Here is a 115,343-nt window from a genome sequence, read left to right on the forward strand (position 1 = left end):
TGTTTCCGGCATCTAAGCCAAACTCAGGCAGAAATTCCACTTATCCCTGCTGTGCAGTTTTCCCGAGCCACCTCTGTATTGCTATGATTGAGTTTTTCAATCGCGACACGTTGAGATGTGGTGTGACAGCCAACGAAGAATCCGAACCTCAAAACATCAGTGATACAATATCCTTACATGATGTATTTTGCAGCACATAATGAGCGCCCGGCCTGGCATCCTTACGAAAACGCCTTGACAAATGGCAGGCACAAGCAGCGCGCACGGGCCATCAACCCCGCTCCATGAGCGTTCAAACACGCATCACCGCGCTCTGGCGAGCTACGACAGACAGAACAAGAGCTGTACAGGTTGGGCTAAGCCCATGCCCCGCCCCACCGGGATTGCGAGGTCCGATTTCCATCAAAGCGGCCGCTTACGCTGCTGACTTGCCTGCCGGCACGAGACCCTCCGAGACCCAGAGGTCGAGTTGTCCCAGCGCGGCTGCACAGAAAGCGTCATCGTTGATGTGGCAATCCAGCGTCTCATAGGAAACCCGCCCTTCGAGAGACCCCTGTGCCTCATTTATGAAAGCGGCAAGCCCCTCGGCATCATGAGCAGGCCCACCCGGACGATCCCACTCCTCAATCCCGCCCTTCGGCAGCAGGAAATGCGTGGGGCCCGTTGCTGCCGCCAGCCGGTCAGCCATTTCGCGGGCCAGCATCCGCCGTTCCTCCGCATTGAAGGCGACGCTCTTGATCAGGCGATTGTGCTGGTGAAACGGACGGTCGGTGAAACGCGCCGGTATCTCCTGCCAGCCGGCAAGGTCAAGGATGTCCATCGCGCCGGGAGCGACGACCTGCGGCGTGCCACTGCGCCCGGCCCCGGTCAGCCGGTCCGCACCTGCGCTCACCAGCGAGCCATGCAGCATGTTGACGAACTCTTGCAGGGAGAAATCCATGACACAGGCGAATGCACCCTCGGCGGCCAACCGCTCGAATGCCATACCGCCCATGCCGGTCGTATGAAACACCGCCACGTCATAGCCGCGCGCCGTCAGCTCCGGATGCAGCCGTTTCATGTAATTCAGACATGACGAGCCGAGCGAGGTCATGCCGATCACCGGGCGGTCAAAGGCAGGCGGTTCAACCGCTTTTGCGGCCCCCAGCACCGCGCCTGCCGCCTGGCTGAGCGAGGATTTGCACAAGGGGTTCAAGCCGTAGAGTCCACCCGCCCAGAGGATGAATTGCACATCCGTGGCCATTCGCTCTGCCGCGATCAGCGGCGAGCCGGCGACCGTCGAGACAATGTATTTGGGCACCCCCGAAGGCAGGGCCTGCGCGCAATCCAGTGCCAGATCGGTTCCCATCGTGCCGCCAAGCGCGATCAGCCCGTCGAACCGGCCCTCGTCGTACATCCGTCGCGTCAGCAAGGCCGCGCCGGCGCTCATCTTTTCGAACGCTGCGCCTTCTTCGCCAAGCGCAATCAGCCCTTCAATTGTCTCGCCGACTGCCCCGGCAACCTCGTGCTTGGTCACGTCAACAGGAATGACCGGGTTGCCCAGCACACTGACATCCATGGCGAGCACCTGGCCTCCCTCGCCCCTGATCCGTCCGATCAGATAGTCGAGTTCATCAGCCTTCGTGTCGAAGGTGCCAATTACAAGAATGGTTTTTGTCATGTCCCGCCTCTTCAACCGATAGTGGGTTGTCCCAGATAACCAGCGCACAGAAGCCGCGCGTCGTCGATGAAGCGCTTGTTGCGGGCCACCGATCCGGGCTCGCCCAGACGCTGTGCGATCCAGCCGACATAGGTGACCGCGCGCAGCGCCATGAACAGATCGAGTGTCCGGTCATCGAGCACGCGCAGGCTGTGATATCCCTCCAGCAGCGCGGCCTTCAGGTCCTCGTAATCCGGCTCTGCCCTGTTCTTTACAAGCGCCGTCACAATGTCAAAATGGCGGAACCCGAAGCCACCGTCATCGAAGTCGATCATACGAATGGCAGGTCCGTCCAGCAACACGTTCTCTCGCACGAGATCGGCATGGATGAGCCCGTAATCGAGGCTGTCTGCTTCGCTATCGAGGTGTTGCCGCGCTTCCCGGCGGAAGGTTTCGAACAATTGCTGCGTCCCGGCATCAAGCGTCGGGTTCTCCCAAAAGCGGCCCCAGAGCGGGTCGTCGCCCAGCAGCCCATCGGCGTCCCAGGCACAACGGGTGAAACCCTCGGGCTTTTGCCAGCTATCACAGGCCGTGTGCAGCCGCGCGATTTCGGCTCCCAAGCGTCGAAACACGGCGAGAGGATCGGGTATGTCCAACGGGGTCCGGCTCTGCCCAAGCGATCGCCCCGGCAGCCAGCCTACCATGTCGACCCGGCATTCATCGACGCATTCCAGCATCTTGCCTGACAGCGCAGCCCGCGGCTGCGGCACCGACAAACCGGCGTGATCCATAGCGTCGAGCCATTGCAATTCGGACAGCAGTTCCACATCGTCGCGATAGCCCGGACGCTTGAACCGCAACGCGAAATCACCCTGCGGTGCAAAGACCCGGTACACGCGGTTCTCGCGCCCCGCCACGAAATCGCAGGCGGCGTTCTCAAATCCCCAGAGAGCCAGCGCATCTGCAACCGGGTCGGTCATGCAGCTATCGGGGTTTCTGCCATCACGGCATCGAGTGTGTCGATCAGCAGATCGAGATGATCTTCACCGAATGGCATTGGCGGGCGGATCTTGAGCGTGTTCTTGTACCGCCCCAGTTTGGACAGCAGTATGCCACGATCACGCATCGCGTTGACCACCCGGTCGGCATAGTCTGACGCAGGCTCTTTTGTGGCTCGATCCAGCACAAATTCCGCGCCGAAGACCATGCCGCTTTGGCGAACGTCGCCGATCACATCATATTTTTCAGCCATTGCAGAAAGCCGCTCGTGCGCCATGCGTCCGATTTTTGCGGCGTTGTCCTGCAGGTTTTCCTGCTCCAGCTCATCCAGCACCGCCATGGCGGCGGCGCAGGATACCGGATTGCCGCCAAAGGTATTGAAGTAGCGGAACGAGGTGCGAAACCTTTCCATGATCTCGGGCGTCGTCACCACCCCGGCGACCGGATGGCCGTTGCCCATCGGCTTGCCCATGGTGACGATGTCGGGACGGACGCCCTGTTTCTGGTGGCCCCAGAAATGGCTGCCACAGCGACCGAAACCCGATTGCACCTCGTCACTGATCAGCAGACCGCCGGCCTTGCGCACGACATCCGCAGCGGGGCGCAGCCAGCCTTCGGATTGTGCAGGAAACCCCTCGTTGAGGAAAATCGGGCAGACGATCATCGCGGCAAAACCGATGCCGGAGGATTGCAGATCCTCGACGGCGCGGGCCACATGGCTCGCAAACCGGGTGCCGTCAGGATCTTCGATCCGGTAGCTGTCCGGCGCCTCGACATGGCGCAGATAGCCGCCAAGGCCGAAGCCGACCTCGGGCACATTGCTTTTGGACAGATGGCTGACCAGCGTCGTGTTGCCGTGATAGGTCGCGTCGGTGGCAACGATCCCCCTGTTGCCGGTCATCGCCTCGGCCATGCGCAGCGCGATGTCATTGGCTTCGGACCCGGTGCAGGTCATGATCGCGGTCGACAGCGGGTCCTCGAAGGTCGCGGTCAGACGTTCGACATAGTCGAGGATTCCCTCATGCAGATAGCGGGTGTGGGTGTTCAGCGTTCGCGCCTGCGCGCACAGGGCGTCGACGACGCGCGGATTGCAGTGCCCGACATGGGGGACGTTGTTGTAACAGTCGAGATACCGGCGCCCCTCATTGTCCCAGAGCCAGACGCCCTCGCCACGGACAATATGGATGGGCTCTTCATAGAAGGTCGAGACATTGGGTCCCAGCAGTTCTCGACGACGGTCGACAAGATTACGCATCGGAAATCTCTTTCTTGCCGGCATTGCGGGCCCGAACGACGGTCCAGGTCTGGAACACGACGGCAATGACGATCATCACGAACAGGATGAAGGCGATTGGCCGGTCGATGAATTCCCAGGGTGTGGTGACCCGCGCCATGGCCGTGCGCAGCTTGTCCTCCATCAGCTTGCCAAGAACGATGCCCAGGATGATGGGCGATGTCGGGTAGTCGAGCCGTTTGAGCATGAACCCAAACACACCGAAGCCCGATGCGATGGCCACGTCGGTGAGTGAATTGCGCAAGGAGTAAACGCCGATCAGGCTGAAGGTCAGGATCATCATCCCGAGGAACCGGTTGGGGATCGTCATGGCCTTCATCAAGGTGCTCGTGGAGAAGAACAGGAAGACGACGACGATGATGTTCAGGAGCAGCAGGCAGAGATAAAGCGCCAGAACGAAGTCCATCTGGTTGGCGAAGAGCTGCGGTCCGGGCACAACATTGTGCACGTAGAACACCGCCAGCATCATTGCCGTCAGCTCCTCGCCCGGGATGCCGAGCGCCAGAAGCGGGATCATCGCTGCCGCCGGCACCGAGTTGTTGGCGGCTTCCGAGGCCACGATTCCCTCAGGGTTACCCTTGCCGAACAGTTCCGGCGTCTTGGACGTCCGTTGCGCATAGGCATAGGACATGAACTGCGACATGAACTCGCCCACACCGGGGATCATCCCGCAAATGACCCCGAAGGCCGAGCCAACGCTGGCAACGCGTCGGTAGACCCAGAAATCGCGGATCTGATCAAGAAACTTCGGCCTTCCGACATTCGGCAATTTGATTGCTTTGTCCTTGTCCATGAACAGCACAAGCGCCTGGCTGACCGCAAAGAGGCCAAGAACCACGACGATCAGGTTGATGCCGGACTGCAACCAGCCAAGACCGAATGTAAAGCGCTGGGTATAGGCGCTGGGTTCAATGCCGATGGTTTGCAGAAAGATGCCGATGAAAGCCAGCATCGCTGCAGCCAGCACCTGGCCGCGATGGGTAATGATCACCAGGGTGATGCCCAGCAAAGCTGCAAGGAAGATTTCGCGCGAGCCGAACATCGGCGCAATGCTGGCCAGCACCGGCGCCAGAAACATCAACGCCACGATCGAGAAGATCGCACCGTAGAACGAGGCGGAATAGGCAAGGCTCAGCGCCCGCCGCCCCTCGCCCCTGAGCGTCATCGGATATCCGTCATAGGTGGTCAGCGCGTTGACCGGTGTTCCCGGCGTATTGACCAGGATCGCCGGAATTGCTCCACCGAACATTGACGAGCCATAGATGCCGAGCAGCGCCGTCAACCCGACAATCGGTTCCAGCGAAAAGGTGACCGGCAGGACGATGGCAATGGCCACCGCTGCACCGACACCCGGCAGACCACCGACGATGACACCGCCGATGGAACCGATCAGAAGCGCGGCCATGACATCCCAGCGCGCGATCAGTTCGATACTTGAAAAAAGGAGTTCCATGACGCCTCAGAAGTAACGGAGAAGGATGTAGCGAAGCCCTTCGGGTGCCAGCTGATAGATGGCGCCGCCCGGCATTTTCACATTCATCGCGCTCTTGAAGAACAGGACAACGAAGAGGGCAAAACCGATGGCGGCCCAGATGGGCTTGCCGCGGTAGCCAAGCCGCAGGGTCAGCCCCGCACAAAAGGTTACAGTCGCGGGAAGATAACCGATGACCGGGATCGCCCAGACATAGAGGAGGTACCAACCGACAAACTCGAGCGAGCGCAGCCAGATGCCGGCTTCTCTCCAGCGGCCCGGTGTGCGCTCGACCTTACGTCGCGACAGCCAGTTCAGCCCGGCGAAGAGCACAACACCGCACAGGGACAGTGTCGGCCAGAAACGCGGCTGGGCTGCAAGACGCTTGCCGTCCAGCCAGGTCGTCTGCCACCCGATCGCGGCGATCAGAAGCCCTCCGAGGATCAGCATCATCGTACAGAAAAGCATCTCGCCCGGCTTGCGTCCGACCGGAAAGACATGCGGCTCTTCTGGGGTATCGTCGGTCATTGGGGAGCAGCCTCGCGATTCAGAATGGTCAGCGCATACGACGCTGAACCACGCAAGATGTCAGAAAGTCAGGAGGTGGCCGGCCGCAAGTCAGGCAGCCGGCCTGGCTTCCATTACTCGGCGATCATCGCGTTGATACGTCCGGACACTTCGATATCAGAGGCGATCCGCGCAGCTGAATCGGCAGCGTTCATCCAGTAGACAATCGCGCCGGTCTGCACCGCAAGCTCCTTGGCGCGGTCGGATGCCATCGTCTTTTCAGCCGAGGCGACAATCTTGTCGCGCACATCCTGTGGCGTGTCCTTGTGAACGAACAGGCCGTTCCAGAGCGAGATGTTGAGGTCAGGCGTGATCGAAGCCAGCGTCGGCGCATCCGGCACCACAGAGATCGGGCTTTCCGTGATCGTGGCGAGGATGTTCACCTTGTCGAGACACGGCAGGATCTGCTGGATCGTGGTGTTGACGACGTCGAAATCGCCCGAGGCCAGCGAGTTGCAATCAAGCGCATCCGAAGAGGCTTCGGCCTTCCACTCGAATCCCATTTCCTTGGCTGCGGCAAACGTCGCCTGGGTCGGCAGCAGGAAGGCTCCAAAATGCCCCAGAACCTGCCCTTCGGTCTGCGAATGCGCTGCCAGTTCTTCCATCGTCGAGAACGGCTTGTCTTTGCTGGCGGCGATCACGAAGGGGTAAGTCAGGAAAATGCCCAATGGTTCGAACGGATCCGGGTTGAGACCGGGGACACCGACCTCGGGTCCGACAACCGGGATGTCCACAACGAAGGAGCCGATGGTGTAGCCATCAGCCGCAGCAGACGCGACCGACGCGGCCCCCGGAAACGGACCGCCGTCGGAAGGACGGTTCACCACAGCGGCGGCAACGCCGTATTCGGCTTCAAAATCCTCGGCAATCATGCGTGTGAGCACATCTTCAAGGTCGCCAGGCGGAAACGGCACCACGAAGCTGACCGGGCGATCAGGATACTCGGCCATGGCGGGCAATACGGGCATGGCGAACGCAGCCAAAAGCGCAGTACCTGCGAATAATGTTGCATATTTCATTGACGTTTCCCTCTGGTTCATTATTGTCAACAGTAGTTCATATGGTGCCGAAGCGTCATGGTGTTGTCAACAGAACTGTTGTGGCGCCTTCCGACTACCCCCTGAATCACAAGGTAATTTCATGTCATCCACAGTTGCCAAAGCGCTGACCCTGCTTGATCATTTCACGGAAAACGATCCCGAGATCGGTCTTTCCGATCTCGCCCGGAGATCCCGGCTGGACAAGGCGACAGTCCACAGGATGCTGAGCGCCATGGCCGATGCCGGACTGGTCGAACAGCGACATGACACAAAGCTTTACCGGTTGGGCGCCGGCATTCTGCGCCTTGCACGAATCCGGGAGGAGGCCTTTCCCTTCACTTCGGTATTGCAGCCCGAACTGAACCAAGTGGCGCGCGAAACCGGGGAAACAGCGCATGCATCGCTGATTTCAGGCCGTGCGCTGGCCACCGTCGGCATCTGCGATAGCAGCAAGGCGAACCGGGTTTCACTCGTCGCCGGTGAAATCCTGCCCTTCCACACCACGGCATCGGGGCTCGCGACCCTGGCCTTCGGTCCCGAAGCCCTGTCCGGACGGGTCCTGACGGGGTCTCTGGACGGCAAGACGTCGTTCACGCTCACCGATCCGAAGAAGCTCAATGCCCGGATCGAGACTGCACGGCAGACAGGATTTGGGGAAACCGACCAGACCAACGAGATAGACGTTTACGGCATTGCCGCTCCGTTTTTCGACAAGACCGGCCTCGCCTGCGGAGCCATCGCCGTCGCAACTCCCTCGCATCGCATGAGCGAAGAATTGCGAAGCCAGATCATCGGCGCCGTTTTCCGCGCGGCTGAAGCGGTGACAACAGGCACCGGCGGAAAACTGCCCGGCCGCTACCAAGAGATCGTCCGGACCACGCTGTCTTCCCTGACAGGGGCGCAGGACTGAGCAAACCGGATCCAGCGACAGCCATCCGGGATCAACCGAATCCGGCGCGTCCCGGTCAAATGCGCCCCCGGACACCGACAGTCCGATGTTCCCCGGATTGACAGCAATGGGGAAAGGCTACACAATATTTGAACCGCTGGTGTAAATATTAAACCGACAGGAATCTTCCACAGATGGATCTCTCAGAACTCGCATCGCTCCGCTCGGCTCCCGTGGCGCCTGCCGCCCACGTGATCGATGGGGAGCGGCGTTTTGCGTCGGATACCGCCACGCTCGAGGTCATTTCGCCGATTGACGGACAGGTTCTGACCACCATGCCGCGCGGCACTGCGGACGACGCGAAAGCGGCAATCTCTGCCGCCCGGCGGGCCTTCGATGACGGCCGATGGTCAGATCTCGCACCCGCGGCGCGCAAGGCGGTGCTGCTGCGATGGGCCGACCTGATCGAGGCTAACGCGCTGGAGATCGCGGTTCTGGGTGTGCGCAACAATGGAACCGAGATCGGCATGGCGCTGAAGGCCGAACCGCTCTCGGCCGCGGCCACCATCCGTTACTATGCCGAAGCTGCCGACAAGGTGCTGGGCGAGATCGCGCCGACCAGCCCGGCGACGCTGGCCCTGGTTCACCGCGAACCCGCAGGCGTGGTGGGAGCCATCGTGCCGTGGAACTTCCCCCTGATGATCGGCGCCTGGAAGCTTGGCCCTGCGCTTGCCGCCGGCTGCACTGTGGTGCTCAAACCGGCCGAAACAGCATCCCTGACGCTGCTGCGCATTGCGGAGCTGGCGCTGGAGGCGGGGTTACCGGCCGGTGTTCTGAACGTGGTGACGGGCGAAGGCTCGGTCGTGGGCGCGACCATCGCCGAGTCTCACGATGTCGATGTTCTGGTCTTTACCGGATCGGGGGCGACAGGACGGCAATTGCTGGAAGCCTCGGCACGTTCCAACCTCAAGCGGGTCTATCTGGAGCTCGGCGGCAAGTCGCCCAATATCGTCTTTGCCGATGCGCCGGATCTGGATGAGGCGGCGAAGGTGTCCGCCCATGGCATTTTCCGCAATTCCGGTCAGGTCTGCATCGCAGGGTCGCGCATTCTGGTAGAGCGCAGCATCCATGATGCCTTCGTCGACAAGCTTGCGGCAGTGGCGAGCGCAATGACGGTGGGGGATCCGCTGGATCCGTCGACCGGAGCGGGCGCGATCAATTCGTTGCGTCAGCTGGAACAAAACCTGCGCTTTGTCGAAGAGGCGCGCCAAGCCGGGCGGCGCATCGTGACCGGTGGCAAACGCATTCTCGAAGACACCGGCGGCTACTACATGGCGCCAACGATCGTGGCCGATGTCCACCCGGATGACCGGCTGGCACGCGAAGAGGTGTTCGGCCCGGTACTTGCCATCCTGCCGTTTGATAGCGAGGACGAGGCGGTCGCCATTGCCAATGACACCGACTACGGGCTGGCATCAGCGGTCTGGACCTCGAACCTCTCGCGCGCGCACCGGATGATCCGGCGGATCAAGGCCGGCATCGTTCACGTCAACACCTATGGAGGCGCCGACCTGACCGTGCCGCTGGGCGGGGTCAAGCAATCCGGCAACGGGCATGACAAGTCCCTGCACGCCTTCGACAAGTATTTCGACCTCAAGACCGCGTGGATCAAGCTATGAGCCGGGCGCTGGTTCTCGATTTCGGCGGCGTGATCTCGAAAACACTGTTCGAGACCCATGATCTGTCCGAAGCCGCTCTTGGCCTTGCGCCCGGTTCGCTCACCTGGCGCGGTCCGTTCGACCCGGAGGGCGATGTTGTCTGGCGGGCAATGCAGGCGGGCGAAATCACCGAGCGCGACTACTGGAAGCTGCGGATGCGCGAGACCGGTGCGCTGGTCGGCGAGGAGTGGACTGAATTCGCAGACTTCCTCGGCCGGGTGCGCGGCGACGATCCCGCTGCCGTGATCCGTCCCGAGGCGCTGGCGGCAATCAGCCAGGCACGTGAAAGCGGCTACCGGCTGGCCATCCTGTCGAACGAGCTCGACCTCTTTTACGGTGCCGAGTTCCGGACAAAGCTGCCCTTCCTGGCCGATTTCGAGCTGATCGTCGATGCGACCTATACAGGCATCCTCAAACCCGATCCGCGTGCCTATGGCTTCATTACCGATGGCCTCGGACTAGCACCGGCAGACTGCGTGTTTGTCGATGACCAGGCGAAGAACATTCGCGGCGCAGCGGCCGTGGGCATGCAGACCGTGGCGTTCGATGTGACGCGCCCCTCAGAGAGCTATCAACAGGCCCTCAATTTTCTCAAGGCAAAGGCATAAGCGATGAAGGACAGCAACTTCCTCAAGGAAAACAACGCCCGTCACCTGTGGCATCCGATGGCCCACCCTGCCGACAGCCTGGCCAACCCGCCCGTCATCGTGACGGGTGGTGAAGGCGTAGAGATCACCGATGTCGACGGCAACCGCCTGCTGGACGCCGTGGGCGGGCTCTGGAATGTCAACCTGGGCTATTCCTGTGCACCGGTGAAAGAGGCGATTGCAGGCCAGCTCGATGCGCTGCCCTATTATTCGATCTTCCGCGGCACCACCAATGATGCGGTGATCGAGCTGAGCTTCATGTTGAAGGATTTCTTCGCGCCCGACGGCCTCTCCCGCGCGTTCTTTACCTCCGGCGGATCAGACAGTGTCGAGGTGGCGCTGCGGCTGGCGCGGCAATACCACAAGCTGCGCGGCGAGGCAGGCCGGGTCAAGTTCCTCAGCCTCAAGAAGGGCTATCACGGCACCCACACGCTCGGTGCATCGGTCAACGGCAACGCCAATTTCCGGACCCCGTACGAGCCGCTGATGCCGGGCTGCTATCACATTCCAGCCCCCTATACCTATCGCAACCCCTTCAACGAGACCGACCCTGCCCGGCTGGCCCAGCTCTGCCTGGCCGCGCTGGAGGACGAGATCAAGTTCCAGGATCCGTCGACCATTGCCGCCTTCATCATGGAGCCGATACTGGGCGCCGGCGGCGTGATCCCGCCGCATGAAAGCTTCATGCCGGGCGTGCGCGAGCTGTGCAGCAAACACGGCATCCTGCTGATTGCCGATGAGGTCATCACTGCATTCGGGCGCGTTGGAAGCTGGAGCGGTTCGCGGCACTGGGGGGTCAAGCCGGACCTCTTGTGCTCCGCCAAGGCAATCACCAACGGCTACTTTCCCTTTGGCGCTGTCATGGTCTCCGAAGCTGTGGCCGAGGCATTTGAAAACGACAAGACCGGCAAGGGCTCGATCGGATCCGGCTACACCTATTCCGGCCATCCGGTCGGTGCGGCTGCAGCCGTCGCCTGCCTGAACGAGATGCTGCGGCTCAATGTCAAGGACAATGCCGCAGCCCGCGGCGCGCAATTGTTCAAGGGACTTCAGGACCTCAAGGACAAGCATGAGGTGATCGGCGACGTACGCGGCGGGCACGGGCTGATGTGTGCGCTGGAACTGGTTTCCGACCGGCAGACCAAGACGCCGATCGACAAGGCGACGATCGGCCGGATCTATCAAAAAACCATGGAAGCCGGTGTCATGATCAGGGTGTCTGGCCCGAACATCATCCTATCACCACCTCTGGTGCTGACCTCGGATCACGTTGACGCGATCATCGCGGCACTCGATCACGGCTTTACCACCAGGTAAATTCCGGCTGCCACACCGTCATACGCCGGCTCGCCTTTTCTGGCGAACCGTGGCGACGAGGGTGGGAAACCGGAAGGGTATTTCCGAAACGACAGCGACCTAGAGAGACAGCTTCGCACGTGTGTCCTCGCGCGCCGTCTTCACCAGCGCCGCGAAGGCTGCTGTTGGTGATTCTGTCTGTCCGGCACGGCAGTGGATTTCGAACGGAATTGGGCCCGGCGTCTTCACGAAACGGGCGGTGGCGGAGAAGGAGGAACGAGGGGCTCCAAACCATGGACCGCTCAGACTTCGCCCAGGCCGAAATTGCAAACAGGCCGCGAATGGATCACAAGATGGGCCGGACTTGTTCATCACCTTCGACCATCGGGTGGCAGGTCATCATGCACACCATTGCGGACGCCGGACCAACGAAATCTGCAAGCTGAGACCGAAGATAGCCATGGCCATGAGACTCAATCCACTCAGGATATTCCTCGCGATTGTTGACACCGGCAGCCAGCACGCTGCGGCGCGCATGCTCGGCCTGACCCAGCCCGCGGTTACGAAAGCGCTGCAGAGGCTGGAGGCAGAGCTTGATGTCCGCCTGTTCGAACGATCCGTGCACGGCGCCACGCTGACGGAGTACGGGCAGGCACTGCTTTCCCATGCCCGGTTGATCGATTCGGAGCTGAAAACCTCCATAGAAGCGCTTGACCAGATTAGGGGGGCGCGGAAGGGATCGATCTCGGTTGCGCTGTCACACCTGCCCGGAACCCTGCTTCTGCCCACGGTGCTCGCCAATTTCCGGAAAAAATGGCCCGATATCAGCTTGCGGATCGCCGCAAGTGCCTATCCTTTCCTGCTACCCCAGGTTCGCGAAGGGTCGCTGGACTTCGCGGTTGCCCCTGCCCCGAAGGAGGACTGGCCGGAGGATCTTGTGCGCGAGCCATTGATGGCCACCGCCTTGTCACCCGTCGTGCGGCGCGGCCATCCATTGGCTGAAGCCTCGAAGCTCAAGGACCTTTCGGGAGCGGAATGGGTGCTTCCGACCCAGGAGAGCGCCACTGCGCAGGCCCTGTACGCGGCGGCAAGTCAACTCGGCATGCCAAGACCGGTGTGTCTGCTGACATGTGAAACCTTCACCGCGATGATCATGACAGTGGCATCGAGCGATCTGATCGGCCTCATTCCCAGTGAAATGGTCAAGAGCATTGCGACACTTGCAGGTGTCGCGGAGGTCCCGATCGAGGACCGGCTGGAAAGCGCCGAGCTTTGCCTTATCCGCAGGCGGACCGGCGTCTTCACACCAGCAGCCGCAGCGCTTGCAGCAAGCTTCGGCTCGGCCGCTCGCAACCTGTCCCGCGCAACTCCGCCCGAATGAGTGATGACAAAAAGTTATCGCGATGATTATTCCTCGTCTTTCTCTCCCCGGGGAAGACCGTATCGTTGCCTGGCCACAGTTCGAGATGTCGGTACTGGCCGATTTTCCGGAAACTCGATTTCCGTCATGGCTCCCCGGGGAGCGAGGCGGAGTTGGGTGAGGACCCGAAGCCTGCAAACTGGATGAAATTGTGCCTCGCACAGTCCAGGTGTGACACCGTAAAACGGTCATCGGTTCAACCGAGGCCAAACCATAATGGGGAATCTGATGAAAACTCTTATCCGTTCAATCGTGCTTGCCAGCGCCGTCATGGCCGCTGCTGCCGCACCCTCCATCGCCCAGGAGATCAAGGTGGGACTGGCCCTGCCGCAGAACGCCAAGGGCTTTGACTTCGTCAACGGCATGTATGAGACGTTCAAGGCCGAGGTTGAAGCCAATTCCGACATGACGGTTGACCTCGTCTATGCCGGCGCGCTGGGCGCCCCGAACGAACGCCTGAACCAGATGCGGCGCGGCGTCATCCAGATGAGCGATGCGGCCGACGGCAATTTTGCCACCATCCACCGCGACATCCAGATTCTCAACATGCCGTACCTGTTTTCGTCGGAGCAAACAGCCTGGGACGTGTTTGACGGTCCATTCGGGCAGGCGCTCGCGGAAGATGTGCGCGAGAAAACCGGCATCCGGGTTCTCGGCTGGTGGGAATCGGGCGGCTTCAAGCACTTCAGCGCAAACAAGGCGATCAAGACCCCGGCCGACATGGAAAACCTGAAGATGCGCGTGCTTGGTCCGCTTGCGACGATTCCGGTCGAAGCTCTCGGCGCGTCGGCCGCACCCGTCGCCTTCAGCGAACTCTACACCTCGCTCAAGACCGGCGTGGTCGATGGACAGGACAACTCGGTTTCCATTTTCAACCTGGTCAAGCTTTACGAGGTTCAGTCCCATCTAACGCTGACCGGCCACACCTATGCCTTCGGTCCGCTCGGCATCAACGACCGCTTCTTCTCGAGCCTGGACGAATCCAAGCAGAAAGCGATCACCGACGCGGCTGCAAAGGCGATTGCCTTCAACCGCGCCAAGTCGCGGGAAATGGAAGCCGGCGCCATTGCCTTCGCAAAGGACAATGGTGTCACCGTCATCGAACTTGACCAGGACACCAAGACGGCCTTCCGCGATATCATGCAGCCCGCGGCAATCGGCTGGCTCAAGGAAAATGTCGATACGCCTGAGCTGATTGACCAAGCGATTGCCGCAGCAAAGGCGGCTGAATAAAAATGACCCGGATGGCGCGCATTATCATCGACTTTGTCGACAAGGGCTTGCGCGCCATCTCCGCGCTGTGCCTGCTGGTCCTCTCCACCCTCGTGGTCTTCCAGGTCATCAGCCGCTACGGCTGGGGCAGCGTGCCACTCTTCACCGAAGAAACCGCACGCTATGCAATGATCTGGATGGCCCTGCTGGCAGCCGCAATCGGGGTGCGTGACGCCGCCCATATCCGGATCGATTTCGTACCCTCCATCCTGGGCGCCGTGTCGCCAGTGGCGCTGCGGGCCCTGAACGTGGCGCTTGATGTCATTTCCCTTGCGGTGTTCCTGACACTGCTGTGGTTCGGCATCGATTCCATGATCTTCGCGGCCGGCCAGACCAGCGACGGAATGCAGATCCCGCTTTCCTATCCCTACAGCGTCCTGCCGATCTCCTTCTTCTTTGCATCCGTGTTCGCAGTCTTGCGGATCGTCGTCCTGGACGCCCGCACATGACCCCTTCCCTCACTGCCCTTGTCTTGAGCTTTCTCGGTCTGATCCTGGTCGGCCTTCCGATTGCATGGGCCATGATTGCATCGGTGCTGGTCTGGGTAACGGTGACCGGCAACTGGTACTTCCTGCCGATCGCCTCGGAGCGGATCTACCAGGGCATGGACAGTTTCGTGCTGATGGCGGTGCCGTTGTTCATCCTCGCAGGCGAGATGGTCAATGCCGGAAAGATAACCGACCGGCTGCTCAATTTTGCCAACGCAATCTTCGGCTGGATGCGCGGCGGACTTGCCCAGGTCAATGTCGGCGCGTCGATCCTGTTTTCCGGCATCACCGGCGTGGCGCTGGGCGACATCGCCTCACTTGGACGGGTCTTCATTCCCTCGATGATCAGTCAGGGCTACACGCCAGCCTATGCCGCGGCCGTGACCGCCTCTTCCTCGATCATCGGCCCGATGGTGCCGCCTTCGCTGATCGCGGTGATCTACGGCTCGATGTCGGACGTCTCGATCGGTGCCTTGATGGCCGCCACGCTGGTTCCGGGGCTCCTGATCGGCGTTGTGCAGATGGGGTTGGTCGCGGTACAGGCGCGAATCTACGATTTTCCACGCGTGGAGATGGACCGTTCGCCGCGCGCCATCGGTCACGCGACCGGCCACGCCCTCGTTCCGCTGATGATCCCGGTGATCATTCTCACGGGCATGCTCGGCGGCATCATGACACCGACGGAGGCCGGAGGCATTGCCGCGGCATATGCACTGATCGTTTCGGTCGTTCTTTACCGGTCCATCCGCATTTCCGCACTTGCAGACGTGTTCAGCCGGTCAGCCCTTTTTTCCGGCCAGTTGCTTATCATCGTCGGGTGCGGGGCGGCCTTCTCCTGGGCGATGGGCATGGAGAACGTGCCGCGGCTGGTTGGCGCCACGGTCGAAAACTGGGGCCTGGGCTATTTCGGCACCATGCTGGTCTTCAACCTGATCCTGCTGGTGCTCGGCATGGTCATCGATCCGACCACCGTCATCATCCTGTTCGGGCCCCTGCTTTCATCCGCCGCGGCCCACGCAGGCATTGACCCGCTGCATTTCGGTGCGGTGGCGATCCTCAACCTGAATGTCGGCCTCCTTACGCCACCGCTGGGCGTCTGCCTGTTCGCGGCGGAAAAAATCGCCGGCTGCGGGCTTTGGCCCTTGCTGCGTTCAACGGCGCCGTTCCTCCTGGTGACGCTGTGCATGCTGGTGCTGGTGGCGGCATTCCCCGAGATAAGCCTCTGGCTTCCACGCGTCCTCGGTTTCTAAGACAATCACAAGGCAGCATGAACGACCATGACCTACGAGACACAAGACGGTTCCGGCTACTTTCTCTACCATTCGATCGGCATGTATCCGGACAAGGAAACGGATATGGAGACCGCGTTTTCGCAATTCTCCAGGAGCTGGAGCAGGCTGGATGACGGTCAGTGGATGCGGGCGCTTGCTGCACGGCAGGAATTCCTGGACCTCTGGAGCAACCTGATCGGGGCCCCCAAGGGCACTGTGACCTCGGCCGAAAACGTGACGACTGCTCTTTACAGCCTGATCGGCGCGCTGCCCGAACACCATCTCAGGAACCGGACGCTGCTGATTGCGGGCGATTGCTTTCCAAGCCTGCATTTCCTGCTTGCGGGCATTGCCAAACGGTTCGGCTTCGAGCTCAGAACCGTGTCGCTGCGGCCCGGCGAAAGCTGGGTCCGCGACGAGGACATCATCGCCGCCTGGGATGAGAGCGTCGGGCTGGCGCTGCTGACCTTCGTCACATCGACCGCCTCACATCGCTGCGACCTCGAAGCCCTGGTCGGCCATGGTCGGAAGATGGGCAGCCTGATCGGCGTCGACATCACCCAGGGCGTGGGACTAATCCCGTTCAATGTAGACACGCCGCGTGTGGACTTCACGCTGTCAACCAGCCTCAAATGGCTGTGCGGGACACCCGGTGCCGGGATCATCCATGTCGCCGAACCGCTGCTGAAGACCTGCGAGCCGGAACTTCGAGGCTGGTTCAGCCAGGACAATATCTTTTCGTGGGATCTCGACGCCTTTGCCTACGCGGGAGATGCGCGCCGGTTTGATCACGGCACGCCCTCGGTGCTGGCCTGTGCCGGGTCCGTACCCGCGCTGAAATGGCATGCCGGGCAGGACCAGGCAGCATTGCTTGCGCACAACCGCCACCTTGGACAAGCCATCATCGATGCCGCGCCCTCGCTGGGCATGACTCTGACAAGCCCGCAAGACGCCGGGCGCCGAGGTGGCAGCATCATGCTGAGATTGCCGGACGGGATCGACCCCGCAGCGTCTGTCGACCGGTTGCGTGAACTGGGGATCTACACCGATTGCCGCGGCCGGATCATGCGACTTTCTCCCGGAACAGTGACGACCGTCGAAGGCGTCGACAGGCTGCTTGCCGGATTGGCAGGGATTGTGAAGGCGGCATGATCAATCCATCCTCACAATACGCTCACAGCGTGACCGGCCTGTTTGACGTGCCTGCCGAAACCGCATTCGCCTTCATGGCGGATCCTATCGCGCTCGGCCAATGGTCGCTTGGCTGCATGAATACCCAGCCTACCAAAACCGCATCGATCCATTCCGGTCATTCGCTGTTTGACGGCGCACAGGGTTTCTTCGAGATCGACACGGATCCCGAACGGCTGATTGTCGATTACCGTTTGGGATCACCCGAACGCCTGGTGCCCAGAGTGTCGGCAAGGGTCGTGCCCGCAGACATCTGCGGATTGGGCAAAGAGCAGTGTTACGTTACGCTGACGGCCTGGCGCGCGACCGATATGGACGATGTCCGCTGGCATCGCCTGTGTGTAACCCACGAGGCGGAAATCTATCTGATCAAATCACAGTGCGAAGCATCTTATCGCTGGACGTGATGTTGCCGAATGAAGAACGTGGTTGTTCCGGTTGCAACCCGTCTTCCATGTGATGAAAACGGCACGGGCATGAGCAAGAAGGCAGGTTCTGTTCCGCGTTCACGCCCCTAGGGGCGTGAACAGGACGCAGGCGATAAAGGTACCGCCGATAACCACCTGGACCCAGGATCCGATTCCGCTGAGCACGTGCTGAAGCGCAACCACGATGAAGGCGCCGACGACCGGGCCAAAAATGGTGCCCATGCCGCCAAGCAGCGTCATCAGGATCACCTCGCCCGACATCTGCCAGTGCGCATCGGTGAGCGAGGCGAACTGGAACACCAGCGCCTTGGTCGAACCGGCAAGCCCTGCCAGTCCGGTGGAGAGAACAAAGGCCAGCAACTTGAAGCGATCGACATTGTAGCCCAGCGACAGGGCCCGCGGTTCGTTCTCGCGGATCGCCTGCAACACCTTCCCTAAAGGAGAATGGATGATCCGGTAGATCAGCAGGAAGCCGGCGATCAGCAACGGTGAGAACCCGATCTGCAACCATTCCAGCCCGAGCCAGGTGCCCAGTTAGGAATAGAGGATCAGGGCCAGGAATGCCCCGGTCATGTAAAGTGCGGCAAGGGCGAAATTGACGACGTTGAGCAGGCCAAAGATCACGGCCAGCCCAAGGCTGAGCATTGCGTAGAAAACGCCGTTGTTGAGCCCGAGCATCCCCTGCGCAAGTATCAGTCGGATCAGCGGTGCCGGTTATCGTGCAGCGATCCAGGCTGTCAAAGACCCGAGAGCTTCTCCCGCAGTTCGGTCTTGAGCACCTTGCCGTAATTGTTCTTCGGCAGCGAGGTTTCGAAGAAATAGGCCTTGGGGCGCTTGAAACCCGCGATCAGGGACCGGCAATGGGCATCGAGTTCCGATGTGCCGGGAAGGTCCGTACCGGAGGCAACGACGAACGCGACGACTTCCTCGCCCCATTCGGCGTTCGGCCGGCCAATCACCGACACCTCGGCCACGCCCGGATGGGTCAGCAGGGCTTCCTCGACTTCACGCGGGTAGATGTTGGTGCCGCCCGATATGATGACATCCTTCGAGCGGTCACGCAGGGTCAGGTAGCCGTCTTCATCGAGAGAGCCCATGTCCCCAGTCCACAGCCAGCCATCCCTGATGCTCTGGGCGGTGGCATCGGGATTGTTCCAGTATCCCTTCATCACCGGAGAACCGGCGGCGATGATCTCGCCGATCTCGCCGGGCGCCATGTCCTCGCCATTTGCGCCGACCACACGGATGGAGACGCAGGATTGCGCCCGGCCGACGGATGCCAGCCGTTCGCGCCAGCGCGGGTTCTGGCGGTCGACGATATCGGTGCGTGAGAGCGACGTCAGCGTCATCGGGCATTCGCCCTGCCCGTAGATCTGGACGAAACGGGCGCCGAATTGCGCCGTCGCCGCCTCGATGTCGGCAAGGTACATCGGGCCGCCGCCATAGACGATGGTGCGCAGCCCCTCGCCGGCATATCCGGACTGCCGGGCTGCCGTGAGCCACCGGCTGATCATGGTTGGGGCGGCAAACATGGTGACGTTGCCAAGCCTTGGCGCAAGTTCCGAGAGCTCCACCGCATCAAATCCACCCGAGGCCGGAATGACGTGGCGGCTGCCGCGCAGGACATGCATGAAATTGTAAAGCCCCGCGCCATGCGACAGCGGCGCGGCATAGACTGCCGCATCCTCAGCCAGAACATCGTCGACATCGACGAAATAGGCATAGGTCATGGCGTGCAGGTTGGCGTTGGTCAGCATCACGCCTTTCGGCTTGCCGGTGGTGCCCGAGGTGTAGAACAGCCAGGCCAGATCACCACCTGCCCGCGGCACCGGCGCTAAGAGCGCTGCGGCGTCCGCATCGAAGGCCGGCTCGGCGGCAAGGTCGCAAATTGCACAGGTGGAAGGCAGCAGCGGGCGCACCTCGTCCGCGCCCGAGACGAACACCACCCGGCTGCCCGAATCGTCAATGATAAAGGCCGCCTCGCGTGGATGAAGCTTGGCATTGATGGGAACCGCGGCCGCTCCGCAAAACCAGATGCCATAAAGCAATTCGAGATAGGCCGGAGTGTTCTTCATGAAGATGGCGACGCGGTCGCCGGGCCGGACATTGTGCCGTGTCTGCAACCAGGCGCCAATGCGGGCCGCGCGCGTCGCAAATTCGCAATAGGTCGCAACCAGCTCCTCGCCCGACAACAATGCCGGTGCCTCGGGCTGTCTCCTGGCCGTGCGGACGAGCCATTCTGCCAAATTCATGCCGCTTCTCCACAATCGGGTCGGGTGTTGATGTTCAAAGGCTGCTTCAGGTGATGGCCTGACGCGCCGACGCAAGCCCGGCCTTCGCCGATTGCAGCAAAAAAGACTGGTCCGTGCCAAGTACAAAAAGCGTTCCGCCGCAGCCACTCCACCGGGAAATTGCCGAAGCGTCGGAAACGAACATGCCGCCCGACACGCCGGCGGTGCGCGCGGCATTCATGACCTCGACGCCCATCGCCACGATTTCCGGGGCAGCAGGGTTGGTCGACCCTTGCGAAACGGCAAGATCAACAGGACCGACCAGCAGACCGTCCACACCGTCCATGGCGGCGATGTCCGCCGCCGCGGCAACCGCGGAGCTGTCTTCTATCTGGCAGATAAGAACGGTTTCCTTATCCTGAGCCTCAAGGTGCTCTGCAATGCCGCGTGCGCCATAGCCCGCTGCCGCTGTCGAGGGAGAAAAACCTCTCATCCCGCCACGGTACCTGACCCGCTGGACCAGCAGTTCCGCCATGGTCGCATGCCTGACCTGGGGCACCATGATACCGGCCGCGCCGCAATCGAGCGCGGTCGATATCCAGTGCCCGTCAGCCTCGGGTATCCGCACCAGGGCCGCCACATTGGCAGCCCGGGCCGCCAGAATGGCACAGGCAATGTTCTCGCGATCAAACGGTGCGTGCTCGGCATCGATGACCACGAAATCGAAACCGGCACCGCCGAGCATTTCGATCACCGCCGGGTCGCGGAGCTTGACGAAAGTGCCGATCATCGGCGCACGGGCACGCAGCCTTTGTGCAAATGCCTGGCGCGCCGGCATCGTTCAGGCCTTCCCGTAGCCGCCGCCGCCGGGCGTGATCATGAACACCTCGTCATCGGGGTTCATCTCGCGCTTGCGGGTGTCAACCACGTCTTCGCCGTTGATCTGGAAGGTGCCCTTGGTGCCGTCGCCGCCACCGAACACGCCTTCCGGCCCGTGCGACAGACGGCTGGGGATGGTGTTGAGCAGCCAGCGCGAATTGGTCCGCATGCGGTAACCGATCCGCTGGCCGTCGCCTCCGGGCTGACGCCCTGCACCACCGGTGCCGCGCTCCAGTTCCTTGCAGGTAAAGGCAATCGGATAGGACGCCTCGAGCACCTCGACGGGAACCGCCGACACACCGGTGGGATAGCAAATGGCCGAGAGACCCGGCTTGTGCGCACGCGCGCCCATGCCACCGGAATAGTTGAACATGGAGCTGGTGAACGGCTTGCCGTTGGCATCCTTGCCCTGCACCTGGATGGTCCAGACCGCCCCGGAGCCTTCTGCGATAACATCATCGGGCAGGATCTGGGCCAGCGCCTTGAGGATCGGGAACGGCACATACATGCCGACCACATGGCGTGCATTGACCGGTGACGGGTAACGCGCGTTGACCACGCATTCGTCAGGCAGCTTGAGCTTGATCGGCGCCAGCGACCCGGCATTGTTGGGCAGGTCCGGGTTGAGCGTCGAGCGGATGGCAAAGGTCGCATAGGCATGGGTGTAGGCCGGCACCACGTTGATGCCCATGGCGCTGGGACCGGAGGAGCCCTCGAAATCGATGGTGATTTCGCCTGCTTCCGGGTCGACGGTAACGGCCGTCTTGAGATCGATCACCTCACCGCCCGGCACATCGAATTTCGAGGCGCCGTGCCATGTTCCCGCAGGCAGCTTGGCGATGGCGTCGCGGGTAGCCTTTTCCGAGCGGACAATGATTTCTTCCGACAGCTCCGAGATATCCTCGAGACCATACCGGTCACAAAGCGCGTTGAGGCGTTCGGCAGCGATCATGCCACTGGACACCTGCGCACCAAGGTCGCCCATCAGGGCGTCGGGGGTGCGCACGTTGCGCTTGATGATCGAGAACAGCGTTTCGTTTGGCCTGCCCTCTTCATAAAGCTTCATCACCGGGATCCAGAGGCCTTCCTCGTGGATATCGCGGGCGCCGGAGCCGATGCCATAGCCGCCGATATCCGAATGGTGGATGGTCGAGCCGGCATAGGCGATGATCCGGCCGTTGCGGAAGATCGGCGAGATGATGGTGATGTCGAAGAAATGGCCAGCCGACATCCACGGATCGTTGGTGATCAGCACATCGCCGGGACGGAGCTTGTCCATGTCGGTGTGTTCAAGCAGGTTGCGGGCAGCAGCTGCCAGCGAGTTGATGTGGCCCGGCGTTCCGGTGACGGCCTGCGCCACCATTCGCGCGTTCTCGTCAAACAGGCCGTTGGCGAGGTCGCCCGCCTCGCGGACGATCGGGCTGAAGGCGATCCGCTGCAGGGCCCTGGCCTGCTCGCTGACGATGCCGATGAGATTGCTCCACAGGATCTGAAGTTCGACGCCATCCATCACGAGGCTCCCTTTGTCTTTTCGGCAACAATGCTGCCACTGGCGTGCAGGGTTGCGACCCAGTTTTCGAGAATGAAGATTGTTGTTTCGCGTTCTTCGATAATGGCCGGACCAACAATGCTGTCGTCCGCCGTGATCAGCGAGCGCTGAAGCACCTGCACCGATCGCGGTTCGCCGCCGATGAACACATTGCGGCTTTCGGCAGCACGCTCCGCCCCCGCATTGGCCTGCCGGGCTGCCGGGCGGTCGGCCGGCGCACCGCTGGCGGTGATCAGCCAGTTGACGATCTCGATGCCCATGCCGGCGAGCTTGAGGCCATACTGGCGATGATATTCGGTTTCGAACAGATCGTGGATGCGCTGGGTGTCGCGCGCAGAAACCACTTCAGCGGGCAGGTTGATGCGGACTTCCGACTGCTGGCCGGAATAGCGCATCTCCACCGCATAGGCGAAGCGGGCCTCACCATCGGGAATGCCTGCCTCGCGCAGTGCGTCACCGCCTTCGGTGGTCATGCTCTGCAACACCGTGTCGACGGCATCCCAGTCGAGATCGGTGAGCGGCGAGACCAGGCTGCGAACCAGATCGATCTGCGCCGGGGTCACCAGCGTTCCGAAGGCCGACAGCACGCTTGCCAATGGCGGATAGATCACCTTGGTGCTTTCGGTCAGTTCCGCGACCATGCAGGCATGAACCGGTCCGGCGCCGCCGAAGGCGAGGAGCGGCAAGCCGCGATAATCGATGCCGCGCTCGGTGGCATGGGTGCGGGTTGCCGCCGCCATCTGTTCGCAGACGACTTCGAACACGCCCCAGGCGGCCTGCGAGCGTGGCAGGCCCAGCTTGTTGCCGAGATCGTCAAGCGCCTTTTCCGCGGCTGCGGTGTCGAGCTGCATGTCGCCGCCAAGGAAGCGCTTGGGATCAAGGATACCCAGGACAACGTCGGCATCGGTAACACAAGGATTTGCACCGCCGCGGCCATAGCAGGCCGGACCGGGCATGGAGCCGGCACTTTCCGGTCCGATCTTGAGCAGGCCCAGATCATCGACCGAGGCAATCGAGCCGCCACCTGCACCAATCTCGATCATGTCGATCGAGGGCACGGTGATCGGCATGCCGCTGCCCGGCTTGAAGCGGTAGCGACGGTCGACTTCGAAGGTGCCGGTGACCAGCGGTTCATGATCCTGAACGATGCAGGCCTTGGCCGTGGTGCCGCCCATATCGAAGGAAATCAGGTCCGGAATATCGAAGATGCGGGAGAAATAGCAGGCGACAAGCGCGCCGGCGGCAGGACCGGATTCAATCATGCGGACGGGAATTGTGCTGGCCCGTTCGGCGCCGATGACGCCACCGTTCGAGAGCATGATCAGCGGCTGCTGGGAAAAGCCCCGGGTCTTGAGTTCGGTGATCAGCGCCGAAAGGTACGGCCGGGTGATCGGCACGGTGTAGGCATTGATCGCCACTGTCGAGGCGCGCAGATACTCGCGCATCTGCGGTGCAATCACGCTTGAAAGCGAGACATAGATGTCGGGCGCCTCTTCGGCGAAGATGCGGCGAACCTCTTCCTCGTTGGCGCCATTGCGGTAAGAATTGAGGAAACAGACAGCGACGGAAACAATCCCCGCCTCACGGCACTTGGCGATGATTTCGAGGATCTCGTCCCGGTCAACCTGTATTTCGACCGTTGCATCGGCATAGGTCCGCTCGTTGACCGTGAAGGTGCGTTCCATCGGGATCAGCGGTTCGGCGAACTCGATCTGCGGATCGTACATGTCGTAGCGATGTTCCTCGCGGATATAGAGGACATCGCGGAACCCCTTGGTCAGCAACAGCGCCACGGGCGGGCCCTTGCGCTCGATCAGGGCGTTGGTGACCACGGTGGTGGCATGGACGATGACATCATCGACATCGCCGGGTGCAATCCCGGCCTTGCCGAGCACCAGGTCGACGCCACGGAAAAACCCTTCAAGCAGATTGTTATGGGTGGTCAGGGTCTTGTCGACGTAGCTCTGGCCATCGGAGGCCAGCAGCACGGCGTCGGTGAAAGTTCCGCCAATGTCGATGGCGAGTGAGTATCGTGTCATGTCGGGTACTCCGTGCATCCCAAGTCGATGGAAATTGCGCGCGCGGCCTGGGCAACCGCTACGCAGAGGGGGGCGGACGGTTCAGGCGGGATATCCTGCAACGAACCGGCAATGGTGATGGTGGCAACGAACCGGTTTTCGAGATCGAAGATCGGTGCGGAAATGGCGTTGAGCCCGCTCAGGGTTTCTTCCGGGGCGACCGCCCAGCCGGTCTGGCGGGCGCGGTCGATTTCGGCGTTCAGCCGGGCCGGATCGAAAGCCTTGCCATTGGGCAGGGCCGGATGGTCGGCGGCAAGCACTGCAGACAGCAGATCCGGATCGCCAAAGGCCAGGGCGATCTTGCCCTGGGCCGAAGCATGAAAGGACAGAAGCGCGCCGGGCTTGGTGATGATCTGCACCGGCGAATCGACGCGGACAATGTCGACCACACGCATGCCGCCGTCCTCGGGAATTGACAGGGTGCAGGTCAACTCGGCCTTGTCACGCAGCTGCACCATGACCGGGCGTGCGGTGCTGGTCAGCTGGGTGCCGTCGGCGATGGCCTGGCCGACATGGAACAGTTTCAGCGTCAACCGGTAGCGTTCGGTGACAGGGTCCTGCCGGACATAGCCGATATTGCTCAGGGTCTGCAGGTAGCGGTAGACCTTGGCACGCGGCATGCCGAGCCGCTTGGCCAGGTCGGTGACCCGCACCGCCTCGTTCATCGGCGCCATCTCTTCAATGATCTGGAAGGCGGCGATGGCCGAATGGTTGTTGATCTTGCTGGTGTCTTTCATCTCATTATCCCGGGAAAAAGCCTGGCAGCGTCAGTGTCAGGAACGGCACGAAGGCGACCAGGGCGAGGATGACAAGGGCGATGCCAATCATCGGCAAAATGGCGACGGCGACTTTTTCGAGCGGTGTCTTGCCGATCGCCGAAACGATGAACAGGCAAAGGCCGACGGGCGGGGTGATCATTCCGATCATCAGGTTGAGCACCACCATGACGCCAAACTGGACGCGATCGATGCCAAGCAGCGGAAACAGCTCGTTGAGGATCGGCATGACCAGGACCAGGGCCGCCAGCGGCTCGAGAAACAGGCCGAGCAGCAGCAGCACCAGGTTGAGGAGCAAGATCAATACCCAGGGTGTGGAGCTGATATCGAGCATCTGGGCTGCGATTTCGCGGGGTATGTTCTCGATGCCGAGGATGAAGGAGGTCATGCTGGCCATGGCGACGATCAGCATCACGCCTGCGGTCATCGTCGCAGCCTCGTAGAACGAAGCGAAGATCTTGCGGGCGTTGAGCGTCCGGTAAAGTAGAAGCCCGACCGCCAGCGCATAGACCACGGCAACCGCTGCAGCCTCGGTGGGGGTAAAGACGCCGCTGCGGATGCCGCCGACAATGATGACCGGCAGCAGCAGCGCCGGCAGCGCCTTGAGCGCAAGTGCGCCACGCTCTTCGGCCGGCACGAGGGGCGGCAACGGATGATCCTCGCGGCGGGCCTTGAACAGAACATAGACCAGCAGGCCGGCGCAGAGCGCGAAGGCCGGGATGATGCCCGCGAGGAACAGGTCGGCGATCGAGGTACCGGTGAGCACGCCATAAAGAATGAGCGCCAGCGACGGCGGCACAAGCGGCCCGAGGATCGAGCCGGCCGCGGTGACAGCCGCGGCATATTCGGGCTTGTAGCCGTCACGGCGCATGGCCGGGATCATGACGCTGCCGATGGCCGAGGCTTCGGCGGTGGCTGCACCGCTGACGCCAGAGAACATCATCGAGGCGATGACATTGACCGCTGCAAGGCCGCCACGCACCCGGCCGACCAGCATCTGGGCAAAGCGGACAATCTGGCGTGTCAGATCGGCCGAATTCATCAGGTTGCCGGCAAGGATGAAGAACGGAATGGTCAGCAGCACGAAATTGTCGATGCCGGCAATCATCTTCTGCGGAAACCCGATCATCAGGTGCATCTGGTCGTTGAGGATCAGATAGGCGATCGAGGACAGGCCGAGGCTGAAGGCCACCGGAATACCGATGATCATGAAGCCGAGAAATGTAAGCAGATAAAGGGTCACAGCGGGGAGCCTCCTTCGTGCGAGGCGGCAAGATCCTGCAACGACCGTCCGTCGGCCCATGCGCGGAGGTAATGGACGATATCGACAATGATGCGCAGACCGAGCAGCACCATGCCGAGCGGCAGTGCGAAATAGACCCAGAACACGCTTGGCGCCTGCGGTGCAGCGGCTCCGAACAGATCCTCGAGAATGAAGCTGAGCGCAGGGATCGGCTGCGATCCCGCCAGTTGTGCGTAGATGTAACCGTAGTAGGCAAGTGCCGCGCACATGGCCGCAGAGAGCATTCCGCCGACAACCGCCAGGAACAGCGCCGGCACGCGTGGCAGCGCATCGGCGAGGATCGACAGGGCCGCTATCTCGCCGCGCTCATAGGCAAATATCATGGCAAGGAAGGATGCCCAGATGAGCAGGTAACGGCACAGTTCCTCCGACCACAGGAGCGAGGAATTGAAGCCGTAGCGCATGATCACCTGCGCGGTCATGACCGTCAGCAGGGTGGCCATTAGGACAACCAGAAGGGTTTTGAGACCGGTTCGAAATATGTGATGAACTGAAGTCATTGTCGCGACGCCTCCTCCGGTTTGCGGACCAACTGATTGTGCATATCTGCGCGCTCTGGTCACAGGTTTACTGGGGGCCCGGCGTCAAAACGCCGGGCCGTTTCCTGCTTGGGCACAGGAGGTTGTCTTCAGAAGATCAACCGAAATCGGGTTCCTGATATTCCGTCAGGTGCAGATAGTCCTCACGGACCGGGGCAAAGACATCGAGATTGAGGGCAACCTCGTCGCCAATCGCCTCGCCGCAATGGACAACATCGGGGGGAATGCGGACGACCTCTCCTGCCCCGACTTCGACCACATCGTCACCGATCTCGAACCGGATACGTCCGGACACGACATAGGCGAGCTGCTCGAAGGGATGGGAATGGGGCTTCTTTTCCATTCCCGGCTCCAGCCAGTTCATGACCATCAGGGCGTTGTCTCCGCGGAAGGCGGTTCGCGAAACTCCTTCGCGAACCTTTTCCCGGGGAAGCCTGTCCCAGCCGTAGACCTTGGTTGACGCCATCTCGGTCACTGGCTCTGAGCGAATGCTTCGTTGAACTTGACGATCATCGGGTCCTTCTCACTCCAGGTATCGACCACCGGAGCCGTCAGGGCCTTGAGATCATCGAGATCGCCGAGCTTGTTGACGGTGACGCCGTTTTCTTCAAGGAAAGCAATGGTGTCAGCTTCCTGAGAGGCAGCCAAGGCATAGGCCTCAGCGGTTGCTTCCTTGCCTGCCTGCTCGACGGCGGCCTTGTCCTTGTCGCTCATCTTGTTCCAGGTCGCGCCTGAAATCATGATGACGCCGGGCCAGAAGTAATGGCCGGTGAGCGTGACCTGCTTGGCCGCATTGTAGAGGCTTTCCGACTTGACCGAGGAGACGTTGATCTCGACGGCGTCGATGGTGCCGGTTTCAAGCGCAGAGTAAACCTCGCCGTAAGCCATGCCGATCGGGTTGACGCCGATGGCTTCCCAGATCGCCTTGTGCAGCGGAATGGGAACGATGCGGGTCTTCAGACCCTTGAAATCAGCCAGGCTGGTGACCGGCTTGTCCTTCGACAGGAAATGCCTCAGGCCGGCTTCGACAAAGCCGACGCCCTTGATGTTCTTCGCATCGAGCGTCGCCAGCAGCTCGTCACCCAGATCCGATGTAAGGACCGTGGAGAGCTGATCGTAGGACGACACCGTGAACGGCTGCTGCAGCGCGTCGAACGGTGCGGCGCCGAGAACCAGCGGCAGCGTTGCAGACGACACCAGGGCACCGTCGATCAGGCCGATCTGGATGCCTTCAAGCAATTGCTTGTCGTCGCCGAGCTGGCGGTCGCCATAGACTTCGATCTTGACGTTGCCGTCAGTCTTCTCGGCGACCTTCTTGGCAAAGATCTCAAGACCGGTGTGGAAAATATGTGTCGACGCAGCGGCGTGACCCATTTTCAGGGTGATCTCCTGCGCGCCGGCAAGTGTCGGGAGCACCATCATGGCAACCCCGGCAAAAATAGAAAACTTGTTCATTCCATCCTCCCAATTAGCTTCTCTTGGCCTACTTTGTGTTTCACTCTGTAAAACAAGATAACATAGAGTGAAACAAAACCGATTTGACGTCAAGGCCCCGGATGCACTTGAAGTGCTGCAAAAGGAATTCTCGGCGCAAATTCAGCAGATTATGATCAAGGCATGGTCAAGTTCGCGAAGCGCTGAGGGCGGACAGCCCCATTCCGGGTACCAGCCGGGAGGTTCCGGTTTCGGACCCGCGGTCTTGCCCACAGCGTCCCGACATGACATCGACGCTGTACATGTTCGACAATCAGGGAGGTCGTTGCGCCATGCCACATGCACCGGAAGCGAATGAGAAGATCCACGACCTGTCGGACGGCTGGAATGTCACCGACGGCAGGCACAGCGCGGCATTGCCGGTCCCGGGAGATGTTCATTCCGCGCTTCTGGATGCCGGCATCATTTCTGATCCCTATTGGCGCGATACGGAAACCGCCCTCGACTGGGTCCATGAAACCGAATGGACGGCAACGAAGTTCTTCGACCTGGCGGCAAAGGATGATGCGCCATGGACGTTGAGCTTTGACGGTATCGACTGCGCCGCCGACGTCTGGCTCAACGGTGTGCTGCTGGGTCAGGTTCAGAACCGTTTCCTGCGCCAAGATTTTGATGCCGGCGATGCGCTCGTGGCGGGTGAGAACTGCCTGAAGGTGGTGTTTCACTCGAACTCGAAGACAGCGGAGCGGATGGCTGCCGCTTCGGACTACCCGGTCCCCTATATCAAGTGGAACAACCGGCTTGCGCATTACAATTTCCTGCGCAAGCCGCAATGCGATGCCGGCTGGGACTGGAACATCGCCCTGTCGCCGCTGGGATTGTGCGGACCGGTCACGCTCAAGCGCAGCACGCTCGCACGGCTCGACGACGTGATGGTGCGGCAACATCATGCGCCGGACGGCAAGGTGACGCTTGAACTCGACCTGCATTACACGGCCTTCGCGCCGGGCCTTGTCGAGACGGACCTGACCTGTGACCGCAAGACGGTGCGCCACGAAGCCCAGGTCTGGCCGGGGAACGGAAAAACCCGGGCAACACTGACAATAGATAAACCGGAGTTGTGGTGGCCGGCAGGCCACGGGCGGCAACATCTTTACGACCTCAAGCTGCGCTTCGGGACCGAACACCGTACCTTGCGTATCGGGCTAAGGCAGGTTGAGCTGGTCACCGATCCCGATGACACGGGGCACCGGTTTTTGTTCCGCGTGAACGGACGCGAGATCTTCATGCGCGGCGCAAACTGGATTCCCGCCGACGCGCTGCCGGCAAGGGCAACGCCGGAAGCCGTGCGCGACCTGCTGACCTCGGCGGTCGAGGCCAACATGAACATGATCCGGGTATGGGGTGGCGGTCAGTACGAGCCGGACTGGTTTTACGACATGTGTTCCGAACTCGGGCTGATGGTGTGGCAGGATTTCATGTTTGCCTGCAATCTCTACCCGGCGCATGACCGCGAATGGCTCGACAGCGTGCGGCTCGAAGCCCGGCAGCAGATAAGGCGGCTATCGCCGCAGCCATGCATGGCGCTGTGGTGCGGCGACAATGAAGTGATCGGTGCCCTGAGCTGGTTCGAGGAAAGCAAGGCAAACCGCGATCATTACGTCGCGGTCTATGCGCGGCTGAACGCAGTGCTGGAAGAAGCCATTGCCGAGGCTGAACCGGATGTCGCGTTCTGGCCGTCCTCGCCCTCGGTCGGGCGGCTTGATTTCGGCGACGGCTGGCATGATGACAGCGCGGGCGACATGCATTTCTGGGATGTCTGGCACTCGTCAAAGGATTTCGAGCATTACCGTACAGTCCGACCCCGGTTCTGCTCGGAATTCGGTTTCCAGTCGTTCCCCTCCAACCGGATCATTGCCAGCTTCACCGAAGAAGAGGACCGCAATGTCTCCTCAAGAGTGATGGATGTTCACCAGCGCAATCCCGGCGGCAACAGCCGCATCGTCGAAACGCTGGCGCGCTATTTCCGGTTTCCCGACCGGTTCGAGGACATGACATGGCTGAGCCAGGTCAGCCAGGCGCTGGCAATGAAGACGGCAATCGAATTCTGGCGGTCATCGAAGCCGCGCACAATGGGCACATTGTACTGGCAGCTCAATGACACCTGGCCGGTGGCGAGCTGGTCGTCGCTGGAATATGGCGGCGGCTGGAAACTCACCCATTACCTGGCGAGAAAGTTCAACGCCCCGGTTCTGGTGACGGCGCAGCCCGACGAGACCTCCGGCGAGATTGTGCTCTGGGCCATCAATGACACCACCGAAAGCGTGAACCTGCACGTCACCGCCTGCCGTGTCTCGATGACGGGAACCATCACCGATATCGGCGCCTGGGCATGCCACTGTCCAACCGACCGGGCCGTCGAGGTTGCACGGATTCCGCTGGGGCTGATCAAAGACGACGAATTTCTGAATTTCAGCTGGCAGGATGCCGATGGCAGCCACATCGGGGACAACGACTACCTTCCCCGCCGTCCGAAAGACTACCGCTTCGCAGACCCCAAGATCCATGTGGAGGACGAGGGCGAAAGCATCGCATTGACCTGCGATCTGCCTGCGCTTTTTGTCACGCTCGATCATGGCGGTTCGGATGTCTGGTCGGACAACGGCTTCACCCTGCTTCCGGGCATTCCGAAAGTGGTGCACCGCATCCGGGCGCGCGGCGGAATTCACGGTGATCGCCAGATCCGGCATCTGGGCAGCAAGTAGGAAAACGCAGACCGGCTGACCGCTCCGAAAACGCCGGGTTTGAGTTCTCACGACGGCTTTGCGCAACCCGGTTAAAGCGATATACCCAAAAGTCGGACCCCAATCCCCGGAAACGGACCGAATGCCTGATCCGGCCAATTTGAACGCGACAGCAGACTTTTTCGCGAACAACGCACTGAACCAAGAAGAGAGTTTGGGAAAATGGGCAAGACCGCTGCCATCCAGCACCGCAAGACGGGCGCGATCGCGCGAGGCGCCGGTGTGATGACGCGGCCCCATGCAGACCGCGCCGCAAACGCAGGGATGCGGGTGGTTGAAGCTAGCTGTAACCGTGATTTCGCCGCCGGCAGCGCCGCGGTCAAAACCGGTCATCGCCCCCCGATTTTGCCAATGCCGTCAAAGCCCGTGCATTGGACAAAGGGGGTGATCCTTTTGACCTGCGGCGTTTACGCCAATGTCATCCGTTTCCTGTCTCCGGTAACCCTTCAGGATCCGGTATTTCAGGAAGCGCTGGACCTTCTCGAAGCGTCCATCCGTGAAGTTCATGCAGAAATTGGAGCAACCGCATAATGAGCAGCAAACCCCTCGCAGAAATGCTGAAAGATCCGAGTCTTCTTGTCACCTCGGCCTATATTGGCGGTTCCTGGGTGAAGGCCGCACCGAGCGGCAAGACATTCGACGTGTGCAACCCGTCCACCGGCGAGGTCATCACCGCGCTGCCCGATCTCGGTGTCGACGAAACCAGGGCCGCCATCGATGCTGCCTATGACGCACAGAAGGACTGGGCGGCAAAGACCGGCAAGGAACGCAGTGCGGTGCTGCGCAAGCTCTATGACCTGATGGTGGCCAATGCCGACGATCTCGGCGCGATCCTGACGGCGGAGATGGGCAAGCCGCTGGCTGAAGCCAAGGGCGAAATCCTCTATGGTGCAAGCTTCATCGAGTGGTTCGCGGAAGAAGCCAAGCGGGTTTATGGCGACGTCATTCCGGGGCACCAGCCCGACAAGCGGATCGTGGTGCTGAAGCAGCCCGTCGGCGTTGTCGCCTCGATCACACCGTGGAACTTCCCCAATGCCATGATCGCCCGCAAGCTCGGACCGGCGCTGGCCGTGGGTTGCGCCTTTGTCGCCAAGCCTGCCGCCGAGACACCGCTTTCGGCGCTGGCAATGGCCAAGCTTGCCGAGGATGCCGGCCTGCCAAAGGGGTTGCTCAGCGTCATCACCTCGAAATCGAGTGCCGCGATCGGGCAGGAATTCTGCTCCAACAACAAGGTGCGCAAGATCACCTTTACCGGCTCTACCGAAGTGGGCCGCATCCTGATGCGGCAGTCGGCCGACCAGATCAAGAAGACCTCGATGGAGCTTGGCGGCAACGCGCCGTTCATCGTCTTCGACGACGCCGATCTCGACGCCGCCGTCGAAGGCGCGATGATCTCGAAATACCGCAACAACGGCCAGACCTGCGTCTGCGCCAACCGGATCTACGTGCAGGCGGGCGTCTACGATGCGTTTGCCGAGAAACTCGCCGTGGCGGTCAGCAAGATGAAGATCGGCGACGGGTTTGGCGATGGCGTGACCACCGGCCCGCTGATCAGCGAAGACGCTGTGACCAAGGTTGTCGAACATATCGAGGACGCCAAGTCGAAGGGCGCCAAGGTGCTCACCGGCGGCAAGCGCCATGCACGCGGCGGCACCTTCTTCGAACCGACGATCCTGACCGGCGTGACCCGCGACATGCAGGTGGCGGGCGACGAGACATTCGGTCCGGTGGCACCGCTGTTCAAGTTCGACACGGTCGAAGACGTGATCGAACAGGCCAATGACACGATCTTCGGCCTGGCATCATACTTCTATGCCAATGACCTGACCAAGGTCTGGCGTGTGGCCGAAGCGCTGGAATACGGCATGGTCGGTGTCAACACCGGGCTGATCTCAACCGAAGTCGCCCCGTTTGGCGGGGTCAAGCAATCGGGCCAGGGCCGCGAAGGCTCGAAATACGGCATCGATGATTACCTGGAAATCAAGTATCTCTGCCTCGGTGGAATCTGAGTTCCAACGGACAGAATATCAACCGGGGCGTGGTTCAACCGACCTCGCCCCGGCCAGACCATCCCGGATTGCCTCGAGAAGCTTCACAGGACCGAAGCCGTTTTCCCGTGCTGTTTCCCAGACGGTTCTGGCGCCAGGCTTCTGCGCATGGTTTTGCCGGTCCGGGCACAATACGGCATGAGTTCGGTCTCGGCGGCATCGACGGCGTCCCGCCTCAGGGCGAACGGGCCGGTGTAGCGGCTTCCCACCCTGTAGAACCATCCGCCTCTCCAGGTCTCTATCTCGTACAGGGTCTCGGTCATCGGCTAAACTCCGGTGTGTGCATGTGCAGATCAACGCTGCATCCTGCTGCCGGTTCCCCCACCCATTGGCGATACCCCGCGGGAACTTCCGCACGCTCCAATCGTTTAGGCAGGCAACCCGCCTGTTGAGGCATTGGAGAGTGAGTGAAGTACGATGACCGACATATCCAACTCATTTGAGCAATTCATCCAGAGCGCAGAATTTCCCTGCGTCGGCGCCAAATCGGCTCTCGCACGCGATGCCCTTTCCGTGTTTGAAGTGGGCGAAATCGACAGTCCCGCCGATGACGTCGAAATCCACCGTGCGCTGCGGGATTTCAGTGAAAGCCTCGATCATCAGAGCCCGATTGTGCGGTCGTTCGTGGTCATTTTCGAAGGCCCCGTCGGGCTTGACGAAGAAGCCTTTGAGAAGGCGCTGTGGAACAGGCTGCAATCGCTGCACAATCTCGATGTGGTCAGCGGTCAGCAATGGAGTGACGTCGTCGACCATGATCCGGCCTCGCCGCATTTTTCGCTCAGCATTGGCGGCGAACCGTTCTTCGTCATCGGGCTGCACCCCAACGCCTCGCGCCCTGCCCGACGGTTCGAAAAGCCGGCGCTGGTGTTCAATTCGCACCTGCAGTTCGAGAAACTGCGGGCTGACGGCCGTTTCGACAAGATGAAGGAAATCATCCGCAAGCGCGATGCGGCGCTGGCCGGCAACGTCAACCCGATGCTCAATGATCACGGCACTGCGTCGGAAGCGCGCCAGTACAGCGGGCGCGCGGTTGATCCCGAATGGAAATGCCCTTTCGCGCACAAGGAGGTGGCGTGAGATGGCTCGCCGGATTCCTGCCCGCAGCGGCACCGCATTCGAACTGAAAAAGGGACAGATGCTGACGGTCATCGATCCGGAAGGTGAACAGGTTTCCGACCTCGTGGCCTTCAACGCCGATGACAAGCGCGAGTATCTGTCCTCGGGCCGGTCGATCGATTACGCCGGCCGGATCTTTCTGACCACCGGCGACAGCCTGTATTCAAACCGCTCTGTGCCGATGCTGAGCATTGTCGAGGACGAAGTTGGCAGGCATGATTTCAGCCTGACACCGTGCTCGCGCGATACGTTCCGGATCATCTATGGCGACACCAATCCGCATCATGGGTGCCAGGGCAATCTTGAGACCGCATTGGCGCCCTATGGCATCGGTCCCGACGCTATTCCGATTGCCTTCAACGTGTTCATGCATGTTTCCGTCGACAGCGAGAGCGGCGAGATCAAGGTGCTGCCGCCCAAGAGCAAGCCTGGTCAGAAAACCGTGTTCCGTGCCGAGATGGACCTGATCGTCGCCATGACGGCATGCTCCGCCGGGCAATCAAACAATTTCCGCTACAAGCCGATCGACTACCACATCGAGGACGGAAGCTGACCGCATCAGCCGAGGAACACCGTCACGATCTGCGGGAAAGCGAGCAACACCATCAGCGCCAGAAGCTGCAGGCCGATAAAGGGCAGGAAACCGCGAAAGATGTCGGTCAGGGTGATGTGCGAGGGCGCCACCGACTTCAGGTAGAAGGCTGCGGGGCCGAAAGGCGGTGACAGGAATGACACCTGCATGTTCATGCAGAACACCACGCCAAACCAGATCGCGACATATTGCGGCTCTATCGAGCCCAGGAAACCGATCTCCTCGACCGGCAGACGCATGACGATGGGCAGGAACACCGGCATGATCAGAAGCACGATGCCGACCCAGTCCATGAACATGCCCATGATCAGGAAGATCAGCATCATCAGCAGGATCACCCCCATCGTCGGCAATTCGGCGTCGATGATCAAATTGGCCACATAGGTCGGTCCGCCAACCAGGGTGTAGGCCGCGGCGAGTGCGGCCGCACCGACTGTTACCCAGATGATGGTACCTGTCGACTTCATGGTGCGCATCAGCGAGTCCCAGACCACGTCAAAGCTCATTTCACCGCGTGCCAGCGTGATCAGAAACACCGCGACAACCCCCATTGCCGCAGCTTCGGTGATCCCGGTGATGCCGCCATAGATCGAGCCGAGCACAACGCCGATCACGATGATCGGGGCAACAAGACCCTTGCCCATGTGCCAGCTGGTCAGCGTGCGCTCCCGGCCGAAGGCAAATTGCAGCAACGCAAGCCCGCCGAGGAAGACGCCGAACAGGTAAGGCAGGTCCGACACCATCGCCAGCGGGACGGGATCAACCCCTTCAAGGATGGCATTGCCGCCTGTCGCGGTCTGAAACAATGCCCGGATCAGCAGCAGGCCGGAGAAGCCGATTGCGATGATGGTGAGAAAGGCGCCGAACAGGATCGACTTTTCCCGGCTCGGCGGATCATCAGGGTCCGGCTCGGGCAGCGGCGCCTGGTCAGGGTTCAGCCGGGTGCGCACGATGATGTAGATGATGAAGAACGATGCCAGCATGAAACCCGGCAGGAACGAAGCCGAAAACAGGGCCTTGATCGATGTTTCTGTCACCAGCCCGTAGAAGATCAGGACGATCGACGGCGGGATCATGGTGCCCAGCGACCCGCTTGCGCAAATCGTGCCGATGGCGAGGTTCTGGTTGTAGCCAAGCCGCAGCATCTGTGGCAGCGCGATCAGGCCGAGCAGCACCACCTCTCCGCCGACAATTCCGGACATGGCAGCCATGATCACCGCCATGATCGAGGTGACGATGGCGATGCCGCCGCGTGTGCGTGAGAGCCAGACATTGAGCGACGAATACATATCCTTGGCGATGCCGGATCGCTCCAGCAGGGCCGCCATGAAGATGAAAAGCGGTATCGAAATCAGCACGTAATTGGTCATCTGGCGATAGATCGCCTGCGCGAGCACGGCGAGCGGCCCGCGACCGAAATCCCGGAACAGGAGGTCCGGGCCGAACTTCATTACCAGCACGGCTCCTGCCAGCGTCGCTGAGGCAAACCCCAGCGGCATGCCCAGGGCAAGGAATACAAAAAGCCCTATGAGAAGGAGAAGTGACAGTGTCCCCAGATCCATCAGGTCAGTCCTTCACGGTTTTGCGAATAAGCTCGATCTCGGCTTCATCAATGTCGTCGACCGGGGTGTGGTGTTCCGGCATCTTGTTCCAATCGGCAATCAGATTGGAAAGCGCCTGGATTGCCACGAGCAGGGCAATGAACAGGATTGCAGGCTTGATGGTCGCCGGAATTGGCGGATCCCAGGCGGTGCCAAAGGTTTCCCAGCGCAGGAACTTGTCACGGGATTCATTGAAGCCGCCCCAGATCAGCATGAAGCAGAAGGCCCAGGTCAACAGGACGGTGAGGACATCGGCCAGTTTCTGCATCCAGCGCGGGAACAGGTCGTAGACCACATAGATGCGGATATGGCTGCGCTGCTGCATGGCGTAGAGGCCTGCAAACAGGAAAACAAAACCGGCGATCCACAAGGAGAGTTCGTTGGCCCAGAGTGTCGGCTTCACGAAGACGTAACGCGACACCACCTCGTAGAACATGACCAGCACCATGACCGCCGTTGCGATCATCGACAGCCGGGCAAAAATCAGGCTGACGATGTCAAAGAAGCCTTCGGGCTGCTGCTCGATCATGCCGCGCCGGTCGGAGAAATAGATGCTGGCGGACAACATCGCGATAGAGCCTGCAATCATCGTCACCAGAACAGAAGGTGTGTCAGTCGGCGAAAGAAACTGCTTGAGGCCGATGCCGGTGGCGAAAAACATCTGCCCGGCGATCAGCCACGCCGCCATGAAAGCGGTGGCTGCGGTGGAGGCAATCGTGATCATGCGCATGGGATTGCGCATCCTGCCCAGCCATATGCTTTCAACCTTGTCCGTCATTCCCCGCCTCTTGATCGGTCACATGTCCGCAAAGATGAGACGAGCCCGAACAGGCTCGCCTCTGAGTTGATCGACCGGAAGAATTCTACTTGATCTTGCCGGTCTTGCGAAGGAAGGCGCGGTGAGCTTCGACCAGTGCCTTGGCTTCCGGGGTTTTGTCGGCCCAGCCATCCCAGGCGCGCTGAGCGCCGGCACGGAATTCCGCACGGTCTTCGGGGCTCCAGTCGTAAAGCGTCACGCCCTGGGCCTTGAGTTTGGTTGCGGCTTCCTGGTTGGCGATATCGATGGTCATCGCGGTTTGCAGAGCAAGTGCCTGGGTCGCTGTTTCGAAGATCGCCTTGATGTCATCGGGAAAGCTGTTCCAGACATCGAGGTTGAAGGTCACATGATCCACGGGCATCGAATGGAACCCGGGGAACGTGGCGTGCTTGACGATGTCGTAGAGACCGAGGCCGACATTGTTGGCCAGGCTTGAGGCGTCGGCGCCATCGATGATGCCGGATTCAAGCGCGGTGAAGACTTCGGTGAAGTCCATCACGATCGGCGATGCGCCCAGTTCGGCGAAAATCTCGGTCTCGAGACCCGGAGGCGAACGGAACTTCCAGTCCTTCAGGTCCGCCGGGCCACGCAGCGGCTTGGACGAGGACATGGCTTCCTGGCCGCCGGTCCACCAGCCGACAAGATGCATGTTGTACTTCTCATACAGTGCGTTGGCAGCTTCCTTGCCGCCGCCATTGTAGTAGAAGCTGTAGAGCTGGTAGGGGTCGTCATAGCCGCCCATGGGATCACCCACGAACTGGAATGCCGGGTTCTTGCCGGTCTGGTAGGCGCCGCCATGCATTTCTCCATCGAGAATGCCCGAGGCGGCGGCGTCGAAGCCTTCGACAGTGGCAACCACGGCGGACGACCAGAACATCTCGATCTTGACGCGGCCGCCGGACATCTTCTCGACATTGTCGATGAAGCCCTGCGCCAGCTTGCCCGAGACAGTCTCCGCGGCATATTGCGTCTGCATGCGCAGATTGAATTCCTGCGACAGCGCCGTGGTTGAGGCAGCAGCCATCATCGCCACCGACGCCATACCCATGACCGCCGATGAAATCACGTTTCCCATTTTCATATTCTTCTCCTCCTCTGGTGCCTTCGCACCCTCCCTGACGCCACCGCGTGTGGCGATCATCTCCCTGGTTGCCCGATGACGGTCTCCCGTTGTCCTCGAGCACAAATGCCTAACCATGACCGCCGACCAGAACCTGATTTGAATGTTGTTCGCAGGCGACTTTATATTTGTTGGACAATTGGAAGCTATATACGTTCTACACGCCTGTCAATCGGAGTCATAACGGCTATAAACGGCCACATTTTCACATTTAAAATTATATTATCCTACAATTAAGACGTGATGATCACACCACTTTGTCTGCTTTGGATTTTTCATGGGGGATGGCGCGGTGCGGACCGCGGCACACTCCTGCGGCGCAACAGAAGCAACCGTGGAAACCCAAAGGGTTAGCCGGAGCTAGACGATCAGGCTACCGCCGCTCGAAATCCACAGCCAAGCGCAGCCGCCGGCCTCTGTCGAGATGCCGCAGAGCTGGCGCTGTCTGGAAGATGAACAGTTCAAGGCGAGGATGCCGCGGCAGTTCAACGCTGCTGGCTGCTGCCGGCCGGAAAGCCGGCTGACACGCGGACGTTCGTGCAGGCGCTAGAAAATCACGCCCGGCAACCAGGTTGCCAGTTGCGGCAACAGCCACACCAGCGAGATGCCGACGATCTGCAGTCCGATGAAGGGCACCACACCTGCATAGATCTGGCCGGTGGTGACTTCGGGAGGGGCAGCACCGCGCAGATAGAACAGCGAGAAACCGAAGGGGGGCGTGAGGAAGCTGGTCTGCAGATTGATGGCCAGCAGCACGCCGAGCCAGATCGGGTCATGCCCCATCATGATCAGCGGCGGCGCGATCAGCGGCAGCACGATCACCGAGATCTCGACGAAATCGAGGAAGAAGCCAAGCACGAAGACAAATGCCATGCAAAACAGCAACGCGCCCGCGGCACCGCCGGGCATGTTGGCGAGGATATGCGCCACCCGCTCTTCTCCACCGAGCCCGATGAAGACCAGCGAGAACATGCCGGCCGCCAGGATGGTGGCGAAGATCATCGCCGTCATGGTCAGGGTCGAATCGACAGCGGCATGCAGCGTCCTGGTCTTCAATGTTGCGCGAAGCGCCGTCAGGATTGCCACCGCGCCGATGATAGTCAGCACGATGTAGAAGCCACCGGCCGTCAGCGAAGCCATGCCGAGATCGCTGCGCTGAAGGCGGACGGGAAACAATCCGGCAAGGATACCAAGGCAGATCAGGGCCGCAGCCCCCCAGAGGATGATCTGCGGGCTCTTGCCGACCCGCATGCCGGCCATCAACAAGGCACCGATGGCGCCTACCGATGCGGCTTCGGTTGGTGTTGCCACGCCGCCGAGGATCGCGCCGAGAACCGTGAAGATCAACAGCACCGGCGGTATGATTGCCGAGAGAATTTCGCGGCGGTCCGGCTTGGGTGTGTCGAGCGTTGCCGGCGGCATATCGCCCGGCCGGATCAGACCGCGCACCAGGATGTAAATGAGATAGAGCAGCACCAGCGTCAGCCCGGGAACGATGGCGGCGGCGAAAAACTGGCCGACCGACAGCGCCTCGACGGAGAACTTGCCCTGCTCGTATTGTGCCTGCTGGTAGGCATTGGACATGACATCGGCGAGGATGATCAGCAGCGTCGAGGGCGGAATGATCTGACCCAAAGTGCCCGCGGTGCAGACGATGCCCGAGGCAACACGCGGATCATAGCCGGAGCGCAACATGGTCGGCAGCGCGATCATGCCCATGGCCACCACGGTGGCGCCGACGATGCCGGTGGAGGCGGCGAGCAGCGCACCGACCAGCACCACGGAAATCCCGAGGCCGCCGCGCAATTGCCCGAACAACCGGCCCATGGTGTCGAGCAGTTCCTCGGCGATACGACTTTTCTCCAGCACCGCGCCCATCAGCACGAACAGCGGAATGGCGATCAGCACCTGGTTGGAAATCAGGCCGAAAACCCGCTGGCCGGTGGCGCCCATCAGCGTGATGTCCATGACACCGAGCGCCCATCCGAGATAGGCAAAGACGACCGCCACGCCGGCAATCGAAAACGACACCGGGAAGCCGAGCAGAATGGCACCCATCAGGGCGGCGAACATGACGAGATCGAGATACTGGCTCATGCATCAGCCTTTGGCGCGGAAGTGTCAGGCAGAAGGAGCCGGATCAGCAGGGACAGCGATTGCAGCACCAGAAGGATGCAGAACGCCGGAATCAGCGACTTGAGCAGGAATACCGCTTCGATGCCGCCGACCGAAATCGGGCCTTCAAGAATTTTCCAGGAATTGCGCACCGACGGCCAGGACCAGTAGAGCAGCACCAGCATGGATGGCATCAGCAGGAACAGGTGGCCGAATATATCGATGCGGCGTCGGGTGGCTTGGCTGGCCTTGGCGTAAAAGACGTCAACTCGAACATGCTTGTCGACCAGCAGCGTGTAGGCCGCGCCGAGCATGAACAGCGTCGCATGCATGTAGAGCACGCTTTCCTGCACGGCGATGATATTGACGCCGAAGACATAGCGTCCGACGACAATGGCAAACTGCACCAGCACCATCAACAGCGCCAGCCAGCGGATGACGCTCGCCGTGGCCCGGCTGATCGTGTCGAGAATGTCAGCCAGACGCTGCATGCAGTTCCCTCTCGTGGGTGGTTATCCGGCGCGGGAGAAACCCCGCGCCGGACAAGATATCGCTATCAGTAGCCCATGACAGAGGCGCGGGCGTTCATCTGCCCGTTGTCGGCATAGGTCATGTAGCTGCCTACCAGATCGCGGTAGGAAATGTAGCTTTCGGTGATGCGCTTGACCAGCTCATCATCGTTCTGGCGCAGTTCGTCAACAACCTCTTCAGCCGCCTTGCCCATGGCCGCGATGACATCGTCAGGCAGCTTGCGGACATTGACGCCATGCTCGGAGACCAAAGTCTTGAGCGACTGGGCGTGCTTGGTGGTGTATTCGGTCCAGACCGGGTTGTAGAGGCTTTCGCAGGCCAGCGAGACGACCTGCTGCAGGTCTGAGGGAAGTTCCGCATAGGCCTTGGCGTTGACGCCGCATTCCTCGGCGGACGACGGCTCACCGACACCCGGCCAGTAGTAGTTCTTGGCAACCTGGTAGAAACCGAGTGCGGAATCGGTCCACGGGCCGATGAATTCGCCGGCGTCGAGTGCGCCAGTCTGCAGGGCCTGGAACATCGGCGGTCCGCCCATGGCTTCAGCGGCCATGCCGAGCTTGGTAGCCATTTCCGAGGCCAGACCGGTGGTGCGGAATTTCAGGCCCTTGAGGTCTTCGACCGAGTTGATCTCGTTGCGGAACCAGCCAGCCCACTGCGGACCGGAGTTGCCGCACAGGAACGGCTTGACGCCGAAACGACCGTACATTTCGTCATAGAGCGCCTGACCGCCACCGTGCTGCATCCAGCCGAACTGCTCGTCTGCGCGCAGGCCGAAAGGCTGCGAACCGAACAGCAGGATACCCTTGGACTTGGAGCCCCAGTAGGCCGGGACGGCATGGTAGAGCTCGGCGGTGCCTTCGGAGACGGCGTCGAACACGCCGGGACCGGGAACAATTTCACCGGCAGCATAGAGCTTGACCTCGATACGGCCGCCCGAGAGCGTGGTGATGCGGTCCGCCAGCAATTGCGCGGCGACGCCCGGACCCGGCAGGTTCTTCGGCCATGCGGTGACCATCTTCCACTGGCGCTTGTCCTGTGCGATTGCGGGCGTGGCGAGTGTCGCAGCGGCGGCTGCACCGGCTACGCCGGCCTTCAGGAATTTTCTTCTCTGCATAATCAGTCCTCTCAGTTTGAGTTCACCCAAGTATTGCGGGCAGATTGAGCCCGTGTTCGCGCGCGCAGTCGAGCGCGATGTCGTAACCGGCATCGGCATGACGCCAGACCCCGGAAGCCGGATCGTTCCACAGCACCCGCTCGAGGCGTTTGGCTGCGGCTTCGGTGCCGTCGGCGACAACGACCATGCCGGAATGCTGGCTGAAACCCATGCCAACGCCACCGCCATGGTGGATCGACACCCAGGTGGCGCCGGACGCGGTGTTGACCAGCGCATTGAGCAGCGGCCAGTCGCTGACGGCATCCGAGCCATCCTTCATGGATTCGGTTTCGCGGTTGGGCGAAGCGACGGAGCCTGAATCGAGATGGTCGCGGCCGATCACGATCGGCGCCTTGAGTTCACCCGAGGCGACCATTTCGTTAAAGGCGAGACCGGCACGGTGGCGGTCGCCGAGACCGATCCAGCAGATACGCGCCGGCAGCCCCTGGAAGGCGATGCGCTCGCGCGCCATGTCGAGCCAGTTGTGCAGATGGATGTTGTCCGGAAACAGCTCCTTCATCTTGGCGTCGGTCTTGTAGATGTCTTCCGGATCGCCGGAAAGCGCGCACCAGCGGAACGGGCCGATGCCGCGACAGAACAGCGGCCGGATATAGGCGGGAACGAAACCGGGGAAGGCAAAGGCGTTTTCCAGGCCTTCGTCCTGCGCCACCTGGCGGATGTTGTTGCCGTAATCGAGCGTCGGAACGCCGGCATTCCAGAAATCGACCATCGCCGAGACGTGGGCTTTCATGGATGCACGCGCAGCTTTCTCGACAGCCTTGGGATCGCTTTCCTGTTTCTCGCGCCATTCGGCCACGTTCCAGCCCTGCGGCAGGTAGCCATGCAGCGGGTCATGGGCAGAGGTCTGGTCGGTGACGATATCGGGGCGTAGGCCGCCGGCCTTCATGCGCTCAGCAAGCTCGATGAAAACATCGGCCGCATTTCCGAGAAGGCCAACCGATTTGGCTTCCCCCGCCTTGGTCCAGGCATCAATCATGCCGAGTGCTTCATCGAGCGTGTAGGCTTTCGCATCGACGTAACGGGTGCGCAGGCGGAAATCGATGCGGGTCTCGTCGCACTCGACCGCGAGGCAGCAGGCGCCGGCCATCACGGCTGCCAGCGGCTGGGCGCCGCCCATGCCGCCGAGACCACCAGTAAGTATCCACTTGCCTTTCAGGTCGCCGCCATAATGCTGACGTCCGGCCTCGGCAAAGGTCTCGAAGGTTCCCTGAACGATGCCCTGGGTGCCGATGTAGATCCACGATCCGGCGGTCATCTGGCCGTACATGGCGAGTCCGCGCTTGTCGAGTTCGTTGAAGTGATCCCAGTTGGCCCAGTGCGGCACCAGGTTGGAGTTTGCGATCAGCACGCGTGGCGCATCGACATGGGTGCGGACCACGGCAACCGGCTTGCCCGATTGCACGACAAGCGTCTCGTCTTCATTCAGCTTCTTCAGACTGTCGACAATCATGTCGAAGTCTTTCCATGTGCGCGCAGCCCGGCCAATCCCGCCATAGACAACCAGCTCATGCGGGTTTTCGGCCACGTCAGGATGCAGATTGTTCATCAGCATGCGCATCGGCGCTTCTGTGAGCCAGCTCTTGGCAGTGATCTCGGTGCCTGTCGGCGGATAGACATCGCGCTGATTGTGTCTCGGATTGGTCATGATTGGTCTCCCAATGATGCTGCAAGGTCAGCAACTGAATTCAGAATGGTCTTGAGATGAACGCGCAGCCGTTCCGCCTTTTGAACGTCATAGTCGAAGGGCAGTTGTTCGCTGGCCAGATGCGTGCTCTGTGCGAGCTCCATCTGGATGGCGTGCATGTTTTCGGCAGGCCTGCCGTAACGGCGCGTGGTCCAGCCGCCCTTGAAGCGGCCGTTGACGATGCTCGAGTAGCCCTCCGCCCCGGCGCAGATACCGCTGACAACCGCTTCGATCACCGGGGCGCAGGTCTGGCCATTGTTGGTGCCGATGTTGAAATCAGGCAGCGTTCCTTCAAACAGGAACGGGATGTTGGAGCGGATCGAATGGCAATCGTAGAGGATGGCGACGCCGTGTTGCGCGCGCACCCGTTCCAGCTCGGTTTCGAGTGCGGCGTGATAGGGCGCGTGCCAAGCAAGCCTGCGCGCCTCGATCTCGTCGGCATCCGGCTCTTCGAGCCAAAGCGGCAGGCCGTCGAAATCGGTCATCGGCACCAGTCCGGTGGTATTCTGCCCCGGATAAAGGCTTGCACCGGACGGATCGCGGTTGGCGTCGATGACGTAGCGATGGAAATTGGCGCGGACCGTGGTGACGTCGTCCAGCAGGCCGTCATAGAGCCGGTCGACGTGCCAGTCGGTATCGGACAGCGTCTGCCCCAGCGGTGTCAGCCGCGCGAAAATGTCGTCGGGAACGAAGGTGCCGGTGTGCGGCAGCCCGAGCACCAGCGGACCATTGCCGCGCCTGACCTCGACCGGAGTCATGCCGTTTCTCCCGCGAGCAGGCTCGCGACCGCGCATTCCGCCTGGACCCTGCCTTCGCCAACTATCCTTGCGGCGCTGGCGATGTCTCCCGCCATGAAGCGGTCATCGGTCAAGGTGGCGACCTCGGAGCGGATCAGCTTGAGCGCCGATTGCAGGGCGGGGCTTGTCGTGAGCGGCGCTCTGAACTCGACGCCCTGCGCCGCGCACATCAGCTCGACACCGATGATGACGTTGAGATTGTCATTCATCCGCAACAGCCGCCGTGCGCCGTGGGCGGCCATGGAGACGTGGTCTTCCTGGTTGGCCGATGTCGGGGTGGAATCGGTCGAGCAAGGATTGGCGAGATGCTTGTTCTCGCTCATCAGGGCGGCAGTGGTGACTTCGGCGATCATCAGGCCCGAGTTCAGGCCCGGTGCCGGCGTCAGGAACGGCGGCAGGTCGAAAGACAGAGTCGGATCGACCATCAACGCGACGCGGCGCTGGGAAATGGCGCCGATCTCGGCAATGGCGAGCGCTATCTGGTCGGCAGCAAAAGCGACGGGTTCGGCATGGAAATTGCCGCCGGAAACAATTTTGCCTTCGGCCACCAGAACCAGCGGATTGTCGGAGACCGCATTGGCCTCGATCTCCAGCGTCTGGCCGGCAAAGCGCAGCAGATCGAGGGCCGCACCTGCGACCTGCGGCTGACAGCGGATGCAATAGGGATCCTGCACCCGGGTATCGCCGTCACGATGGCTCTCTCGGATTTCGGAACCCTGCATCACCGCGCGCATGGCGCGGGCGACATCGATCTGGCCGCGATGACCGCGGAAGGCGTGAATGCCGGCTTCGAGCGGCGCGGTCGAGCCCATGATGGCATCGGTCGACAGGCAGGAGGAAACCACACTGGCTTCAAGATTGCGCAAAGCGGAGAACAAGCCGGTCAGTGCGCAAGCCGTGGAGAATTGGGTACCGTTGATCAGGCCGAGGCCTTCCTTCGGGGCAAGCACGGCGGGCTCGATACCGGCCCTGGAAAGCGCCTTTGCGGCAGGCATGCGCTCGCCGCCGAAGATCGCCTCGCCCTCGCCGATCATCGCGGCGGCCATATGGGCCAGCGGCGCGAGATCGCCTGACGCGCCAACCGAGCCCTGGCTCGGGATCACCGGGGTAACACCTTCGCGCAACATGTTCTGGATCACCGAAAGCGTCTTCCAGGTGATACCGGATGCGCCGCGCCCGGCCGAAAGCAGCTTCAGCACCATCATCAGCCGGGTGGTGGCCACATCAAGCGGCTCACCGACGCCGCAACAATGCGACAGGATCAGGTTGCGCTGCAATTGCGCGGTGTCACCGGGCTTGATGCGAACGCTGGCGAGCTTGCCGAAGCCGGTGTTGACGCCATAGACAGCCTCGTCGCCAGCGGCGGCCTTGCGCACCAGCTCGGCAGCGGCCTCGATCGCCGGAAGCGCGCTGTCATCGAGCCTTGCGGCCGCCCCGGTGCGCCAGATCTGCTCCAGTTGGCCAAGCGTTGCCTGGCCGGGCAATAGTGTCAGCGTCACAATGCGCCTCCATAAATCCGCTTCCAAAGCGGGTTGAATCCTATGCGATAGGCCAATTCCGCCGGATGTTCGACATCCCAGACAGCAAGATCCGCACGCAGACCCGACTTGATCTGGCCTGCGTCATTCAGGCCAAGGGCGCGGGCGGCGTTTCTCGTAACCCCGGCAAGTGCTTCTTCCGGCGTCATCCTGAACAGGGTGCAGGCCATGTTCATGCTGAGCAGCAGCGAGGACATTGGAGACGAACCGGGATTGCAGTCGGTTGCCACCGCCATCACCACGCCATGCTTGCGGAAAGCATCGATTGGAGGGGCCGCGGTTTCACGCAATGTGTAGAAGGCGCCGGGCAGAATAACGGCCACAGTACCGGCCTTCGCCATTGCCGCCGCGTCCTCATCATTGGCATGTTCAAGGTGATCGGCCGACATGGCGCCGTAGCCCGCGGCAAGTTTTGCGCCACCGAGATTGGAGAGCTGCTCGGCGTGCAGCTTGAGCGGAATGCCGAGCGCTTTCGCCTTGTCGAAGACACGGGCGATCTGGTCGGGGCTAAAGGCAATGCCCTCGCAGAAGCCGTCGACCGCATCGACCAGACCTTCGGCATGGGCCGCTTCGAGCCCCGGAATGCAGACATCGTCGATGTAGGCGTCACCACGGCCCTTGTATTCGGGCGGCTCCGCATGGGCGCCCAGATAGCTGGTCCTGACCCGGACCGGGCGCTTTTCGGCGACAGCCCTGGCTGCGCGCAGCATCTTCAACTCGTTTTCAATATCGAGGCCGTAACCGGACTTGATTTCGATGGTCGTCACACCCTCGGCGAGCATGGCGTCAACGCGGGTCAGCGCGTCGGCGACCAGCTGGTCCTGAGTGGCTGTGCGTGTGGCAGCGACGGTGGAGACGATGCCGCCGCCGGCACGGGCTACTTCCTCGTAGCTTGCGCCTTCGAGCCGCATCTCGAATTCGCGGGCCCGGTTGCCGCCATGAATCACATGGGTGTGGCAATCGATCAGCGCCGGCGTCACCAGCCGGCCTTCCAGGTCGAGTCTTTCATCAAGCTTGAATTCGTCCGGCAGATCGGCGGCAGGCCCTGCCCAGGCAATGCGCCCTGCCCTGATCGCTACAGCCCCCTCGTTGACCAGCCCGTAAGCCGGCGCACCGTCCATGGTCGCCAATGTCGCGTTGATCAGAAGCATGATTTCGCCGTTGTTATGTTCGTGTTATTGGACTATAAGTATATACATAAAAACCTGTCAAGAGGCGTGACACAATGACGATTGTCTGGGCTGAGAAAGCATTGCTGGAAAGCGGCTGGGCCGAGAATGTACAGATCGAAATCGGCCCCGACGGCCTGATCAAAAGCATTGAACAGAACACCAAGGCTAACGGTCACAAGACCGGAGTGCTGCTGCCTGCACCGGCCAATTGCCACAGCCATGCGTTCCAGCGCGCCATGGCCGGACTGACCGAAAGGCGCGGGCCGGATGCATCGGATTCGTTCTGGACCTGGCGGCAGCTGATGTTCCGCTTCCTCGATCGGCTGACGCCGGAGCATGTCGAGGCGATTGCCGGCTTCGTGCAGATGGAAATGCTCGAAGCCGGGTATTCCGCCAATGTCGAATTTCACTACCTGCATCACCAGCCCGGTGGCGTGCCTTACGACAATATTGCCGAAATGGCCGAGCGGATCGCGGCAGCCAGCGCCACCACCGGCATGGGGCTGACGCTGCTGCCGGTGCATTACCAGTATGGCGGCTGCGACAAGCGCGCGCTGGGTCCGGGACAGATCCGCTTCGGCAACACGCTCGACGCCTATTGTGAGCTGCATGCCAAATCCGCCGAAGCACTGGCTAACCTGACCCCGGACAGCCGCATCGGCGTGGCTCCACACAGCCTGCGTGCCATTGCACCGGAGGACCTGGTCCATCATGCCAGGCTGGCAGGCGACAATCCCTTGCACATGCATCTGGCCGAACAGATCGCCGAGGTCGAGGAGATCGAGGCGGCCCATGGCAAGCGGCCAGTTGAACTGGTGCTCGACACGATGGAACTCGATGCGCGGCACTGTTTCATCCATTGCACCCAGATGCTGAGCCACGAGACAGAGGGCCTTGCCCGCAGCGGCGCGGTTGCCGGACTTTGCCCGATCACCGAATCGAGCCTGGGTGACGGCATCTTTGATGGCGTGCGCTGGTTCGAGAACGGCGGCGCGATTGCCATCGGCTCGGATTCCAATATCCGGATTTCGCTGTCGGAAGAACTCAGGACGCTCGACTATTCGCAACGCCTGCGCGACCACTCCCGCGCGGCCCTGGCGACACCTGACAAGTCCACCGGACGCCGGCTGTTCGATGCGATCAACGCGGGCGGGGCCAGCGTGTCGGCACGCAACAATGGCGCTCTTGCGGTGGGCAAGCTCGCCGACATGATGGCGCTGGACGCCAATGCGGTTGATCTTGCCGGCAGAACCGGCGACACAATCCTCGATTGTTACATATTCGCCGGCGACGACCGCATGGTAGAGGATGTCTGGTCGGCCGGCCGTCACATGGTGAGCGGAGGCAAGCACGTGAAACGGGAGGCCATCGTCTCGGCCTATGCGCGGACGATGAAGGAGCTTGGAGGGGCCATTTGAGCGGGGGAGAATTCAAAAGCTGGCAGTCGGTGCAGGCGGAGGTTCTGCGCCGGATCAATGCGCGCGAATGGAAGCCGGGAGACTTCATTCCGAACGAGGCGGAGCTGTCCGTCGAATTCGGGTGCGCCAGAGCCACGGTCAATCGAGCCCTGCGCGGTCTGGCCGAATCGGGATTGCTTGACCGCCGCCGCAAGGCAGGCACCCGCGTGGCACTCAACCCGGTGCGCAAGGCCACGCTCGACATTCCGGTGATCCGCTATGAAATCGAAGGCAAGGGCCAGACCTACCGCCACACCGTCCTGACCCAGGAACGCGCAATGCCCCCGTCGGGCATTCAGGCGCGGATGCAGGTCGAACAAGGCATCAGGCTCGTTCACCTGGTGACGCTGCACCTGGCAGACGGCAAGCCCTATGTGTTTGGCGACCGCTGGATCAATCCCGAAGCTGTGCCCGGCATCGAGGCCGCCGACCTCGCCGTCAAAAGCGCCAATGAATGGCTGGTGGCCAATGTTCCTTTCGAGGGCGGCGATTTTTCCTTTTCGGCGATGACGGCGGGCAAACGCGAAGCGGAAATCCTTGCCTGCAAGGAAGGCGAAGGCCTGTTCGTGATCGACCGCAGCACCTGGAACAAGGGGCTGGTGATCACCTCGGTGCGGCTGACCTTTGCACCGGGCTACCAGATGCACACCAAGATCTAGAAATCAGGCGCAGGCCTGTCATTTGCCCTTCCAGACCGGGTCGCGCTTTTCCGCGAACGCCCTGAAGCCTTCGAGATTGTCTTCCGAGCCGTACAAAGTGTCGACCGTGCGCAACTGGCGCTTGGTCACCTTGTTCATGGTGTCCTGGAATTTTTCGCCCTCGGCTTCGCGCACCACCTCCTTGATCGCGGCGAAGACCAGTGGTGGGCCCGAGGCAAGCAGTTCAGCCATTTCCCAAGCTTTGTGAATCAGTTCGTCGGCTTTGTGAATGTGATTTACGAAGCCCCAGCGATGCGCTTCCTCGGCGTCAAGCCAGCGGCCGGTGAACAGCATTTCCATGGCGATGTGATAGGGGATGCGCTTGGGCAGCTTGATCGAGGCGGCGTCGGCCACGGTGCCGGAGCGGATTTCAGGCAGTGCGAATGTGGCGTGTTCGGCGGCCAGGATGATGTCGCAGGAGAGCGCGATCTCGAGCCCGCCGCCACAGCAGATGCCGTTGACGGCGCAGATCACCGGCTTGTTCATGTGCGGCAGTTCCTGAAGCCCGCCGAAGCCGCCGACGCCGTAATCCCCGTCGACTGCATCGCCATCATTGGCGGCTTTCAGATCCCAGCCGGGGCAGAAGAATTTCTCGCCGGCGGCGGTGAGAATGGCGACGCGCAGGTCGGGGTTGTCGCGGAAATCGCGGAACACTTCGCCCAGGACCCGGCTTGTCTGCAAATCAACCGCGTTGGCCTTGGGCCGGTCGAGCGTGACTTCCAGCACGTGGCCGACGATACGGGTTCTGACAGGTCCGGTCATGAGCGGCTTCCTTTTGCTATTCAACGTCATTGAGGCGGATCAGCGCATCTACGGCGATGGCATCTCCGGCACGGGCAATCAGTGGATTGACTTCGAGTTCGACCAGACGGTCGCAGTGGGCCGCGGCGTAATGGCAGATGGCCATCACGGCACCGCCCAACGCTTCCATGTCGGCGGCGGGTTTGCCGCGATAGCCTTCCAGCAGCCGGCCAATCCGAAGCCGCTTGAGCGCCAGCATGATCTCGTTCCGGCTGACCGGCAAGAGCAGGCTTTCAGTGTCACCCAGAATTTCGGTCAGCACCCCGCCGGCACCAAGTGTGAGGAGAAACGTGCCGGTCGGGTCCCGGGTGATGCCGACAAGCACTTCGGCAATGCCACCCACAGCCATTTCCTCCACCAGGAACTCCGACGTGACAGTCTGCATCTGGCGGGCGGCAACACCGAGGCTTGCCTCATCGCGAATGTCGAGAGCCACCAGACCGGCTTCGCTCTTGTGTGCCAACCCGACGCCCTTGAGGACGACCGGGAACGACAGCGCCGCCGCCTCCCGGGTCAACTCGTCGATGGATCGCGCCTGGATCGATTTCGGAATTTTCAGTCCGAACCCGGACAAGGCATCTTTCGAAGCGGCCTCGCTGAGAATGGATGACTGGTTGGCTGTCGCCGCCGTGAGCACCAGAGGCTCCGGTTCTGCCTTTCCGAGCCGTCCTGCAGCAATGGCGGCACTGATTGCAGCGATGCCCTCGCTCATGCCGTGGAGAACGGCAACGCCGCCGCGCATGAATTCGCGGGTGAAATGATCCGACATATTCTCCGGCAGGCTCGCCAGCACGGCAACGCGCGAGCCGGTGAGAGCCTTTGCTGCGATGATCGCGTCAACCGCGCACTGATAACCGGAAGGGTCGCATCTGTCGGCTCGCGGCAGATCCAGGATGAAGACGGTGAGATCGAATGTTTCGGCCATGACGGTCGAGAACACCCGGGTCATGCGTGGCGTGTCGCCCCAGATGAAGGTGTGATAGTCGAGCGGATTGGCGATGGTGACGATGGGGCCGAGTTCTGCCTTGAGCGCCGCGCGTTGCGTTGCTGCAAAATCCGCAAACTCGAGGTCTGTAGCACTGCTCAGATCCGCCATCAGGCTGGCTTCGCCGCCTGAACAGCTGACCGAACAGACCGACGCTCCCGGCAGCGGTCCGATCATGTGCAGCAGCTTGAGCGTTTCGAGAAACACCGCAATGGTTTCGACCTCGATGATCCCGAGCCGTTTGAGCAGCGCCGAACCGGCAGCAGCACTGCCTGCCAGCGATGCGGTATGGGTCATGGTGGCGGCGCGGGCCTTGTCGGAGCGGCCGATCTTGATGGCGACCACCGGCTTGCCCCTGGCTCTAGCCTTGGCGGCGAATGCTTCAAGCGCCCGAATGTCGCCAAAGCCTTCAAGATAAAGCCCGATTGCGGTGACCCGCTCATCGTCGAGCAAGGCCTCGGCAATGGCGCTGGCGCCGATCTGGGCCTGGTTGCCGGCTGCAACGACATAGGCAATCGGCAGGCCGCGCGCCTGCATGGTCATGTTGATGGCAATGTTGGATGACTGGGCGACGATGGCCACGCCGCTCTCGACAGCCGGACCGCCATGCTGATCCGGCCAAAGCGTCACATTGTCGAGATAGTTGAGCAGGCCATAGCAATTGGGGCCGAGAATCGGCATGTCACCGGCGGCCTTGATCAGCCGCGCCTGAAGATCCGCGCCGCCCGCAGTTTCACTCTCGCTTTCAAGGAACCCTGAGGCAAAGCAGGTGGCCCCGCCTGCCCGCATGGCACTGAGCCGTTCGACAACCTCGATCGTCGCATCGCGGTTGACGCCGATGAAGCTTGCATCGGGCGCTCCCGGCAGATCGTCGATGGAGGCGAGGCAGGGTACGCCGAGTATGTCGGCGCGTTTCGGATTGACCGGCCAGATGTCACCGTCAAAGCCGGACTTTTTCAGCTGCGCGACGACATTGACAGCCCATCCGCCGCCAAACAGCGCGATGGATCTGGGCCTCAGGAGGCGGGAGAGATCAGGTTTCATGGACGTGATCAGGCTCCGAACGGCCGCAGGAGCGAGCGCGAAATGATGTGACGCTGGATTTCCGAGGTACCTTCCCAGATACGTTCGATGCGGGCGTCGCGCCAGATGCGTTCGAGCGGCAGCTCGGCCATTAGCCCCATGCCGCCATGGATCTGGATGGCCTCGTCGGCGACCATGGCCAGCATTTCGGTGGCCTTGAGCTTTGCCATCGCCATGTCGGCGTCGGAGGCCTCGCCGCGGTCGAACTTCCATCCGGCTTCGAGGATCATCAGTTCGGCGGCCTTCATCTCCATGGCCATGTCGGCGAGCTTGAACGAGACGCCCTGGAACTTGCCGATCGGCTGACCGAACTGTTCACGCGTCGCAGCCCATTCGACCGAATGCTGGAAAGCGCGGTCGGCACGGCCGAGACAGGTGGCCCCGACCTGCAGCCTTGTGGCGCCGAGCCAGGTGTTGGCGACCTCAAAGCCCTTGTGGACTTCACCCAGCACGTTTTCTGCGGGCACGCGGCAATTGTCGAATTCAAGCACGGCGTTGGTGTAGCCGCGGTGCGAGACATTGCGGTAGCCGTCGCGCACGGCATAGCCGGGTGTGCCCTTGTCGACGAAAAAGGCAGTGATCAGCTTCTTTGGGCCGCGCGGCGTGTCTTCTTCGCCGGTTGCCATGAAGGCAATGGTGAAGTCGGCGATATCGGCGTGGGAGATGAAATGCTTGGTGCCGTTGAGCACCCAGTCCGTTCCATCCTGTTTTGCGGTCGCCTTCATGCCGCGCAGGTCGGAGCCGGCGCCGGGCTCGGTCATCGCCAGGCAATCCCATTTCTCGCCTGCCACGCAGGGTTCGAGATACCGGGTGCGTTGTTCTGCCGTTCCGGCGCAGAGAATGTTGGAGGGGCGTGCAACGCAGGTCCAGTGCAGCGCGTAATTGGCGCGGCCAAGCTCCTTTTCGTAGAGCAGCCAGGTCGGGGTATCGAGACCAGCGCCGCCGAATTCCTCGGGAATGTTGGCGGCATAGAGCCCAGCAGCGATTGCCTTCTGCTGGATCTCGCGTACCAGATCCATGTCGAGATGGCCGGTGCGTTCAACCTTGGCTTCGTGCGGATAGAGTTCATTTTCGACGAAGGCCCGCGTGGTCTCGACGATCATCTCCTGTTCCTGGGTCAGTCCGAATTCCATGTGCTTAAACCTTTGGGTCGGGGTTTTCAGTATGGCCGTCGACGGCAATCACCTGGCCGGAAACCAGCCGGGCGCCGTCGGAGGCCAGAAAGGCTGCCATGTTGGCGATGTCCTGGGCCGTGACGAAGGAGCGCATCGAGACGCCTGCCTCGTAGCCGGCCCGGACGATCTCCGGCGTTGTGCCCTTGGCCTTGGCTTCACGCTCGATGACGCCGTCAATGCGCGGACCTTCAACGCATCCCGGCGCAATTGCATTGGCGCGGATGCCAAACGGACCCAATTCCATGGCCAGCGTCTTCATCAAACCGATCTCCGCCCATTTCGCCGATGCGTAGGGCGACCGGTTTGGAAAGCCGTTGATGCCGGCATTCGAGGAGGTGATCAGGATGACGCCGGATTTCTGCGCCTTCATCATCGGGGCTGCATATTTGGCGGCCAGGAATGCACCTTCCAGATTGACCGCCACGCAACGGCGGAAATCCTCTGGCTCGACATCCTCGACCAAGGCCGTGGGACCGGCGATGCCGGCATTGGCGCAGACCACATCGATACCACCCCACTCGTCTGAGATGCGCGCGAAAACCGTCCGCATGTGCTCAGGATCGCTGGCGTCTCCGGTCATTTTCAGCCAGCTGCCGGGGCAACCGTCCAGAGCAGCCTGATCCATGTCGGTCACAAGCACCCGCGCGCCCTGAGCCGCAAAAGTCTCGGCCATGGCCTTGCCGATGCCAGATCCGCCGCCGGTGATGAGAACCCGCTTGCTCATCGCCTAGTCCCGCATGCTGGCGGGTTTTGGCAGTTTCGACTGGGCTTCGCCGAGCGCGGTGATCTTTGCCAGAACCTCGCCTTCGGGCTCGCAGGTGCGGCGGGTTTCGAGCGAGACATGGAGCAGAAGCTGGTTGCAGGTCGACAGCAGTTCGCCGTCGGCGGTGCGGATCATCTCGTGATAGAGCCGCAGCTTCTTGCCGCGGGCTTCGAGGACCTGGGTGCGGACATGGATGGCGTCGCCCAGATGGGTTTCGCTGAGATAGCCGATCTCGTTGGAGACGGTGAAATAGGACAGGCCGCCGGCGATGTAGTCCGGATCGGCACCGACCATCTGCATGACGACGTCGCCGGCATCGGAGAAGACCTGGCCGTAGCGGCTTTCATTCATGTGGCCGTTGTAATCCATCCAGTCGACCGGGATGACGCGGTTCAGCGTGGTGAACGGCTTGTCGATGGCGGCAGGCAATGGCGGCTTGCTGCGCGCGTCCTGGGCATTGAGCAATTCGCCCGCGCCCCAATTGCGGCCCTTCAAGGCCCGCATCATGGCCACCAGGTTGTCGTCGCGGATGCGTTCGAGCTCACGGATCGAATGCATGCCCGACTGGGCGTCCGACTGATCGGCGATCATGTTTGTCAGTTCTTCGGTGAGTTCCGGCACATCCATCAGCTTGGTCCAGGGCCAGGAGAGGCATGGGCCGAACTGGGCGATGAAATGGCGCATGCCCGCCTCGCCACCGGCAATGCGGTAGGTCTCGAACAGGCCCATCTGGGCCCAGCGCATGCCGAAGCCGTAGCGGATGACGTCGTCGATTTCCTGGGTGGTGGCAACGCCGTCCTTGATCAGCCACAGCGCCTCGCGCCAGACGGCTTCGAGAAACCGGTCGGCAATATGGGCGTCGATTTCCTTGCGCACGATCAGTGGCTTCATGCCGATTTCTTCGAGCACCTCTTTGGCGCGCTCGACAGTCTCCTGAACCCCGACAAGCTCGATCACCGGCAGCAGATAGACCGGGTTGAACGGATGGGCGACGAAGATCTGTTCCGGCCGTGCCGCGCCCTCTTGCAGCTGAGACGGTTTGAAGCCGGAAGTGGACGAGCCGATCAGTGCGTCCTTGTGGCAATGGGCCTGGATTTCGGCAAACACCTTGTGCTTGATATCGAGGCGCTCGGGCGCGCTTTCCTGGATCCAGTCAGCATCCGCCACGGCTTCTGCCAGCGACGCTGCGAAACTGAGTTTGCCTTCTTTCGGGACGGTCACATCCGACAGCGCGGGCAAGGAGCGCCGCGCATTGGCAAGCACTTCCCCGACCTTGCGCTCAGCTTCCGGATCGGGATCGTAGACGATCACATTCCAGCCATTGAGGAGGAAGCGCGCAGCCCAGCCGCCGCCGATGACACCGCCGCCGATGATGGCGGCTGTCCTGTTTTCACTCATGTGTTTCGCTCTTTGGCACGTGTGGGATCGGTCAGTTCAACCCGTTCACCGGCGCGGATCACTGCAGGATCATAGGCTTTGCGGGCAAAGACCTGCTCGACTTGATCGCGGAAGAACTCGATGTCTTCATGCGGGTAGTCCGGGTCAAAGCTGTTCTGGTCCCAGCGCTCACAGAAGGTGGCGCAATCATCATAATAGGCATGGCCCTTGTAGGCATCGCGCGCATGCGGATTGCCGCCGACATGTTGGGCGTAATAGAGCTTCTGGAAGTCGCCGTGCTTTTCGACCACCCAGGCGCATTGCTCGCGCACGAAAGGTTTCAGGATAGCGGCTGCATATTCATCGTGATTGTAGGGCGCGTAGATGTCGCCGATGTCATGCAGCAGGGCCGAGACCACCCAGTCTGTATCGGCGCCATCGCGCCAGGCGCGGGTGGCGGCCTGCAACGAATGGCCCAGCCGCGTGACCTGGTAGCCCGACAGGCTCTTGTCGAGATCGACCATTGCCGAGAGCAAACGTTCGCCGGTCTTGGCGGCATACTCGATTTCATGCTCGGTGAGGAACTCATAGTCCTCACGGTCGCCATCCTTCATCGCGGTAAACTTGACCTTCTCCATGCCACCCTCCCCTTCGGTCTTATGCAGACGCAGGCGCGCGCTTGGTCAGGTTGAGCCGTTCGCGCACTTCCTGAGGGCCGATGACCCGGGCACCCATGTTCTCGACGATGGTTACGGCACGCTCGACCAGTTGCGCATTGGTGGCGAGCTGGCCCTTGCCGAGCCAGAGATTGTCTTCAAGACCAACGCGGACATTGCCGCCGGCCAGCACGGAGGCTGCGACATAGGCCATCTGGTTGCGGCCAAGCGCGAAGGCTGACCAGTTCCAGTCGTCAGGCACATTGTTGACCATCGCCATGAAGGTGTTGAGGTCGTCGGGCGCGCCCCAGGGAACACCCATGCAGAGCTGCACCAGCGCATCAGGCGCCAGCACGCCTTCCTTGACCAGTTCCTTGGCGAACCAGAGGTGACCGGTGTCGAAGGCCTCGATCTCCGGCTTGACGCCAAGCTGGGTCATCATGCCGCCCATGGCACGCAGCATGCCCGGGGTGTTGGTCATGACGTAATCGGCTTCGGCAAAATTCATGGTGCCGCAATCAAGCGTGCACATCTCCGGCAGGCATTCGAGAATGTGCTTCATGCGTTCGGATGCGCCGACCATGTCGGTGCCGACCGGATTGAGCGGCAACGGCTTTTCGGTCGGGCCAAAGGTGATATCGCCGCCCATGCCGGCAGTCAGATTCAATACGACATCGACTTCGGCTTCGCGAATGCGCTCGGTGACTTCGCGGTAAAGCGCGACATCGCGGCGCGGAGCCCCGGTTTCGGGATCGCGGACATGGCAGTGGACGATGGCGGCGCCGGCCTTGGCTGCGTCGATCGCCGAATTGGCGATCTGCTCGGGCGAACGCGGCACATGCGGGCTGCGATCCTGAGTGGAGCCGGATCCGGTGACGGCGCAGGTAATGAAAACCTCGCGGTTCATGGTCAATGGCATTCGGACAATCCTCCTCTTTACGGTCCCGCAATGATGAACGGGTTGCAGCCGAATGCCTTACGATTTACGAATTAAATATGACAAAAAACAAAGCGCTGTCTGCGATTTCGGAAACAGGCCGGCCGATAACAGTCGATCTGCTGGTGTTGCCGGGAAGCTCCCTGCTTACGCTTGCCAGTGCGGTCGAGCCGCTCAGGGCGGCCAACCGGCAATCGGGACGCACGGTTTTTCAATGGCGGTTCGTATCGGTCGACGGGGATGCGCCGGTCACGTCGTCGGGGATCGCATGGCCGGTTTCCGCCCGGCACGACCCGGCCTCGCGTTGCGATGTACTTGGGATCGTCGCAGGTTTCGGCGCGGCGCAGATGACCGACCGGCGGCTCTTCGGCCATGTCTACCGGGCGGCACGCAATGCGACGATCGTCATGGGGATCGAATCCGGCCCCTGGCTGCTGGCGCGGGCCGGGCTGCTGGATGAGCATCGTGCGGCGACGCACTGGGAGGATTTCGAGGATTTTGCGGCTGCGTTTCCGAATGTCGATCTGAGGCCCGACCGCTACGTGGTTGATGGCCGCTTCATCACGACATCGGGCGCATCGCCAACATTCGACATGATGGTCGACCTGGTGCGGCAGGTGCTGGGGCACCCGGCGGCGCTGGATGTGGCGAGCAGTTTTGTCCACGACGATCTGCGCGCGGCAGGCGACCCGCAGGTCAACGTCACCCTGGGCGACGCAAACCACGACCCGCGCCTGGTCCGCTCGATCCGGATCATGGAGACCCATATCGACACGCCGGTCAGCATCGCGGCGATTGCCAGACGGGTGTCGATGTCGGCGCGCGGTCTCGAACTCTTGTTTTCGCGGCAATTGGGCCAGACGCCCGGTGCCTATTTCCTGTCCTTGCGGCTGGCGGCGGCTCGGCGGCTGGTCAATGACACGCGGCTGAGCATGACCGACATTGCCTCCCGAACAGGGTTTTCATCGGAATCGTCGTTCTCGCGTGCCTTCAGAAGCCAATTCGGCCTGTCGCCCAGCGCAAGCCGCAAGCAGCCGTCCACCGTGCAGAAGGTCGCGGCTGTCAGCCGCCCTTGACCGGAACCTTTGCCTCGAGCCAGCGAAACGCCATGACCAGGACCCCGGTCAGGATCATGTAGATCAGGGCCAGCAACAACAGCGGCTCATAGGTGAGGTAAGTGTCCTGCCGGACCCGCGAGATGATGGCGTAGACATCGACCACGGTGATGGTGGCGACCAGCGGCGTAGCCTTGAGCTGCAGCACGGTTTCACCGGCCAGCGTCGGCAGCGCCCGGTGGATGGCGCGCGGCAGCCAGATCCGCCGGAACGATGTCCATGGCGACATGCCGTAGGCGCGGGCCGCTTCCAGCTCCCCCTTGGGAACTCCGGCAAAGGCCCCGCGCATCACCTCACCCTCATAGCCGGCGAATGACAGCGTCAGCGCCAGCACACCGTAAGGCCATGCCGAGCGGAGATAGGGCCAGGCCCAGGACTGGCGGATTTCCGGCCAATAGGCAAACAGCGAACCGAGACCGTAATAGAGCAGCCACAATTGCAGCAGCAGCGGCGTGCCGCGGATCACGGTGCAGAACATGCGCGCCGGTCCCGACAGCCAGAACGGCCCCGCGGCCTGGGCGAGGCCAAGCGGAACGGCCAGCAGGAAGCCGAGAATGCTGGTCAGGAACAGCAGCCACAAGGTGGTGCCGACACCGGAGACCAGCTTGCCGGAATAACGCGGCAACCAGTCCCAGCGCATGTTGACGGCAGCAAATATGATGATGCCGATGCCGATGGCCAGCAGCACGAGGCGATGCGGCTCTCGCCAGCTTCGGATTTCAGGCCCCATCACCGCACCGCCGGGATGCCGCGGCGGGCATAGCGTTCAATCCGGCGGATGCCGACATTGGAGATGAGCGTCACCATCAGGTAGAGCAGGCCTGCCGCACAGAAAAACAGGAAATAGGATTTTGTGGTGCCGCCGGCCTGCCGGGTGACCAGCGTCAGTTCCGCCACACCGACAACGGCCAGAAGCGCTGTATCCTTGGTGGCGATCAGCCACAGATTGGCAAGCCCCGGAACGGCATGGGGCAACATGCCCGGAAGCGTGATGCGCCTGAGAACCTGCAGCGACGACATGCCGTAGGCGCGTGCGGCCTCAAGTTGGCCGTGCGGCACAGCCTTGAAGGCACCGCGCAAAACCTCGGTCTGGTAGGCGCCCTGCACCACGCCGATGACGAAGATACCGGCAGCCAGCCCGCTGATATCCATGCGCTCGGCACCGATCAGCACCATGACCTGGTTGAGAGCATCCGTTCCGGCGTAATAGAGCAGCAGGATGAGAACGAGTTCGGGCACCGCGCGTACCAGCGTGGTGTAGACATCCAGCAGATCACGCAGGATCGGCCCGCCGTAGAGCTTGCCGGTTGCGCCACCGATGCCGATCAGGAAACCCAGGATGTAGCCGCCGACGGCGACCTGCAGCGAGACGGCGAGACCGCCCAGCAGCACGCCTCCCCAGCCTGGCGGCTCAAGCGCCAGAAGCTCCCAGTTGGCCAGACCTGCAATCCACTCAAGCATGAAGGACAGCCTTTCCGGCCCGGCGGGAAAATCCCGCCGGGCCGGTCAAAGCGCGTAGCGCCAGTTCAGGCATTTTACTGACCGTAGATGTCGAAGTCGAAATAGGCCTTCGAGAACTCGGCATAGGTGCCGTTTTCGCGGATAGCCGCGATTGCCTTGTTGAACTTTTCGCGCAGTTCGTCGTCGCCCTTGCGCAGGCCGATGCCGACACCGGCGCCGAGAATGGCCGGATCGTCTTCGACAGCGCCGGCGATTTCGCAGCATGTGTCGGACTTGACGAAGGCATCAAGCGCCAGCGAGTCAGCCATGACAGCATCAACACGGCCGGCGGCCAGATCCTGGTTGGCTTCGTCCTGGGTCTGGTATTCCTTGATCTCGGCAACCACGTCACCGAAATGCTCGATCACGTATTTCTGGTGGATGGTAGACACCTGAACACCGAGAATCTTGTCCTTCAGTCCATCTGCATCAGGCGTGATGCCGGCGCCCTTGGCGGTCGCGATCACAGCCGGGGTATTGTAGTACTTGTCGGAGAAGTCGATGGTCTTCATCCGCTCTTCGGTGATCGACATCGAACCAATGATCGCGTCGATCTTGTTGGATGTCAGCGCCGGTATGATACCGTCCCATGCAACCGGGGTGACCACGCAATCAAGCTTGGCTTCGGCACAGACGGCGTTCATGAATTCGATTTCCCAGCCGGTCCAGTTGCCGGCTGCATCCGGCTCGGTGAACGGCGGATAAGGCTCTGCGGCAACGCCGACGCGCACTGTTTCAGCGGATGCGGCCTGGGCTGCAAGCGACAGGCCAAGGGCGGCGATTGCTGTGATGATTTTGTTCTTCATGTTTTTCCCCTGTTAAAGAGTTCGGGCTTTGCCCATTGAACCTTGGACTACTCAACAGTCGCAAGGAATTTTTGCAGGCGCTCCGACTTGGGAGCGCTGTAGACAGTGTCCGGCGGACCTTCTTCCTCGATCACGCCGTCGGCGAGGAAGACCACGTGATTGGCGACCTCGCGGGCGAATTTCATTTCATGCGTTACCAGAAGCATGGTGCGGCCTTCGCGCGCCAGGTCGGCAATGACGGCAAGAACCTCGCCGACCAGTTCCGGATCCAGCGCCGAGGTCGGCTCGTCAAACAGCATGACCTCCGGCTCGACGGCAAGCGCGCGGGCGATGGCGGCGCGCTGCTGCTGGCCGCCGGACAGGAATGCCGGGTAGACATCACGCTTGTCGGACAGGCCGACGCGTTCAAGCAGTTTCTCGGCGCGGGCAATAGCCTCGTCACGCGGAACGCCCATGACCTGCACCGGCGCCTCGATGACATTGCCGAGCACCGTCATGTGCTGCCACAGGTTGAAGCTTTGAAACACCATGGCAAGCCGGGTGCGGATGCGGCGAAGCTGTGCCGAATTGGCAGGCTGCAGGCCGCCTCGCCCGTCCGGTTTCATCTCGATGGTTTCGCCCTGGATGCTGATTGCGCCGCTGGTCGGCAGCTCCAGCATGTTGATGCAGCGGAGCAATGTCGATTTGCCTGATCCCGATCCGCCGATGATGGCGACGACATCGCCGTTGCTGGCCGACAGAGACACACCCTTGAGCACCTCAAGGTCACCAAATCTCTTGTGAAGACCGGTGACTTCGACAGCGGGCGGGGATGATTCTGTACCGGTTTTCACACCGGTTTCTCGACTGCTCATACGCTTCCTCTGAAGCTCCTGATGGAGCGATACCGTTCAATCGTGACCCTTGCGCAGTAATTAATCAAGTGTATAATTTCAAAAATCGCTCCCCCCAGAACGGACTCATTCATGACATACGGATCCCAATCCATGACTCCCCCGCTCAAGCGGGTCATTATGCGCGCACCCGGAGACAGCCTGCGTCAGGCCAACGCCAAGGACTGGCATTACGGCGCCGGATTCGACGGCCAACGGGCCATCGAGCAGTTCGGCGTGTTCGCGGATCTTATCGCAGCCAGCGGTGCGGAGATCGTCTGGATCGAGGATTCGGGCGACGGTCTTGCAGACGCGATGTTTACCCATGACCCCTCGCTGGTCACCGACAAGGGCGCCGTGATCTTGCGCATGGGCAAGCCGGGCCGGATGGCGGAACCCGAACTTCATGCGAAAGCGTACCAGGCCGCGGGCGTGCCGATCCTCGGACGGATCGAAGCTCCGGGGTGCGTCGAGGGCGGCGACTGCGTATGGGTCGACAAGAACACGCTCGCGGTTGGACGTGGCGTGCGGACCAACCAGGCAGGCATTGAGCAACTGGGCAAAATTCTTGCGCCATTGGGCGTGAGTGTTCTCGGCTTCGACCTTCCGCTCGGCAATGGCGCAGACGCCTGCCTGCACCTGATGTCGGTGATTTCGCCGCTCGACGAGAAACTGGCCCTTGTCTATGCGCCGATGCTTCCCGTCGCCTTCTGGCAATTGCTCAAGGAGCGCGGCTACACCCTCGTGGAAGCCCCCGACGACGAATTTGCGGCTTCCAACGGGCTCAATCTCAACGTGCTGGCGATCACCCCCGGCGAGGTGATCATGGTTGACGGGTTTGCCAAGACCCGTGCCCTGATGGAACAGGCCGGCTGCAAGGTAACTGCGTTCAAGGCCGATGCGCTGTGCATTCCCTGCGAAGGCGGACCAACCTGCCTGACGCGTCCCGTGTGGCGGGAATGACGCGGCGGACGTTTCATCGTGAAACCGAAGCGGTTCGGCAAAATGACCTGATCGCCGCAACACTCGACAGTGTTGCGGAACTGGGGCTGGCCGGTGCCACGGTACGCGAGGTTGCCTACCGTGCCGGCGTGACCCCGGGACTGATCCGGCGCTACTTCGACAACAAGGAACGACTGGTTGCAGCAGCCTACCGGACCTTCATCTCGAACCTGATCGAAACGGCTGCGGCCGGGTGTGGAGACGGGCCTGCGCATGCGCGGCTGGCCGGGCTGATCCGCGCCAGCGTCACCGCCCCGGTGGCCGACGGCCGCACCCTGTCGATCTGGGCGGCCTTCATCGGAACCGTCAACTCGGACCCGGTGATGGCTGAGACTCATCGCGAAGGCTACCAGGCTTTCCGCGACCTGATCGAGCAGCTTGTCGGCGAATGCCTGCGGGAATGCGGCACCGACGCTTCACACCAGAGCATCCGCCAGCATGCGATTGTGCTGAACGCATTGCTTGACGGATTGTGGATCGAAATTTCCATGGGCGGCGACGATTTCTCGCGCATGGACGTGGTCAGAATCGCACTCGATTCAACAGCGACATTGCTTGGCATAGACCCGGCTGAATTCAGGGAATGAACAGTATGAAATACGCGGCAATCACCGAGCGTCTGGCTCATACGGGCGGAGCAAAATGGGCCATCCATCAACGCTGCCGGGCAATGAAGGCGGAAGGCGCCGACATTATCGAACTGACCATCGGGGAACCGGACCAGCCGCCGGATCCGCAGCTGTTCGAGGTGTGCCACCAGTCGATGCTGGCGGGCCGGACCGGCTATTCGAGCGGGCGCGGCGAACAAGAGCTCCTGGAGGCGATTGCCACGCGTTACGCACGGCGGCGCCCGGGAGTGGATGCCGCCAACGTATTGTGCTTTCCTGGCACCCAGACCGCCCTGTTTGCGACCATGATGGCGCTGACCGGTCCGGGTGATGGCGTGCTTGTCGGCGACCCCTTTTATGCCACTTATGAAGGCGTCATCCTCGCCAGCGGCGCTCACCGGGAATCGGTTGCGCTCAGACCGGAGTACGAATTCCGGCTCAACGCAGATGATCTGGAAGCGGCGATCACACCGCAGTCCAGGGTGCTGCTGCTCAATTCTCCGCACAATCCCACGGGCGCTGTGCTCACCGCCGATGACGTCGCGAAAATCGGCGCTGTCTGCAAAAAGCACGATCTCTGGATCGTTGCCGACGAGGTTTACGAGGAACTGGTGTTTGACGGCACATTCGCCTCGCCGTTCGACAATCAAGACCTCGCCGACAGGGTGATCGCCGTCTCGTCCATTTCCAAGTCCCACGCCGCGCCGGGCTTCCGCAGCGGATGGGCGGTTGGTCCGCATGAATTCTGCGAGAAACTGCTGCCGCTCTCCGAGACCATGCTGTTCGGCAACCAGCCGTTCATCGCCGACATGACGGCTTTTGCACTCAATTCGGATCTGCAGACTTCGGCGCGGATGCGTGAATCGTACAAACACAGGGCCAACCTTTTTGCCGACACACTCGGTAAGCTCGACGGCATCACTGCATATCGTCCGCAAGCTGGCATGTTCATCGTTCTCGACGTGGCAGGGACCGGACTTGACGGTGAGAAATTCGCCTGGCGCCTGCTCGAGGCAGGCGTTGCCGTGATGCCCGGCTCGTCGTTCGGCGACAACGCCGGCAATCTGGTTCGGCTCAGCCTGACCGTGCCGGACGAGTCGGTGGTGGAAGCCTGCAACCGCATCGCGCGTTTCGTGGAAAGCCTCTGATGGCTGCACATTCATCCACTGTCGGCGAAGTGCTGGTGAGCATGCTGGAACAGGCCGGCGTCGACACGGTCTTCGGCATTCCCGGTGTGCACACCATCGAGCTTTATCGCGGCCTTGCTGCCAGCTCCATCCGTCACATCACGCCGCGGCACGAGCAGGGCGCGGGCTTCATGGTCGATGGCTATGCCCGTGTCACCGGGCGGCCGGGCGTGTGCTTCGTCATCACCGGACCGGGCCTGACCAACACGCTGACCGCCATGGCACAGGCACGCGCCGACAGCATTCCGATGCTGGTAATCTCCGGCGTCAACGCCACACCGACGCTGGGCAAGGGCCGCGGTCACCTGCATGAACTGCCGGACCAGGCAGGTCTCGCCAGTACCGTGGCGCTGTGGTCGCACACGCTGACGGACCCCGGGCAGCTGGGTGCGGTCTTGCGAGAGGCATTCGCGATCATGACAAGCGGCCGCCCCGGTCCGGTCCACATAGAGATCCCCACCGACGTGATGAAGCTGCCGGCACCGGAGCAGGCCTTCGAGATGCCCGCCGCCCCCTCGTTGCGCCCCTCCCCGGTTGACCTCGCCACAGCGGCGCGCATGTGCGCCGAGGCCCGCAAGCCGGCGATCCTGATCGGCGGCGGCGCTGTGCGGCTTGACGGGGCTGTTCGCCGGTTCGCCGAAATGCTTGACGCGCCGGTGATCAGCACCACCAACGCCCGCGGGATCATGTCGGGCCATCCACTTGATGTGCCCGCCAGCCCCAGCCTCGCCTGCGTCCGCGAGATGCTTGCCGCCTCGGACCTTGTGCTGGCGCTGGGAACCGAACTCGGGCCGACCGATTGCGACATGTACGAGAATGGCGGCTTTTGCCTGCCGGCCAACCTGATCAGGGTCGACATCGACGAGGACCAGCTGGCGCGCGGTGCGAAGCCCGCGCTGGCAATCAAAGCCGGGCTTGCTGCCTTCATTGAAGACATGCTCGAGGATTCCGGTACCTGGACGCCACACCGCTCCGGCGACGGGGCAACACGCGCCGGCAGTCTTCGCGACTTGGCCAGGACCGAGATCGGCGAAGCCTATTGCGGACATATCAACTTGCTGCAGGACATCTGGAGAGCCTTGCCGGAAGCTACCCTTGTTGGGGATTCGACGCAGCTGGTCTATGCCGGCAACATGTATGTCGAGGCACCACGGGAAACCGCCTGGTTCAATTCAGCCACCGGCTTCGGCACTCTTGGCTACGCGGCGCCAGCGGCAACAGGAGCGGCACTGGGCCAGGCCGGGCGCCCGGTGGTGGCGCTGCTCGGCGATGGCGGCTTCCAGTTCACGCTCGCAGAACTTGGCAGCGCCCGCGATTGCGATGCCGATGTGGCCTTCCTGGTCTGGAACAATTCAGGCTACCAGGAGATCGAAACCTCGATGGTCGACTCCAGCATCACTCCGATCGGAGTTACCCCGTCTGCGCCGGATTTTTCGATGGTGGCATCGGCCTATGGCCTTGCCTCGCGCCGGGTCGGCAGCCGCGACGAAATCATCGCGGCGCTGAAGGAAATGCCACGGCCCTGCCTGATCGAATACATCGACAGCGGTTCCGCCTGATCACTCACGCGCAGAGCGCATCCAGCAACCGATCGATGAAGGCTTCGCCGGCGGCGAGCTGTTCCAGCGAGAGAAACTCGTCGGGCTGGTGTGCCTGGGCGATATCGCCCGGTCCGCAGATCACCGTCGAATAGCCACGGACCTGGAACTGGCTGCCTTCGGTGCCGTAGCTGACCACATGGCGGCCATTGTCGCCGGTCAGGCGGCGGGCCAGCGTTTCAGCCGGACCATCGGTCTCGGGGGTCAGCGCCGGAAGCGCAAAGCCGCGCTCGAGATCAATCCCGCTATCGGGATGGATTTTCTGCATCTCGGTAGTCAACTCCGCCGCTTTCGCCTCGAAGGCATTGGCCCAGTCCTGCGGGCTTTCGCCGGGCACAAAGCGGAATTCGATGAAAAAGCGGCAATCCTTGGCGGTGATGTTGTGCGCGGTACCACCCTCGATGGTGCCGACATGCAGCGTGGTGAAAGGCGGATCGAAGGGGGCGGCCAGTTCGGACGGCTGCCGCGCAGCATTTTCCGCATTGCGCTGGTTAGCCCAGTCGATCAGCTTCGCCGCCTGCATGATGGCGCTGACACCGTAAGGCAGGAGTGACGAATGCACTTCGAAGCCGCGGACGTGAACCTTGTAGGCAAGACCGCCCTTGTGGCCGGTGACCACCCGCATCATGGTCGGCTCTCCGACAATGACCTCGCGGGCGCGCGGCAGGGCTCCCAGCATTGTCTCGACGAGATCGACGACGGCGACGCAGCCGACTTCCTCGTCGAACGACAGCGCCAACTGCAGCGGCCGCTTGAGCGGCAGCTTGGCGGCCCGCACCATTGCCATGAGCGCCAGTGCGTCAAATCCCTTCATGTCGCAGGAACCGCGGCCATAGAGTTTTCCGTCGCGCTCGGTCAGCGTCCATGGATCGGTGGTCCAGGCCTGGCCGTCGACCGGCACCACGTCTGTATGACCCGACAGGATCACCCCGCCATCGATTTCAGGGCCGGTCTGTGCATAAAGGTGCGCCTTCGTGCCGCAGGGGCTCATGATCCGTTCGGAGCGGATTCCATGCTGCGAAAGATAGGCCTCGACCCACTCGACAAGCGGCAAATTGGTGTCACGGCTTACCGTCGGGAACGAAACCAGCTTTGCCAAAATTTCGCGAACACTAGAATTATCTTCCATAAACAGGCCTCAAATTGGTTGGAATCATCAATAGCATTCCACTATCCACACTTTTGTTGGCATTCGCTGCCGTTGTCCAGTGCCGGTTTTGCGGGAAACCCTGTTCCGGGCTGCAGCACGTCTGGACACTTATCACCCAAATTGAAAAACCCCACTGGTCAACCCGAGAGAAATTGGTCAATAGTATGGGTCACCGGCGATTGCGAGATCAGACCGGCAACAAAAATAACGGGAAAACATCTCCCGAGGGGTACAGTATGCCAGACACGGCCATGCCAATTCTGGATGTTAAAGGGCTTAAAACGGTTTTCCGCACCCGCGGCGGTGAAGTTCACGCGGTCAACTCCGTCGATTTCGATCTGCGCCCGGGCGAATTGCTCGGCGTTGTCGGGGAAAGCGGATCTGGAAAATCGGTGACCATGATGTCACTGCTTCGACTTCTGCCTTCTCCGCCTGCGGAGATGCGGGACGGAACGGTGATGTTTGACGGTCAGGACCTGCTAAAGATCAGCGCGGAGGAGTTGCGGAAAGTACGCGGCTCCAAGATCGGCTTTATCTTTCAGGACCCGATGACATCGCTCAACCCGGTCTACACGATCGGATTCCAGCTTGCCGAGCCGTTGCGGGCACATCTCGGCATGTCCAAGGCGCAAGCACGGGAACGGTCGATCGAGCTTCTGCAGCTTGTCGGCATCCCCGACGCCGAGAGGCGGCTGAAGGATTATCCACACCAGTTTTCAGGCGGCATGCGCCAGCGCGTGATGATTGCCATTGCGCTTGCATGCGATCCGCAGGTGCTGATCGCGGACGAGCCGACGACGGCTCTGGACGTGACCATCCAGGCGCAGATCATCGAACTGGTCAAGGAACTGCGCCAGAAGCTCGGGATGGCGATCATCTGGATCACGCACGACCTTGGGGTCATCGCCGGGATCGCCGACAGGGTGATGGTGATGTATGCCGGCCAGGTGGTTGAGGAAGGTCCCGTCAACGAGATCTTCCGCGATCCGCGGCATCCCTATACCCAGGCGCTGTTGAAGACCGTTCCGGCCGTGCGCGGCCCGCGCGCCGACAAGCTGCAGGTGATCGAAGGCCAGCCGCCGATCATGTACGAAGCGCCTGCGGCCTGCTCGTTCCGCAACCGCTGCCAGTTTGCCTTTGACCGCTGCTCACAGGAAAACCCGGCGCTTGCCGAGATTTCCGCACCGGGCCATCGCGCCGCCTGTTTCCTGCTGGACAAGGCCTCAACGCCAGAGCCGGAGGCCGTCAATGGCTGAAGCCGAATCCGCCGACCCGCTCGTAAAGGTGCGGGATCTCAAGATGTATTTCCCGATTCATGCCGGACTGTTCCGGACTCATGTCGGCGACATCAAGGCCGTGGACGGCATCAGCTTCGACATCATGCCCGGCGAGACGCTCGGGCTGGTGGGGGAATCGGGCTGTGGCAAGTCGACGGTCGGGCGCTCGATCCTGAGGCTCTACGATGTCACCGCCGGCACGGTTGAAATCAACGGCTCCGAGATCGCCCATGTCGACCGCGACAGCCTGCGCTCCAAACGGCCGATGATGCAGATGATCTTCCAGGATCCGCAGGCCAGCCTCAATCCGCGGATGACGGTTGCCAGCATCATTGGCGAGCCGCTCGACGAGCACATGAAGCTCTCGCCGGATGAAAGGCTTGCCCGGATCTACGAACTGATGGACTGGGTCGGCCTCAACCGGACTTTTGCCAAACGCTATCCGCATGAATTTTCCGGCGGGCAGCGTCAACGCATCGGCATTGCGCGGGCGCTGGCCCTGAACCCGAAATTCATCGTTTGCGACGAGCCGATCGCAGCGCTCGACGTCTCGATTCAGGCACAGGTTGTCAATCTTCTCGAGGAGCTGCAGGACCGGCTGAACCTGACTTACCTGTTCATCAGCCACGACCTGTCGATGGTCCGCCACATCGCCGACCGGGTGGCGGTGATGTATCTGGGCCGGATTGTCGAAGTGGCGGACCGGGAAACTCTGTTTGCCGAGCCACTGCACCCCTACACGCAGGCGCTGCTGTCAGCCGTACCGGAGCCGGATCCGGAATCCGAGCGGAACAGGAAACCGATCGTGTTGCAGGGCGACGTGCCCTCGCCCGCCAATCCGCCAAAGGGCTGCAACTTTTCAACCCGATGCCCCAAGGTCATGGACATCTGCCGGCAAATCGAGCCCGACGTCCAGGATTTCGGAGGCGGAAGACAGGTGGCCTGCCATCTCTATTCCGAAAGCATGAAAACGACCGCGGAACCAACCGCCGGCGAAATAAATAAGCAAAAATCAACAAGGAGACAGCCATGAAACTGAGGACAATTCTGATGGGCGCCGTCGCCGCTGTGGCGATCGCACCTGTCGCACACGCCGAGCGAGGCTCGGACGGCGAAGTCAAGATCATCTACTGGCAGGCGCCTTCGATCCTGAACCCGTATCTTTCGGGTGGCACAAAGGACATCGAGGCTTCGTCGCTGATCGTCGAGCCGCTGGCCCGCTTCAATGAAAAGGGCGCATTGGTTCCCTATCTTGTCGACGAAATTCCGACCGTTGAAAACGGCGGCGTTGCTGCCGACCTGACATCGATCACCTGGAAGCTGAAGGAAGGCCTCAAGTGGTCCGACGGCACACCGGTGACCTCGGCCGACGCCAAGTTCACCGCCGAATACTGCATGGCGCCTGACGGCGGTTGTGCGCAAAGTGCAAAGTTCGACGGCGTGAAAAGCGTCGAGACACCGGATGAGCGCACAATCGTGGTGAATTTCACCGGACCGAAGCCTGTGCCTTACGCAGCCTTTGTCGGCGCCCAGTCGCCGCTGATCCAGGCGGCCCAGTTCAAGGATTGCCTCGGCGCGAAAGCGCAGGAATGCACTTCGGCCAATTTCGGCCCGATCGGCACCGGACCTTTCGTCGTCACCGACTTCAAGCCGAACGACGTGATCACCATGAAGGCCAACGAAAACTACCGCGATCCGGCCAAGCCGGCATTCGCGACCTTGACCTTCAAGGGCGGCGGCGACGCAGCATCCGCTGGCCGTGCAGTTCTGGAAACCGGCGAGTACGACTACGCCTGGAACCTGCAGCTTGCTCCCGAAGTCATTGCCAAGATGGCCGAAGGCGGCAAGGGCAAGCCGATTTCCGGCTTCGGTACGCTGGTTGAGCGCATCGAAATGAACATGACCGATCCTTCGCCGGACCTGCCGGAAGGTGAGCGCGCAACGGCCAAGCACCCGCACCCGATCCTGTCAGACATGAGGGTTCGCAAGGCACTCTCGATGGCGATCGACCGCAACCTGCTGGTTGAAATCGGTTACGGCCAGGCTGGCCGCCCGACCTGCAACCTGGTGCCTGCACCGGAACTGTTCGCTTCGCCGAACACAGACTGTATTGCCCAGGATGTGGATGGCGCGAAGGCGCTGCTCGACGAAGCCGGCTGGACCGTCGGTGCCGACGGCGTCCGCGAGAAGGATGGCAAGAAGTTCAAGCTTCTTTTCCAGACTTCAACCAACGCCGTGCGTCAGGATTTCCAGGCGCTGATCAAGCAGTGGTGGTCGGATATCGGTGTTGAAACCGAACTCAAGAACATTGACGGTTCAGTGTTCTTCGGTGGCGATCCGGCTTCCCCGGACACGTTCCAGAAGTTCTATGCCGACGTGGAAATGTACGCCAACAACTTCGACGGGACAGATCCGGAGCAGTATCTTGGCCAGTACACTTGCGAGAAGGCCCCGCGGCCCGAAACGCAGTGGCAGGGTGAGAACATCAACCGCTTCTGCGATCCGGCCTATGACGAACTGGTTGCCGAACTCGGCAAGACCGGCGAAATCTCCAAGCGTGCCGAAATCGCCAAGAAGCTCAACGAGATGGTCACCAAGGACTCGATGACAATCGTACCGCTGGTTGATCGTGGCCGCGTGTCGGCTCATTCCAACAGCCTCGGCGGTGTTGTGCTCAACACCTGGGATTCCGAGATCTGGAATGCAGCGGACTGGTACCGCATCAAGTAATGCAGACAATGAATGGTCCCGCTCCGGCGGGGCCATTCCCCCCTGTCCGCTCTTTCCCCGCGCCAAACTGCTGAACCGAGGCGTCGCCTATGCTGACTTTTACATTCCGACGATTGTTGTTGGCGATACCGACGCTTGTGCTCATCAGTCTGATCATATTCCTGCTGCTGGATCTGGCGCCGGGCGATCCGCTGGCCAACCAGCCGCTGAGTATTCCACCTGAAGTCCGGCAGAAAATGCGTGATGCGCTGGGGCTCGATGCGCCCGCCTATATTCGCTACCTGCTCTGGGCCAAGCAATTCTTCTGGGTTGAGCCGCTGGTCTTCATCGACTGGGTAACCGGCACGAACTTCTCCGAAGGCATGCAGCGCATCGTCTCATGGCAGTTCCGCGCACCGGTGTTCGACATCATCATTCAGCGCCTTCCCCAGACACTCTGGGTGGTTGGGCTGGCCTATCTGGTCGGCGTGCTGATCGCGCTGCCCATCGGCATCATCTCGGCCTACAAGCAGTATTCCTGGTTCGACCAGGTCGGAACCTTCATTTCGATGATCGGCTTCTCTGTCCCGCCGTTCTTCTCCGGCGTTCTGATGATCGTGTTCTTTGCGATCATGTTGCCGTGGTTTCCATCGATCTACGACACCACGCTGGTGGTCAATGATTTCGAGAGCTTCGGCCAGCAAATCCGGCAGATGACGTTGCCGGTGATGGTGCTGGCGCTGCAGACGACGGCGCAATTGTCGCGCTTCATGCGCGCCTCGATGCTCGACAATCTCAATCATGACTACGTCCGCACGGCGCGGGCCAAGGGCATGACCGAAAAGGTTGTGCTGCTGGTGCATGTGCTGCGCAACTCGATGATCCCGGTGGTGACCGTGATCGCGCTCGGCATTCCGTCAATTTTCGGCGGCGCCATCATCACCGAGCAGATTTTCAAGGTGAACGGGCTGGGGCAGTTGCTGATCACTGCCATCTACGCAAACGACCTGCCGATGGTGCAGACGCTGGCGTTCATCTTCGCGGTGCTGATCGTGCTGTGCAACCTTATCGCCGACGTGCTCTACGGCCTGCTTGATCCGAGGATCCGCTATGACTGATGCTCCCATTCTGGAACCGGCAAAGACAGACACTTCCGGGCGGTCGCAGTGGTGGGATGTCTGGGACCAGTTCAAGACCCACAAGGGCGCATTGTTCGGCGCGGCCGTGTTCCTGTTCATCGTACTGGCCGTGACCATCGGTCCGCTGTTCTGGACCACAGAACCCACCTTCATCGACATTCGGGCACGCAATTCGGGACCGACACTGGCTCATCCCTTCGGCACGGACCAGCTCGGCCGGGACATTATGGCGAGGATGATGGCGGGCGGTCAGGTGTCCATCGCGGTTGGCCTGACCGCGATGGCAATCAGCGTGCTGCTGGGAACCCTGATCGGCGTGGTCGCAGGGTTCTTCCGCAGGCTCGATGGCGTTTTGATGGGACTGACGGACCTGTTCCTGGCGCTGCCGCTGTTGCCGTTGCTCCTGGTCATGGTGATGCTGTTTCGTGAAACCCTGGCGCGCAGTTTCGGACCGGAAATGGGAACCTTCATCCTGATCGTCTCGGCGATCGGGATCACTAGCTGGATGCAGACGGCGCGCATCGTGCGTGGTGAGGTGCTGGCGCTCAAGGAACGCGAATTCGTGCTGGCAGCGCGATCGATCGGAACCCCTTCGCGGCGCATGATCCTGCGCCATATCCTGCCCAACGTCATGTCGCCGATCATGGTTTCGGCAACACTGGGGATTGCAACAGCGATCATTACCGAGTCGGCGCTGTCGTTCCTCGGGCTTGGCTTCCCACCGGACTTTCCGACCTGGGGCCGGTTGCTGTTTGATGCGATCGATTACCTGCAGCAATATCCCGAGCGGGTGTTCTGGCCGGGACTGGCGATTTCGCTGACCGTGCTGAGCGTCAACTATATCGGCGACGGCCTGCGCGACGCGCTCGATCCGCGCATCCGGGGACGCTGAGCCGGGTTCTACTCGCCGACCGGAGCCACATCGACCGATTGATTGCTGGTTTGTCCGCCCGCCGTGCGCATGGCGCCGCGCACCGGCGCGACATCGGCGTAATCGCGCCCATAGGCAACCACGATATGATCGGTTCCGGCGAAGGCAGCGTTGGTTGGATCATACTCCACCCAGCCGACGCCGGGACCGCACCAGGCCGATACCCAGGCATGCATGGCATCAGCCCCTTCAAGGCGCTCCTGTCCGGGGGGCGGCAGGGTGCGCAGATAGCCGCTGACATAGCCCGAAGGGATGCCAAGGCTCCTGAGAGCGATGATCATGATGTGGGTGAAATCCTGGCAGACACCATGCCGGGCCGAGAATGCCTCCGCCGCTGGTGTTTCCACCGTCGTGGCTTCCGCGTCAAACCGCATTTCATGGTGCAATGCCAAGCCCAGCGCGGCAACGATCTCCCCGCACGACCTGTCCGGTGAGGTATGGGTTTTCGCCCAGTCCGCAATTGCCGCATCGGGCCTGGCATAGGGGGACGCCGGCAGGAAATGCAGCGGCGAGCGGGGACCGAGATCCGTTTCGGCATCAAGGGCCTTGGTCAGAGCCGGCAGATCGGCCGAGGCTGATGCGGGTTCAGCACCGCCGGTGACTTCAACCCTGGCCTTGAGCCCGATGACAACCTTGCTGTGGGGCTCGGAGAACGCGATCTCGGTCAATTGGTTGCCGAAGAAATCTTCCCGCTCGCGGCGCATTGCCGGTTCCGGGTCGATCTCGATACTACCGGCAATCAGCCGCTGACGGCCGGAAATGGTCAACGGCATGGCGTGCAGGATCTGGCGGGCGCCGGCAGCGGGCGCCTGGAAAGTGTAATCGATGTTGAGCTTGATATCGTAGAGCATTTTCAATCGAGAAACTGGGCGTGCAGGTCGTTGGTCAGTTGCCCGATTGCCTGTTGCAGTTCGGCCAACCTGGCCTGATCGAGGCTTTGCGGCGTGTTGACGGACAGGTCGGCCTGCAGGCGCAGTACCGCCTTGGACAGCTCGGACAACTGACCATTCACGTCCGCGCCGGGCAAAAGGCTCACCTGATCGCGGATTTCATCAATGTGGAAAGCAATAGACCGCGGATTGAGCGGGTCGAGCGCCAGCAGATCGACCACCGTTTCGCGGCTGGCGGTGACCGGATAGCGCCTGCGGTGGGTCATGACACTGTCACCGACCTCGACACAGAGCTCAAAACCACCATGCGGCCCAGACCACTCGGCAAAGGCGGCGAGCAAATCGGCCATTGCGATCGCGCGTTCAAGCGACCGGCCGATGGTCAGAAACCTCCAGCCGCTGAAGCGGTACATGTTCTCGTGCACCAGGCCGGAAAAGCCGCTGATCTTACGCAACAAAACGCCCATGGCCGACGCAGCATCATCCCCCGGGACGACGGTCTTGCGCATATTGCCTACGGTTCGCTCCAGGTCTGCCAGAGAAGCCCATGCATCCACCGAAAACCGGTCGCGGACCTGGCTTGCGGCGTTGACTGCCATGGCAATCGTCTGCTCAACGGTGGCGGGAACGCCTTCGGTGATATCAAGCTCATGATCGTCGAGATAGGTCTCAAGCATGCTCATCAGCGGCGTCCCGCCGGCCGGCGTTTCGGACAGCCGGCTCATATAGGCCCGGGTCAGGCGCATCTGCCCCTCCGCCCGCTCGACATATCTGCCGAGCCAGAACAGGTTGTCGGCGGCGCGGCTTGGCAACAGTCCCGGCGAGGTGCGAACAAACACCTCGTCATTGTGGCTGAGCATCGTGTCCTCTGGCACCGGCTTGTCGGAAACGACCCAGACGTCTGCCACAGAGCCACCGCTGCGCAACGAAACCGCAGTTGGATCCTGACTGGTTGCAGCCAGCCGGGCAAAGCCGCCGGGCATCAGTTTCCAGCCATCGCGGGTCCGGGCCATAAACACCCGGATACGCATCGGCCTTGGCTTCAAGCCACCGTCCTCCCAGGTCGGCGTGGTCGACAACGAGACCAGTTCCTGACCGATGAGGTTCCGCCCTTCCTTATCGAGCCAGGCATCAAGATCGAGGCCGATACGGGACATGTCGCCGCGGAGAACCGCACCGGGTTCAATTTCAAGCGGCAGGCGGGTGGAATTTGCCGGACCGATCAGCATTGCATCGGCGTTGGCGCGGACATGGGCGCGTTCGGTTTCGCTGCCGCACCACCAGGTGGCGATGTTGGGAACCGAGAGCGGCTTGCCGTGCAGGACTTCCGACAGCCGCGGCATGAAGGCGAGGAAGGCGCGGCTTTCGAGAACCCCGGCGCCAAGAGCGTTGACCATGGTCACGCCCTGTGAACGGACAGCCCCCAGCAGCCCGGGGGTTCCAAGCCGCGAGCTGGACTCGAGTTCGAGCGGATCGGACCATGCCGCATCCATTCTGCGCCACAGCACGCTGATGGGCTTCGGGCCGGAGACGGTGCGCACCATCAGGCGGCCATCCTCAACCACCAGATCATCGCCCTCAAGCAGCATCATGCCGAGGTAGCGGGCGATGTAGGCATGCTCGAAATAGGTCTCGTTCATCGGCCCGGGGGTGAGGATCCCTACCCGGCTGCCTTCCTCGTGCCGCATTGCATTGAGGCCGTCGCGGAAACTGCGGAAAAAGCCAACCAGGCGTTTGACGTTCGAACCGCTGTAATATCCGGGGAAGGCACGCAACGAGGCGACCCGGTTTTCCAGCGTATAGCCGGCGCCGGACGGGGCCTGGGTCCGGTCCCCCAGAACCCACCATCCGCCGTCCGCCCCGCGGCCGATTTCAAAGGCCAGGAAATGCAGAAAATGCCCGGATGCCGGTTTCACACCGATCAGCGGCCGCAACCATTCGGGATTGGATGCGATCAGGCTCGCAGGAAGATGGCCCTGCTCGACCAGCCGGTTCTCGCCATAGAGATCGGCGACGACGGTTTCGAGCAGGTCGGCGCGTTCCGCCAGCCCCTCGGCCAGCGCCTGCCATTCGCTGGCCGGCTGGATCACCGGGATCGGGCTCAAAGGCCAGTCGCGCGGGTTCTTCTCCTCGCCATAGTGCCGAACAAAGACACCAGCGTCGCGCAAATACTGCGCACCACGGGCAAAGGCCCGGTCACGCCCGTCCAGGCTCAACCCGTCGAGGTGGGCAATGAGGCTGGCCCATTCAGGCCTGATGCTGCCATCATCACGCAGCAATTCATCGGGCACACCCGGCAGGGCCGCGTAGCCCTCAAGTATCGTTGGCCGCTCAGGCGGCCGGGCCTTCACAGAACTCGGCACGGGTCAAATTCCCGGCTTGCGGCGCAGATCGAGCGTAAAGGGAAACTCGGGATGCGGCGTTTCCGGCGCAGGTGTGGTGGCGCCGGGCGTGTGGCCCCGGTGTTCGAAACGGGCCAACCGCCGGGCTTCGGCCTCGTTTCCATTGACGGGAAACGTATCGTAGCTGCGGCCGCCGGGATGGGCGACATGGTAGACGCAACCACCCAGCGGCTTGCCCGACCATGTGTCGAAGATGTCGAAGGTCAGCGGCGCATCGACCGGCAGCACAGGGTGCAGCGCCAAAGCCGGCTGCCAGGCCTTGTAGCGGACACCGCCAACGGCTGTTCCAGCCTTCCCGGCCTCCGCCAACGGCACCGGCCGGCCGTTGCAGGCAACCGTGTAGCGTGAGGGATCTGCGGTTTCGAGCTTGACCTGCAAGCGCTCGACCGAGCTGTCGGTGTAGCGCACTGTTCCGCCAATGGCCCCGGTCTCGCCGAGAACGTGCCAGGGCTCGAGTGCCTGGCGCAATTCGAGCTTCACCCCTTCATAGGTCACTTCGCCACAGAACGGGAAACGGAACTCGGCTTGCGCCTCGTACCATTCAGACCGCAGGTCAAAGCCATGATCACGCAGATCGCGCAGCACATCGAGGAAATCCTCCCAGATGAAGTGCGGCAGCATGAAGCGGTCATTGAGCGTTGTGCCCCAGCGGGTAAAGCGTCCCTTGGCCGGGTTCTGCCAGAACCGGGCGATGAGGGCGCGGATCAGCACCTGCTGGGCCAGGCTCATGCGTGGTTCGGGTGGCATTTCAAAACCGCGGAACTCGACCAGACCGAGACGGCCGGTCGGACCATCGGGCGAATAGAGCTTGTCGATGCAGATTTCGGCACGATGGGTGTTGCCGGTGACATCGGTCAGGAGATTGCGCAGCAGACGGTCAACGAGCCAGGGCAAGGGTGGATTGCCGGCATCGGGAGCCGGGATCTGTTCGAGCGCCATCTCGAGTTCATAAAGTCCGTCGTGACGCGCTTCATCGATGCGCGGCGCCTGGCTGGTCGGGCCGATGAACAGGCCGGAAAACAAATAGGACAGGCTTGGATGGCGCTGCCAGTGCAGGATCAGGCTGGCCAGCAGATCCGGACGCCGGAGAAACGGACTGTCGAGTGGTGTGGCGCCGCCGACCACGACGTGATTGCCACCGCCGGTGCCGGTATGGCGACCGTCGATCATGAACTTGTCGGCGCCAAGACGGGTCTGACGGGCTTCTTCGTAAACGCCCTCCGTGATTGCCTTGCATTCGTTCCAGTCGGTGGCGGGATGCACATTGACTTCAACCACGCCGGGATCAGGGGCGACCCGGATGACGTTGAGGCGCGGATCATGCGGCGGGCCGTAGCCTTCGATGTGGACTTTCAGTCCGAGCCGGTCGGCAGCGACCTCGGCGGCAGAAACCAGTTCGAGGTAGTCCTCCACCTTTTCCACCGGTGGCATGAAGATGCACAACCGGCCATCGCGCGGCTCGACGGAAATGGCGGTGCGCACCGCGCCATCGAGATCGCTGATCTTCTGCTCGACGCGGTTCTGGGTGGCCTCGGCGGCAGTAAACTGAGCGACCGGTTGTGCCGAAGCCTCGGCGGCACGGGCATCGGCCAGCGCATCGGCGAGTGCGGCCGCCGCGGTTGCAGGATCGGGCAAGTCACCCTTGGGTTCGGTGGGATCAGCCGGATTGACGAACGGATAGGACGATTCCGGTACATGCGGCAGCGAGCCAAGCGGCAGGCGGTAGCCCACCGGGCTGTCGCCGGGTACCAGGAAAACATGACCACGCCGGGTCTTCCATTTCTCCGACCGCCAGCCGTGTCCGGCAGCCTTGGATTGCCAGCGTTGAACCGGCAGCACGAAGCCGGAGGGAGTTGCCAGACCGCGGGAGAACACGGTGGCAATGCGGTGGCGTTCTTCGGCGTCTTCAAGCTTGGAGTTGTCGGGCGTCACGTTGTCGGGAAGATTGCCTTCCTTGATGATCCATTCCGCCGGATCCTCATAGGCAGCAACCACATGATCGTCGGCAATCCCGAGATTGTCGGCAATGGCTGCCAGCAAGTTCCTGGCGGTCTCGGGTGTAGCCTGACCGGTATCCTTGCCTTCCTCGGCGATAAGTTCGGGATTGTGCCAGATCGGCTTGCCATCGCGCCGCCAGTAGAGAGAAAATGTCCAGCGCGGCAATGTTTCGCCCGGGTACCACTTGCCCTGACCGTAATGCAGGAAACCGCCCGGCGCGAAGCGATTGCGCAATCTGCGGATCAGCTTGTCGGCAGCCTCGCGTTTTTGCGGTCCCACCGCCTCCGTGTTCCATTCCGGGCTTTCAAAATCGTCAATCGAGACGAAGGTCGGCTCTCCGCCCATGGTCAGGCGGACGTCTCCGGCCTTGAGCTTGGCGTCGATATCCTGGCCAAGCTTATCAAGCGCCTGCCAGGATTCTTCGCTGAACGGCTTGGTGATGCGCGGATGCTCGGCCATGCGGTCGACCCGCATGTCGAAGGCAAAGTCGACCTCGGCATAGCTGGCCAGACCCGAGATCGGCGCGGCATTGCGGTAGTGCGGCGTGGCGGCGAGCGGAATGTGGCTCTCGCCGGTCAGCAAGCCGGAGGTCGGGTCAAGACCGATCCAGCCGGCGCCGGGGAGATAGACCTCGGCCCAAGCATGCAGATCGGTGAAATCATGGTCGGTGCCGGCAGGGCCGTCGATCGCGACCAGATCGGGCTTGAGCTGGATCAGGTAACCCGAGACGAACCGCGCGGCAAATCCGAGATGCCTGAGCACCTGGACCAGCAGCCAGCTGGTATCCCGGCAGGACCCCTTGCCGGTATCAAAGGTTTCTTCCGGCGTCTGCACACCGGGCTCCATGCGGATGACATAGCCTATTTCATTTGCCAGCCGGGCATTGAGACCCACGACAAAGTCCACGGTCCCGGTTTCGTCGCGCGGAATGGTATCCATGAACGCCTGCAGCCGAGGTCCCGCAGGTTCGGGCGTCTTGTAAATAACCAGATCAGGAGCAATGTCTTCAGGGTAACTGAAGGGCCATTTCTCCGCCGATTCCTCGACAAAGAAATCGAATGGATTGTAGACGGTCATATCAGCGACCAGATCGACCTCGATCTTGAACTCCATCACCGGGTCGGGAAAAACATACCGCGCCAGCCAGTTTCCGTAAGGATCCTGCTGATAATTGACGAAATGTTCTTTCGGACTGACCTTGAGCGAGTGCGAGACAACCCTCGTGCGGCTGTGCGGCGCCGGTCTGAGACGAATGACCTGGGGCCCGAGTGTAACCGGGCGGTCGTATTTGTAGTGGGTCAGATGATGAACGCTTGCCAGAATCGACATGGGATGTATCCGTTGATCGGGCGGCCTTTCGGCGCCTGGCAGCATGCAACGCCGGACCGGCCATGTCCACTGCCCATGACGCAGCGCACATAAATCCGATCATAATATACTCATATACACGCGACACCGCGGGTCCGGCTTGAACAAAACCTGGCAAACAGCAAAAACGGGCACACCCAAATCAATCGGCGCACCCGTCTGTATCTGTTGCCTTCGTCCGTCCGACAGATGTCAGGCGGCGAGTTCGCCTTCTTCATCAAGCAAGGAATCAAGATCAAGATGAGAGATCATCTGCTTGTCCTTGGCGATGATCGACGTGGTCATCCGCTGCACTTCGGTCGCTCCGACTTCGGGAACCGACTGAATTTCGTCTTCGGTGACGGTGACCATATCGGAAACATTGTCGACCAGCAGACCGACCAGCTGACCGCGGATGCTGGCGACGATGATCGCGGACCGTTCGGTCGGGTCAATGGCTTCAAGGCCGAGCCGCAGCGCCATGTCGATCACCGGAATGACCGTTCCACGCAGGTTGATGACACCCAGCACATGGCTTGGTGCATGAGCCAGCGGTGTGGCAGGCGCCCAGCCGCGGATTTCCCTGACCGACATGATGTTCACGCTGAACACCTGTTCGCCGAGGAAAAACGAAATAATTTCCAGACCTGAAGTCTTGTTGCCGGTTTGCGTTTCGTTCATCTCGTCCTCGCGTCAAGTTGGCTGGCCATGACCGTACGCCGCAACGCCTAGTGTCCTCGGGCCCGGCCAAACCGGTTGATTAATTTGAAATCCAGCACCATCGGAAAAGAATGCATGTGCCGTTTGCGGAACCAGGCCGCAATGGGAAACGCATCATGCTGGGGCGAGGCCCCTTTCCCAAGTTCGAATATAAACATGCTATCGTTAAGAATACGAAAACAAGTCATGGCAGTAAACCATTTAGTACTGCACTTGTTCACCGCACGCCGGACACTTCACCGGAGCAACGGGATTTGTGGTCTGCGCTGCTTCATCCGGGGGGCTAGTCCGGGCAGAGAAATTCTTTCTGTGCGGGTGCCTGGAACAATGCGGCAAGACCGCTCGGACAAGCCATTCCGGGCTGGATTGCCAGCCCGGAGATATGTTTGCATGCAAGTCATCCTGCCCAGCTGCGAGCAGTCAGACCATCACGTGATGCTTCAGCCCTTCGGCTTTCGCTTCAGGCCGCCCTTGCCACCTTCGGATGCCGGGCCGGGCCTAGCTGCATCGGCAGGCGGGCCCTTGCGGTGCGGCTTGGCGGGCTTGTCCGCCGCCTTGAAATCCGGCTTGTCGCGCTTTGGCTTCTTGTCTTTGGCGAAAGCGGGCTTGGCGTCGCCTGCATCTGACCTTGCTGGTCCCTTGCCCGGCTTGTCACGTTTCGCTGCCGCGGCCTTGGGTTTGTCGAAATCAGGTTTTGGCGCCGGAGCCACGTCGTCATAGGGCCAGACGCCAGGTGTTGCATTTGCCGGAAGGTCATCGCGAGCAGCCGGTTTGCGGTCCGCATAGGCGTTGTCGCGGGGCGGACGATCATCCCGCTTCTTGCCACCGGTGAACGGACGCTTCTTGGCATAATCAGGCTTCGGTTTTTCCCGGGGACGGCTATCGTCGGACGGCCAGTCGGTCTTTTTTTCGCGGGACGGTGCACCGGCAAAATCATTGTCACGCGCACGTGGCGGACGAGGCGGACGGGCGGGCATGTCCGGCACGCCATTGAGGCGGGTGACGGTGACATTCTTTTCGATCTTGCCGGTCGGGCCGATGCCAGCCTCGAACCTGTCGGCAACAGCGCCTGCAATTTCGACGTGGGTTTCAAGATCATGGATCTTGATCGAACCGATTTCCGTCTTGGTGATGTTACCGGCACGGCAAATCATCGGCAGCAGCCAGCGCGGTTCGGCCGATTGCTTGCGGCCAAGCGACAGCGAGAACCACACCGCGTCCTTGATCGGCACGTGTTCGCCCCGCGGAGCGCGCTCTGTATAGGTTCCACCAGGAGCTGCAGCAGATCCGGCGTCCTTGAGTTCTTCCGGCGCCGACCGGCCTGCCCGATGCATCCGTATCAGGGCAGCGGCGGTTTTCTCGGGCCCATGCTGTTCCAGCAACGCGGCAACCATCGTCTTTTCATCATCGGCAATGTCGGCTTCGAAGGAAGGGTCACCCATCAGGCGCTCGTCATCGCGGACGAGGATTTCCTCAGCCGATGGCGGGCGTGCCCAGGTGGCGGTAATGCGAGCGTCTGCCAGCAGGCGTTCTGTCCGGCGGCGGGCATTGTACGGCACGATCAGGGCGGAAACGCCTTTCCGCCCGGCACGTCCGGTGCGGCCCGAGCGGTGCAGCAAGCCTTCCTGGTTTTTCGGCAGATCGGCGTGGATGACCAGTTCGAGGTCAGGCAGATCAAGCCCGCGGGCGGCGACATCGGTGGCCACGCAGACCTTGGCCCTGCCATCGCGCAAGGACTGCAGAGCATGGGTGCGTTCGTTCTGGCTCAATTCGCCCGACAGCGCCACAACCGAAAAACCACGGTTGGAGAAGCGCGCGGTCAGATGATTGACGGTGGCGCGGGTGCTGCAGAACACGATGGCGTTCTTGGCATCATAATAACGCAGGACATTGATGACAGCGTTCTCGCGGTCATTGGGTGCAACGGTCAACGCCCGGTATTCAATGTCGAGATGCTGCTTGGCGTCGCCGGCGGTGGTGACGCGAACCGCCTTGTTCTGGTAGCGCTTTGCCAGATTGGCAATGCCTGACGGCACGGTGGCCGAAAACATCAGGGTGCGGCGCTGGTCGGGAGCTGCATCGAGAATGAACTGGAGATCATCGCGAAACCCGAGATCGAGCATTTCATCGGCTTCGTCGAGCACGACGGCACGCATGGCCGACAGGTCGAGCGAACCACGATCGATGTGATCGCGCAACCGGCCCGGCGTACCCACGACGATGTGGGCGCCGCGCTTCAAGGCCTGGCGCTCGGTGGTCATGTTCATGCCGCCAACGCAGGTGGCGATGCGGGCTCCGGCTTCGCCATAGAGCCAGGACAGTTCGCGCTCGACCTGCAGCGCCAGTTCGCGCGTCGGTGCAATGCACAGGGCCATGGGCGCCTCGGCCCGCGGCAGGGTTTCCTCGTCGCCCATCAAGGTCGGAGCAAGCGAGATCCCGAAGGCCACCGTCTTGCCGGAACCGGTTTGGGCGGACACCAGAAGGTCGGCATCGCGCAACTCGGGCGCGAGCACTGCCTCCTGAACCGGAGTGAGCTTTTCATAGCCGCGTTTTGCCAGAGCCCGGGCTATCGCCGGCTGGATGGTCGCAAGGTCTGTCATGTCGGATCTTTCGGACTTCGTGTTTAGGCCCGCTGAAGCGGGCGCCGTGCGCGGGTGTATATCCGGCCACAGCTTTGTGGGTGTCATAAAGCACATTGAGGCAAGAAGAAACGGGGCCAAGCAATAAAGTTGCTTTAGCGTAAACCGGCCTTGTAATCGATATTGCCTAGCTTGCCCTGCCGGGAAGGGGCTGCGACCTGAGGAAAAACACGGCCAAGGCCGTCAATCCAAAGGCGAAAACCGGATAGAAAAGCGCCTGATGCAGCGAGGCGACATAGGCGGAATAGCTGATATCGGCCCCGCCCCCCGGCTGCAGGCGACCGAAAAACAATTGCCCGGTGATCGCAACGCCCAGCGCGCCGCCGACCTGCTGGAAGGACTGCACCCCGCCCGACGCGGATCCGGCATCGCGGTCGGGGACATTGGCGAGCGCCAACTGAAACAATGGCGACACGGCCGTTCCCAGCCCCAGTCCGGCGATGAGAAACGGCGGCAGGAACATGATTGACTGCAATGTCGCACCCAGCCCGCTGACAAAGGACTGCAGCCACAACATGGCGCAAAGCAGCATGACCGAGCCAATGAAAATGCGCTGACGCTGCCATCGCGGCCCAAGCCTGCCCGACAGCATGGAGGCGAGAAACACTCCGGCGGAGAACGGCACCGTGGTCAGACCGGACTGCAAGGGGGTGAGCCCGAAACCGGTTTGCAGGAAAACGGCGAACACCATGAAGAATCCCGGAACGGCCGAGAAGAACAGGCAGACGGTCAGGACCCCGCCCATGAAGCCGGCATTGGTCATCAAGGTCACCGGCAGCAGCTGCGGCGCGCCGGCAGTTGCCTGCCTGCGCTGCCAGCGAACGAACAACCAGGCGGCAGGAATGGCCGCGGCCGACAGCGCAAATATCCAGTTTGGCCAGCCCAGTTCCCGACCTTCGATCAGGGGAAAGACGATCAGAAGCAGGGTGAGCGCGGCAAGGACAATCCCCCCGACGTCAATTCCAACATCGCGGTTGCCTTCCATCGCGGGAATGTATTTCAGACCCGCCAGGATGGCGAACAGGCCAACCGGGATGTTGACCAGAAAAATCGGCCGCCAGGTCAGCCCGAAAATGTCAGCATTGATCAGCAGGCCGCCGATCAATGGACCGGAAACCGCCGCCAGCCCGGCGGTGACGCCGAACAGCGCGAAAGCGATGCCGCGTTCCCTGGGCGGGAAAATCACCTGGGCGATGGCCAGCGTCTGCGGGGTCATCATCGCGCCGCCAATGCCCTGCAACACGCGGGCGGCGATCAACGTGTTGATGCCGGGCGCCAGTCCGCACAGGGTGGAAGCGATGGTGAAGAATGCGACGCCAAGGAGAAAGATCCTGCGGCGGCCCAGCATGTCGCCCAGACGCCCGAACGGCAGCAGACCGACGGCAAAAGCCATGATGTAGGCGGCAACCACCCATTCGATCTCCGAACTGGTGGCGCCAAGGCCGGATTGCAGACTGGGCAGAGCCACGTTGACGATGGTCACATCGATCAGGTTCATGAAGCCTGCGATGAGCAGAATCGTCATTGCGATCCAGCGCCGTTCATGATGTTCATGACGGTTCCCGTCAGCCTTCGTTTCCATGCTCATTGGGACTTTTGCTCCGACTCAACTGGTGCAGACCTAGGACCGATTGCCGGAAAAGGAAAGCAGTATGGCCCTGCAAAATTCGGTTAACACGGCGCAAGGCGGCGGGCGCATCTCGTGCCCGACAGAGCACCCGGACGGGAACCAAGGCGGCTTTGCGGCGTTGGTGTGGCATGAAAAAGATCGCCATCATATCCGTTTCCGTCTTCGCTCTGGGCGCGGCCGCCATTGCCGCCGACGCGGACGGAATGCTGCCGCTGGCCCATGGCCTGGCGGACATCACCGCCTCAAGCCCCGCTGCGGCGGCCGAAACCGGCAAACAGGGTATCCGGATAAAAGAGCATGCGATTGAACGCAGGATCCGGCTCGTATCATCGGGTATCGCATCCGTTGATTCATGCGACGCGGCCTACTGGCCCTATTACCCGGTCGAGTGCCTGAAGCGCGTTGAAACAGCAGGGCTTTGATCCGGCTCCCCTCCCCGCATCCGTGATTACCAGCCCGCCCAGGCTTTCAACACCGTGTATTGCAAAAAGGGCACCGTCCAATCGATCCGGCAACCGGTTCAGGTTGTCAGCAGCGCCGAATGCTGGTTGTTATGCGCCATGGCCTTCACGCTTCGCCAATTGCAGTATTTTGTCGCCGTCGCCGCCCAAGGCACTGTCTCTGGGGCCGCGCAAAACCTGTCGATTTCACAATCGGCGGTGACCGAGGCAATCAAGGAGCTTGAAGGTGATCTTGGCGTCGAGCTGTTCGAGCGCCATTCGCGCGGGCTGACGATCACCCACAAGGGGCACCAGTTCCTGCGCCACGCGACCAAGATCCTGTCGGATGTCTCGGACGCGCGGCGGACCTTTTCCGACGACAAGGAAAGTCTCACGGGCACCCTCAACCTCGGCGTCACCTCGCTGGTGGCAGGCTATGTGTTGTCGGACCTGCTTGCACGTTACCGGCGGGCGTTTCCGGGGGTGACGGTTTCGGCGATCGAGGACAATGGGGATTATCTCGAACACCTGCTGATCGGCGGCGAACTCGACGTGGCGGTGATCGTGATCTCGAACCTGCGCAACCGGATGGCGCTGCAGACCGAGATCCTGGAGGTTTCTCCCTACCGGCTTTGGCTGCCGCTGGGCCACCGGCTTGCCTCCGCTGAAAGCATATCCGTCGCGGATGTGGCCGAAGAGCCGGTGATCATGCTGACCATCGACGAAATCGAGGAAAGCACCGGCAAACTGCTCAACGCCATCGGCTCGCGGCCGAAGATCGCGTTCCGGACACGTTCGGTGGAAGCGGTGCGCAGCCTGGTCGCCACCGGTGCCGGCGTGGCGCTGCTTCCCGATCTTGTCTACCGGCCCTGGTCGCTGGAAGGTGACCGGATCGAAAGCCGCGATGTCTCAGGCAGCCTGCCGATGGTTCAGGTCGGTGTCGCATGGCGGCGCGGCAGCCAGATGACGCAGGCCGCGCGCGATTTTATTGACCTTTCGCAGGCTCAAAGGGCAATACGGCAGCGATAGATTCCAGCCCATTCGGAATGCCGCGACATGCCGGGGCGAAATTCGGACCACTCGATCACAAAGCGTTTCTCAAGGCCAAGCACGGCACCGGGTTGCGCAATCGTAAAATTCAATTACTCTTGATATCTAGATTTTAAGAATCAACATTGAGCAACCAGGCGTACCAGTGCGATGCGCGAGACGAGCGAGCAGAGATCATGACAGACCAGACTTACAATGTGCTGTTTTTATGTACCGGCAACTCGGCACGGTCCATCCTTGCCGAAGCAATCATGAACCGGCTCGGACAAGGGCGGTTCAAGGCGTATTCGGCAGGTTCCCAGGCAAAGGGCACGGTACACCCCTTCGCTCTGGATCTGCTTCAGAAGCTGAACCACAATATCGGATTTGCCAGATCGAAGAACTGGGAGGAATTCGCCAAGCCCGGAGCCCCGAAAATGGATTTTGTGTTCACGGTTTGCGACAATGCGGCAAATGAAAGCTGCCCGGTCTGGCCCGGTCAGCCAATGTCAGCGCACTGGGGCATTCCGGACCCCGCAGCCGCCGAGGGCACGGAGGCGGAAAGGCATCTTGCGTTTTCCGAGGCGTACCGCATGCTCCAGGCCCGGATCTCGATCTTCACCAACCTGCCTTTGGCGAGCATCGACAAGCTCGCATTGAAAGACAAGCTGGATGCAATTGGCAAGGCAACAGACCTGGATGGTGCTGCCTGACCCTGGGGAACAGCATCCGGAAGTCGCAATTTCGGCAGCCGGTGACCAGGCGGCGTTTCCGCAAACGTATGTATCGGTTCACACCCCGCTCGCATTGGGACGGCCCCAATCTATCGGTTTTTCCGATATCACAATTCTGATAAAAGTATTTGCGGTCACAAAATGCCCGTATCAATCTTGTCTCCCGACGGGGCCGCTATTTTGGCGGCCACCAACGGTGGGAGCTCAAGCAGATGAAAAAGATCTTGAATACATGCACGGCGATGGCAATGGCGCTGTCGGTGATGGCACCGGGATTTGCCTCGGCGGAAATGATGACCGAAGTCGGGCCTGGCGAGGGTCAGGTGAACATCGTTGCGTGGGCCGGCTATATCGAGCGCGGGGAAACCGACAAGGCTTTTGACTGGGTCACCAAGTTCGAGGAAGCCACGGGCTGCAAGGTCAACGTCAAGACCGCCAACACATCCGACGAGATGGTGGCGCTGATGAACGAAGGCGGCTTCGATCTGGTGACCGCTTCGGGCGACGCATCGCTGCGGCTGATTGCCGGCAAGCGGGTCCAGCCGATCAACACCGATCTCATTCCGTCCTGGTCGACGGTCGATGACCGGCTCAAGGATGCGCCTTGGCACACAGTTGACGGCGTTCACTACGGCACACCCTATATGTGGGGCCCGAACGTGCTGATGTACAACACGGAAGTATTCAAGGAAGCACCGACCTCGTGGAATGTGGTGTTTGAAGAAATGGAACTGCCTGACGGCAAGAGCAACAAGGGCCGGGTCCAGGCCTATGATGGTCCGATCCACATTGCCGATGCGGCGCAGTACCTGATGTTCCACCAGCCGGAACTCGGCATCAAGAGCCCTTACGAGCTCAATGAAGACCAGTACAAGGCAGCGCTCGACCTGTTGCGCGTACAGCGCACGCTGGTCGGCCGCTACTGGCATGACGCCTTCATCCAGATCGACGACTTCAAGAACGAAGGCGTCGTGGCGTCGGGCTCTTGGCCGTTCCAGGTCAACCTGCTTCAGGCCGACAACGTGCCGGTGGCGTCCACCATTCCTCAGGAAGGTGCGACCGGCTGGGCCGACACCACGATGATGCATGCGGAAGCGGCCAATCCGAACTGCTCCTACATGTGGATGGAGCATTCGCTGGCCTCCAACCTGCAGTCCGATCTCTCGGTCTGGTTTGGCGCCAACCCGTCTGTTCCTGCCGCCTGCACCGACGGCCGCGGCATGCAGACCGCCGAAGGCTGCACGGCCAACGGCATGGATGATTTCGACCGGATCAACTTCTGGACCACCCCGGTTTCGAAATGCGAAAGCCAGGGTGAATGCGTGCCCTACTACCGCTGGGTGTCCGACTATATCGGCGTCATCGGCGGCCGCTAGGTCCGTCTGACCGACCGCAATCATGTTCTCCCTCCCTTTCGTGGGGAGGGAGACTGGCACTTCGCTACACACTCGTGATGTCGTTGCCTCTGCACCGGTTGCCTATGCCGGGCTCACCGGGGCAGGCACATCAGGACTGATTTGGATTTCCCATGCCGTATGCCGTCTCCTTCCAGCAGGTTTCCCGTCATTTCGGGTCAGTTCGCGCTGTCGACGCCGTCGACCTGGAAATCGAACCGGGCGAATTCTTCGCCATGCTCGGGCCATCCGGATCCGGCAAGACGACATGCCTCAGGCTGATCGCCGGGTTTGAGCAGCCGACAGCCGGGCATATCGAGATATTCGGAGAGACGGCTGAGGGTGTCCCGCCCTACCGGCGCAACGTCAATACCGTGTTTCAGGATTACGCGCTGTTCCCGCATCTCAACGTGGCTGACAACGTTGCCTACGGCCAGATGATCCGCGGTGTCGGCAAGGCCGAACGGCTGCGTGACGCCGATGCCGCGCTCGAAATGGTCAAGCTGCCCGGTTACGGGGAACGCAAGCCGGGGCAATTGTCCGGCGGCCAGCGGCAACGGGTGGCGCTGGCGCGCGCCCTGGTCAACAAGCCCAAGGTGCTGCTGCTTGATGAACCGCTCGGCGCGCTCGATCTCAAGCTGCGCGAACAGATGCAGGAAGAGCTGAAAGTCCTGCAGAAGGCGCTTGGCATCACCTTTGTCTTTGTCACCCATGACCAGGGCGAAGCCTTGTCGATGGCCGACCGGATCGCGGTATTCAATGAAGGCCGGATCATGCAGACCGGTACGCCGGAAGAAATCTACCGGCGCCCCAAAACCCGTTTCGTTGCCGATTTCGTCGGCTCGTCAAACGTGCTTCCTCCAGAACTCACCCGGCAGCTGGGTGGCCCCGCGGAATGGGCAAGCCTCAGGCCCGAGGACATTCGCCTGGGAACCGAAGCCGGCCATCAGGCTCAGGTCGTGGGCTTGAGCTTTCTTGGCAGCGCGACCCGCGTGACGCTGGATGTCGGAGGCGAGAAGATCAACGTGCTTCTCCCCTCAGGCATGCCGGTGCCCGAGCAGGGCGAAAGCGTCCGCTTTTCATGGACTGACGAGGCGCTGCACCTGATGGGAACCGAGGCATGAGCACCACGGTATCAGCTCAGCGGTCGGCGATCCTGCCCGGCCGGGGCGGCATTGGCGGAGCCCTGTCAGACGCATTCTGGCGCAAGCCGGGGCTGTTGCTTTTCCTGATGCTGACGCCGCCCCTGCTGTGGCTCGGGGTCATTTATCTCGGCAGCCTGTTCGCGCTGTTGATCCAGAGTTTCTTCTCGATCGATGAATTCTCCGGCATGGTCGTGCGGGAGTTCACCTTCAAGACCTATGGCGAACTGCTGCGCCCCTCCAATCTCGACATCATCGTGCGCACCGTCACCATGGCCGGGCTTGTGACCATTGCCTCGGCGATCATCGCCTTTCCCATCGCCTATTATGCCGCTCGATATGCGAAAGGCCGCTGGAAGGCGGTGTTTTATCTCGGGGTGATGCTGCCCTTGTGGTCGAGTTACCTGGTCAAGGTCTATGCTTGGAAACTGATCCTTGCCAAGGAAGGCATCCTGACCTGGGCCCTGGAAAAGCTTCATCTGAATTTTCTCGTCGACGGCTGGCTTTCGCTTCCGGTTGTCGGCGGCAACTCCCTGTCCGTCAGCCCGACCGGTACGTTCCTGGTGTTCGTCTATGTCTGGCTGCCGTTCATGATCCTGCCGATGCAGGCCGCACTTGAACGGGTTCCCGGCAATCTGCTGGAGGCCTCTGCCGATCTCGGGGCGTCGCCGGGCCAGACATTCCGCAATGTGCTTTTGCCACTGGCGCTGCCGGGCGTGATTGCCGGTTCGATCTTCACTTTCTCTCTGACCCTGGGTGATTACATCATCCCGCAGATCATCGGCACGTCGCACCTGTTCATCGGCATGGCGGTTTATGCGCATCAGGGCACGGCGGGCAACATCCCGCTGGCGGCTGCGTTTACAGTGGTGCCAGTCGTGATCATGGGCATCTATCTGTGGCTTGCCAAACGTGCAGGAGCCTTCAATGCGCTCTGAGAAACAAAACCGCACTCCGATGGGCCTGAAGATCGCCGCCGGCGTCGGGCTCGCCTTCCTGCATCTGCCGATCCTGCTGATTTTTCTCTATGCGTTTACCACCGAGGAAAAGAGCTACCAGTTTCCGCCACCCGGATTGACGCTGAAATGGTTTGCGGTGACCTGGAACCGGCCCGATGTCTGGGAAGCGCTTGGGCTGTCGGTGCGGGTCGCCTCGATCTCTACAGTGGTGGCGCTGACCTTGGGCACGCTGTGTGCGGCGGCGATCTCGCAGACCAAGTTTTTCGGACGCGAGGCGATCTCGCTGCTGGTGATCCTGCCCATCGCCCTGCCCGGCATCATCACCGGCATTTCGCTGCGCTCGGCCTTCAATCTCGCGGAAATCCCGTTTTCGTTCTGGACCATCGTGCTGGGTCACGCCACCTTTTGCGTCGTCGTGGTCTACAACAATGCGGTGGCGCGGTTCAGGCGGATGTCGGGATCGCTGATCGAGGCGTCTATGGATCTTGGCGCCGACGGCTTCCAGACCTTCCGTCATGTCATCCTGCCCAATATCGGTACGGCACTGCTGGCGGGCGGGATGCTGGCTTTCGCGCTGTCGTTTGACGAAGTGATCGTCACCACCTTTACCGCCGGCCAGCAGGCCACATTGCCCATCTGGATGCTTGAAGAACTGGTCAGACCGCGCCAGCGCCCCGTCACCAATGTGGTGGCGATGGTCGTGGTGCTGGTCACCTTCCTGCCCATTCTTGCCGCCTATTACCTGACCCGGGACGGAGATCAGATTTCCGGACAGGGCAAATAACCTACGGGAGACACGTCATGGATACCCAAATGCTGATCGGCAACCGCTTCGAGGCGGGCACGGAAGCGGAGGAGAAAATCTTCAACCCGCGCACCGGCGAGACCATTCTCAATCTTCCCGAAGCCTCCTCGATCCAGATCGAGGCCGCGGTCAATGCAGCCGAAAAGGCGTTTGCCACCTGGTCACGCACCACGCCTGCGGAGCGCTCCGGCTACCTTCTCAAGATCGCCGACCGGATCGAGGCCGAAGCCGATGGGTTTGCAGCACTGGAAGCACTCAATTGCGGCAAGCCGATCAACGCGGTGAAGAATGACGAGATCCCGGCGATTGTCGATTGCTACCGGTTCTTTGCCGGCGCCGTGCGCTGCATGCCGGGTCAGGCAGCAGGTGAATACCTGGAAGGTCATACCTCGATGGTACGCCGCGACCCGATCGGCATCGTCGCCTCGATCGCGCCCTGGAACTACCCGCTGATGATGATGGCTTGGAAACTGGCGCCGGCGATTGGCGGCGGCAACACGGTGGTGTTCAAGCCCTCCGAGCAGACACCGCTGACATCGCTGAAATTCGCCAAAATCCTGGCCGACATCCTGCCTGAAGGCGTCGTCAACGTCATTCTCGGCCGCGGCGAAAGCGTCGGCAATGCACTAATCAACCATCCCAAGATCAGCATGGTCTCGATCACCGGCGATGTCGCAACCGGCAAGAAGGTGCTGCAGGCGGCGGCCAAGTCGGTCAAGCGCACGCATCTGGAACTGGGCGGCAAGGCGCCGGTCATCGTCTTTGACGATGCCGATCTCGATGCCGTCGTGGATGGGCTTCGGGCATTCGGCTACTACAATGCCGGACAGGATTGCACCGCTGCCTGCCGGATCTATGCCGGAGCGAAGATCTACGAGAAGCTCGTCGACAGGCTGTCGAACGCGGTTTCGACCATCAAGTACGACCAGGGCGATGATGCCGAGAACGAGATTGGCCCGCTGATCTCGAAACGGCAACGCGACCGGGTGGCAAGCTTCGTCGAACGGGCGTCGGAAATGAAGCACATGGAAATCACCACCGGCGGCAAGCCGGGCGACGGAAACGGCTTCTATTATCAGCCAACCCTGATCGCAGGCGCGCTGCAATCGGATGAAATCGTCCAGCGCGAGGTGTTCGGCCCGGTGGTTTCGGTCACACGCTTCTCCGATGCGGAAGAAGCCGTCACCTGGGCCAATGATTCCGAGTACGGGCTTGCGTCCTCGGTCTGGACCAAGGACATCTCCAAGGCGATGGAATGCGCGGCACGGCTGCAGTATGGCTGCACCTGGATCAACACCCATTTCATGCTGGTCAACGAGATGCCGCATGGCGGTATCAAGCAGTCGGGCTATGGCAAGGACATGTCGCTTTATGCCCTTGAGGATTATACCGCAGTGCGGCATGTAATGATTGCCCACGGTTAACTGGACTACCATCCAATTCCGGGGCGGACTTGACCGCCCCGGAAGGATGCTGCAAAGCCGCCGGCAAGTGGTCGATAATCGGGACCATATGAAACCGGAGACTGTTATGGCGCATCCGCATTTTGTCATCACCATCGCTTGCGCTGATCAGCCTGGCATTGTCGCAGCAATCACCACCGAGCTTGCCGCGATCGGCGCCAACATTGCTGAATCCAGCCAGTTCTGGGATCGCCAGACCAACCGTTTCTTCATGCGGATTGCCATCGAGACGCCGGACGGCGTCGACGCGGAAGCGGTCAAACGATCACTGCAGGCACCGGTCGCACGCTTCGAGATGCGGCTGGACATCAACACGGTCGCCAATCGGCCGAAGATCATCATCATGGTGTCGAAATTCGACCATGCGATGCTGCATCTGCTCTACCAGATCCGTGTCGGCTGGCTCGACGCGGACGTGGTCGGCATTGTCTCCAATCACGAGGACAGCCGCAGGACTGCAGAGAATGAGGGGATCCCGTTCCATTACTGGCCGGTGACCAAGGAAACCAAGGCCGCGCAGGAAGAGAAACTGCTGGAGCTCGCCGCCAAGAGCGGTGCCGACCTGGTGGTACTGGCGCGCTACATGCAGGTGCTGTCGGACAACCTGTCACGCCGGCTGTTCGGCAAGGTGATCAACATCCACCACTCGTTCCTGCCGAGCTTCAAGGGCGCCAAGCCCTATCACCAGGCGCATGAACGCGGCGTCAAGCTGATCGGTGCGACCGCGCATTATGTCACCGCCGATCTCGACGAAGGCCCGATCATCGAGCAGGAGACCGAACGCGTGACCCATGCCATGACCGCTGAGGATTTCGTTGCCGCAGGCCGCGACATCGAAGCCCGCGTGCTGGCACGCGCGGTGAAGATGCATCTTGAATCCCGCGTCATGCTCAACGGTCACAAGACCGTTGTGTTCGGGTAATTGACGGTGAACTGGGACGACATCAGGGTTTTTCTTGCTGTCGCCCGGTCCGGGCAGATTCTTGCCGCCGCACGACGGCTGGGGATCAACCACGCTACCGCCGCGCGGCGGATCACATCACTTGAGACAGCGCTTGGCGCACAGCTGGTCGTCCGCCGCACCAATGGCTGCGGACTGACCGGTGAAGGCGAGGCGTTCCTGGCCCACGCCGAGCGCATGGAAGCAGAGATGCTGGCGGCGCAGGCCAATCTCGGGCGCACCGACAGCGCCATTTCCGGAACCGTACGGATCGGGGCGCCGGACGGTTTCGGGGTATCGTTCCTGGCACCGCGGCTCGGTGCCCTGATTGCGCGGCATCCCGACTTGCGGCTGCAACTGGTGCCGGTGCCGCGCAGCTTTTCGCTGCCGCAGCGCGAGGCCGACATCGCGATTACCGTTGAACGCCCGGCGGAAGGCCGGCTGGTGGCGCGCAAGCTGGTGGACTACTCGCTGTCGCTTTACGCCTCGCGAACCTATCTCGACGCCCACGGGACACCCCAGACCACCGACGATCTCAAGCAACACCGGCTGATCAGCTATGTCGAAGACCTGATCTTCTCGCCGTCGCTGCAGTTCACCCGCGAAATCCTGCGCAACTGGACAGCGCAGTTCGAGATCTCGAGCGCCACCGGGCAAACCGAAGCCGTGCGTTCGGGCGCGGGCATTGCGGTGTTGCATGACTATATCGCGGCACATGATCCGGCGCTAATCCGGGTGTTGCCGGAACATCGCATCGGGCGTTCCTACTTCATGGTCTATCATGAATCGGCCCGCGACCTTGCACGGGTGCGCACGGTTGCCGACTTCATCTCGGCCGTGGCGCAAGAGCACAAGGCCCACTTCTTTCCCGAGCAGAAATGACGGTCATCCGGACCGCGCACAGCTGATCGAAACCAGTTTTCGATGCCTAGAAAAACAAAACGCCTGCCAGGCAGAACCTGACAGGCGTTTGTAGTTCGTCGTGACGTTCGGACCGGTGCTTGGGAGGAGGATCCCGGCCCTTGTCGTCCCGACTACTGCCATGCCGAATTGGGAGGAGGAGGAGTTCGGCGTGGCGTTGATCGATATATGGAGCAGTTTATGCTGCATTGCAATAGGAAAATTCGAAAAAATTTATCACCCGATAAAACTAATGAACTCATTGTAATATTTCGTGTTTTCGTCACAACTTGAATAATCTGATTGAAATTCACCGAGAATATGCGGCGCTGCAACAAGAAAACCGGGGCGCTGGGCCCCGGTTTCCGGTTTGTCAGGCGGTTTGCAGGGCCCCTGGCCCCGGGATCGCATTGGGCGGACATTTGCCGGCGATGATCATGCCCAGCATGTCGTCCTCGCTGACCTCGTCGACCTTGACGGTGCCCACGAGTTGACCGTTCTTCATCACATTTGCCCGGTCGCACAGTGTCTTTACCTGATGGATATCGTGGTCGATCAGGAAGATGCCGATGCCTTCGGACTTCAGCTGTTCGATCAGTTCGGCGACCATCTGGGTTTCCTGCACCCCGAGAGCCGCTGTCGGTTCGTCCATGATCAGGATCTTGGCATTGAAGTAGACCGCACGTGCAATCGCAACGGATTGACGCTGTCCACCCGACAGGCCCGAAACCGGCGTGTGGAAGCGCCGGAAATTGGGGTTGAGCCGCGCAAGGATCTTGCGGGTCTCGGCTTCCATCTGGGCATCGTCGACGAAACCTGTCGACCCCATCAGCTCACGCCCGAGGAACAGGTTCGAGGCCGCGTCCAGATTGTCGGCAAGCGCAAGATACTGGTAGATGGTCTCGATCTGGTAATCACGCGCATCACGCGGATTGTTGATCGCGGCCTTCTCGCCATTGATGAAGATCTCTCCGCTGTCGCGCTGCAAGGCGCCTGACAGCATCTTCATCAACACGGACTTTCCGGCTCCGTTGTGGCCAAGCACGCCGACCACTTCGCCCGGATAAAGATCAATCGTGACATGGTCGACGGCCTTGATGCCTCCGAACGATTTCACCATGTCGCGCATTTCAACAAGCGGGGCGGTCATGTTTTATCTCCCGTCCGTCGGCGGTAGAGGATGTCGATGAAGACGGCGAGAACCAGCACTGATCCGACGACCATGTTCTGATAGGGCGCGTCGACACCGACCATGGCCATGCCCGACTGCAGGCTCTGCATGATAAGTGCGCCCAGAACTGCGCCGTAGATTGTGCCCATGCCGCCGGCAAGCGCCGTGCCGCCGATCACGGCCGCAGCAATCACCCGCAACTCGTCCAGCGTTCCGATGTCATTGGAGTGAAAGGTCTGGCGCGACGAGGCAACCAGAGCAGCGATCGCACACAGCACGCCCATGATGGCGAAGACCTTGACCGTCAGCATCCGGGTGTTGATACCGGCCAGCGCCGCAGCTTCGGGATTGCCGCCGGTTGCGAAGATGTACCGGCCCACCCTGGTCCGCCGGGCGATGATGGTCATGACAATGACGATCACGATCAAGAGCAACACGGAAATCGGGATGCCGTAGCCTTCAATGGTGCCTTCGGGCAATACCTCGCCGCGGGCTTCATACATCCGCTGCAATCGTGCAGTCGGAATTTCATATGCATTGAGGATTGCAACGAAACCGACGATCGTCGCCGCGATGATCGAACCGATGAGGATCTCGGCCCACATCGGCTTGACCGGAAACTCGTGAGCCATCCTGGTCCGGCGAGACTGGAACAGGGCGTAGAATGAACCCAGAATGGCAACGGCTGCAAAGATCCAGCTCCAGGTTTCTCCGAGGGTCCCGTTGATACCACCGAACAGCTGGAAATTCTCGTCGAGCGGGCCGATCGTCTGGCCCTTGGTCAGATGCCAGGCGACATTGCGCCAGACCAGATAACCGCCAAGGGTGACGATGAAGGCCGGGATCGTAAGATAACCGATCAGCCATCCCTGGAAGGCGCCGATCACCAGGCCGGTGAGGACACCGACGGCGACAGCGACCGGCATGGTGGCGGGATTGTTGAGCCCGAGGCCGAGCCAGTCCGGCATGAACCAGGTCTGCGTCATCGCCATCATGGCCGAGCATGTCGCCAGCAGCGAGCCGACCGACAAGTCAATATTGCGCGTGACGATGACGAACACCATGCCGGTGGCCATGATGGCGACGGAGGCGGTCTGGATCGTCAGGTTGAACAGGTTGCGTGGCGTCATGAAACGCCCGTCGGTGAGGAAATTGAAAATCAGGCAGATCACGACAAAAGCGCCGATCATGCCTAGCAGGCGCGTATCAATTTCAAGTGCGGAGAAAAAAGTTCGCGGCTTAGGCGGCGCGCTCGCAGCAGTTGGCGTATCGGTCATGGCCGTCTTCCGAATAGATGCAAAGACGTGCCCCCACCCCAAAGGGTGGAGACACTATTCACATGATTTGCAACAAAGGTGGCGTCTTAGTTACAGGGGGCCGGGCCGCCGGAGACGCCCTGGCACAGGTCTTCCTTGCTGATCCAGCCAGCATCGACGACCGTGGTCAGGTTGTCCTTGGTGATCGGAACAGGCGCAAGGAACATCGCGGTCATCGTGGTACCGGCAGGCGAGGTCCATTCGACCGAGCCTTCGATGTCAGCCATTGCAGTGCCGCTTGCCAGCTTGGCGGCGATTTCACCGGCAGTCTTGCCGAGCGCACGAGCGTCCTTCCAGACGCTGACGGTCTGGGTGCCCTTGGCAACGCGGTTCAGCGCGGCATGATCGCCGTCCTGACCGGAGACCGGGATCCCCTCCATGCCCTGCGCGGTCAGCGCCGCGACGACGCCACCGGCGGTGCCGTCATTGGACGCCACGACTGCATCGACCTTGTTGTCCTCGGCAGTCAGGATCTGTTCCATGTTGCGCTGGGCATTGGCCGGCAGCCAGCCGTCGGTATAGGCCTCGCCAACGATCTTGATGTCGCCCGTATCAATGGCTGCCTGCAGAACTTCCTGCTGACCGCCACGAAGGAAATCGGCGTTCGGATCGGTGGGCGAACCCTTGATCATCACGTAATTGCCCTTCGGTGCAGCGGCGAAAACGGCGCGCGCCTGCATGCGGCCAACTTCGACGTTGTCGAAGGTCAGGTAGAAGGCGCGGCTGTCTTCGATCAGGCGGTCATAGGCAATGACCGGGACGTTTTCGTCAGCGGCGGCCTGAACGGCGGGAATGATCGCCTGGGTGTCCTGCGCCAGAACGATAAGCGCGTTGACGCCCTGGGCCATCAGGCTTTCGATATCGGAAAGCTGCTTGGCGGCGGACGACTGCGCGTCGGTCGAAACGTAGGTGTCGCCGGCTGCCTCGATGGCTGCCTTCATGGCGGCTTCGTCAGTCTTCCAGCGCTCTTCCTGGAAGTTCGACCAGGATACGCCGATCTTCATGTCCTTGGCAAAAGCTGCTGTCGACATGGTGAGTGCGATGGCCGATCCGGCCAGCAAATGGATGATGGATTTCATGTAGTCCTCCCAAGGAATTAATCTGCCGGACGGGATTTTCCTGTCCGGCCTATGTTCAACTGCACGACCCGCAGCCCGGTAACGAGCTTTTTCTCGACAGTCGAGAAAATTAATGTCAGGCTTCCACCAAGCTGTCAACTCACGGCCGTCAGGCGGGCGGGCGTGGCGATTTCGCGCTTTTTCGCCAGCAGGGGAAAAACCCGCGATACTGAAGACAGACGAACCGGCGAGCGATAAAATATGTTCTTGTCCGGGGGACAGGGAGAGAGGCATGAGTGGAACAGGCCACCAGAGTCTGGCCATCATGCGATGAGGAACGAGAGTGGAATTGCAGCTATGAAGCGGTGGCGGCGACAATGCTGACGAAGTCCAGCACCGAGCTTATTCGCCAACAGAACAGAGCGCTGGTGCTTGTAGCGCTGCGGCGCAAGAATGGTCAGTCACATACCGAACTGGCAAAAGAGACCGGCCTTGCCTCGGCGACCGTGACGGCCATTACCCACGAGCTGGAAAAAGAAAACATCATCGAACGCACGGAGGCGGCACCGGCCGGCGGCCGGGGACGGCCGCGGATATTGTTCAAGCAACGCCGCTCGGCCGCCTATGCAGCCTTTGTCCGGATATCCTCCGACGTGCTGCAATATTCCATGGTCGATTATTCGGGCACCCTGATCTACCGCATCGAGGAAAAACGCGACAATGCCGGACAGAAAGTCGAGGCATTCGCCGCCGATATCCGCAATGCACTGGGCCGGCTCGCCGACAAGTCCCGGGTTTCGCGAAGCGACCTGAAGGCAATATCGATCTCGTCAAAAGGCCTTGTCGCGGACGACAACACCACGCTGCTGTGGTCGTCGGTGCTTGGAAGCCAGCAGATCAACATGCGCGAGACGCTGGAACCGGACTGGCAGGCCAAGGTTACCCTGAACCACGAGAGTCTGCTGGTCGCCAGCGCTCTGCACGCCTCACTGAGCCGGGAGCAAGGCAAGCCGATCCCGCGGCTGGCAGCCCTGTCGCTCGGCCACTCGATCGGGCTCGGGGTCGTGCATGCCGACAGCTACGAAACGCCCCGCGCCCGTGCTCCGGGATTTGGCCACATGATCCACAGCCATGGTGGCGCGCTCTGCCGATGCGGCTCGCAAGGCTGCATCGAGGCCTATGCCGGATCCTACGCCATCCTGCGGGCTGCGTTCAAAGTACCGCCGACCACGCTTCCCGCGAACTTCGTGCCTTTCATCGAAATCGAGAAGATCGCCGTTCAGGCCCGGCGGGGCGACCGTCTGGCAAATTCTGCATTTCGTGACGCCGGCACCGCCATCGGCAACGGCCTGGCCCGGCTGATCAGTCTGCACGGCAAGATGCCGGTGGTGTTTACCGGCCCGGGCGTGCGTTTCTTTGACCTGATGCGTCCGGGGATCGATGAAGGCCTGTCGGCCTCGCTCGGCGTTCGAATCGAAGGGCCGCCGGAGATGTCGGCCTCGCTTGATGAGGAACGCCTCGTCTTCGAAGGCCACCTCAACCACACCATGTCGGCGATCGACCGCGATGTCATCGCACCCAAGATCCTTGGGCAGGGAGGAACACCATGACGTTTTCAGCACCAGGGGGACGATGGAGGTATCGCCCCGGGATCGCACCCGCACTGCTTCGGGGGCTGCTGCTGGCGGGTCTGGCGGCGCCAGCCCTTGCTGACGAGGCGCCCTGGGCCGAACGGACGCAGGCGCTGGGCGCGATAACAGAGATGCCAACCGGCGTGCTGTCAAAGGATGAATTGGAGACGTTGGCAGCAACCGGAGAGCAGCTGTTTGGTGCGCATTTCACAACACTGGACGGCGTCGGCCGACCGCAGGCAACACAGGCGATCGACCCGACGCGGCGCAAGCACCCGCGCGAACAGGTGTTTTTCAGGACTGCGGGACCGGATGCCGGGTCCTGCGCAGCCTGCCACAACCAGCCCGCCATCGGCGGTGCCGGCGACTTTGTCACCAATGTGTTTGCCTCGGAGGGATTTGAGAGCGCCGATTTCGATTCCCTTGACCCGCAGTTTTCCAGCGAACGCGGCACCAACCATATCTTCGGTGCCGGCCTGATTGAATTGCTGGCGCGCGAGATGAGCCTTGAGCTGCAGACGGTTCGCAGCCAGGCCCTGTCACAGGCGCGGAAAACCGGCTCTGCCGTGCGGCTGCCGCTGGAAGCCAAAGGCGTCGAATTCGGATACATTTCCGCCGAGCCCGACGGTTCGGTCAATCTTGATGAACTCGACGGCGTCGATACCGATCTGGTTATCCGTCCGTTCAGCCAGAAAGGCGTGATGACCTCGCTGCGGCAGTTCACCATCAACGCCCTCAACCAGCACCACGGCATGCAGGCAGGCGAACGTTTCGGCGCGCGCTGGACGGGATCGGATGATTTTGACGGTGACGGCAAATCCGCGGAAATTTCGGCGGCCGATGTCTCCGCACTGGTGGCATGGCAGGCAACATTGCCAACTCCGGTTCAGAAGATACCCGAGGCGGATGGATGGGCCGAGGCGGCTGCACGCGGCGAAGCGAAGTTCACGGATTTCGGCTGCACCGTATGCCACCGCCCTGCCCTGCCGCTTGAGAATCTCGCATTTGCCGATCCCGGCCCCTTCGATCTGGCCGGAACGCTCAACGAACAGCAGGTTGCCGCCAGGGCGGTCTACGACATTGGCCTGAAGGACTGGGCCAGAGAGCTGCCGCGCGATGACCAGGGGCGCGTGCTGGTGCCGCTTTTTGGCGACCTCAAACGGCATGCCATGACCGACAACCAGATCGATGCGCTCGGCAACGAACTCATGTCGCAGCGGTTTGTCGACCGCAACATCTTCCAGACTGCGGAACTTTGGGGCGTCGGGTCGACACAGCCCTATGGCCACCGCAATGATTTCAGCAGTCTCGACGCGATCATTCTTGCCCATGGCGGCAACGGGCGCCAGGCACGCGATGCCTATGCGGCTGCTTCCGACGCGGAGAAATCGGCATTGATCGCATTTCTCAAGACCCTGGTGATTGTTCCATGACCAAATTGCGTTCACTCGCCGCGTTCGGCGCTCTCTGGCTCTCTGCGCTGGGCCAGTGCACCAGCGCACAAACCGCCTTTACCGCAGACACGCCAATCTTCAAGGAAGAGGCGGCCAGCGCAGGCATCACCCAAAGCTACACCGGCGGATGGGAATTTTTCGTCGGCGGTGGAGCCGCGAGTTTCGATTGCAACGGCGACCGGCGGCCTGATCTGCTTATTGCAGGCGGTGCGGGGCCGGCGAAATTCTTCGTCAACGAAAGTCCGACCGGCGGTGAACTGGCTTTCAGACCGCTGGACACCGGATTGAAGGAAAAGGATCTCACCGGGGTGCTGGGCGCCTATCCGCTGGATATCGACAATGACCGGCACATGGATCTGGTGCTGCTGCGGCTTGGCCGGAACCTGGTGCTCAAGGGCGGCCCGGATTGCCGGTTCGAGAAAGCCAACCGCAGTTTTGCAATCGATGGTGGACGCGCCTGGTCGACCGGCATGTCGGCGACATGGGAGAAGGGCAACAGGTTTCCGACCATCGCGATCGGCAATTATGTTGACCGTTCCGCACCGGGGACACCGTTTGGAACCTGCGAACCAAACCAGTTGCTTCGTCCGCGTTCCGGCGAGACGCCGGATTATTCCGACCCGATGACGCTCGAACCCGGGTATTGCGCCCTGTCATTGCTGTTTACTGACTGGAACCGGACCGGCCAGCCGGATCTCAGGATCACCAATGACCGGCAGTATTACCGCGGGGGTGAAGAGCAGTTGTGGCAAATGTCCCAGGGCAGGCCTCCACGGCTCTATACCGCCTCGCAGGGCTGGCAGAGGCTGACCGTCTGGGGCATGGGGATCGCCGAAACGGATTTCGACGCTGATGGCCTGCCGGAATATGCGCTGACCTCGATGGGTGACACCAAGCTGCAGAAGCTGGACGAAGAGGCGGGAGAAGACCGGCCGACCTATCGCGACATCGCCTTCGAGAAGGGAGCCACCGCGCACCGGCCCTATACGGGCGGCGATCCGAAGCCTTCAACCGGCTGGCACAGCGAATTTGCCGATTTCAACAATGACACCAAAACCGATCTCTTCATCGCCAAGGGCAATGTGCAGGCGATGCCGGACTTCGCCAGTTACGACCCGGACAACCTGCTGCTTGGCGGCTATGACGACATCTTTCATGAAAAGGGCATGGAAGCCGGCATCGCACTCGATACAAGGGGCCGCGGCGCCGTTGTCGAAGATTTCAACATGGACGGCATGCTCGACCTGCTGGTGGTCAATCGCGAGCATCCGGCAAGCCTGTTCCGCAATCTGGGGGCGGCGACTGACTGGGGTTACCGTCCCCTGGGCAACTGGATCAAGATCGAACTCGACAACGGCAAGATCAATCCTGCGGCGGTGGGGTCGCTGATTTCTGTTCGCACCGGCACGCGCACCCAGACCCGCCGCATACAGATTGGCGGCGGCCACGCTTCCGGGCGGGCCGGTTTCGTCCATGTCGGGCTCGGGGTTTCGGAACGGGCGACCATCCGGGTTCAATGGCCTGATGGCGAGTGGAGCCATCCCTACCGGGTTTTCGCCAATCAGCATGTCAGGATCATTCGCGGAGAGGCCAACGCACACTACTGGTATCCGGTGGCGCAATAGAGCACCGGCCGGTCAGCATGCCGCAATTGCCGGCAAGCTCAGTCGATAAAGCCAAAACGCAAGCCATGAGCAACAGCCTGCGTTCGGTTGACCGCATCAAACTTGCGGGCCGCGTTGTTGAGGTAGTGGTTGACCGTGTGTTCTGACAGCCCAAGGATCTGGGCGATTTCGATCGAGGTCTTGCCCACTGAGGTCCAGACCAAGCATTCGCGTTCACGCTCGGTGAGCGGGGAATCGGGCTTTACCGGCTTGGCTGAAACCTGGTGCAATTTCTCGTGGATCAGGTGTCCATAAAGAACCAGCTCGGCGGTCTCCCCAACGCTCAAGGGCGCGCGCTTGCCGACAAAGAGCACGGCCGCCGGTCCATGATCGGGATGGAAAACCGGAACAATGAACGAGCAATCCAGCTTGTAAGCGGTTGATACGCCCTCGGCGAAAGACCGGAAATCGGCGGGCACCGGCGAGGCTGATTTATCAAGCTGATATTCGATCGGCGCACCGGTCTGGCGCAAGATGGTGGCCAGGGGATTGCTTGCAACCGGCTCCCTGGCTTCATGCGCCTGTACCATTTCAGAGGGGGCGGAGGTGATGATGATCGCATCCGAGAAGGACTTGGCGTCCGCCGCCGGTCCCCTGACGACAAAAAAGTACTGGTATCCGAAACCGGTGGAGATCTCACGCAGCAACCTGAGAATATCAAACTGTGTCTCACAGTTCTGAAGCTGCTGAAAATTATTGATAACGCCTAGTTTTTGCTGACCCTGCGCGATCATAAACGCACCATCGCGGCAACGCAGCCTACCTTAGAGTACCCAAATTCAACTCTTCCGTATCCATGTCCTGCCAGTAAATCGCTGAGCTTCAACTCACCATTCCAATCCATAGTCCAGTACAAACAAACCTTCGACGAAGCAGCTTGCTGCCAAACAGTCAGGCTTCAATACCAGTATCTTAGCTTCTTTGTATTTAAGGTTATACTAATTTTCAAGAGATGCAAAACATCAATTTGGCAATAATTTAATATTGTCTCCCCTCCCCCCGAAGCGCTACTGTTCCGAGCTGGAAGAGGAAGAAATCCAAAGGGGATCATATGCTTGGAATGATGCAGGAATGGCCGCTTCTCTGCCACAAGGTCATCGATCATGCGGCGATTTATCATGGCCAGAGAGAAATCGTGTCACGGTCAATCGAAGGACCTTTTCACAGAACAAACTACGCAGAGGTCCGCGCCCGTTCACTCAAGCTCGCGCAGCGCCTGGAGCGTGACGGTTGCCGCATCGGCGATCGAATCGCGACGATGGCCTGGAACACCTGGCGGCACCTGGAAACCTGGTACGGAATTCTCGGGATCGGCGCGGTTTACCACACCCTCAATCCACGGCTGTTTCCCGACCAGATCGCCTGGATCATGAATGACGCCGAAGACAAGATGCTGTTCGTCGATCTTACCTTCGTCAAACTGGTCGAGATGATCGCACCCAAGGTTCCAAGCCTGGAACGCATCGTCATCCTGACCGATGATGCGCATATGCCGGAAACATCGCTCAAGAACGCGGTTTCCTATGAAAGCTACCTGGCGGAAGCCGACGGGGACTTTGCCTGGGCGGAATTCGACGAACGGACCGCAGCCGGAATGTGCTACACTTCGGGCACCACCGGCGACCCCAAGGGCGTTGTGTATTCGCACCGCTCCAATGTCCTTCACGCCATGGCAGCGCTTCAGCCCGACATGCTCAACCTTTCGTCACGCGACCGGTTGATGCCGGTGGTTCCGCTGTTTCATGCCAATGGATGGTCGACGGCTTTCTCCGGTCCGATGTGCGGCTGCTCGATGATCATGCCCGGCGCGGGCATGGACGGGGCATCGATCTACGAAATCCTGACGCAGGAGAAAGTGACGATCACGGCTGCGGTGCCGACCGTCTGGCTGATGCTGCTCCAGCACATGGAAAAGCACGGCGGCGACCTGCCGGATCTTTCACGCGTGGTGATCGGCGGATCGGCCTGCCCGCGCGCCATCACAAAGGCGTTCCAGGATGACTACGGCGTCGAAGTCATTCATGCCTGGGGCATGACCGAGATGAGCCCGCTTGGAACCCTGTGTTCAATCAAGCCGGAATACAGCCACCTTACCGGCGAGGAAAAACTCGACCTGCAGGCCAAGCAGGGTCACCCGCCGTTTACGGTGGAAATGAAGATCACCGACGACGAAAACAAGGAACTGCCCTGGGACGGCAAGACCTTCGGCCGGCTCAAGGTTCGCGGCCCGGCGGTCTCGTCGTCCTATTACAAGGGCCGTGGCGCCGAGCAGTTCGATGCCGAAGGCTGGTTCGATACGGGCGATGTCGCCCATGTCGATCCGCACGGCTACATGCAGATCACCGACCGTGCCAAGGACGTGATCAAGTCGGGCGGGGAATGGATTTCCTCGATCGATATCGAGAACCTGGCAGTCGGACATCCCGACGTGGCCGAAGCTGCAGTGATCGGTGTCGCGCACCCGAAATGGGACGAACGCCCCCTGCTGGTCATCGTGGTCAAGGAGGGACGCTCGCCGAGCAAGCAGTCCATCCTGGATTTCCTGGAAGGCAAGATCGCCAAATGGTGGATGCCGGACGATGTGATGTTCATTGATGAAATCCCGCACACCGCAACGGGCAAGATCCAGAAAACCGTGTTGCGTGAGCGGCTCAAGGACTACCAACTGCCCACCGTCTGAGGCCAGGCAGCCCGACAACAAAAAGGCCCGGACGCATCTCGTGTCCGGGCCTTTGTCATGCATGTCTGCAGGTATCAGCGCAGGCGCGCGCCAGTCCGGGCATCGAAGAGAAAGGCCCGTTCCGGGTTGAAGCCGGTCTTGAGCACTTCGCCTTCACGCACATCGCGATTTTCGCGGATCTCGATGGTGAGCGGCAATTCCATGTCGGATCTCGAATAGGCGAAGGACGAGCCGCCGAGATGCTCGATTACATCGATCGGCATGGACACCTGTACGCTGCCTGAAGCATCGAAATGTTCCGGCCTGATACCGAGTTGCAGCTGCGCGCCGGGTTCGGGGTGCGGGCCACGAATGGTCATCGGCACCTCGATGCCGTCCACGTCATCCAAGCGCACCACCAGTGTTTCGCCGCTGGAGCTGACAACGGAGGCAGGCAGGAAGTTCATCCTCGGCGAACCGATGAAACCGGCAACAAAGGCATTGTCCGGATCATCATAGAGCGCCAGCGGGGAACCGACCTGCTCGATGACACCGGCCCGCAGCACCACGATCTTGTCGGCAAGCGTCATCGCTTCAACCTGATCGTGGGTCACATAGATCATGGTCGCGCCAAGCTCCTTGTGCAGCTTGGCGATCTCGAGCCGCATCTGCACCCGGAGTTCGGCATCCAGATTGGACAACGGCTCATCAAACAGGAAGACTTCCGGTTGCCGTACGATGGCCCGGCCGATGGCAACGCGCTGGCGCTGGCCGCCGGACAGGGCTTTCGGCTTGCGCTGGAGCAGCGGTTCGAGATGGAGAATTGAAGCGGCGCGGTTGACGCGCTCCTTGATCTCACTGACCGGATGACCGGTCATCTTCAGGCCGAAGCCCATGTTTTCCTCGACCGTCATGTGCGGGTAGAGCGCATAGGACTGGAACACCATGGCAACACCGCGATCGGCCGGCTCGACATTGGTAACATCCTTGCCGCCGATCGACAGATTGCCGCTTGTCGTGGCTTCCAGTCCGGCGACCAGCCTGAGCAGGGTTGACTTGCCGCAGCCGGAAGGGCCGACGAAAACGGTGAACTCGCCGTCCTCGATGGTCAGGTCGACACCGTGGATGACGTCGACGCTGCCAAAAGATTTCTTCACTTGATGCAGTTCAAGACCTGCCATGACACTCCCTCTCACAACCCCGGCGCCCGTGCGGGCGCCGCTAAAAAATCAGGTGCGCGGACCCAGCCGCGCGCCCATATCATCCATGATCGCGCCGGCCGTATTGCGCACCAGCACCGCCCAGCTTTCGAGCAGTTCCGAAGAGATCCGGTACGCTGGACCGGTCACGGACAGCCCACCGACAAAACTCCGGTCTGCCGAATAGATCGGTGCCGCGACACAGCGGATACCGGGTTCATGCTCCTCCCGGTCATAGGCATTGCCGCTTGCACGTATTTCCTCGATCTCACGCAACAGCGCCTCCGGCGTATCGAGCGTGCTGTCGGTGAAACGGCGGAATTTGATGCTGGCGACAACGGCCCTGAGCTCGGCGTCTGGCAACGCCGACAAACCGGCCTTGCCGACGCCCGTGCAATAGACCGGCGAAGCGTTGCCGATCTGGGAATACATGCGCACCGCCTGACGGCTTTCGACCTTGTCGAGATAGATCACCTCGTTGCCGCGAAGCACGCCGAGATGGACGGTTTCGCCGGTGAGGTCGTGCAGGTTGCGCAGATGTGGCTCGGCGATGACACGAAACTGGTTGCCGGCCCAGGCCTTGGCGGCAAATTTCAAGAGCCGGATGCCGACCGAATAGGAATGGTCGCGGCCAAGCGACAGCAATCCTTCTTCCACCAGATTGGATAGCTGGCGATGCAAGGTGCCGCGCGGCTGATCTGAGACCGCAAGAATGTCGGTAAACCGCATCGGCTCGTCAGCGGAAGCGACGATATCGAGTACGGAAATGGCCTTGCCAAGGGTTCCGGTGTCAACACGGCTCCGCGCCGGCCCGGTATCCGTTGCCTCGATTTCACCCTGCTGCGATGCAGTGTTTTCTGTCCGGTTGCTCACCATCCCTCCCCTGCCATTCCCGGCATGGTGGCACGCACCGACCGGAAACAGTCCTGACATCAAGTAGTTGGTCCTCCTCCAGACCATCCTCTTCCATCCGGTCGGCAACGCCTCCGCCCGAGCGGATGCTTTTCGACCTTGACATTCCCTACACCATAGATTGATAATTCTAAATAGTCAAATTGAGTTCCAAATATCGGAACCACAATTGACGCTGTCGGGGTGGTCTTGGAGGATTGCCCGCCCGGCAGGTGGTAGGGCCGCCGAGGCACCGCCAACACCAAAGGGTCGACAGCCTGGTCAACACATGGGAGGTTTTCTGCATGACGATTTCACTCAAATCCGCGCTCTTTGGCACTGCCGCCATTGCCCTGGTGGCAACGCAGGCGATGGCCGAGCAGCGCACCCTGAAGTATTACGCGGATTTCGATCCGGCTCCGCTGGCAGCCTTCGAGGCTGTGATCGCGGAATTCGAAGCCGCCAATCCTGACATCGATGTGGTTCTGCAGAATTTCGACCACGAGGGTTACAAAACGGCGATCCGCAACTTCCTGTCGGCGGATTCCCCGGACCTGGCCAACTGGTATGCCGGCAACCGCATGGCGCCCTTCGTCAATTCCGGTCAGTTCATGGATGTTTCCGACGTCTGGACCGACAACAACCTGGGCGAAACCCTGGCCTCGGCCAAGGGCTCGATGACCATCGACGGCAAGCAGTGGGGCGTGCCCTACACCTATTACCAGTGGGGCATCTACTACAACAAGGACGCCTACAAGAAGGCCGGCGTCGAAGTGCCGACCACCTGGGCCGAGTTCATCGACAATTGCGCCAAGTTCAAGGAAGCCGGGATCGACTGCGTGACCACCGGAACCAAGGCATTGTGGCCCGGAGCAGGCATCTTCGACTATATGAACCTACGCACCAATGGCTACGATTTCCATATGGATCTCACCGCCGGCAAGGTGGCCTGGACCGACGAGAAGGTGAAGAACACCTTCGCCGAATGGGCCAAGCTGGTCGAACCCGGTTACCTGACGGCCAATCATGCGGCTCTCGACTGGCAGGATGCAGCGTCGCTGCTGGTACAGGGCAAGGCCGCGAACTATGTCATGGGCAACTTTGCCGTGGCCGTGTTCAAGGACGGCGGCATGACCAATGAGACGCTTGGTTTCATGCAGTTCCCTGAAATCACACCGGGCCTTCCGCGCGGCGAAGAAGCACCGACCGACACCATCCACATTCCGGCCGGTGCGAAGAACGTCGATGACGCCAAGAAGTTCCTGGCTTTCATCGCCACTGCCGATGTCCAGACCAAGCTGAACGAAGCGCTTGGCCAGCTGCCGATCAACAACCAGTCGAAGGTCGGCGACGACCCGTTCCTGCAGGCCGGTTTCGAGATGCTCTCCACGGCTGACGGCGGCATCGCACAGTTCTTCGACCGCGACGCTCCGGCTGAAATGGCGAAGGTCGGTATGGAAGGCTTCCAGGAATTCATGGTCAAGCCGCAGAATGTCGACAAGATCCTCGCGCGGCTCGAAAAAGCCCGCCAGCGTATCTACAAGTAAGCTTCATGGCCGGGTGGCCTCACCGCCGCCCGGCCATTTGCAGACGACCTGACAACCGCGCGCGAGCAGACAGATCTCCTCGCCGCCGGAGGCGCACTCGGGAGGGCAGCCATGACGGGTTCAGCGACCACAGCCATCGCCGGAACACGAGAACACAGACCCGGGATCTGGAAACGGAACCAGCGCGCAATGGCGCCATGGATCTTCCTGGCCCCCGGCATCGCGATGTTCGCGCTCTATGTCATCTACCCGATCATCGCTTCGATGTGGCTGAGTTTTTATGATTGGGACGGCCTCGGCGAAAAGACCTGGCTCGGGCTTGCGAACTATGCCGAACTGTTCGATGACGAAGCCTTCTACACCTCGCTTTACAACAACATCATCTGGCTGGTTCTCTACATGCTGGCGGTTCCGGCGGGGCTGTTCGTGGCGCTGTTTCTCAACCAGACCGTCACCGGCATCCGGATCTACAAATCCCTGTTCTTCTTTCCCTTCGTCATCAGCCAGGTCGTTGTCGGATTGATCTTCTCCTGGTTCTACGCGCCCAATTTCGGCCTGTTCTACAATCTGATCGAATGGCTCACCGGCACCGGCCTCGCCGTGCTGGCCGACGACCGCTACGTCACCTACGGCATCATTGCAGCCGGCCTCTGGCCGCAGATCGCCTATTGCATGATCCTGTACCTGACCGGCCTCAACAATGTCGCGCCGGACCAGATCGAGGCCGCACGGCTCGACGGTGCAAAGGGCTGGAAGATGCTCTGGCACATCATCCTGCCGCAGCTCAGGCCGGCAACCTTCATCGCCGTCGTCGTGACCGTCATTGGCGCACTGAGGTCATTCGACCTGGTCTCGATCATGACCGATGGCGGGCCATACGGCTCGAGCCGCGTGCTGTCGTTCTACATGTATGAGCAGGCGCTGTCCGAGTACGGATATCGCATGGGCTACGGCGCCGCCATCGCGGTTGTCCTGTTCGCCATCATGATGGTGTTCATCTCCGGGTTCATCTGGAAGATGGTCCGCGACGAAAGGGGCCTGTGATGTTTCCGAGACCGATCGAACATACCGCGCCCGCGACCCAGCTTCTCTACAAGGTGGCGTTGCCGATTGCGCTGATCCTGTGGCTGTTGCCGCTGCTGGGTGTCGCGATGACTTCGCTCAAACCATCGAGTGACCTTGCCGCGGGCAACTACTTCGGATTGCCGAGCTATCTCGCCTTTTCGAACTATGCCGACGTATTCACCAACTCGCCAATCGCCAAGTACATTTTCAACTCGTTCAAGGTGACAATCCCGACCGTCATCGGCGCGGTCGCGATTTCATGCCTGTCCGGATTTGCGCTGGCGGTCTACCGGTTCCGCATGAACCTGGTGATCTTCTTCCTGTTCGTGGCCGGCAATTTCGTACCGTTCCAGATCCTGATGGTGCCGGTGCGCGACCTGACTGTCTCGACCGGGCTCTACAACACCATCACCGGCCTGGCGCTGTTCCACATCGCCTTCCAGTCGGGTTTCTGCACCCTGTTCATGCGCAATTTCATCAAGGGGCTTCCGTTCGAGCTGATCGAATCCGCCCGCGTTGAAGGCGTCTCGGAATTCCGCATCTTCTGGTACATCGTGCTGCCCTTGATGCGGCCGGCGATCGCGGCGCTTTCGGTGCTGGTCTTCACCTTCATCTGGAACGACTATTTCTGGGCCACGGTGCTGACCACCAGCGCCGAAACCCAGCCGGTGACAGCAGGGCTCTATTCGCTCAACGGGCAATGGATTGCACAGTGGCAACTGGTTTCAGCCGGATCGATCATCGCCGCGATGCCGCCGGTTCTGATGTTCTTCCTGATGCAGAAGCATTTCATTGCCGGCCTGACGCTCGGTGCGACAAAGGGATAAAATGACACGCGCAGCCACGCCAGATTTTGCCGTCAGCGATGTGGTCCGGCTTGACGGAGGCGGCCGCACGGCCGTTTTCGCCAGCTTCAACAGCGGCGTGCCTTGCCTGGTCCATTTCGGCCAGCCGCTGCCGCAGTCGGAAGACATCGCCGCGCTGGCAATCGCCACCATACCCAATGTCGGGGCAGGACAGATCGATCCTTTCCTGCCGCTGACACTCTGTCCGCTGGCCATCACCGGCTGGCAGGGACATCCCGGCATGATCCTGCAGACGGCCGATGGACGGGATTATCTCGCCAATCCGAAACTTGAGCGGATCGAAGCCGAAAATGGCGGCATCTCCGGTGTCCGCTTCACGTTGCTCGACCGGGGCAACCCGGACGGCGTCCGACTGGTGATCTCCGCCAGGCTCGATCCCCGCACCGGCATCCTGCAGCTGTCGCAGACGGTGACCATACCCCAAGACTGGAGCTGCAGCTGGCTCGCAGCCCCGGCGGTTCCTGTACCGGCAGAGATGAACCGCATCATCGATCATTCGGGCCGCTGGTGTGGTGAATTCCGGCGTCAGGAAACCCAGTTCCAGACCGGCACGTACGGCCGGGAAAGCCGGGAGGGGCGGACCGGACACGCGCATTTCCCCGGCGTGACGCTGGCGACACCCGCAACAGGGGAACACACGGGCGCATGTCTTGCCGCCACACTGGCATGGAGCGGCGGCCACCGGATGCTGGCCGAGGAACTGCCCGACGGACGGCGACAGGTGCAGATGAGCGTGCTTGACGATGGCCTGGCGCGGGGCGAAATCACGTCGCCCACGCTTCTGCTTTGCTGGTCCGATCAGGGCTTCAACGGCGCTTCGCACGCCTTCCATGATCACCTCCGTGCCATCCAGGCGCCGGTTAACGCGCGGCGCAGACGCGAGGCGCGTCCGGTGCATTACAATTGCTGGGAGGCCGTCTATTTCCGTCACGACCTTGGAGAGCTCAAGACAATCGCCTCGCTGGCCGCAGGTCTCGGCGCCGAGCGTTTCGTGCTCGATGATGGCTGGTTCCGCGGCCGCAACGACGACACGTCCAGCCTTGGCGACTGGGAGATCGACCGGGCAAAATTCCCCGACGGCCTGCAACCGTTGATCGATCATGTCCATACCGAGGGTATGCGGTTCGGATTGTGGTTCGAGCCGGAGATGGTCAACCGGGACAGCGACCTGTTCCGGGCCAATCCCGAATACATGCTCGGGCCGGAAGACCAGCCAAGCGGCCGCAACCAGCATGTTCTCGACATGGCCAACGAGAAGGTGCGCGCGCACCTCTTCAACCAGATCGATGCGATCCTGTCGGCGCATGACATCGACTATGTCAAATGGGATCACAACCGGCCGCTGACCGGCGGCGGCCCGGATCAGGCTCGCGGCTTCATGACATTGTTCGCTGATCTCGTGGCAGCCCATCCGGATGTGGATTTCGAAAGCTGTTCCTCGGGCGGCGGACGCATCGATTTCGGCGTGCTGGAACTGGCGAGCCGGGTCTGGTTGTCGGATTCCAACGACGCCCTGGAGCGGCTGAGGATGCAGCACGAGGCCAGCCGGTGGATCGCACCGGAGGTGCAGGGGTCGCATGTCGGGCCGCGCCATTGCCATACTTCGGGCCGGGTGCTGTCGATGCCGTTCAGAGCCTGGGTGGCGGCGCAGCGGCATATGGGCTTCGAAATGGATCCGCGCGAGCTGACAGCGGAGGAAGCCGACACTCTGCGCCGGGTCACCACCTGGTGGAAGCAGAACCGGGATTTCCTGTTTTCAGGTGCGTTGCACCGGCTGGAAAGCGAAGATGCCGAGGTGTTTGCCGAGATGACGGTGGATGCAGCCGCCGACCGCTTTATCCTGTTTGCCGGACAGGCGGGTGCATCGGCGCAAATCTACCGGCGGCCGTTGCGGGCGGCAGGGCTTGATCCGGACGCGATATACCAGCTCCGGCTGATCAATCCGGAAGACGTCAGCCACCTTGCCAACCGCCGTATCGTCAATGCGCTGGCCGAAGGCGGAACGATGGAATTGTCCGGCGCGTTCCTGATGAACCACGGTATCCGCTTGCCCAATGCGGTTCCGGCTTCCATGACCGTACTCGAAGGGCACAGAATCACTGTGGAGAGCCAATCATGACCGAGCAGACAGCGACATTTCCAGACCTGAAGGACACGCAGGTTCTCATCACCGGCGGCGGCAGCGGTATCGGGGCGGCGCTGACTGAAGGCTTTGTTGCGCAGGGCGCCAGGGTCGCGTTTATCGATATCGCGGAAGCGCCAAGCCGGGAGCTGGCCGACCGTCTTGCGAGCGGCAGCCGGCATGCACCGCTGTTCATCCACGCCGACCTCAGCGATCTCGACGCCATCAAGCAGGCCGTTGCACAAGCCGAAGCAGCGCATGGTCCGGCCAGGGTGCTGGTCAACAATGCCGCACTGGATGACCGGCACGAGCTTCTCGAGATGAGCGGAGAATACTGGGACGCCAACCAGGCGATCAATCTACGGCCGGTGGCGTTTACCGCCCAGGCGGTTGCGCCGGGCATGATCGCGGCGGGCGGCGGCACGATCATCAATTTCACCTCGACATCCTACATGCTCAACATCGGATCGATGCCGGCCTACACCGCCGCCAAGGCCGGGATCGTGGGCCTCACCAAGGGACTTGCCGGGCGGTTGGGTCCGGACGGCATCCGGGTCAACGCGATCGCGCCTGGCTGGGTGATGACGGAACGGCAAAAGCAGCTCTGGGTGACGGAGGAAGGCCTTGCCGCGATGATCGAGCGCCAGTGCGTCAAGCGCCCGATCGAACCCGAAGACATGGTTGGCCCCTGCCTGTTCCTGGCGTCAAGCGCTTCTGCGATGATCACCGCGCAGGTTCTCATCGCCGATGGAGGAATGATGTGAGTACAACACCCTCCCTCGTTGCCGTCGACTGGGGGACATCCAGTTTCCGTCTCTGGCTGATGTCCGCCGATGGCACAGTGCTGGCCGAGCATCGCAGCGACGAGGGCATGAGCGAGGTTGCCGGCCGCGGTTTCGAGAGGGTGCTCGAAAGCCATCTCGGCACGCTGGCCGCAGCAGAGCATCTGCCTGTTGTCATCTGTGGCATGGCCGGATCCCGGCAGGGCTGGGTCGAGGCGGGCTACATCGACACGCCGGCCGACGTCACGACCATCGGCACAACGGCGACCATCGTGCCCGATACGGCACGGCAGATCATCATCATTCCCGGGCTGGCGGTGCGCTCCGAAGGCGAACCCGACGTGATGCGCGGCGAGGAAACACAGCTGCTCGGCGCGCACCTGGAACTGCCGGGTGGCGAGCGTTACTGCATGCCGGGAACCCATTCCAAATGGGTCAGCATGAACGGGCCCATCGTCACCGGGTTTGAAACCTTCATGACGGGCGAATTGTTTTCCGTCATCAGCGGCAAGACGATCCTGATGCATTCGACCGGCGGGGAAGGCAGTGTCAGCGCCAATGACCCGGCATTTCTCACCGGGGTCCGCGATGGCTGGACTCAACCGGCAAAGACCACGCATCATCTTTTTTCGATCCGGGCAGGTCAATTGCTTTACGGTCACCAGGCGGATGAAAACCGCGCCCGGTTGTCGGGCCTGCTGATCGGCGCTGAATTTGCCGGTGCCGGTGTGCGAGGTGACGAGCAGGTCGGCCTGGTGGCGAGCGGGGCCTTGCAGCGCCTCTACCACTCCGCGCTGGCGGAATGCGGTGTGAAGGTTCGCAACATTGACGCGAATGTGGCTGTCCGCCGTGGGCTGCTGGAATCCTGGCAGCGTTTTTCCAACACCAACGGGGATGTTCAACAGCGATGATACGGATCAGATTTCCGGCCATGAAGCGCAGCCTGGTGGCGATCCTGCGCGGCATCAAACCCGACGAAACCGCCGACATCATCGACCGCCTCATCGATGCGGGATTTTCGGCCATCGAGATTCCGCTCAATTCACCCGACCCGTTCCGCTCCATCGAAATCGCGGTCAAACGCGCCCCGCAACAAGTGCTGATCGGCGCGGGCACGGTGTTGTCGGTCGAA

Annotated in this window: 98 protein-coding genes and 2 pseudogenes (1 of these 100 running past the window's edge); 48 read left to right on the forward strand and 52 right to left on the reverse strand. The window is 61.3% G+C overall.

Going from position 1 to position 115,343, the window contains the following annotated elements; genetic code table 11:
- Nucleotides 1–415 precede the first annotated feature (415 nt).
- The 6 genes from WNY80_RS17395 to WNY80_RS17420 all read right to left on the reverse strand — a co-directional run bounded on the left by WNY80_RS17395 (nucleotide 416) and on the right by WNY80_RS17420 (nucleotide 6,989).
- The gene (locus WNY80_RS17395) at nucleotides 416–1,660 is read right to left on the reverse strand and encodes a Tm-1-like ATP-binding domain-containing protein (RefSeq protein ID WP_342888680.1); all 1,245 of its coding nucleotides are present in this window, start codon (nucleotides 1,658–1,660) and stop codon (nucleotides 416–418) included.
- Nucleotides 1,661–1,671: 11 nt separating this feature from the next.
- Nucleotides 1,672–2,619 carry a phosphotransferase gene (locus tag WNY80_RS17400; RefSeq protein WP_342888681.1) on the reverse strand — a complete coding sequence of 316 codons (948 nt, stop codon included), beginning with the start codon at nucleotides 2,617–2,619 and terminating at the stop codon, nucleotides 1,672–1,674.
- On the reverse strand, nucleotides 2,616–3,893 hold the full coding sequence (locus tag WNY80_RS17405; protein WP_342888682.1) for an aminotransferase class III-fold pyridoxal phosphate-dependent enzyme: 1,278 nt from the start codon (nucleotides 3,891–3,893) through the stop codon (nucleotides 2,616–2,618). The genes WNY80_RS17400 and WNY80_RS17405 overlap by 4 nt, the downstream gene beginning before the upstream one ends.
- On the reverse strand, nucleotides 3,886–5,385 hold the full coding sequence (locus WNY80_RS17410) for a tripartite tricarboxylate transporter permease (protein ID WP_342888683.1): 1,500 nt from the start codon (nucleotides 5,383–5,385) through the stop codon (nucleotides 3,886–3,888). Before WNY80_RS17410 ends, WNY80_RS17405 begins: the two co-directional genes overlap by 8 nt.
- Nucleotides 5,386–5,391: 6 nt before the next feature.
- Nucleotides 5,392–5,931, reverse strand: coding sequence for a tripartite tricarboxylate transporter TctB family protein (locus WNY80_RS17415; RefSeq protein WP_342888684.1), 540 nt, complete (start codon nucleotides 5,929–5,931; stop codon nucleotides 5,392–5,394).
- A 113-nt stretch (nucleotides 5,932–6,044) separates the two neighbouring features.
- On the reverse strand, nucleotides 6,045–6,989 hold the full coding sequence (locus WNY80_RS17420) for a tripartite tricarboxylate transporter substrate-binding protein (protein ID WP_342888685.1): 945 nt from the start codon (nucleotides 6,987–6,989) through the stop codon (nucleotides 6,045–6,047).
- 121 nt (nucleotides 6,990–7,110) lie between these two features.
- Between WNY80_RS17420 and WNY80_RS17425 the strand changes: the two genes are divergently transcribed.
- The 10 genes from WNY80_RS17425 (at nucleotide 7,111) to WNY80_RS17470 (ending at nucleotide 17,609) form a co-directional block, all read left to right on the forward strand.
- Nucleotides 7,111–7,920, forward strand: coding sequence for an IclR family transcriptional regulator (locus WNY80_RS17425; protein ID WP_342888686.1), 810 nt, complete (start codon nucleotides 7,111–7,113; stop codon nucleotides 7,918–7,920).
- Between the two features lie 173 nt (nucleotides 7,921–8,093).
- Nucleotides 8,094–9,578, forward strand: a complete 1,485-nt coding sequence (locus tag WNY80_RS17430; RefSeq protein ID WP_342888687.1) for an aldehyde dehydrogenase — start codon at nucleotides 8,094–8,096, stop codon at nucleotides 9,576–9,578.
- Nucleotides 9,575–10,225, forward strand: coding sequence for an HAD-IA family hydrolase (locus WNY80_RS17435; RefSeq protein ID WP_342888688.1), 651 nt, complete (start codon nucleotides 9,575–9,577; stop codon nucleotides 10,223–10,225). The genes WNY80_RS17430 and WNY80_RS17435 overlap by 4 nt, the downstream gene beginning before the upstream one ends.
- A gap of 3 nt (nucleotides 10,226–10,228) precedes the next feature.
- Nucleotides 10,229–11,581 carry an aspartate aminotransferase family protein gene (locus tag WNY80_RS17440; RefSeq protein ID WP_342888689.1) on the forward strand — a complete coding sequence of 451 codons (1,353 nt, stop codon included), beginning with the start codon at nucleotides 10,229–10,231 and terminating at the stop codon, nucleotides 11,579–11,581.
- Between the two features lie 439 nt (nucleotides 11,582–12,020).
- The gene (locus WNY80_RS17445; RefSeq protein ID WP_342888690.1) at nucleotides 12,021–12,941 is read left to right on the forward strand and encodes a LysR substrate-binding domain-containing protein; all 921 of its coding nucleotides are present in this window, start codon (nucleotides 12,021–12,023) and stop codon (nucleotides 12,939–12,941) included.
- Nucleotides 12,942–13,208: 267 nt separating this feature from the next.
- The gene (locus WNY80_RS17450) at nucleotides 13,209–14,213 is read left to right on the forward strand and encodes a TRAP transporter substrate-binding protein (protein WP_342888691.1); all 1,005 of its coding nucleotides are present in this window, start codon (nucleotides 13,209–13,211) and stop codon (nucleotides 14,211–14,213) included.
- Nucleotides 14,214–14,224: 11 nt separating this feature from the next.
- Nucleotides 14,225–14,701, forward strand: a complete 477-nt coding sequence (locus WNY80_RS17455; protein ID WP_342888692.1) for a TRAP transporter small permease — start codon at nucleotides 14,225–14,227, stop codon at nucleotides 14,699–14,701.
- Nucleotides 14,698–15,990: a TRAP transporter large permease gene (locus WNY80_RS17460; RefSeq protein ID WP_342888693.1), complete on the forward strand. Its 1,293-nt coding sequence runs from the start codon at nucleotides 14,698–14,700 to the stop codon at nucleotides 15,988–15,990. The genes WNY80_RS17455 and WNY80_RS17460 overlap by 4 nt, the downstream gene beginning before the upstream one ends.
- 27 nt (nucleotides 15,991–16,017) lie before the next feature.
- Nucleotides 16,018–17,163 carry an aminotransferase class V-fold PLP-dependent enzyme gene (locus WNY80_RS17465; RefSeq protein WP_342888694.1) on the forward strand — a complete coding sequence of 382 codons (1,146 nt, stop codon included), beginning with the start codon at nucleotides 16,018–16,020 and terminating at the stop codon, nucleotides 17,161–17,163.
- Nucleotides 17,160–17,609 carry a hypothetical protein gene (locus WNY80_RS17470; protein WP_342888695.1) on the forward strand — a complete coding sequence of 150 codons (450 nt, stop codon included), beginning with the start codon at nucleotides 17,160–17,162 and terminating at the stop codon, nucleotides 17,607–17,609. Before WNY80_RS17465 ends, WNY80_RS17470 begins: the two co-directional genes overlap by 4 nt.
- 99 nt (nucleotides 17,610–17,708) lie before the next feature.
- Here WNY80_RS17470 and WNY80_RS17475 read toward each other — a convergent pair.
- The 11 genes and pseudogenes from WNY80_RS17475 to WNY80_RS17525 form a co-directional block, all read right to left on the reverse strand.
- Nucleotides 17,709–18,110: pseudogene (locus WNY80_RS17475) on the reverse strand (branched-chain amino acid ABC transporter permease); the annotation flags it as partial.
- A gap of 54 nt (nucleotides 18,111–18,164) precedes the next feature.
- The gene (locus tag WNY80_RS17480; protein ID WP_342888696.1) at nucleotides 18,165–18,308 is read right to left on the reverse strand and encodes a hypothetical protein; all 144 of its coding nucleotides are present in this window, start codon (nucleotides 18,306–18,308) and stop codon (nucleotides 18,165–18,167) included.
- A gap of 59 nt (nucleotides 18,309–18,367) precedes the next feature.
- Nucleotides 18,368–19,882 (reverse strand): AMP-binding protein, encoded by a 1,515-nt coding sequence (locus WNY80_RS17485; protein WP_342888697.1) that lies wholly within the window; start codon nucleotides 19,880–19,882, stop codon nucleotides 18,368–18,370.
- Nucleotides 19,883–19,928: 46 nt separating this feature from the next.
- Nucleotides 19,929–20,699, reverse strand: coding sequence for an aldolase/citrate lyase family protein (locus tag WNY80_RS17490; protein ID WP_342888698.1), 771 nt, complete (start codon nucleotides 20,697–20,699; stop codon nucleotides 19,929–19,931).
- Between the two features lie 3 nt (nucleotides 20,700–20,702).
- Nucleotides 20,703–22,250 (reverse strand): hydantoinase B/oxoprolinase family protein, encoded by a 1,548-nt coding sequence (locus tag WNY80_RS17495; protein ID WP_342888699.1) that lies wholly within the window; start codon nucleotides 22,248–22,250, stop codon nucleotides 20,703–20,705.
- On the reverse strand, nucleotides 22,250–24,328 hold the full coding sequence (locus WNY80_RS17500; protein WP_342888700.1) for a hydantoinase/oxoprolinase family protein: 2,079 nt from the start codon (nucleotides 24,326–24,328) through the stop codon (nucleotides 22,250–22,252). The genes WNY80_RS17495 and WNY80_RS17500 overlap by 1 nt, the downstream gene beginning before the upstream one ends.
- On the reverse strand, nucleotides 24,325–25,104 hold the full coding sequence (locus WNY80_RS17505) for an IclR family transcriptional regulator (protein WP_342888701.1): 780 nt from the start codon (nucleotides 25,102–25,104) through the stop codon (nucleotides 24,325–24,327). Before WNY80_RS17505 ends, WNY80_RS17500 begins: the two co-directional genes overlap by 4 nt.
- 4 nt (nucleotides 25,105–25,108) lie before the next feature.
- Entirely contained in the window at nucleotides 25,109–26,386 is a 1,278-nt protein-coding gene (locus WNY80_RS17510) for a TRAP transporter large permease (RefSeq protein WP_342888702.1), read from the reverse strand.
- Nucleotides 26,383–26,946, reverse strand: a complete 564-nt coding sequence (locus tag WNY80_RS17515; RefSeq protein ID WP_342888703.1) for a TRAP transporter small permease — start codon at nucleotides 26,944–26,946, stop codon at nucleotides 26,383–26,385. Before WNY80_RS17515 ends, WNY80_RS17510 begins: the two co-directional genes overlap by 4 nt.
- A 136-nt stretch (nucleotides 26,947–27,082) precedes the next feature.
- Nucleotides 27,083–27,451, reverse strand: coding sequence for a cupin domain-containing protein (locus tag WNY80_RS17520; protein ID WP_342888704.1), 369 nt, complete (start codon nucleotides 27,449–27,451; stop codon nucleotides 27,083–27,085).
- Nucleotides 27,452–27,456: 5 nt separating this feature from the next.
- Nucleotides 27,457–28,440 (reverse strand): TRAP transporter substrate-binding protein, encoded by a 984-nt coding sequence (locus WNY80_RS17525; protein ID WP_342888705.1) that lies wholly within the window; start codon nucleotides 28,438–28,440, stop codon nucleotides 27,457–27,459.
- Between the two features lie 311 nt (nucleotides 28,441–28,751).
- Here WNY80_RS17525 and WNY80_RS17530 point away from each other — a divergent pair, with 311 nt between their 5' ends.
- From WNY80_RS17530 to WNY80_RS17540, 3 genes and pseudogenes are all read left to right on the forward strand, one after another.
- Nucleotides 28,752–31,184, forward strand: coding sequence for a glycoside hydrolase family 2 protein (locus tag WNY80_RS17530; RefSeq protein ID WP_342888706.1), 2,433 nt, complete (start codon nucleotides 28,752–28,754; stop codon nucleotides 31,182–31,184).
- 380 nt (nucleotides 31,185–31,564) lie between these two features.
- Nucleotides 31,565–31,754: pseudogene (locus WNY80_RS17535) on the forward strand (4-aminobutyrate--2-oxoglutarate transaminase); the annotation flags it as partial.
- Nucleotides 31,754–33,232, forward strand: a complete 1,479-nt coding sequence (locus WNY80_RS17540; protein WP_342888707.1) for an NAD-dependent succinate-semialdehyde dehydrogenase — start codon at nucleotides 31,754–31,756, stop codon at nucleotides 33,230–33,232. The pseudogene WNY80_RS17535 and the gene WNY80_RS17540, both read left to right, overlap by 1 nt.
- An 83-nt stretch (nucleotides 33,233–33,315) precedes the next feature.
- Here WNY80_RS17540 and WNY80_RS17545 read toward each other — a convergent pair whose 3' ends face one another.
- Nucleotides 33,316–33,534: a hypothetical protein gene (locus WNY80_RS17545; protein WP_342888708.1), complete on the reverse strand. Its 219-nt coding sequence runs from the start codon at nucleotides 33,532–33,534 to the stop codon at nucleotides 33,316–33,318.
- Between the two features lie 154 nt (nucleotides 33,535–33,688).
- Here WNY80_RS17545 and gntA point away from each other — a divergent pair, with 154 nt between their 5' ends.
- Complete coding sequence (gene gntA, locus WNY80_RS17550; RefSeq protein ID WP_342888709.1) at nucleotides 33,689–34,348, forward strand: guanitoxin biosynthesis heme-dependent pre-guanitoxin N-hydroxylase GntA; 660 nt, start codon at nucleotides 33,689–33,691, stop codon at nucleotides 34,346–34,348.
- Nucleotide 34,349: 1 nt separating this feature from the next.
- Complete coding sequence (locus WNY80_RS17555; RefSeq protein ID WP_342888710.1) at nucleotides 34,350–34,940, forward strand: urea carboxylase-associated family protein; 591 nt, start codon at nucleotides 34,350–34,352, stop codon at nucleotides 34,938–34,940.
- A gap of 5 nt (nucleotides 34,941–34,945) precedes the next feature.
- Here the strand turns inward: WNY80_RS17555 and WNY80_RS17560 are convergent, their stop codons facing one another.
- From WNY80_RS17560 to hutI, 10 genes are all read right to left on the reverse strand, one after another.
- Entirely contained in the window at nucleotides 34,946–36,541 is a 1,596-nt protein-coding gene (locus WNY80_RS17560; protein WP_342888711.1) for a TRAP transporter large permease subunit, read from the reverse strand.
- A 4-nt stretch (nucleotides 36,542–36,545) separates the two neighbouring features.
- The gene (locus WNY80_RS17565) at nucleotides 36,546–37,358 is read right to left on the reverse strand and encodes a TRAP transporter small permease (RefSeq protein WP_342888712.1); all 813 of its coding nucleotides are present in this window, start codon (nucleotides 37,356–37,358) and stop codon (nucleotides 36,546–36,548) included.
- Between the two features lie 85 nt (nucleotides 37,359–37,443).
- Entirely contained in the window at nucleotides 37,444–38,478 is a 1,035-nt protein-coding gene (locus WNY80_RS17570) for a TRAP transporter substrate-binding protein (RefSeq protein WP_342888713.1), read from the reverse strand.
- Between the two features lie 585 nt (nucleotides 38,479–39,063).
- Nucleotides 39,064–40,614, reverse strand: a complete 1,551-nt coding sequence (locus WNY80_RS17575) for a TRAP transporter large permease subunit (protein WP_342888714.1) — start codon at nucleotides 40,612–40,614, stop codon at nucleotides 39,064–39,066.
- A complete protein-coding gene (locus WNY80_RS17580) occupies nucleotides 40,611–41,123 on the reverse strand; it encodes a TRAP transporter small permease subunit (RefSeq protein WP_342888715.1) in 513 nt (170 codons plus the stop codon). Before WNY80_RS17580 ends, WNY80_RS17575 begins: the two co-directional genes overlap by 4 nt.
- A 65-nt stretch (nucleotides 41,124–41,188) precedes the next feature.
- On the reverse strand, nucleotides 41,189–42,277 hold the full coding sequence (locus tag WNY80_RS17585) for a TRAP transporter substrate-binding protein (protein WP_342888716.1): 1,089 nt from the start codon (nucleotides 42,275–42,277) through the stop codon (nucleotides 41,189–41,191).
- A 22-nt stretch (nucleotides 42,278–42,299) separates the two neighbouring features.
- Complete coding sequence (gene hutU, locus WNY80_RS17590; RefSeq protein WP_342888717.1) at nucleotides 42,300–43,982, reverse strand: urocanate hydratase; 1,683 nt, start codon at nucleotides 43,980–43,982, stop codon at nucleotides 42,300–42,302.
- Nucleotides 43,979–44,779, reverse strand: coding sequence for an N-formylglutamate deformylase (gene hutG, locus WNY80_RS17595; protein WP_342888718.1), 801 nt, complete (start codon nucleotides 44,777–44,779; stop codon nucleotides 43,979–43,981). The genes hutU and hutG overlap by 4 nt, the downstream gene beginning before the upstream one ends.
- A complete protein-coding gene (hutH, locus tag WNY80_RS17600; RefSeq protein WP_342888719.1) occupies nucleotides 44,776–46,317 on the reverse strand; it encodes a histidine ammonia-lyase in 1,542 nt (513 codons plus the stop codon). Before hutH ends, hutG begins: the two co-directional genes overlap by 4 nt.
- Nucleotides 46,314–47,507, reverse strand: a complete 1,194-nt coding sequence (gene hutI, locus WNY80_RS17605; protein WP_342888720.1) for an imidazolonepropionase — start codon at nucleotides 47,505–47,507, stop codon at nucleotides 46,314–46,316. The genes hutH and hutI overlap by 4 nt, the downstream gene beginning before the upstream one ends.
- Before the next feature lie 74 nt (nucleotides 47,508–47,581).
- On the opposite strand from hutI, the gene WNY80_RS17610 reads away from it, so the two are divergent.
- Nucleotides 47,582–48,946, forward strand: coding sequence for a formimidoylglutamate deiminase (locus WNY80_RS17610; protein WP_342888721.1), 1,365 nt, complete (start codon nucleotides 47,582–47,584; stop codon nucleotides 48,944–48,946).
- Complete coding sequence (locus WNY80_RS17615) at nucleotides 48,943–49,644, forward strand: GntR family transcriptional regulator (protein ID WP_342888722.1); 702 nt, start codon at nucleotides 48,943–48,945, stop codon at nucleotides 49,642–49,644. Before WNY80_RS17610 ends, WNY80_RS17615 begins: the two co-directional genes overlap by 4 nt.
- Nucleotides 49,645–49,662: 18 nt before the next feature.
- Here the strand turns inward: WNY80_RS17615 and WNY80_RS17620 are convergent, their stop codons facing one another.
- The 7 genes from WNY80_RS17620 to WNY80_RS17650 are packed head-to-tail and all read right to left on the reverse strand — an operon-like array spanning nucleotide 49,663 to nucleotide 57,442.
- Nucleotides 49,663–50,445 (reverse strand): carnitinyl-CoA dehydratase, encoded by a 783-nt coding sequence (locus WNY80_RS17620; protein ID WP_342888723.1) that lies wholly within the window; start codon nucleotides 50,443–50,445, stop codon nucleotides 49,663–49,665.
- Between the two features lie 16 nt (nucleotides 50,446–50,461).
- Nucleotides 50,462–52,513, reverse strand: a complete 2,052-nt coding sequence (locus WNY80_RS17625; RefSeq protein WP_342888724.1) for an acetate--CoA ligase family protein — start codon at nucleotides 52,511–52,513, stop codon at nucleotides 50,462–50,464.
- 8 nt (nucleotides 52,514–52,521) lie between these two features.
- The gene (locus WNY80_RS17630; protein WP_342888725.1) at nucleotides 52,522–53,685 is read right to left on the reverse strand and encodes an acyl-CoA dehydrogenase family protein; all 1,164 of its coding nucleotides are present in this window, start codon (nucleotides 53,683–53,685) and stop codon (nucleotides 52,522–52,524) included.
- Between the two features lie 4 nt (nucleotides 53,686–53,689).
- Nucleotides 53,690–54,451: an SDR family oxidoreductase gene (locus WNY80_RS17635; protein ID WP_342888726.1), complete on the reverse strand. Its 762-nt coding sequence runs from the start codon at nucleotides 54,449–54,451 to the stop codon at nucleotides 53,690–53,692.
- Between the two features lie 3 nt (nucleotides 54,452–54,454).
- Nucleotides 54,455–55,888 carry a carnitine 3-dehydrogenase gene (locus WNY80_RS17640; RefSeq protein WP_342888727.1) on the reverse strand — a complete coding sequence of 478 codons (1,434 nt, stop codon included), beginning with the start codon at nucleotides 55,886–55,888 and terminating at the stop codon, nucleotides 54,455–54,457.
- Nucleotides 55,885–56,505 (reverse strand): HD domain-containing protein, encoded by a 621-nt coding sequence (locus tag WNY80_RS17645; RefSeq protein ID WP_342888728.1) that lies wholly within the window; start codon nucleotides 56,503–56,505, stop codon nucleotides 55,885–55,887. The genes WNY80_RS17640 and WNY80_RS17645 overlap by 4 nt, the downstream gene beginning before the upstream one ends.
- A gap of 19 nt (nucleotides 56,506–56,524) precedes the next feature.
- Nucleotides 56,525–57,442 carry a 3-keto-5-aminohexanoate cleavage protein gene (locus WNY80_RS17650; protein ID WP_342888729.1) on the reverse strand — a complete coding sequence of 306 codons (918 nt, stop codon included), beginning with the start codon at nucleotides 57,440–57,442 and terminating at the stop codon, nucleotides 56,525–56,527.
- Between the two features lie 77 nt (nucleotides 57,443–57,519).
- Between WNY80_RS17650 and WNY80_RS17655 the strand changes: the two genes are divergently transcribed.
- Nucleotides 57,520–58,536: a GlxA family transcriptional regulator gene (locus WNY80_RS17655; RefSeq protein WP_342888730.1), complete on the forward strand. Its 1,017-nt coding sequence runs from the start codon at nucleotides 57,520–57,522 to the stop codon at nucleotides 58,534–58,536.
- On the opposite strand, the gene WNY80_RS17660 is transcribed toward WNY80_RS17655, so the two are convergent.
- The 4 genes from WNY80_RS17660 to WNY80_RS17675 all read right to left on the reverse strand — a co-directional run bounded on the left by WNY80_RS17660 (nucleotide 58,523) and on the right by WNY80_RS17675 (nucleotide 61,735).
- Nucleotides 58,523–59,305, reverse strand: coding sequence for an ABC transporter permease (locus WNY80_RS17660; RefSeq protein WP_342888731.1), 783 nt, complete (start codon nucleotides 59,303–59,305; stop codon nucleotides 58,523–58,525). The two genes, WNY80_RS17655 and WNY80_RS17660, sit on opposite strands and share 14 nt — an antisense overlap.
- Nucleotides 59,305–60,036 carry an ABC transporter permease gene (locus WNY80_RS17665; protein WP_342888732.1) on the reverse strand — a complete coding sequence of 244 codons (732 nt, stop codon included), beginning with the start codon at nucleotides 60,034–60,036 and terminating at the stop codon, nucleotides 59,305–59,307. Before WNY80_RS17665 ends, WNY80_RS17660 begins: the two co-directional genes overlap by 1 nt.
- A gap of 74 nt (nucleotides 60,037–60,110) precedes the next feature.
- Nucleotides 60,111–60,881, reverse strand: coding sequence for a transporter substrate-binding domain-containing protein (locus WNY80_RS17670; RefSeq protein ID WP_342888733.1), 771 nt, complete (start codon nucleotides 60,879–60,881; stop codon nucleotides 60,111–60,113).
- A gap of 47 nt (nucleotides 60,882–60,928) precedes the next feature.
- Nucleotides 60,929–61,735 (reverse strand): ATP-binding cassette domain-containing protein, encoded by an 807-nt coding sequence (locus tag WNY80_RS17675; RefSeq protein WP_342888734.1) that lies wholly within the window; start codon nucleotides 61,733–61,735, stop codon nucleotides 60,929–60,931.
- A gap of 132 nt (nucleotides 61,736–61,867) precedes the next feature.
- Between WNY80_RS17675 and WNY80_RS17680 the strand changes: the two genes are divergently transcribed.
- From WNY80_RS17680 to WNY80_RS17695, 4 genes are read left to right on the forward strand one after another with little or no spacing between them, the layout of a single operon-like run.
- Nucleotides 61,868–62,716, forward strand: a complete 849-nt coding sequence (locus WNY80_RS17680) for an arginine deiminase family protein (RefSeq protein ID WP_342888735.1) — start codon at nucleotides 61,868–61,870, stop codon at nucleotides 62,714–62,716.
- Nucleotides 62,713–63,342, forward strand: a complete 630-nt coding sequence (locus tag WNY80_RS17685; protein WP_342888736.1) for a TetR family transcriptional regulator C-terminal domain-containing protein — start codon at nucleotides 62,713–62,715, stop codon at nucleotides 63,340–63,342. The genes WNY80_RS17680 and WNY80_RS17685 overlap by 4 nt, the downstream gene beginning before the upstream one ends.
- Before the next feature lie 5 nt (nucleotides 63,343–63,347).
- Nucleotides 63,348–64,511: a pyridoxal phosphate-dependent aminotransferase gene (locus WNY80_RS17690; RefSeq protein WP_342888737.1), complete on the forward strand. Its 1,164-nt coding sequence runs from the start codon at nucleotides 63,348–63,350 to the stop codon at nucleotides 64,509–64,511.
- A complete protein-coding gene (locus tag WNY80_RS17695) occupies nucleotides 64,511–66,109 on the forward strand; it encodes a 5-guanidino-2-oxopentanoate decarboxylase (protein ID WP_342888738.1) in 1,599 nt (532 codons plus the stop codon). The genes WNY80_RS17690 and WNY80_RS17695 overlap by 1 nt, the downstream gene beginning before the upstream one ends.
- A gap of 4 nt (nucleotides 66,110–66,113) precedes the next feature.
- On the opposite strand, the gene argE is transcribed toward WNY80_RS17695, so the two are convergent.
- On the reverse strand, nucleotides 66,114–67,277 hold the full coding sequence (argE, locus tag WNY80_RS17700; RefSeq protein ID WP_342888739.1) for an acetylornithine deacetylase: 1,164 nt from the start codon (nucleotides 67,275–67,277) through the stop codon (nucleotides 66,114–66,116).
- Between the two features lie 272 nt (nucleotides 67,278–67,549).
- Between argE and WNY80_RS17705 the strand changes: the two genes are divergently transcribed.
- From WNY80_RS17705 to WNY80_RS17725, 5 genes are all read left to right on the forward strand, one after another.
- Nucleotides 67,550–68,554 (forward strand): ABC transporter ATP-binding protein, encoded by a 1,005-nt coding sequence (locus WNY80_RS17705; RefSeq protein ID WP_342888740.1) that lies wholly within the window; start codon nucleotides 67,550–67,552, stop codon nucleotides 68,552–68,554.
- Nucleotides 68,547–69,608 (forward strand): dipeptide ABC transporter ATP-binding protein, encoded by a 1,062-nt coding sequence (locus WNY80_RS17710; RefSeq protein ID WP_342888741.1) that lies wholly within the window; start codon nucleotides 68,547–68,549, stop codon nucleotides 69,606–69,608. The genes WNY80_RS17705 and WNY80_RS17710 overlap by 8 nt, the downstream gene beginning before the upstream one ends.
- A complete protein-coding gene (locus tag WNY80_RS17715) occupies nucleotides 69,605–71,305 on the forward strand; it encodes a peptide ABC transporter substrate-binding protein (RefSeq protein ID WP_342888742.1) in 1,701 nt (566 codons plus the stop codon). Before WNY80_RS17710 ends, WNY80_RS17715 begins: the two co-directional genes overlap by 4 nt.
- An 89-nt stretch (nucleotides 71,306–71,394) precedes the next feature.
- On the forward strand, nucleotides 71,395–72,402 hold the full coding sequence (locus WNY80_RS17720) for an ABC transporter permease (protein WP_342888743.1): 1,008 nt from the start codon (nucleotides 71,395–71,397) through the stop codon (nucleotides 72,400–72,402).
- Nucleotides 72,395–73,315 carry an ABC transporter permease gene (locus tag WNY80_RS17725; protein WP_342888744.1) on the forward strand — a complete coding sequence of 307 codons (921 nt, stop codon included), beginning with the start codon at nucleotides 72,395–72,397 and terminating at the stop codon, nucleotides 73,313–73,315. Before WNY80_RS17720 ends, WNY80_RS17725 begins: the two co-directional genes overlap by 8 nt.
- An 8-nt stretch (nucleotides 73,316–73,323) precedes the next feature.
- On the opposite strand, the gene WNY80_RS17730 is transcribed toward WNY80_RS17725, so the two are convergent.
- The 6 genes from WNY80_RS17730 to WNY80_RS17755 all read right to left on the reverse strand — a co-directional run bounded on the left by WNY80_RS17730 (nucleotide 73,324) and on the right by WNY80_RS17755 (nucleotide 84,875).
- Nucleotides 73,324–74,205 (reverse strand): transglutaminase family protein, encoded by an 882-nt coding sequence (locus tag WNY80_RS17730; protein ID WP_342888745.1) that lies wholly within the window; start codon nucleotides 74,203–74,205, stop codon nucleotides 73,324–73,326.
- Nucleotides 74,206–74,207: 2 nt separating this feature from the next.
- Entirely contained in the window at nucleotides 74,208–76,607 is a 2,400-nt protein-coding gene (locus WNY80_RS17735) for a circularly permuted type 2 ATP-grasp protein (protein ID WP_342888746.1), read from the reverse strand.
- A 3-nt stretch (nucleotides 76,608–76,610) separates the two neighbouring features.
- Nucleotides 76,611–79,973 carry a transglutaminase family protein gene (locus WNY80_RS17740; RefSeq protein WP_342888747.1) on the reverse strand — a complete coding sequence of 1,121 codons (3,363 nt, stop codon included), beginning with the start codon at nucleotides 79,971–79,973 and terminating at the stop codon, nucleotides 76,611–76,613.
- Nucleotides 79,974–80,204: 231 nt separating this feature from the next.
- Nucleotides 80,205–80,672, reverse strand: coding sequence for a chemotaxis protein CheW (locus tag WNY80_RS17745; RefSeq protein WP_152009820.1), 468 nt, complete (start codon nucleotides 80,670–80,672; stop codon nucleotides 80,205–80,207).
- A 479-nt stretch (nucleotides 80,673–81,151) separates the two neighbouring features.
- A complete protein-coding gene (locus tag WNY80_RS17750) occupies nucleotides 81,152–83,311 on the reverse strand; it encodes a DEAD/DEAH box helicase (RefSeq protein ID WP_342888748.1) in 2,160 nt (719 codons plus the stop codon).
- Between the two features lie 166 nt (nucleotides 83,312–83,477).
- Complete coding sequence (locus WNY80_RS17755; protein ID WP_342888749.1) at nucleotides 83,478–84,875, reverse strand: MFS transporter; 1,398 nt, start codon at nucleotides 84,873–84,875, stop codon at nucleotides 83,478–83,480.
- A gap of 233 nt (nucleotides 84,876–85,108) precedes the next feature.
- Here WNY80_RS17755 and WNY80_RS17760 point away from each other — a divergent pair, with 233 nt between their 5' ends.
- The 10 genes from WNY80_RS17760 (at nucleotide 85,109) to WNY80_RS17805 (ending at nucleotide 94,768) form a co-directional block, all read left to right on the forward strand.
- The gene (locus WNY80_RS17760) at nucleotides 85,109–85,402 is read left to right on the forward strand and encodes a hypothetical protein (RefSeq protein ID WP_342888750.1); all 294 of its coding nucleotides are present in this window, start codon (nucleotides 85,109–85,111) and stop codon (nucleotides 85,400–85,402) included.
- Between the two features lie 138 nt (nucleotides 85,403–85,540).
- Nucleotides 85,541–86,449: a LysR substrate-binding domain-containing protein gene (locus tag WNY80_RS17765; protein ID WP_342888751.1), complete on the forward strand. Its 909-nt coding sequence runs from the start codon at nucleotides 85,541–85,543 to the stop codon at nucleotides 86,447–86,449.
- Between the two features lie 197 nt (nucleotides 86,450–86,646).
- Nucleotides 86,647–87,162, forward strand: coding sequence for an arsenate reductase ArsC (locus tag WNY80_RS17770; RefSeq protein ID WP_342888752.1), 516 nt, complete (start codon nucleotides 86,647–86,649; stop codon nucleotides 87,160–87,162).
- A gap of 233 nt (nucleotides 87,163–87,395) precedes the next feature.
- Nucleotides 87,396–88,559: an ABC transporter substrate-binding protein gene (locus tag WNY80_RS17775; RefSeq protein ID WP_342888753.1), complete on the forward strand. Its 1,164-nt coding sequence runs from the start codon at nucleotides 87,396–87,398 to the stop codon at nucleotides 88,557–88,559.
- Between the two features lie 152 nt (nucleotides 88,560–88,711).
- Nucleotides 88,712–89,701 (forward strand): ABC transporter ATP-binding protein, encoded by a 990-nt coding sequence (locus WNY80_RS17780; RefSeq protein WP_342888754.1) that lies wholly within the window; start codon nucleotides 88,712–88,714, stop codon nucleotides 89,699–89,701.
- Nucleotides 89,698–90,657, forward strand: a complete 960-nt coding sequence (locus tag WNY80_RS17785) for an ABC transporter permease (RefSeq protein WP_342888755.1) — start codon at nucleotides 89,698–89,700, stop codon at nucleotides 90,655–90,657. Before WNY80_RS17780 ends, WNY80_RS17785 begins: the two co-directional genes overlap by 4 nt.
- On the forward strand, nucleotides 90,647–91,462 hold the full coding sequence (locus WNY80_RS17790; RefSeq protein ID WP_342888756.1) for an ABC transporter permease: 816 nt from the start codon (nucleotides 90,647–90,649) through the stop codon (nucleotides 91,460–91,462). Before WNY80_RS17785 ends, WNY80_RS17790 begins: the two co-directional genes overlap by 11 nt.
- A gap of 17 nt (nucleotides 91,463–91,479) precedes the next feature.
- Nucleotides 91,480–92,907, forward strand: a complete 1,428-nt coding sequence (locus WNY80_RS17795; RefSeq protein WP_342888757.1) for a gamma-aminobutyraldehyde dehydrogenase — start codon at nucleotides 91,480–91,482, stop codon at nucleotides 92,905–92,907.
- Nucleotides 92,908–93,013: 106 nt separating this feature from the next.
- Nucleotides 93,014–93,868, forward strand: a complete 855-nt coding sequence (purU, locus tag WNY80_RS17800) for a formyltetrahydrofolate deformylase (RefSeq protein ID WP_342888758.1) — start codon at nucleotides 93,014–93,016, stop codon at nucleotides 93,866–93,868.
- Between the two features lie 6 nt (nucleotides 93,869–93,874).
- Nucleotides 93,875–94,768 (forward strand): LysR family transcriptional regulator, encoded by an 894-nt coding sequence (locus tag WNY80_RS17805; protein WP_342888759.1) that lies wholly within the window; start codon nucleotides 93,875–93,877, stop codon nucleotides 94,766–94,768.
- A 391-nt stretch (nucleotides 94,769–95,159) separates the two neighbouring features.
- Here WNY80_RS17805 and WNY80_RS17810 read toward each other — a convergent pair whose 3' ends face one another.
- The 3 genes from WNY80_RS17810 to xylF all read right to left on the reverse strand — a co-directional run bounded on the left by WNY80_RS17810 (nucleotide 95,160) and on the right by xylF (nucleotide 98,352).
- The gene (locus tag WNY80_RS17810; protein ID WP_342888760.1) at nucleotides 95,160–95,936 is read right to left on the reverse strand and encodes an ATP-binding cassette domain-containing protein; all 777 of its coding nucleotides are present in this window, start codon (nucleotides 95,934–95,936) and stop codon (nucleotides 95,160–95,162) included.
- Nucleotides 95,933–97,234: a sugar ABC transporter permease gene (locus WNY80_RS17815; protein ID WP_342888761.1), complete on the reverse strand. Its 1,302-nt coding sequence runs from the start codon at nucleotides 97,232–97,234 to the stop codon at nucleotides 95,933–95,935. The genes WNY80_RS17810 and WNY80_RS17815 overlap by 4 nt, the downstream gene beginning before the upstream one ends.
- A gap of 86 nt (nucleotides 97,235–97,320) precedes the next feature.
- Nucleotides 97,321–98,352, reverse strand: a complete 1,032-nt coding sequence (xylF, locus tag WNY80_RS17820; protein WP_342888762.1) for a D-xylose ABC transporter substrate-binding protein — start codon at nucleotides 98,350–98,352, stop codon at nucleotides 97,321–97,323.
- Nucleotides 98,353–98,708: 356 nt separating this feature from the next.
- Here xylF and WNY80_RS17825 point away from each other — a divergent pair, with 356 nt between their 5' ends.
- Genes WNY80_RS17825 through WNY80_RS17835 form a run of 3 tightly spaced genes read left to right on the forward strand, consistent with a single transcriptional unit; the run spans nucleotide 98,709 to nucleotide 103,041 of the window.
- A complete protein-coding gene (locus WNY80_RS17825) occupies nucleotides 98,709–99,941 on the forward strand; it encodes an ROK family transcriptional regulator (RefSeq protein ID WP_342888763.1) in 1,233 nt (410 codons plus the stop codon).
- The gene (locus tag WNY80_RS17830) at nucleotides 99,938–101,395 is read left to right on the forward strand and encodes a di-heme oxidoredictase family protein (RefSeq protein ID WP_342888764.1); all 1,458 of its coding nucleotides are present in this window, start codon (nucleotides 99,938–99,940) and stop codon (nucleotides 101,393–101,395) included. Before WNY80_RS17825 ends, WNY80_RS17830 begins: the two co-directional genes overlap by 4 nt.
- Nucleotides 101,392–103,041, forward strand: coding sequence for a CRTAC1 family protein (locus WNY80_RS17835; protein ID WP_342888765.1), 1,650 nt, complete (start codon nucleotides 101,392–101,394; stop codon nucleotides 103,039–103,041). Before WNY80_RS17830 ends, WNY80_RS17835 begins: the two co-directional genes overlap by 4 nt.
- Before the next feature lie 38 nt (nucleotides 103,042–103,079).
- Here the strand turns inward: WNY80_RS17835 and WNY80_RS17840 are convergent, their stop codons facing one another.
- Nucleotides 103,080–103,814: a helix-turn-helix transcriptional regulator gene (locus WNY80_RS17840; protein ID WP_342888766.1), complete on the reverse strand. Its 735-nt coding sequence runs from the start codon at nucleotides 103,812–103,814 to the stop codon at nucleotides 103,080–103,082.
- Nucleotides 103,815–104,131: 317 nt separating this feature from the next.
- Here WNY80_RS17840 and WNY80_RS17845 point away from each other — a divergent pair, with 317 nt between their 5' ends.
- Nucleotides 104,132–105,760 carry a long-chain-fatty-acid--CoA ligase gene (locus tag WNY80_RS17845; protein WP_342888767.1) on the forward strand — a complete coding sequence of 543 codons (1,629 nt, stop codon included), beginning with the start codon at nucleotides 104,132–104,134 and terminating at the stop codon, nucleotides 105,758–105,760.
- A gap of 74 nt (nucleotides 105,761–105,834) precedes the next feature.
- Here WNY80_RS17845 and ugpC read toward each other — a convergent pair whose 3' ends face one another.
- Together ugpC and WNY80_RS17855 are read right to left on the reverse strand one after the other, a co-directional pair.
- Nucleotides 105,835–106,920, reverse strand: coding sequence for a sn-glycerol-3-phosphate ABC transporter ATP-binding protein UgpC (gene ugpC / locus WNY80_RS17850; protein WP_342888768.1), 1,086 nt, complete (start codon nucleotides 106,918–106,920; stop codon nucleotides 105,835–105,837).
- 48 nt (nucleotides 106,921–106,968) lie between these two features.
- Nucleotides 106,969–107,769: an IclR family transcriptional regulator gene (locus tag WNY80_RS17855; RefSeq protein WP_342888855.1), complete on the reverse strand. Its 801-nt coding sequence runs from the start codon at nucleotides 107,767–107,769 to the stop codon at nucleotides 106,969–106,971.
- Nucleotides 107,770–108,134: 365 nt separating this feature from the next.
- Between WNY80_RS17855 and WNY80_RS17860 the strand changes: the two genes are divergently transcribed.
- The 7 genes from WNY80_RS17860 to WNY80_RS17890 form a co-directional block, all read left to right on the forward strand.
- Nucleotides 108,135–109,376, forward strand: a complete 1,242-nt coding sequence (locus WNY80_RS17860; RefSeq protein WP_342888769.1) for an ABC transporter substrate-binding protein — start codon at nucleotides 108,135–108,137, stop codon at nucleotides 109,374–109,376.
- A gap of 189 nt (nucleotides 109,377–109,565) precedes the next feature.
- Nucleotides 109,566–110,420 carry a sugar ABC transporter permease gene (locus WNY80_RS17865; protein ID WP_342888770.1) on the forward strand — a complete coding sequence of 285 codons (855 nt, stop codon included), beginning with the start codon at nucleotides 109,566–109,568 and terminating at the stop codon, nucleotides 110,418–110,420.
- Complete coding sequence (locus tag WNY80_RS17870; RefSeq protein ID WP_342888771.1) at nucleotides 110,420–111,268, forward strand: carbohydrate ABC transporter permease; 849 nt, start codon at nucleotides 110,420–110,422, stop codon at nucleotides 111,266–111,268. Before WNY80_RS17865 ends, WNY80_RS17870 begins: the two co-directional genes overlap by 1 nt.
- Before the next feature lies 1 nt (nucleotide 111,269).
- Complete coding sequence (locus tag WNY80_RS17875) at nucleotides 111,270–113,426, forward strand: alpha-galactosidase (protein ID WP_342888772.1); 2,157 nt, start codon at nucleotides 111,270–111,272, stop codon at nucleotides 113,424–113,426.
- Nucleotides 113,423–114,193 (forward strand): SDR family oxidoreductase, encoded by a 771-nt coding sequence (locus WNY80_RS17880; protein WP_342888773.1) that lies wholly within the window; start codon nucleotides 113,423–113,425, stop codon nucleotides 114,191–114,193. Before WNY80_RS17875 ends, WNY80_RS17880 begins: the two co-directional genes overlap by 4 nt.
- Nucleotides 114,190–115,122 (forward strand): 2-dehydro-3-deoxygalactonokinase, encoded by a 933-nt coding sequence (locus WNY80_RS17885; protein ID WP_342888774.1) that lies wholly within the window; start codon nucleotides 114,190–114,192, stop codon nucleotides 115,120–115,122. The genes WNY80_RS17880 and WNY80_RS17885 overlap by 4 nt, the downstream gene beginning before the upstream one ends.
- Nucleotides 115,119–115,343, forward strand: partial view of a 2-dehydro-3-deoxy-6-phosphogalactonate aldolase gene (locus tag WNY80_RS17890; RefSeq protein ID WP_342888775.1) — the start only. Its footprint extends 414 nt past the window's final position; only the first 225 of its 639 coding nucleotides appear in the window; it begins with the start codon at nucleotides 115,119–115,121; the stop codon falls past the right edge of the window. The genes WNY80_RS17885 and WNY80_RS17890 overlap by 4 nt, the downstream gene beginning before the upstream one ends.

This window comes from Hoeflea sp. AS16 (assembly GCF_038900095.1).
Taxonomy (GTDB): domain Bacteria; phylum Pseudomonadota; class Alphaproteobacteria; order Rhizobiales; family Rhizobiaceae; genus Hoeflea.

Bases quoted from the DNA above. Each gene is read 5' to 3' on its own strand.
- WNY80_RS17640 (WP_342888727.1), bottom strand. From the start codon at position 55,888: ATGAGTGAAAACAGGACAGCCGCCATCATCGGCGGCGGTGTCATCGGC.
- WNY80_RS17755 (WP_342888749.1), bottom strand. From the start codon at position 84,875: ATGACGATTCTGCTCATCGCAGGCTTCATGAACCTGATCGATGTGACC.
- ugpC (WP_342888768.1), bottom strand. From the start codon at position 106,920: ATGGCAGGTCTTGAACTGCATCAAGTGAAGAAATCTTTTGGCAGCGTC.
- WNY80_RS17750 (WP_342888748.1), bottom strand. From the start codon at position 83,311: ATGACAGACCTTGCGACCATCCAGCCGGCGATAGCCCGGGCTCTGGCA.
- WNY80_RS17395 (WP_342888680.1), bottom strand. From the start codon at position 1,660: ATGACAAAAACCATTCTTGTAATTGGCACCTTCGACACGAAGGCTGAT.
- WNY80_RS17580 (WP_342888715.1), bottom strand. From the start codon at position 41,123: ATGCAGCGTCTGGCTGACATTCTCGACACGATCAGCCGGGCCACGGCG.
- WNY80_RS17645 (WP_342888728.1), bottom strand. From the start codon at position 56,505: ATGGAGAAGGTCAAGTTTACCGCGATGAAGGATGGCGACCGTGAGGAC.
- WNY80_RS17845 (WP_342888767.1), top strand. From the start codon at position 104,132: ATGCTTGGAATGATGCAGGAATGGCCGCTTCTCTGCCACAAGGTCATC.
- WNY80_RS17410 (WP_342888683.1), bottom strand. From the start codon at position 5,385: ATGGAACTCCTTTTTTCAAGTATCGAACTGATCGCGCGCTGGGATGTC.
- WNY80_RS17680 (WP_342888735.1), top strand. From the start codon at position 61,868: ATGACTCCCCCGCTCAAGCGGGTCATTATGCGCGCACCCGGAGACAGC.
- WNY80_RS17515 (WP_342888703.1), bottom strand. From the start codon at position 26,946: ATGACTTCAGTTCATCACATATTTCGAACCGGTCTCAAAACCCTTCTG.
- WNY80_RS17740 (WP_342888747.1), bottom strand. From the start codon at position 79,973: ATGTCGATTCTGGCAAGCGTTCATCATCTGACCCACTACAAATACGAC.
- WNY80_RS17520 (WP_342888704.1), bottom strand. From the start codon at position 27,451: ATGGCGTCAACCAAGGTCTACGGCTGGGACAGGCTTCCCCGGGAAAAG.
- WNY80_RS17445 (WP_342888690.1), top strand. From the start codon at position 12,021: ATGGCCATGAGACTCAATCCACTCAGGATATTCCTCGCGATTGTTGAC.
- WNY80_RS17765 (WP_342888751.1), top strand. From the start codon at position 85,541: ATGGCCTTCACGCTTCGCCAATTGCAGTATTTTGTCGCCGTCGCCGCC.
- WNY80_RS17860 (WP_342888769.1), top strand. From the start codon at position 108,135: ATGACGATTTCACTCAAATCCGCGCTCTTTGGCACTGCCGCCATTGCC.
- WNY80_RS17865 (WP_342888770.1), top strand. From the start codon at position 109,566: ATGGCGCCATGGATCTTCCTGGCCCCCGGCATCGCGATGTTCGCGCTC.
- hutU (WP_342888717.1), bottom strand. From the start codon at position 43,982: ATGACCAATCCGAGACACAATCAGCGCGATGTCTATCCGCCGACAGGC.
- WNY80_RS17530 (WP_342888706.1), top strand. From the start codon at position 28,752: ATGCCACATGCACCGGAAGCGAATGAGAAGATCCACGACCTGTCGGAC.
- gntA (WP_342888709.1), top strand. From the start codon at position 33,689: ATGACCGACATATCCAACTCATTTGAGCAATTCATCCAGAGCGCAGAA.
- WNY80_RS17785 (WP_342888755.1), top strand. From the start codon at position 89,698: ATGAGCACCACGGTATCAGCTCAGCGGTCGGCGATCCTGCCCGGCCGG.
- WNY80_RS17630 (WP_342888725.1), bottom strand. From the start codon at position 53,685: ATGGAATTCGGACTGACCCAGGAACAGGAGATGATCGTCGAGACCACG.
- WNY80_RS17570 (WP_342888713.1), bottom strand. From the start codon at position 38,478: ATGAAAATGGGAAACGTGATTTCATCGGCGGTCATGGGTATGGCGTCG.
- WNY80_RS17685 (WP_342888736.1), top strand. From the start codon at position 62,713: ATGACGCGGCGGACGTTTCATCGTGAAACCGAAGCGGTTCGGCAAAAT.
- WNY80_RS17505 (WP_342888701.1), bottom strand. From the start codon at position 25,104: ATGAAAGACACCAGCAAGATCAACAACCATTCGGCCATCGCCGCCTTC.
- WNY80_RS17710 (WP_342888741.1), top strand. From the start codon at position 68,547: ATGGCTGAAGCCGAATCCGCCGACCCGCTCGTAAAGGTGCGGGATCTC.
- WNY80_RS17745 (WP_152009820.1), bottom strand. From the start codon at position 80,672: ATGAACGAAACGCAAACCGGCAACAAGACTTCAGGTCTGGAAATTATT.
- WNY80_RS17825 (WP_342888763.1), top strand. From the start codon at position 98,709: ATGCTGACGAAGTCCAGCACCGAGCTTATTCGCCAACAGAACAGAGCG.
- WNY80_RS17670 (WP_342888733.1), bottom strand. From the start codon at position 60,881: ATGAAGAACAAAATCATCACAGCAATCGCCGCCCTTGGCCTGTCGCTT.
- WNY80_RS17470 (WP_342888695.1), top strand. From the start codon at position 17,160: ATGATCAATCCATCCTCACAATACGCTCACAGCGTGACCGGCCTGTTT.
- WNY80_RS17560 (WP_342888711.1), bottom strand. From the start codon at position 36,541: ATGGATCTGGGGACACTGTCACTTCTCCTTCTCATAGGGCTTTTTGTA.
- WNY80_RS17490 (WP_342888698.1), bottom strand. From the start codon at position 20,699: ATGCCGGCGCGCCAGGCATTTGCACAAAGGCTGCGTGCCCGTGCGCCG.
- WNY80_RS17830 (WP_342888764.1), top strand. From the start codon at position 99,938: ATGACGTTTTCAGCACCAGGGGGACGATGGAGGTATCGCCCCGGGATC.
- WNY80_RS17795 (WP_342888757.1), top strand. From the start codon at position 91,480: ATGGATACCCAAATGCTGATCGGCAACCGCTTCGAGGCGGGCACGGAA.
- WNY80_RS17400 (WP_342888681.1), bottom strand. From the start codon at position 2,619: ATGACCGACCCGGTTGCAGATGCGCTGGCTCTCTGGGGATTTGAGAAC.
- WNY80_RS17715 (WP_342888742.1), top strand. From the start codon at position 69,605: ATGAAACTGAGGACAATTCTGATGGGCGCCGTCGCCGCTGTGGCGATC.
- WNY80_RS17880 (WP_342888773.1), top strand. From the start codon at position 113,423: ATGACCGAGCAGACAGCGACATTTCCAGACCTGAAGGACACGCAGGTT.
- WNY80_RS17625 (WP_342888724.1), bottom strand. From the start codon at position 52,513: ATGAAACCTGATCTCTCCCGCCTCCTGAGGCCCAGATCCATCGCGCTG.
- WNY80_RS17430 (WP_342888687.1), top strand. From the start codon at position 8,094: ATGGATCTCTCAGAACTCGCATCGCTCCGCTCGGCTCCCGTGGCGCCT.
- WNY80_RS17495 (WP_342888699.1), bottom strand. From the start codon at position 22,250: ATGGATGGCGTCGAACTTCAGATCCTGTGGAGCAATCTCATCGGCATC.
- WNY80_RS17690 (WP_342888737.1), top strand. From the start codon at position 63,348: ATGAAATACGCGGCAATCACCGAGCGTCTGGCTCATACGGGCGGAGCA.
- WNY80_RS17790 (WP_342888756.1), top strand. From the start codon at position 90,647: ATGCGCTCTGAGAAACAAAACCGCACTCCGATGGGCCTGAAGATCGCC.
- WNY80_RS17565 (WP_342888712.1), bottom strand. From the start codon at position 37,358: ATGACGGACAAGGTTGAAAGCATATGGCTGGGCAGGATGCGCAATCCC.
- WNY80_RS17575 (WP_342888714.1), bottom strand. From the start codon at position 40,614: ATGAGCCAGTATCTCGATCTCGTCATGTTCGCCGCCCTGATGGGTGCC.
- WNY80_RS17500 (WP_342888700.1), bottom strand. From the start codon at position 24,328: ATGACACGATACTCACTCGCCATCGACATTGGCGGAACTTTCACCGAC.
- WNY80_RS17730 (WP_342888745.1), bottom strand. From the start codon at position 74,205: ATGCTCTACGATATCAAGCTCAACATCGATTACACTTTCCAGGCGCCC.
- hutI (WP_342888720.1), bottom strand. From the start codon at position 47,507: ATGCTTCTGATCAACGCGACATTGGCGACCATGGACGGTGCGCCGGCT.
- WNY80_RS17435 (WP_342888688.1), top strand. From the start codon at position 9,575: ATGAGCCGGGCGCTGGTTCTCGATTTCGGCGGCGTGATCTCGAAAACA.
- WNY80_RS17555 (WP_342888710.1), top strand. From the start codon at position 34,350: ATGGCTCGCCGGATTCCTGCCCGCAGCGGCACCGCATTCGAACTGAAA.
- xylF (WP_342888762.1), bottom strand. From the start codon at position 98,352: ATGAAATCCATCATCCATTTGCTGGCCGGATCGGCCATCGCACTCACC.
- WNY80_RS17665 (WP_342888732.1), bottom strand. From the start codon at position 60,036: ATGCTTGAGTGGATTGCAGGTCTGGCCAACTGGGAGCTTCTGGCGCTT.
- WNY80_RS17720 (WP_342888743.1), top strand. From the start codon at position 71,395: ATGCTGACTTTTACATTCCGACGATTGTTGTTGGCGATACCGACGCTT.
- WNY80_RS17465 (WP_342888694.1), top strand. From the start codon at position 16,018: ATGACCTACGAGACACAAGACGGTTCCGGCTACTTTCTCTACCATTCG.
- WNY80_RS17810 (WP_342888760.1), bottom strand. From the start codon at position 95,936: ATGACCGCCCCGCTTGTTGAAATGCGCGACATGGTGAAATCGTTCGGA.
- WNY80_RS17610 (WP_342888721.1), top strand. From the start codon at position 47,582: ATGACGATTGTCTGGGCTGAGAAAGCATTGCTGGAAAGCGGCTGGGCC.
- WNY80_RS17770 (WP_342888752.1), top strand. From the start codon at position 86,647: ATGACAGACCAGACTTACAATGTGCTGTTTTTATGTACCGGCAACTCG.
- WNY80_RS17455 (WP_342888692.1), top strand. From the start codon at position 14,225: ATGGCGCGCATTATCATCGACTTTGTCGACAAGGGCTTGCGCGCCATC.
- WNY80_RS17650 (WP_342888729.1), bottom strand. From the start codon at position 57,442: ATGCCATTGACCATGAACCGCGAGGTTTTCATTACCTGCGCCGTCACC.
- WNY80_RS17835 (WP_342888765.1), top strand. From the start codon at position 101,392: ATGACCAAATTGCGTTCACTCGCCGCGTTCGGCGCTCTCTGGCTCTCT.
- purU (WP_342888758.1), top strand. From the start codon at position 93,014: ATGGCGCATCCGCATTTTGTCATCACCATCGCTTGCGCTGATCAGCCT.
- WNY80_RS17440 (WP_342888689.1), top strand. From the start codon at position 10,229: ATGAAGGACAGCAACTTCCTCAAGGAAAACAACGCCCGTCACCTGTGG.
- WNY80_RS17760 (WP_342888750.1), top strand. From the start codon at position 85,109: ATGAAAAAGATCGCCATCATATCCGTTTCCGTCTTCGCTCTGGGCGCG.
- WNY80_RS17780 (WP_342888754.1), top strand. From the start codon at position 88,712: ATGCCGTATGCCGTCTCCTTCCAGCAGGTTTCCCGTCATTTCGGGTCA.
- WNY80_RS17870 (WP_342888771.1), top strand. From the start codon at position 110,420: ATGTTTCCGAGACCGATCGAACATACCGCGCCCGCGACCCAGCTTCTC.
- WNY80_RS17875 (WP_342888772.1), top strand. From the start codon at position 111,270: ATGACACGCGCAGCCACGCCAGATTTTGCCGTCAGCGATGTGGTCCGG.
- WNY80_RS17480 (WP_342888696.1), bottom strand. From the start codon at position 18,308: ATGCTCGGGCTCAACAACGGCGTTTTCTACGCAATGCTCAGCCTTGGG.
- WNY80_RS17485 (WP_342888697.1), bottom strand. From the start codon at position 19,882: ATGAATTTGGCAGAATGGCTCGTCCGCACGGCCAGGAGACAGCCCGAG.
- WNY80_RS17460 (WP_342888693.1), top strand. From the start codon at position 14,698: ATGACCCCTTCCCTCACTGCCCTTGTCTTGAGCTTTCTCGGTCTGATC.
- WNY80_RS17725 (WP_342888744.1), top strand. From the start codon at position 72,395: ATGACTGATGCTCCCATTCTGGAACCGGCAAAGACAGACACTTCCGGG.
- WNY80_RS17635 (WP_342888726.1), bottom strand. From the start codon at position 54,451: ATGAGCAAGCGGGTTCTCATCACCGGCGGCGGATCTGGCATCGGCAAG.
- WNY80_RS17525 (WP_342888705.1), bottom strand. From the start codon at position 28,440: ATGAACAAGTTTTCTATTTTTGCCGGGGTTGCCATGATGGTGCTCCCG.
- WNY80_RS17660 (WP_342888731.1), bottom strand. From the start codon at position 59,305: ATGGGGCCTGAAATCCGAAGCTGGCGAGAGCCGCATCGCCTCGTGCTG.
- WNY80_RS17775 (WP_342888753.1), top strand. From the start codon at position 87,396: ATGAAAAAGATCTTGAATACATGCACGGCGATGGCAATGGCGCTGTCG.
- argE (WP_342888739.1), bottom strand. From the start codon at position 67,277: ATGGAAGATAATTCTAGTGTTCGCGAAATTTTGGCAAAGCTGGTTTCG.
- WNY80_RS17425 (WP_342888686.1), top strand. From the start codon at position 7,111: ATGTCATCCACAGTTGCCAAAGCGCTGACCCTGCTTGATCATTTCACG.
- hutG (WP_342888718.1), bottom strand. From the start codon at position 44,779: ATGACTCCGGTCGAGGTCAGGCGCGGCAATGGTCCGCTGGTGCTCGGG.
- WNY80_RS17840 (WP_342888766.1), bottom strand. From the start codon at position 103,814: ATGATCGCGCAGGGTCAGCAAAAACTAGGCGTTATCAATAATTTTCAG.
- WNY80_RS17815 (WP_342888761.1), bottom strand. From the start codon at position 97,234: ATGACCGATACGCCAACTGCTGCGAGCGCGCCGCCTAAGCCGCGAACT.
- WNY80_RS17415 (WP_342888684.1), bottom strand. From the start codon at position 5,931: ATGACCGACGATACCCCAGAAGAGCCGCATGTCTTTCCGGTCGGACGC.
- WNY80_RS17675 (WP_342888734.1), bottom strand. From the start codon at position 61,735: ATGAGCAGTCGAGAAACCGGTGTGAAAACCGGTACAGAATCATCCCCG.
- WNY80_RS17695 (WP_342888738.1), top strand. From the start codon at position 64,511: ATGGCTGCACATTCATCCACTGTCGGCGAAGTGCTGGTGAGCATGCTG.
- WNY80_RS17705 (WP_342888740.1), top strand. From the start codon at position 67,550: ATGCCAATTCTGGATGTTAAAGGGCTTAAAACGGTTTTCCGCACCCGC.
- WNY80_RS17585 (WP_342888716.1), bottom strand. From the start codon at position 42,277: ATGCAGAGAAGAAAATTCCTGAAGGCCGGCGTAGCCGGTGCAGCCGCC.
- WNY80_RS17540 (WP_342888707.1), top strand. From the start codon at position 31,754: ATGAGCAGCAAACCCCTCGCAGAAATGCTGAAAGATCCGAGTCTTCTT.
- WNY80_RS17405 (WP_342888682.1), bottom strand. From the start codon at position 3,893: ATGCGTAATCTTGTCGACCGTCGTCGAGAACTGCTGGGACCCAATGTC.
- WNY80_RS17450 (WP_342888691.1), top strand. From the start codon at position 13,209: ATGAAAACTCTTATCCGTTCAATCGTGCTTGCCAGCGCCGTCATGGCC.
- WNY80_RS17545 (WP_342888708.1), bottom strand. From the start codon at position 33,534: ATGACCGAGACCCTGTACGAGATAGAGACCTGGAGAGGCGGATGGTTC.
- WNY80_RS17420 (WP_342888685.1), bottom strand. From the start codon at position 6,989: ATGAAATATGCAACATTATTCGCAGGTACTGCGCTTTTGGCTGCGTTC.
- WNY80_RS17620 (WP_342888723.1), bottom strand. From the start codon at position 50,445: ATGACCGGACCTGTCAGAACCCGTATCGTCGGCCACGTGCTGGAAGTC.
- WNY80_RS17655 (WP_342888730.1), top strand. From the start codon at position 57,520: ATGACAAAAAACAAAGCGCTGTCTGCGATTTCGGAAACAGGCCGGCCG.